The following is a 115,343-nucleotide window of genomic DNA, read 5'->3' as shown; positions in this document are numbered from 1 at the left end:
CGAAATGCGCAGGTGCAATTGGTTCATATACTTCTTGAAAACTAATTGTTGTATACGGTGTTACTTCAAATTGAATATATGATGCGATTTCTTTTTTTATTGGAAAAGATAATATGTCTTTATAGACTTGTTTTACCCCTTCTATAGAAACCGTTTGTAGTTTTATATCTGATATATGTGTAATCACTTTACATTCCCCCTTGTTTCTTATTATCTATTCTTATTGTATTACACTTATAAATAGATAAAATCAAACCGAAGGGTGGATTTTTCATGTGAAAACTACAACTTTAGTATGAATATGTTAGCTCCAATTACTTTTTATTTCCTCTATAACAACTTCTGGTTTATCCCAGTGTAACAAATGTGTAGTATCAGAGATTAATTTTACTTTCGCGCCAGTTTTTAACTTGAAAATCCTCACTGTTTTATCTCTATATTCATCCCATATTTGTGGAACTGTAGCTCGAAGCAATATAATATTAGATGGTAACTTCTCGTAAATATCTATCGTTTCATCTTTATGCATACCTCTTATTATATTACCAGCTGTTGTACCTCTCGCATGCCAACATACTTTATTATCCATTTCAATCCCTAGGTCTTTTACAGCAACTTCTAATAATGGAGACCACCTAGTATATGCTTCTTTTTCACTTTTGAAAAATCCACCCCAATTATTAAAAATATATTCTTCAAAATCCTTTTCGTAATACGCGATTTCCTCTTCAAGCGTTTCTTCTTGAAGCCTTTTTGTTTGATATCCACCATCAATAAGAATACTTCCTAGTACTTTTTCTGGATTATTTAATAAATAAAATAGTGCTACAAAACTTCCCCACGAATGTGATAAAAAATAGAAATGTTCAATTCTCAGTTCATTTATTATTTCATTTAACCAGTTTGCTAAATTCAGCATCTCATAATCTTCCGTTCTTTCAAAGGGCGGTGTTTTACCATGCCCAGGTGCATCAATGGAGATAAATCTATACTCTTCCTTTAATTCCTCTGCAATTTCTATAAAACTTAAACTCGTACTACCTAACCCATGTAAACAAAAGATAACGGGCTTTTCATTATTTCTCCACTCAGTAATATGTGCGTTTATTTTTTCGTTGTTAATATAGTAACGTTTCAAAATAATTATCCCCTATATTTCAATTTTCAGATTACCACTTTACCTATTTCTATGATTTTTAAGTTTTCCCTGCATTCTTTTCCACAAAAAAAGCTGATTTTCTTTTAAAGAAAATCAGCTTTTACGTTAAAATACACTATGATTTAACAGCAATAATCATAAACCTTTTTGAATTCGTACGAATACCTTTTTCGGAACTATTAGCGTCAATGAACTTTTGTAAAATATTAAAGTCCTCTTCTTTTTCTCCAAATCTAGGAATAATAGGCGTATGTTTTAATAAGAAAATAAGATCCTCAGGAGTACTGTAATAATCAGTAACATCATATTCACGTACTTGTACGAGTTCAAATCCTGCACTAATAAGTTCACCCATATAATTATCTTTTAACGTACCATCTCTTTCACCTAAACATTGCCCTCTACCAAATGCTTCTTTAAGATTTAATTTATCATGTTCGCTAACTTGTTGTGTTAAGAAAAAAGCACCTTTTTTCATTACTTTTGCCAATTCAGATACTACAAACGGCGCATGACAACTTGAAGTAATATCAAAATGAGCATGCGGAAACGTTAAAAATTCCGAATCCATTTGAAGAAATTCAACATTTTGTACACCTGCTTTATTCAAATTGGAATGTGCTGTTTTGATCATTCCATTAGAATTATCTATTCCAATCAGTAATGCAGCTGAAGATGCTATTTTTAATATATTCTCTCCTCCACCTGTGCCAACATCAAGTAGAATATCTGATGGTTTACATCTTTCTTGCACTTCGCCATAAAAGTCCCAAGTGTCACCTACAGTTTCACACTTTAGCTTACTAAAGTCCCACCCATTTAATCGTCCCACTTTATCATAAAAACTTTTATACTCTAATTCATTCATTTTATTATTTCCCCTTTGTAAAAATGCATTAACTGTTTAGATGATTCTCGAAATAGACTCATAGTTGATATTATCGTGAAAGGGCCTACGTCTTCTTTTATATCTGCTACGCATTTTTTCAGCCCCGAACAACTAGTTACTTCGAACGATACAGCATTTCATCTATATCACCTCATCTGGAAGACTGCATATATAATAACCTATAACACTATTTAATTATATATTATAAAATACAAATTATTAAAACGATATGTTTCGACAAATCCCATTTAGTTTACATAATAATATTATATTTTATTTTTATCAATATATTCTAAATGTCCTCTTCCCCAACCACACATACTATCTAAAACAGTACTAACTGTTTTTCCATGCTCAGTTAAGCTATATTCCACTTTAGGTGGTATTTCTTGATAAATTTCACGTTGTATTAGTTGATCTTGTTCTAATTCACGAAGCTGCTTCGCTAATGTTCCTTGAGAAATGTCTGGTATTAATCGCTTTAATTCACCAAACCGTTTCGTTCCATCTGTTAATAATATAAATAAAATGAGTGGCTTCCATTTCCCACCGATTATTTGTAATGTCGCTATTACCCCTTTTAATTTCGGTTCCTCTAAATTCACTTTCCTCACCACTCCCCTCAAATCATAAATTATAATGAGTAATTTTTTATATTATGTATCCATATAACAAGCGATTAGTACGAAATTTGCGACTATGTACATATAAAGTGCGTACTTTTCACTTGCAATCTTTTAGCGAATAATAAAAGCATAGCAGTTTTATTTTAAAGTTTTTATTAAAGGAGGGGCTAAAATATGTCTATTACTACATTAAAGGATACTCGTATCGTTATCATTGGTGGAAGCTCTGGTATTGGATTAGTAACAGCAAAACAAGCAATCGAACAAGGCGCACATGTTATTATTGCAGGACGATCGGAAGAAAAATTAAAAATTTCTCGAGAATTAATAAATAACAACCATCTTCAAACTTATGTATTGGATAATCAAAATAAAGAGCAATTACAAGATTTTTTCAAGACAGTTGGGAATTTTGATCATTTATTCACACCGGGAGCCTCTTACACACTTGGACCAATAACCGCTACAGAGGAAATTGCTGAAAGCAGCTTTATCGGAAAGTTTTGGCCACAATATTACGCCGTAAAATATGCAATTCCTTTTCTTTCAAAATCTGGATCTATCGTGTTAATGTCCGGTGCATTTAGTCAAAGACCACTTAAAGGTGCACCTGCTTATGGCGCTTGTAATGGTGCTATTGAAAGCTTAGGGAAAGCTTTAGCTGTTGAATTAGCTCCTATTAGAGTTAATGTTGTTTCTCCTGGAACGATACGAAGAGAGAATGAACAAAATGAGAAAAGACTAGCTGCTTATGAAGATTATAAATCTCTTTCTCTTGTACAGAGACCTGGGTATAATGATGAAATTGCACATACTGTCCTGTATTTAATGCAAAATGGTTTTACTACAGGTAATGTATTATTTCCTGATGGAGGATACACATATCATTAATTTAAGATTCAACTGTAAATTATCTTGAAGGTTTTTATTTAAACACAATTTCCAGTAGGTATAAAATTTTTAAACTGCCTCCACTTATTTTCGTAATTTAAAATTTAGTTGATGAATCAAACCGACAAGCCCTTTAGCTATACATTTTTGAGCACAAATAAGTAAAAAAAGGCATAGCTAAAGGGCTTTTTTTACTTATTTGTTAATTGGATAACAAACCTCTGTAACCCACTTATTAGGATCTGATTCCATCGCTGGACTAACGTGATAAATATTAAACATCGGTCCGGCTAACTCATAACCTTCCGTTTCAATCCATTTTGCTGCCGCCTCATTTACAGCTGTCATTTGTTCATAACTTCCGTTAACTGTTATTGAAGCTACATAGGATGGATCTATCTTTTTGAAATTAACATCTTTTGTATTTTCATGCTCCCCTAAAATATTTATCTGTATTTCTACATCCACATCATTTTCCTTATATTCTTGATCATGGAATGTAGCAATACTATAAATCGGATTAGCTATACTAATATTTTTAACATTAATTTCTTGCATCAATATACTCCATAAATCCCCTTCGCAATTATACGATGGAATAACCTTTCTAACACTTGCTACATTTCTTTCTGGAATTTCTTTTAATGAAACATGATAGTTCATTTCAATAGCATCCTCTCTCATCGTTTTCATTGAGTCTTCGAGGAGACGTAATTATTTTTTGAGATCGTCCATATCTTTTAACACTTGAATTTGATTTACTTTCTTTAATTGAGCTGCTGAATAATATCGATAACCACTTTGCTCATCGACTTTTACTGGTTGTAATAATTCCACTTTATCGTAATGTCTCAACATACGTATGCTAATGGAAGAAAGTTTTGAAAAATCTCCTATTTTGAACATTAGTTCCTCCTATTTATTACAATTATTCGAAGCTCAACTTAAGCTTAAACAATGACATTATTGTGTGAGAGTCAACTATTTATAACAGTTTAAACGATTATTTAATGTATTATATTTATATAATTAAAAGCTCTTACGACTTATTTACCACTTCACTTTTTAACGCAATATATATTGATATTAATCCATTTACATTCAATAAAGTAACTATAATACTAATGAGCAACGCTACATCTGCAGAAAACATTTTAATCGTCTGCCACGGTGAATTTGTACTATAAATAAGAAGTGGAATTAAAGTAATAGATAATATTAGAAATAAACTCCCTAGAAAAAGCCAGGTCATTTTTTTACAAATTTTCTTACGTTTATACTTTATTATTAACATAATTGCTGTAATAAAAAGTGCGAATATTAATATTGACATAACAATTTGAACTATTGGTATATTTTTTGGTATATCAACCGGTTCTTCACCATTCAAAATATTAATAATCCCTTTTTTAAATTCTGGTAGTGATGCTTCTTCTAAAACATGATTTTTATTCGTTAAAATCACAACACCCCAGCCAGTTTCATTTAAAATAAATATTTCTGCATGTGAATCAGGAGTTGAGCCTGAATGCCAAACCATCTTTTCGTTTCCATTTATATTTGTTGTCCTCAGTCCAAAACCATAATATTTCGCTGAATCTATTTTATATAATGGAGATAAATAAAGATCCATACTATCTTTATTTAAAAATTGTGTATGCTCTTGGTGATTCAAAAACTTAATGAATTGAATCATATCTTCTAGATTTGCTGTAATATATCCATATGGTGTCCCACCATTATCATACGACACCGTACTTTTTCTTGGTATTCCAAACCATGATTGATAACCTGTTAAATAACCCTTTTTATAAGACTCTTCACTATTTGCTGCTGCACCATTCATTCTTAATGGCTGAAAAATTTGCTTCTCCATATAAGTAGAGTATGTCTCTTTTGAAACTTCCTCAATAAGTGCACCAAGAACGAGATAATTTGCATTACTATATTGATATTTTTGTCCTGGGGGAGCAGTTAATGTTACATTCGACAGTTTCATTACATTTTCTTTTATAGCCGTAGTAGTCTTTGATTGCTTATCTGATAATGCTAAACCTTCATAGGTACTCATTCCACTTGAATGTGTTAGTAGCTGTTGGATTGTTATATTTGAGGCCGATTGATTATCTTTTACTTTAAACCAAGGAAGATGTTGTTGAACTGAATCCTCTAATTTTATTTTTTTATCTTCTATTAACTTGACTATAGCTAAAGCTGTTAAAGATTTACTTATTGAGCCAATCGCAAATGGGGTTTTACTAGTTACCTTTTTTTCAGACTCCCCAGTAATCCCCCATGTTTTTGTAAAGAATACATCTTTATGATGTACAATTGCAACGGAAGCTCCAGGAATGTTCTGTTCCTTTATAAATTTTTCAATATACTTATCTAATGTAACTTTAATATTTTGCTGAGCATAAACTTTTGGATGTACGATACATAATATTAATACATTACAAAGAATACAAATTTGAAATAGTTTATAGATAGTTTTCTTCATTATACTTTAGATAGCTTTCTTTTTTTATAACTTACTAGGCTAATAAATACTAATATAGAGAGCGTAAAACTAAACATTATTAATACATAGTTCCACCATTGATTCTCTGCTATACGATATAAAAGATTATAATTAAATGTATTTTTGCTATTAGTTCCGTTAAATGATTCAGTTAAAAATAGTGAAAGTGTAGTTTGTGAGATGAGGTAAGTAATAACTGCGATGAATATGCCACCTAAGATAAATGTGCTCGAATTTCCCTTTTCATTTTGAAGTTGTCTCATTTTAACTTGTAGGTCAATTTCATTTATTTCTAAAAAATCTTGAACAAATAATTGAGGCGTACCTAGATCATTTATACTATCCTCCCCATTTTCACGACATTCTTGAATATGCTCTAAAATTTGTTGTTTAATATTTTCCCTTTCTTCTAAGCTGATATCGTATTGCTTTAATTCCTTAAGTACGTCAGTTAAAAATTGATTTTCTTTACCGTTTAATTCATTCCTCATTTCAGAAGGTCTCCTTTCAAACCACTTTTTAATAATGTTTGAATATCAGATTGTAATTCTAACCACTCATTAATTTTCTTCTCAAGACGTATTTTCCCGTTTTCATTAATTTCATAATAGATTCTAACTTTACCACTGTCTGTTACTTCTTGATAAGTATTTACCCACTCTTGATTTTTTAACTTAGTTAAAATAGGGTAAATACTTCCTACTCCTTTCAATTTTAAATTGTGTACTTCAAGTTCTTTCATAATTTCATAACCATAACTTTTCTTTTTCGACAAAATAGATAACACACACATTTCTAAATGACCTTTAATTAAACTTGTTTTGTCCATAGGATAAATTTAACAGAAATATATACTTCATTCAAGTATATATTTCTGTTAAATTTAAAAATTCTAATAATTATACAATCACTAAAAAAGTAGCATATTCCTTTTGTTATTATCCAAATAACCTAAATTATTATCCCCAAAAAACATTTTTATACATCAATAATTATATAATAAATGATCATAATTAACGATTTAAAACTAACTCTCACAGATAAATGTATTTACATCTTAGAAAGACTAACAAAACTTAAACATAAATACCAACCTGTAATACTTTTCAGTTTAAAATTTAAGAATAATTTATATTGGTATTACAAATAGATTTTTCTTGCTCTATTATCTATCCACCTTAACACGTTTAAAGAAACTCTTCTTCAACATAAAAACTCATTTGCAGATTATTGCAAATGAGTTTTTAATCCCTAACTGACCACTATTTTTTATTCTTCTTAATTTAATTATTTTTCTCAAGACATTCATAAACTGCCATCATTTCTCGCTTATTCAACTCACGAATTCGATTAAATATTAGAATGTCTGCAACATCCTCAGTTCGTAAGCTTTCATCCACAACATCACTAACTTTTCCAGTTAACCATGTTTGTACATCTATGCCATCAACAATTTCTTTAAGCCCTTCATCATTAATACCACTTGCATTACAAGTTATACATGGAATTGTTAATTTAAACACGCCATCATGTAGATTATCCTCGGTTATAACTTTTTTTCCGTTACAGAATGGACATGGGTTGCTTTTTTTAATTTTATTAATTTGGGTAACTAATTTTTTATAACCAAATGCTTCATACACATATGTTAATTTTTTATATTTTCCATTTGTGAAATACTTATCTATGATAGTTTCTCTTGTTTCATTGATATTTTGGAAATCACAAATAGTCACCTTATTATTATTGCTGATTGATTCGATATTACCTTTAATTTGGCTCCAGAATGGTAAAACATTTTGTAACACCATTTCATAGTTTGAAAAGCTTGCTTGTTCTAATTCAAACATTTTCAGTGCAACTTGTGTTTTCCTAGGCAGTAACGAGACATCTTCTGTCATAATCATATTGTCACCTACGATAGATTTCAATTTGATGAGTACAGGTAAATCTCCTACAATTTTTATTATTTCATTAAGCGGCTGATTGATAATTTCACGAATATCTGTATCTCCAAATTTAAGCGATTTTTGGTGATTTAATACAGTTGCCTCACAAATTGGACATGTCATCGTTTCTTTAGAAGTCTTAATATCTTCTTTAATAGCTGCTTTTGAAATAACAATATATCCGCCAATAATTGTATTAAATCCTACCCATGTTCTACGTGTCTTTCCTTTCTTATCATAAAAGGACTTATCAAAATAGCCGTACCAAAATGTATGTTTTTCTTCCTCAGACATATCATTATAGCTCTTTGACAAATCATGACCAAGCTCATTTTTAATTTCTTCAAATAGAAATTCTATTTTTTCATATTGATAAAATTTTAATACTTTCATGATTTCCGGATCGAATAGACCATCCCAAAATGGAACATTTTTATCTTGAATTGTAATTTCTTTATCAAAAACTTCGATTTGAAGACGTCCCGAACATGATGGGCAATGATTATCCTGAGAATAGAAATCGAAGCTTCTCGTATCTTTATTAGTCGGATGAGCAGCTACAATATGATTGATCAATCCACCAATTTCATATAAGAAACTATATTGACTATACAAATGTCTTTCGAGATCAATAGCAACTACAGGTGCAATTGTATCAGATTCGTATTCACCGTAAATTAAACGAGCCATTGATGATAAGCTTTTTAATATGCCACCCTTATAGATGTTTTCTGCATTTTTAAAATAATCAATATGATTTTCTTCTAAGTAATTAATTCCATTTTTTTGATTCAGTGTTGAAGAAATATGTATTTGCTCAGCATTATTCACACTGCTTTTTTGACGATAATAATCATCATGACTTACTACATCAAGATGCTCTATAGATTCAAGCTGTCTTTTTCCAAAATCGACAATATAATCAGAACTTTCTAGCATGTAACTGTTATGCTCAATCATTATGATAGAGACTGATTCATCTTGTAATATCCCTCTAACACTATCTATAAATTGATTTAAAATATTTTGCGATAAACCTTTTGAAGGCTCATCAAAAATAAACAATGTATGTGGATTTCTTGTTTTTGCAAATAACTCAGAAACTAAATGAACACATTGAAACTCACCCGTTGATAATGTTTGTGTTTTTCGTTCTAATGTTAAATAGCCCAGTCCTAATTTGATTAGTAGGCTCAAGCGTTTATACGCAATATCTTCGTTTGGAATTTCATCAATAATATCCTCAATTGAGCGCTCAAAAATATCATCAATTTCTTCACTATACTTTGTCAGTTTCTTTTTAATATCTAAGAAAGTTGCTACAGTTGATCGACTTGTAATCGATTGGTTTCGATCTTGCCCTACCATAACTAATTTATCTTTTGGATATCGTTTCAAGAAATCTGTAGCTAAACACTCATTGACAAGTGTAGATTTCCCGCATCCAGACTCTCCTGTAACAGTTACAAGTCTATTTTTAGGAATCTGAAACTCAGTCATTTGGATATTTCGGCAATATAATTCATGGAATGTATAATATTCTGTTGGCATTTTGTAATTTCGTTCCGATAGTATTGGCTTTGGCCTTGGTGATTCTTTTACGATTTTTCCACCATATTTTCCACTACCAGGTCCGAAGAATATTTGCTCATCCGTTGTATCCAGTACTGTATCTGAATGATCAATGAGCCAAATTTGATTTTTGTACCCTAATCTTTCGATCTCTTCTAATATTTGTAATAATGTTTCGTGATCAAGCCCCACGGAAATCTCATCAATAATAATTACAGCATTTTCACTTACTGCCATGAATTCAGCTAAGTAAAGTCGTGTTAATTCTCCACCTGACAACGTACCCATAATTCGATTTAATGTTAAATAACCAATGTTCATATTGATAATATTTTGCAGTATATGTTGTTTTGCTTCACTAATATTTAATTCTTCTGCTAGTGAAAGAATAGATTCAACACTTAAATCGTTAATATCCGAAATTGTATGTGATTCAGCAAATAACTCAATAGTACGTTGTTCAACTTCTTCACTATAACGTTTCCCCTTACATTTTTTACACTCAATATTTTTAGTAGTACCACGCCCTTTACAGCCAGCACACCAACCTAATTGATTATTAAATGAAAAGACTTCAGGAGAAAGATTAAATTCTTCCGCTAGTTTTTCACGAATCTCTTTAAAAACACCTGTATGAGTACCAATCGTCGAACGCGGATTGGAAGAAATTGATGATTTCCCTAAAAAAAGTACTAAAGGCATTTCTTCCATTTTAATTGCACTAAAATTAGTTTCCATAATATTAGGAAATAAATATTGATATTCAGCCTTTGGCAATAAGGAAACTAGACGCTTCTTTGATTCTTCACCAATTGTTTGACAAAGAGTTGTTTTTCCAGATCCAGATAAACCAGCAATACCAAGTGATTTATTAAACGGAATAACAGTATCAAGTTTATTTATGTTATTAGCAATTAATTGATTTACTTTCATATTAACCTCTATTCTTATTTTTCCACAAAATCATTTTTACAATATAATAATTACATAATGAATATTACCTATTATACAATTACCCTCTCACTTCTTGAATCTTATCCTTGTATTTTTCGAACCATTGTTGCCATTCGTTTTTAGAAAATTCCTTCTCTTCCTCTTCTAAAACTGAAGAAAAAAGGTCAAGACAAATATGCCAACCAGCTATATCTTTTGGTGTATGATCAGTTAATTCATGAATGTATTCTTTAAGTAGTAAAAGAGAACCATTTTCCTCTTTATGTATTTCAAATCGGACACGATCTTTATCCCATGTGAATTCAAGTACTGAATTTAGTTGGCACTCTAAAATATCAATATTTAAAAATGAACCATCCATCATGTCAAACTTTATAATTCCACCTGTTTTAAGGTTTTCAATCTGTAAATTAGACATCCATTTTTTAAGCTTGCTGTTTTCAGTTAAAACAGACCAAACTTCCTCTATTGTATTGGGAAATTGGCGTTCAAATTTTATAATATAGCCATCAGTTTGTTTCTCTATTTGAGCTAACATATTTATTTCCTCCTACTCTTGTATAGAATGTATGTTCCTGTTTTATTTTACACGAATTTATGTATAAAAGAAATCTCTATGGCAATGAAATATTAATTTAATGTGTGAATGGTATCTTGAACATTGATTGATTTATCATATATTCTCTCCATGTGTTTATTACAATAGGCGTACCTCAACATTTCCGCAAAAAAATTCAACATGAGAAAACGTTGATTTATTTACTTTATATGATATTTCCATTAAATATTTAAAAGCAATTTCCTTTAAGATAAATGGTGTTAATAAGAGCTAATATAGTATTCAAATCAAGTTATGTATGTTCAAAATCACTTATTATGTATGTCTAATTCCTTGCTAAACGTAGGTTTACAAAACAAATAAAAAAAGCCGCATTTGCGACTCATGAACTGATAGAACTAACACCTATTCTAGGTGAATGACTTATCTTTTAATCGCGTCAACAATTAGCGATGGAAAACCAAGTTTATCGCCTCGATTTCTAGAATCATACCTTTTCGAACGGAAAATAACACCATCGTTTGCATCCCATTCATTGTAATAAAATTGACCATTTTCATCACAATGTTCAAGTAAAACTACCTCTAATCCAGCGGTTTCAAACATTTTCGTTAATGTTTTATAATTATGAACGATTTTATGACTTGCAGCTGGGTGGTCTTTCGGGCCAGGTCCGCCTATTTGAACTATATTTTGGTAGGTTTCATCTCGGAAAAATGCATCTGGGACTCCGCACCGAATATGACCTGATGGCTTTAAAAATTTATAACAAATTTCTGCTGCTTTTACACCTTCTTCAAAAGTAAGATGTTCCCATACATGCTCTGCTAAAATAGCTGAAATGGAATTGTATTCAAATCTTTCTTCCCAAGTGGTATTGTCTAGTAAATTAAGTTCATCTTCTTGCGTTTGAACCCAACCTGGATTATTATTAAATACTCCAGCTCCGACTACTACTTTAATTTCGTCTTGCTTAATTGCCATCACTTTCACCTCATAAATCTTTTAATGTATTAATATATTCTATGTTTACTATACATTTTCCTTTTTCAACTAAAGTGCCAGTTAGCTCAATAAGATAGGTAACAAAACTTCTGTTGTTTTTACTTATCCTCCCACATACAGCAAAAACGTTTATAGTGCAAAATAAAAAGCGAAAAGAATAATTCCTTCCGCTTTTTATAGCAATAAATACATTTCATATTGTGCTAAAGAATTCTTTTCAAATCCAGATTTCTTTAAAAACCCTTCCAGTAAATTGTTGTTTGGAAACCCAATTGATAAACTTGATAACTTTAATTCTTCACTTGCTACCTGTAATAATTTCGTCCCAACACCAATATTTCTATAGTCTTTGTCTATGAAAATAAAACTAATTTTACCTTGTTCATTTATACATACAGTACCTTTTAGATCATTATCGAAATATGCACCGTAAAATGTATGATTTGTTTTTTCGATATAATTAATATCATTTTGCCAATTTATATGGAAGTTTAACCATTTCTGAATCTCAACTTTAAATGTTGGAAATTCTAATTGTTTTACTTCAATATTTTTATTACCTTTATTCATTATTTTAGTTAAATCATTTAAATTATAATAAGAAAGATCATATACTTTTTCATAACCTAATTTGTTATAAAAATGAATCGCCCGATCGTTTCCTACAATAACTTCAAGAAAAAGCTGCTTACATTTATTTTGTGTCGCTTCTTCTTTATGTAACCCAAATAACTTTTGACTTACACCAATGCCTCGAAATTCTGGATGAACAGCTAATGTTCCGCAGCGCATTGTTTTTATACTTTCATATACCTTAATACCACCAAGTATTACACCAACACATTCGTCACCGTCTAAAGCAAGAAAGGAGTGTTCTAGCGAATTCCCTTCTGGCCCAAAAAATCTTTTTATAAAATCTTCTTTTGAAACTTCCAGTTTAATGATGTAATCTGAAAATCCATCCTTAAAAGCTTTATACACTAAATCTATACTTACTTCACTACATCTTTTGTATTGAATCATATAAGTATAATCCCCCGCTTTGACTTGTTATAAACTGCATTCAAATACATGAAATGAATTACCTTCACCATATCCATCTTTTATTTCATGAACAACAATTTGACTAAACCCATTAGTAATAAGTATATTTTCAAATTCTTTTAAATCATATAGTCTTATAGGAAAATCCATAATCTCAGTTTCTTTTATTTTCTCATCATGAATGATTTCATATTTCAGTATAATATTTAGAAGTTTTTGCGCCTTATCATATGAAACTTTTCTATACTCAACAATTAATTCATTGTTAATTTCTTTTCTATTTGTCTCTATCCAATCTAAAATTTGTTCTGTCTCACTTCCACCTTGTACAATTGTCAGAAGTAATTTGCCATTTTCCTTTAAGTTGTTTTTCATATTTTGAAGACTATTGTCTACTAAATTATTTGGTAAAAGTGAAAATGAACCGATAGGAATCATAATAAGATCGTATTTTTTATCACTATGATATTCTTCTATTCTTCCTTGTGACACAACCGGTTTTAAGTTTAATTTTTCTGCTTTATCTTTACAAACTTTAAGCATATCTTTCGAAATATCAAACCCTTCTATATTCACACCATTTTGCATAAAGGGAATTAACATTCTACCATTTCCGCACATTGGTTCTAACACATGTATATTTTTATCTTTTGCAAAAGAAAGATAAAAATCCAATTCTTTTCCGGCTGCAATTGATTTATCACTTTCATATATCTTTGTACAAAGTTCTCCATAATACGTATGCAATTATAATTCACCTCTTAATTTGAAATGAGTGGACATTTTCCTACATATGTCTCACTATTTATTTGTTTTATAACAAACGGTGCAATATCCCCATTTTGAATTTTGATTCCTGGCATATCTACTAAACTCTCTTTAATATCACCAGTACCATTTCCTTCTATAACAAAGGGTAATCTAACAATTGTCCAATCTACTTCACTACTTTGTATAATTTGCAATTCTTTATATTTATCCTGCATCATCTTTGGAAGAAATAATTGAAACAAATTAGCCCCTATTTTATTTGTAATTCCCTTCTGATCCCCTTTTACATTTAAGGATCCTCCAGAAATAAGAATATAGCGCTTCATTTCATATTCCTTCATTACTTTTAAAATATGCTTCGTAACTGTACTAAAAATATAAGGTTCATTTTTCGGCTGACCCACCGCATTAATCACAGCTTTACACCCTTGAAGTAATTCCTGTATGACTGAAAAATCGCGGGCATCCCCACTGATAGTCTCTATATTTTCATTAGTTATCGTCATATTTTTAGAATTTCTCGTTAATATTCGTACTTGATAGCCCTTTTCTAACACTTGATTTACGAGGTATTTTCCGACTTTTCCATTCGCACCAAGAATCGCTATTTTATTTGTAGCTTTCATCACTATACTCCTCTTACTATACATTGTTAACTACAGTAATCTCATAAACACGTAAAAAAGTAATTAAATGCTCACACGCTCGTTCACATGCTAACATTTTAAAAACCTTTTGTTCTTCTTTCGTTTTGTCATTCGCTTGATCTGAGGCAGCTTTTAAACATAGAAATGGTTTGTTATTTACACGACATACATAAGCAAATGCTGCCACTTCTTGATCAACGGCTAAAGCACCGTATACAGTATGAAGTAAATACCTCATTTCTGAACTTCGAATACGTTGATCTCCAGATAGAAATGTACCAAAATGGACCGGGTCATACGAACGCAATTTCTTCATTCGTTTTACGAGTGATTTAGTTGTTTCAATAGGTGCTGTTCTACCATCATATAGATTAAAACTATCTTCTCCTGAACCAGCCGCTGTAACATCATGCTGCAAAGTATTAAGAGCTACAACGATGTGTCCATTTTTCACCTTATCTGATAAACTCCCGCAAATCCCTGTCATAAATAACTGGTCTGGCTGGAATTCACTTATTAATAGTTGTACACAACTAGCACAACTTACTTTACCGACACCAGTTACAACTGAAATAACTTCTAATTCATTAATAGAATGAAAATGAAATTCCCAAGCTGCTATTTTTTCTACACGCTCACTTGGATAATGTTGATGCAAATACGTAAGCTCTGGTTCCCATGCAGATACAATTGCGATCCTTTTCATTACACACTTCACTTCCTCCTATTTTCATGTAAATAAGTCATCTATACTCTCTCGTTCATATTCTGGTATCCACTCTTTATACTTCTCATATAAATCCCGTATCTTTTCTTTATTCTTCGCAATTACTTCACATCCTCTATCATCATAAATAAACATGATAATATCCTTTGTTACATTTATAAAAAATACATCTGGATGTGAAATTTCTTTTTTTCGCCCTAGACGTGGACGTAGGTCAGGGAAATCTTCATGATTAGCTGCTTGAATAAGCGGTTCATATTTAATATCTTCAGCAAGACATTTTAAAGAAAATTGATATGTACAATATAAGTCAGCTTCTTCATCTTCAAATAGAAAAGGGAATGTTTCTTGTCTTATATGAAACTTTAAATCCCTCTTTTTAATAAACCTATTGTATACATTTATTTTCTGCGCATTTTTTATATTTTCCTGTTTAAATCGATAAACATTTGTGACTAAAAAGACGGTATCTTCTTTTGAAAATATATCTTTAAATAGACTTTTATTATACCTATATAGTTGTGTAAAATATTCCATATTATACGTGTTACCATCTTCTTTAAATTGATATTTATCTTTCCCAAAATCAAAATGAAGATGATTTTCCCACTGAAAGTATATGGACGGTACTAACGTAACTCCTGGGAATGTTTGATTCATATATTCTTTAAATTGCATTTTTATACCCTTTCTACTCCACAATTTCTTTTAAATACCAATATGCTTCTTCTAACCACGGGTGTATGACTTTTAATGTATATTTTCTTTCCCACAAATATGAAATATATACAAAAGCAGCATGTTCCAAAGATTTTTCCAATCCTTTTTTTACCTCAATTAAATATGACGGTGTCCCTATTTGATCCCATTCTAATTTATCAGCAATAAATAATACTAAATCCATCTTCGTTGCATGTTTATGCAACGTAGTGTGGCAACTGATTGCATTTAAAACTTCTTCATCCTCTATTTTGAATATCTCTTTTGCAATTACACTCGATAATTTTTGATGAATAATCATTGGAAACTCTCGTTCTTCTTGTAATATTTCTATGCCAAATTCTTCAGCAACTGCAATCCGCTCCTCATTCGGAAAGATTGCACTAATATCATGTAAACACCCTGCAATCGCTGCTTTTTCTTCATCTTCATAAAATATTCCCGCAATTTTTCTCGCCTCATTTGCCACACGAATTGAATGTTTATATGTAAATTCTTTATTGTATTTTAATAGAAAAGCTTTAATATCATTTTCTATTTTTCCAGTTGGAGTAAATGAATATATATCATTATATAACATAGCAAGTCCCCCTTATAACTACCTTTCAGTATAATGTGGAGTTTAAATATCCTTCTTATTTTATATTCTTTATGAATGTTTTAATTCCTTTTTAATACGATACATGAAATTTTATGTAGAAACATTACTACAAAATACATAAATGTTTGATATTATAGTAATGTTGATTAATTGTAAGGAAAGGAACTAACTATAAAATGAATAAAAACATATTAATTATTGATGATGATAAAGATATTGTAGAATTACTGGCTGTTTATTTACGAAATGAAGGCTATAACATTTATAAAGCTTATGATGGTGATGAAGCATTACAAATGATATGTACATATGAAGTTGACCTTATGCTTTTAGATATTATGATGCCAAAACGAAACGGATTGGAAGTTTGTCAAGAAGTGCGTGAAAATAATACTGTACCTATCCTTATGCTTAGTGCAAAGGCTGAGGATATGGATAAAATTTTAGGACTTATGACCGGCGCAGATGATTATATGATTAAACCGTTTAATCCACTAGAATTAGTGGCTAGAGTGAAAGCTTTATTACGAAGATCCTCTTTCCAAAATGCTACTTCCCAAAAGAATGAAGATGGTATTATTCGTATTCGTTCTGTTGAAATACATAAACATAATCATACTGTTAAAGTAAATGGAGAATATATTAAACTCACCTCTATCGAATTTGATATTTTATATTTACTAGCGAGTAATACTGGAAGAGTATTTAGCTCTGAAGAGATATTCGAACGAGTTTGGAATGAAGACGGTTATGGTTCTAATAAAACGGTAATGGTCCATATTAGTAATTTACGCGATAAACTTGAAACCGTAATGAATGGTGAAAAACTAATTCATACGGTTTGGGGAGTAGGATATAAAATTGAGAAATGAAGCATTTGATATATTAAAAGATATACCAAAGTGGAAGCTTATTTTTTGGCTTTTATTAGCTATCACTCTTACACCAATTACCGAATTAATTATATTTCGCCTCGTAACGAGTGTAATTGAGAGTTCACTTACTCTAAGCGAACTCGGAAAAGAATTCATTAGAATTTTTGGCCATGAAAAATATATTGGATTAAAAGAGTCTTTATGGATGATGATTGTATCTTATTTGTTTTTATTTTCTATTTTCTCATCCTATTTATACATTTTTTATCGTCATGAAAGAAAGGTTTACTATGAAACTTGTATAAAAAAAATGATTGAAGAGATTCGGTATATTGCAAGTGGAAACTTTAATCATAAAGTTTCCATCGTACACCATAATTATTTAGAAGAACTGGCAACTGGGGTCAATCAAATTATTGAGCAATTAAAAGTTTCGATTGATGAAGAAAGACAGGCAGAACAAGCAAAAAGCGAACTTATTACAAATGTATCACATGACTTACGAACCCCTCTTACATCTATAGTTGGATACGTAAATTTAATCCATCATGATAATTATAGAGATGAAGTAGAATTACGATACTATATTCAAGTCATTTACGATAAAGTAACTCGTCTTAATGCATTAATGAATGACTTGTTTGAATATACACGCGTTCAAAATAAAGAGTTAAGTTTATATTCTGCTCCCATTGATATTGTAGAATTGCTTGGACAATTAACTGTCCAATTTCGGATACAGCTTCAAGAAGCTAATATTGAATGTCGCCCTTCTTTCCCATCTCAAAAGCTAATGGTACTAGCTGATGGGGATAAATTAGTACGTGTGTTTGAAAATCTAATCATAAACGCTATTACTTATGGAAATGATGGAGATCATATTGATATTACCGCTTACGAAAGCAATAACATGATTACAATTGATATAACAAATTACGGACAACCTATCCCTAGTACTGATTTACCTCATATTTTTGAACGTTTTTATCGTGTTGAAAAATCACGTTCAACAAACACTGGTGGATCTGGGCTCGGATTAGCAATTGCAAAAAGTATTGTTGAATTGCATAAAGGAACAATTGAAGTATATAGCGATGATAAAAAAACAACTTTCACTGTAAAATTACTCCCTTATAAAGCTTAATACCACATATTTATAGGTTCAATTTTTTATCATATAAAAAATTGAACCTTTTATATTCCATCAATATCCAAAATTTAATAATCCTTTATAATTCTTTAGAAATTCTTTACCTTTTCTTTCTTCCTAATTAAGCATTCCTTTTTACAATAATATTATTGATGTAATAGTAGGAGGATCGCTAATGCAATTCTTAAAAAAAATAACAGTTTTATTATTATCTTTTCTTATTACTGCACTTATCGTTTTATATTTTTATCTTTATGTAAATGGTCCAATTATTCAAGCTAAATCAGCTATTTTAATAGATACTAATTCTGGTGAGATTGTTTATAAAAAAAATGAAGAAACTCCTATACAATCAGCTACTTTATCTAAATTAATGACAGAGTATATCGCACTGGAACAACTGAATGAAGGAAAAATACAGTTAGATGAATTAGTAAAAATAAGTAACGAAGTTTTCCGAGCAGAAACGAGTCCTATACAAGTAACTTCGAAAGATAAAACGACGGTTCGTGATTTACTTCATGCATTGTTTTTGACAGGGAATAATCGTTCCGCACTTGCCCTTGCAGAACACATTGCTGGAAACGAAGATAACTTTACACTTTTAATGAATGACAAAGCAAAACAACTAAAGTTATCACAACCATCCTCGTTTCTAAATGCTACTGGAATTAATAACGATACGAATAAACAATCAACTACAACATCGATAGACGTCGCTAAACTAGCAACACAATTAGTAAAAGACTTTCCAGATGTATTGAATGTTACGAAACTAACCTCTTACCAATTTACCTTCAAAGATTCAAAAGTTTTCAATACAAATAAAATGATATATTCCCTTAATAAAAACATTAAACTCCAAGGTGTTGACGGCTTACAAACTAGTTTTTCAACTAATGGTAATTATAGTTTTGTCAGTACAGCCACACGAGGAGATACTAGACTTATTTCAGTAATATTAGACGCCGGTGATGAAAACAGTACTTTTATTGAAACAAAAAAGTTACTTCAGTACGGTTTTGATCCTTCCTCGTACTCTGCACTCCAAGCTTTTAAAGATGCTGTTACATCTTGGACAATATTGTTTCAGTTTAAAAATTTAATCATACAAATGATTATGATCTTTTTCATCATTACAATCTTAATGTTTTTATATATACGTCAAAAAAAAGCCGAGGATTTTAATTAAGAAATCTTCTTATATATAAAAACCGACTTGCGTTTACACTGCAAGTCGGTTTCTAAATCTACAATCCTCTTCCAACTAAATTCGCTGAAACGGGCTGAAGATTTAATTCTCTTGCCCATATAGATATCTGACCAATATGATGAATTTCATGTACAATTACATGCATTAAAACTTCACCGTATTTATATGTTTTATCTGTCCATGAAGCTTTCAATATTTTTGATTCGAAGTCGCCAGACCATAACTGCAAAAAGTTATCTAATTCTCGTCTATATAAATCAGATAATGACTTGTACATATCGTTTTATACATTTAACCATTCACAATCACTTCTCTTCGATTAAGTTCCTCTATTATTTGATCAATTATTTCACTTATAGATAAAGATCCATCCAATACAATATCCGAATTCGGCTTAACAGTATGAATTGCCTCTAAATAAGCTTTTCTCGCATGTGTCATGTAATGTTTCAAATTATTATGTATTTCACTCATTGTATCTTCTTTAAAATCTCTCAAAATTCTTCTAGCCATCGCAATATCTAAAGGTGTATCGATAAATATAGTTACATCAATGAATTGTCCCACTTCTCTATTTAAGTATGCAAAAGGATAATCTACAATAATATAATCTAAACTACTATCTTGTATAGAACGCTGAATATCATTCATTAGCGGTGTAAGTACCCATTCATCGTAATTAGCTCCATCATCAATCCATTTGCAAATATCAACCGGACAGTTATCAAATTTATATCTATCAAAATATAGAGCCTTTGATTTTTTCAACTCATGAGCTAAACTTTCTGTAATGGTAGTTTTACCGCCCCCTGAAACAGCTGCAATTGAAATTATTTTTGTTTTTTTATTCACGATTCCCACCAAACCCCTTTTGTTAACATAATATAATTATAAAATACTATTATTTATTGTTCCATTCATATTCTAACATACTCATTTCCCATAAATTCCAATACGTTTCTCCTACTCTTTTTGACTCTCTTAATAAACCTTCTTTTACAAAACCTATTTTTTCGTAACAAGAAATAGCTGACTTATTAAAGTCATAAACACCAAGAGTTACTCTATGTAGTTTTAATTCATCAAAAGCAATACAAAGTACGGCTTTCATCATATGTTTCCCTATAGAACGCCCTCTCATTTTCTTATTACCAACTAGCACTTTTCCAATTCTAGCAGACTTATTTATATTATCTATTTGTCCAAGAGAAATATGACCAATAACTGCTTTAGTCTCTTCATCCATTATTTTGAATGCCAGTGTGTTTGCACATTCTGTATATTTCTCTAATTGCTGTTCATTTAAAGGATATGTGAATGCATTTCCCGACCATTGTATTAAAAATTCTTCGGAATTAATCCAATTTATTAATTGTTTGAAATCAGATCTTGTAAATTGTTTCAGCTTGATCACTCTCATTCTCCTTTCACACAACCTTTTATACACCTTCAAATTTATTTCTATATGAAAAATATATTCCCTTTTAAACAAAATAAAAAGCCATTCATAAGAATGGCTTAGCATCAATAAAGCATAATTAATCTTTATTTGCTACGTCAACACCGTTAAAATCAAACTCATCAGTAACAGTTGTAGCAGGTGGTAAAATTGCTTCAATTTTACAAAGAGATATAATTGCTGCAACTGAACCAGGAATAGCAGCTAGCTTAACAACATCGCAAGTTACCGAAGAAACAGTACCTATATAAGTACGTCCTTCAGTGTTAATTCGCACTGTTTTATTAATTAATTTTTTAAGCTCATCTCTAATTCCTTGTACACAAGAACTGTCACATTTCTCATTCTTTTCCTTTTTACACTCTTCAAAAATGTCCCAACAATCATCATGCTTACAAGTACATTTCTTTCTACAATTATTAAATCGAGAACCCAAAACCTCACCCCCTAATCCTTTCTACTAGTAAAGTATGTCCAATAGCTTAAAAGTGTACGAGACAAAAGCATAGAAACAAAAAAACAAACACTTGTACTAAACCTTCTTATTTATACTTTTAATAAGCCGGCTCCTTGAATAGGGACCACCTTTTCCTATTACTTCACATATACATAGGCTTTGTTCGCAGTGATATGGTGTATTTTTCCTTTACCATTGTGAAATATACATTCAGAAAAGCGTACTCCAAAATAAGATATTATTTAAAATCTTAACGTTTCCTTCAACAAGTGTTTGTTGATTAATATCATAACCAGTAGTTCTCTCAACTATCTCTTGAAAATTAGCATAGTTTGTATGAATTCTATATCTAGTAGAAAGCACTCTATCATATAAAGGTAAAATAATAGGTTAATAAACAAGCCATTCTTTTACTAAAACATAGAATAGTATGAATCCTATTGAAGGGAGGTATAAAAGAATGTCCTGGAAAAATGATTGCTGGAGTTCTAAGAAAAAGCATTGTTGTGATGACTGGTGGAAATCTAAAGAAAAGAATCATTGTGATGATGATTGGAGTTCTAAGGAAAAGCATTGTAATGATGATTGGTGGAAATCTAAAGAAAAGAATCATTGTGATAATGATTGGAGTTCTAAACGAAATAAGTGTCGTTGTAAATGTTTCTTTATTTGTTGTCATTGTAAAAGAAAAAGTTGGTAACATTTTCAATATCGACTTAAAAGAGAGAACATGTCTTTTGTGACCGATAAATACTAGAATGTAATATACAAAAAGCTGACTAAGTATAGTCAGCTTTTTGTCAATGAACACGTAGAGATTTATTTTAATATAGTTCTTATTAGAAAATGATTATTTTATATAGATTACTATAAGCATCCATAAAGCCAAGGCGCCAATGATAGCGAGCGCTATACGTGTAGATAGTACCCTTAATTCAAAGTCTGTTTTCTTGGAGGGTTCAGGATATGCAATTATGTAGATTCCCTTTAATAATGCAAGCCATGCAATAACCGTTAGGAACCCCTGCCAGTTGAATACCCATACATTATGTAGGATTACACTACCTAACCCTAGGAAAATCGATAGAAAACCATACATAATACCAAATCCTCTGTCTTCAACCACTAATTTTTTCAATTCACGTAGTACCGATGGACGTACGAAAAGTATTCCCGATACGATAACCGTTATCCATCCCCAAAACAATCCTAAAAAAGTACTAGTTTCCATTATTAGTTCACTCCCCTCAATTATTTATATTCCAGATATTCCCCCCTTTAGAACAATTCCAACATCTTTATATATAGGCTAAATTCTGCTCTTTTTTAATACAAACATGGCATATTCTATGCCCATCCTTAATCACCTCATTTCTCTACAAAATGAAATTTTTATATCATTCTTCATCATCATCTATCCGAATCAACCGAAGTCGCTTTGTACTATTACCGCACACTTTTTCATATCTTGGAGCTAACATGCACCAACGCCAATATAATGATTTATTCGCCTTTTCACTAACCTCTAAAATTATCCCCTCTGTAATAAAATGATCACCTTGATACAATGTATACTCGCTTGTCCCATGGAATCATCATTATTCCCCTCCCTATTAAAATAGCGTTTTTGTTTCAAATAATGCTCTCATTAATTTGGACGCATTTACCAGTATATTTACCAAAAAATTCATGATATCGTTAACTAGTCGAGTACGTCATTACTTGACGATTACCCTTAGGAGCCCCGCAGACAATCGGGGTTCCTTTTATTTAAATAAGGATTTTGTTTAAACTTTACAAAACTCACCTATATTAAACTATCTTCTAGAATTCCCATTGAACATTTATAATACTTTTAAACAGTTTAAATTCTACAATCAGTAATGGAGGCATTTTAATGGGAAACATCCCAAAAATATCATCACAGCAATCAAATCCTAAGATACCCTCACAGCAAGTGAACGCTAACACCAAACAAAGTAATAATAAAAAAACAAGACGCCGTATTATAACTACTTTAGCTTTTATATTACCTATAATTTTTGTCCTTCAATATTCTCTTAATAACCAGCAAGAAATGATTAAAGAAAAACAAATCACGGTTAATACGGAGCAACAAAAATTATCTTCTTTAAAGAAGGATGGTCATTCCCTTAAAAATGATGTTAAGGCTTTAACAGGTAGTGAAGAAGAAATTTTAAAATTCGCAAGGAAACTGTATGGATTTTCCAAACCGAATGAAACTATATTTCAAATAACTGAATAAAATTACACTGCATTACCCCAAAAGGCGATTTGACGATAATCGCCTTTTTATATTTAATTTCTAAAATAAACATACTAATTTCTTTTTCTATCAAATAACTATTTTGTTTAATTTATTAAAATACAACCGCTTGTCCATTTCACATTGCTCTATCATTACATTTACTATTAGTAATACGATTTTTAGAGGTGATAAATAATGGACGAGTTTTTATATTTTGCTGCACTTAATCCGGGTTCTATTGGACCTACACTTCCACCTGTTCAACCCTTTCAATTCCCTACTGGTCCCACCGGTTTTACAGGAGCTACTGGCTCAACCGGATCAACTGGTTCTACCGGACCAACTGGACCAACCGGATCAACTGGTTCTACCGGACCAACCGGATCAACCGGATCAACTGGTTCTACCGGAACAACTGGACCAACCGGATCAACTGGTTCTACCGGACCAACCGGATCAACCGGATCAACTGGTTCTACCGGACCAACTGGACCAACTGGACCAACTGGATCAACTGGCTCTACCGGACCAACTGGACCAACTGGATTTAATCTTCCTGCTGGGCCTGCCTCTATTACCTTGACTTCTAACGAAACCACAGCATGTGTATCCACTCAAGGAAATAATACTTTATTTTTTTCGGGGCAAGTATTAGTAAACGGTAGTCCTACTCCAGGAGTAGTGGTCAGTTTTTCATTCAGTAACCCTTCTCTTGCTTTCATGGTTCCTCTTGCGGTCATTACCAATGCTTCAGGTAACTTTACCGCTGTATTTCTAGCCGCTAATGGGCCTGGAACAGTAACCGTTACTGCTTCACTTCTTGATTCTCCTGGAACAATGGCTAGCGTCACTATTACCATTGTGAATTGTCCGTAATGGTTTTATTTTTAAGGACTAAGCAATATCTAATAAGATGAGCACTGATTTACAGTGCTCTTTTTTATCATTGGGATGTTCCTTTCAAATGAAATTTCGTAACAGCCTACTAAAATAACGCTTTTATTAAGAACTAATGATCTTTATATTTCTTAAGCTTGTCAGCACAAGTAATTTTTATAATTAGTTAAATTCTCAATATAGTTTGTGTATATAATTCCATTCAAAGATACATAATACCCACGTAACTATTTAAAAATACTTTGTTTTTATATCTAAGTTCAAAAAGGAGCTACATAACATGGATAAAAAAGATTTATTAAGTCAACAACTTGATCCTGTGTCATTAGATGCGCTGAATACCCCTAGTAAGGCCCAAGAACAACTGCAAGAAACCTCTCAGGAGGCACATAATTCAAACAAAAAGGACAGTACTCAAGCTTTACATGGCGAAGATTTACCAATTTCAGATGTATATAGAACAACGAACAAACAGTAAATTTAAAAGGGAAAAAATCTTAAGAACGAGTGAACTTAATTCTTTTCCCTTTTCCTATTTAAATAACACTTTTATATGAAACCCGTACACATTTTTGACACATCCACTATCACAATCTCCTGAAAATTCGTGATAATATTAATTTGTCGGATACGCCAAATTTCGACATTGAACGACAATAATATCTCCCTTATTGAATCCCTGTCCCCCAGGGATTTCTCCTTTTATTCATTACTTTTTTCTTCACTAAATTTTCATTCTTAACAAAATTCATTCACTCCATTGAATAGACAGCCACAGTATCCTATTTTGATAAAAACTAAAAACAAACAGACATACTTAACACTAATAGTAGATTTTTTAACTTCAAATTTACTTTTCCTCTCTTTTCTTTTTGTAAACATTAAAAATGAGCTCTATTTACATAGAGCTCATTCGTAATTTTATAGTTTGCTAGACTGTAGTCCTTGAATAAAGGGTACCACTTCAGGATTTACAAGTGACGATAAATCTCCTAATTCTTTTCCTAAGTAAGCAGCTTTTATGACACGTCGCATTACTTTAGAATTTCGTGTTTTTGGTAAATCTTCTACAACGTGGATGTCTTTTGGACATAAAGCTTTACCAATATGAGAGTTTACTAAACTCATTAATTCTTTCTTTAATTCTCCTGAGAATGTTACACTATCTCGTAATACAACAAAACAATGACAAACTTCTCCTTTTACATCATCCGGTACACCAACTGCCGCTGCTTCTATTACATCATTATGTTTCACAAGAATAGATTCATATTCAGCAGGCCCAATACGTTTCCCTGCAATATTTAGCGTATCGTCTGAACGTCCTGTGATGATGTATTGCTCACCGTCATAAATAACCCAGTCCCCATGGACCCATTTATTTTCAAAGCGTGACCAATATGTGTTTACATAACGTTCATCATCTTCCCAGAAACTTTTCGTCATACCTACCCAAGGTTTTTCTAAACATAATTCTCCGACTTCATCTCGAATTGGTTTACCTTGATCATCAAGTACAACCGCTGCCATTCCTGGTAAAGATGCGTTAAAACTAATCGGTGCGATCGGCTTAATTAGGACATTCCCGAAAATCCCACCTGAAATTTCAGTTCCACCTGAATAGTTACAAATTGGTACTTTACCTTTACCAACTGTATTAAATAACCACATCCATGGGTCTGGATTCCAAGGTTCTCCTGTTGACGCGAATACTTCTAAACTCTTTAACGAGTGTTTATTTACATATTCATCACCTTTTGCCATTAATGCACGGATTAACGTTGGTGAAATACCGAGATGAGTAATTTCATATTTATCGACTGTCTCCCATAAGCGGTCTGCTTCTGGAAAGTCTGGGACACCTTCATACATAACCATTGTTGCGCCATTAATTAAAGAGCCGAATAGTAAAAATGGTCCCATCATCCAGCCCATATCAGTTACCCATAATACTCGGTCGCCTTGTTTTATATTCATTCCAAATCCTGCATCAAATGCAGATTTTAGCGGGAAACCAGCATGTGTGTGTACTGTCCCCTTCGGCTTACCAGTCGTTCCAGATGTATATATAAGCATTAATGGATCATCACTGTTCATTTCTTCAGCATGTATAAATGGTTTTTCTTTTTCTAACGTACTCCATGAAAAATCATAATTATGCGGTGTAAAATCATTTCCTGCATGACGAACAATTACCACCTTTTCAACAGTTGGACAATGTTCACAAGCTTTATCTACTTCATCTTTTAATGAAACAATTTTCCCACGGCGTGAAAAGCCATCTGCGGTAATAACCATTTTTGAACCAGCTGCTTGTACACGTGTCATTACTGCATCAGCAGCAAAACCTGAGAATATTGGTGAAATAATCGCTCCAATTTTCATTACCGCTAACATAGCAACAACTGTTTCAGGAATCATTGGCATGTAAATTGTTACACGATCACCTTTTTCAATACCAGCATGTTTCAAACCGTTGGCAACACGGCTTACCCAGCTGTCAAGCTCTTCATATGTAAATGATTTCGAAGTTCCGTTTTCCCCTTCATACATAAGTGCTGCTTGTGTTTTCGTTTTATCGTCTGCAAGCCAGCGAGATAAAGCAGATTCTACAACGTTACAAGTTCCCTCAGTATACCACTGTGCAAACGGTGTACCATTTTCTAAATCTAACACTTCTGTATATGGTTTCATCCACTGATAGCCAACTGCTCTCTCAGCTTCTCCCCAAAACCAAGCTGTTTCTTCAATTGACTTATTATAAAAAGCTTCGTAATCTTCATAGCCTAATGATTTCATCCAACCAAATAAACGCGTTTTTTCTTTATATTCTTCTGTTGGAAACCAAACTGCTTGTTTCATGTTTTCCCCTCCTTGATTTTTTGAGCAAGAAAGCCCTAAATAGGGCTTTTAAACTGGATATACAGGATGTTTACGATCCGTGAATACTTGATATTTACTCATATACATTTCGAATCGTCCTTTTAGCTCTTCACGTAAATTGTTTGGATGAACAATACCATCAATCACCATCTCAGATGCTAAACGGTAAATATCAATATCTTTCTTATACTCTTCTCGTTTTTCAGCAATAAAGCTTGCACGCTCTTCTTCTGGTAAAGCTGCTATCTTATTTGCATATACAGCATTGACCGCTGCTTCTGGACCCATTACTGCAATAGAAGCTGTTGGTAATGCTAAGCAGCAATCTGGTTCAAACGCTGGACCTGCCATTGCATATAAGCCAGCTCCATATGCTTTTCGAACGACGATAGAAATTTTCGGTACAGTTGCTTCACTCATTGCAGAGATCATTTTTGCACCGTGACGAATAATTCCGGCACGTTCTACTTTTGTACCAATCATAAATCCAGGTACATCTGCAAGGAATAATAATGGAATATGATATGCATCGCATAAATTTATAAACTTCGCTGCTTTATCAGCTGAATCGTGGAATAATACGCCGCCCTTCATACGCGGCTGATTTGCAATAATGCCAATTGGCTTACCATCAATGCGTGCTAAACCTGTAATTAGTTCTTGAGCAAATAATTTTTTCACTTCAAAGAAAGAACCTTCATCAATAATTCTGTTAATGAGATCTTTCATATTGAAAGGAGCATTTTGATTTTCTGGAATGATTTCTTCTAACGTTTTATCGAACTGTTTCGGTTCTTGAGGTGTAATCAAAGGAGTCTTTTCTAAATAGTTACTTGGAAAATAAGAAATATATTGTCTTGCTTGAGTAATTGCATCTTCTTCTGTTTTACATAAAACATCTCCGCATCCTGATACTGAGCAATGCATACGTGCTCCGCCCATTTCTTCTAAAGTTACCTTCTCACCGATAACCATTTCAGCCATACGCGGAGACCCTAAATACATAGAAGCATTTCCTTCAACCATCATAACAACGTCACAAAATGCTGGAATATACGCACCACCAGCTGCTGAAGGTCCAAATAATAAACAAATTTGTGGCACTTTTCCAGATAATTTCACTTGGTTATAAAAAATTCTTCCCGCACCGCGGCGTCCAGGGAACATTTCAACTTGATCTGTAATACGCGCTCCAGCAGAATCAACTAAATAAAATAACGGTACACGTAATTTTTCTGCTGTTTCTTGAATTCGTAGAATTTTTTCAACTGTACGTGCTCCCCATGATCCAGCTTTTACAGTCGAATCATTTGCCATTACGCACGCAGTACGACCATGTATTTTACCAGTCGCAGTTACAACACCATCAGCTGGTAATCCAGTTTGTTCACAATTTGCAAATAATGCATCTTCCACATATTCACCATTATCGAATAAAAGAGCTAAACGATCTCGAACAAAAAGTTTTCCTTTTGCTTTGTTTTGTTCATGATATTTCGGTGCCCCGCCTTGCTTAATTGTTTCAACTCGTTCTTCAAATGAATTAGATTGTTGTTTTTGATCTAACATATTTACTCCCCCTTATACATTGGTTTGCGTTTTTCCTTGAATGCCTGTAATCCTTCTAATCTATCTTTCGTATGGATTACGCCCTCATACGCCTGTTTTTCCATTTGTAATCCGGTATGTAAATCTACTTGAATACCATTTGAAATTGCTTCTTTTGCTAATCGAACAGCAATTGGACCATTTTTAGCAATTCGATCTGCAATTTCAATTGCTTTCTCTTCTAGTAAATCAGCTGGTACTACGAATTCTACTAAACCATATTCTTTCGCTTCTTGCGCCGAAATACGTCTTCCTGTATAAATTAATTCTTTCGCTCTACCGACTCCAATTAATCTCGGTAAACGCTGAGTACCACCTGCTCCAGGTATAATTGCAAGAGAAGTTTCAGTAAGACCTAGACTTGCAGTGTCAGAAGCAATTCTAAAATCACAAGCTAAGCTTAATTCAGTACCTCCACCAAGTGCGATTCCATTAATAGCAGCAATAACTGGTTGTGGTAATTGTTCCACCATCTCCATAGTAGAACGAATCATACCCACAGCATGGCGAACTTGTTCTTCACTCATGTTGGCACGCTCTTTTAGATCAGCACCAGCGCAAAATGCTTTTTCGCCATCCCCTGTTAAAATAACAACGCGCGTATTTGATTCTTCGTTTATTTGAGTTAATATAGTTTGTAATTCTTCTAATAATGCCAAAGATAATGAGTTTGCTTGTCTTTCACGATTTAACGAAATCTTTACAACGTGCGGTGTAACATAGTCAACTGAAATGTTTTGTAATTGTAGCATCTTCTCACCTACTTATCGTTTTATGTTGAAGCGCTCTATACACATGACTCGGTAATTGGATATTTAACTTACTTTGAATAAACTGACTAGCTCTCAATAACTTTTCTTCATCAATATTAGTTTGGACTCCCAGCTTATGGAGCATATGCACTAAGTCATCAGTAGCAACATTACCCGATGCTCCTGGTGCATAAGGACATCCTCCGAGTCCACCACAAGAACTATCAAACGTTGTAATACCATATTCTAAAGACTTAACTACATTCGCCAGAGCCATTCCATACGTATTATGAAAATGCATTGCAAACTGCGAAGCATCATACTTCTTTAATAGATGTTCTAATACTTGTTCTACTTGTAATGGATTCGCTACACCAATCGTGTCACCGAGAGAAACTTCATAAATGCCGTATGAAAATAGTTGATTACATATTTCGTCAACTGCTGTGGCACTTATATCCCCTTCATAAGGACATCCAAATACAGTAGAAACATAGCCTCTTACCTTTTTACCTTCGAACGTTGCCTGTTTTGTTATATCTTCAATTACAGCTAATGCTTCTTTAATAGATTTATTAATATTACTTTTATTATGAGATTCACTTGCTGATAAAAAAACATTCACCTCATCTACATTTTGCAAAAAAGCTCGTTCCAAACCATTTTGATTTGGAACAAGCGCTGCATATGTAACATTTGGATCCCTTTTTAGCTCAGAAAATACATCACTTGCATCTGCTAATGCAGGAACCCATTTAGGGTGAACGAATGAGGAAACTTCAACGTAAGACAATCCCGCTTCTGTAAGTAGTTGAATCCATTTTACTTTATCTTTTGTGCCAACAATCTTTTTTTCATTCTGTAAGCCATCACGTGGCCCGACTTCTTTAATGACAGCAAAATTAGGTAGTTTCAATTCGCTTCCCCCTATATCTCCCTATTCAATTTCTAGTAATACATCTCCTTCATTTACAAAATCGCCTTCTTGTACGTTAATTTTCATAACAGTTCCGGCTTCTTCTGAAACGATTGGAATTTCCATTTTCATAGATTCCAAAATGACGACATCCTGCTCTTCCTCTACTGTATCTCCTACTCCTACAACTATCTTCCAAACATTTCCTGCCATCGATGCATATACTTTCGTCATCATTTTTTCCCCCTTAATATTCATAAATCTTATTTTTTAACAAGTTGTTTCGTTACGAAACCCGTTGTATAAATACCACTTTTGAACACATCGTCTCCGAGCACTTGCAGTAGCATCGGTGTATTTGTTTTAATACCTTCAATTTTCAACTCTTCTAGAGCAATTTTTAATTTTGAAATCGCTTCTTCACGAGTTTCACCATGTGCGATTACTTTCGCAATCATTGGATCATAGAAAGGTGTAATCGTTACTTGATTCTCCAAAAAGTGATCAATACGTATATTTGTCGGTAACGTTAAATCTGTAATTTTCCCAGGTGATGGGAAGAATGTTTTCGGATCTTCTGCATAAATACGAGCCTCAATGGCATGGCCACTACGTTTTACATCATCCTGTGTAAATGATAGCTTCTCACCATATGCGATAAGTAATTGTTGTTCAACTAAGTCTAACCCAGTAATTTCTTCTGTAACTGGATGTTCTACTTGTAATCTCGTATTCATTTCTAAGAAATAAAAGTTCTTTTGATCATCTACAAGAAACTCAACTGTACCTGCATTTGTATAACCAAGTGCTTTAGCAGCTTGTACAGCAACTTCTCCCATAGCCTTTCGTGTACCCTCATCTAAAAATGGTGAAGGTGCTTCTTCAATTACTTTTTGATTTCGGCGCTGCACTGAACATTCGCGTTCCCATAAATACACTGTATTACCATGTGTATCTGCTAAAAGCTGAATTTCAATATGATGTGCATCTGCTATATAGCGTTCTAAGTACATTTCTCCGTTACCAAAGAAATTTTGCGCTCTTGTTTTATTACTTTCAAATGCTTTGGTGAGCGTTTGCTCAGTTTCCATCAACTGCATTCCAATGCCTCCGCCGCCCGCGGATGCCTTAAGCATTAATGGATAACCAATTTGTTTTGCAATTTCAATTGCTTCTTCAGCAGTTTCTATATTTGTAGTAATGCCTGGAACTACTGGTACATCTGCTGCTTGCATCGCTATACGTGACTCAATTTTACTTCCCATCTTAGTAATGATTTCTTCTGAAGGACCGATAAATACGATTCCTTCTTCTTTACAGCGAATCGGAAAAGTTGGATTTTCTGATAATAATCCGTACCCCGGATGGATTGCTTCAACATTTGTCTTCTTAGCTATTTCAATAATTTTTTCAAGGTTTAAATAGCTTTCTTGGACACGTGGACCGCCTACTAAGTAAGCTTCATTTGCCAATTTTACATGAAGGGCATTTTCATCAGCCTCAGAATAAATAGCAACGGTACGAATGCCAAGTTTTTGACAAGTTTTCATAATGCGAACTGCGATTTCCCCGCGATTAGCAATTAATATTTTTTGAAACATAGTGACTCCTCCTTTTTATCTACATCCTAAATGTCTTGCAATTACGAGACGTTGAATTTCAGAAGTTCCTTCACCAATTTCTAAAAGTTTTGCATCACGAATATATCGTTCAACTTCATATTCACGCATATAGCCATATCCACCATGAATTTGTACTGCATGATTTGCTATACGACTTGCAGCTTCAGATGCAAACAACTTTGCCATAGCCGCTTCTTTACCGAAAGGTTTATCGTTATCTTTTAACCAAGCTGCTTTATGTACTAAATTACGCGCTAATTCTACTTCAGTCGCCATATCAGCCAATTTAAATTGAATCGCTTGGAAATTAGAAATCGGTTTTCCAAATTGTTGACGTTCTTTCGCATATTGCAATGCACGTTCAAATGCAGATTGTGCAATACCTACTGCTAATGCTGCAATTGAAATACGTCCTCCATCAAGTGTATATAAGAATTGTTTAAATCCTTTATTTACATCACCAAGAATATTTTCTTTCGGTACACGTACACCATCAAGTACGATTTCACAAGTATTAGAAGCACGAACACCCATCTTATCGTAAGGGCTTGAAATCGTTAATCCTTCACTAGTAGTCGGTACGATAAATGCAGAAATACGTTTTTTACCATTGTCTTCAAAACCGTTGATAGCGGTTACAATAATTGTATTTGCATACTCTGCGTTTGTAATCCAGCACTTTTCACCACTAATAACATATTCATCGCCATCTAAAATTGCTTTCGTTTGTGTGCCCCCTGCATCAGATCCAGCATTTGGCTCCGTTAATCCGAAAGCACCTAACGTTTTACCTGACGCCATTGGAACTAAAAATTTCTGTTTTTGTTCTTCTGTACCGAAATAATAAATTGGAGAAGCACCTAATGAAATTGTTGCAGCATAGCTTAAACCTGTTCCACCACAAGCACGACCAATCTCTTCAACAGCTAACGCGTACGATAACGTATCGCCACCTGAACCTCCATACTCTTCCGGGAATGGGATACCTAATAATCCTAGTTCGCCCATTTTTTGAAATGTTTCATATGGAAATTCCGCAGTTTTGTCATAATATACAGCTTTCGGTGCGATTTCCTTTTCAGCAAAATCACGTACCATTTCTTTAATCATTTGTTTTTCGCGAGTTAGAGTAAATTCCATTCCGCTACACACCCCTTATCGAATATTGAGTTTCGACAGCGTGCGAGTTTCTACTACAAACATTACTTCTTAAAAGACACGAATATTAGTTAGACAATTGCTATAATTCTGTCATAACTTAATTTTAAAACAGATTCTGTACCAATGCACAAAAAAATTCCTACATTGTTCTACAACAACATAGGAGGTTTTGTGTCGAATTATGCAATTTATTGTTTAATAATCTCTACCTTTTCCCGAATCAGAAATTTCTACTAACCCTTCAGGGTATGGTTCGAAATATGTTTGTCTTAATAAATACTTTTCATCAAATCGAATGGCCCATGTTTTTAAAATGACAAGTAAACTACTAAGTGGGATTTTCTTTTCAGAATACTTCTGTAACAGCTCTAAAAAATGATCTTTTTCTTGTTTTTTTAGCTTTGTTTTAAAATATCCGAAAATGTGCTCACATACATTTACATTCGATGTATAGCGAGGCGCGCGAATAAATAATTCATATAAAGTCTTCTCATAGTTATCAAATACGACTTCAATTGTTTCATTTTTTTGATTTGCAATAATACGCCCTAATTCTTTTTGTTTCACCTGATTATATGCCATAAATAAATACTTATAATCTGATTGAAACGCTACGAGTTCTTTTATGTTTTTAGTATGTTTAATCATTTTGTAATGCGCGATTATAAACAATCTTGTAAAGAAATGCTCTCTAATAATAAAATTCGACAATCTACCTTCTTCTTCAATTGGAAGATGCGAAAATTTTTTTATTACTGCTCCACCAAATAATCCAGTTCCTTTTCCTTTTACTGACCCTTTTTCAAAACCAGAATAGATTTTCACATCACGAGTTCCGCAACTTGGCGAACGATTCTTCAAAATAAAACCGTCAACTTCAGGTAATGTTTGTAAAAATGCATTTGAAAATTCATTCATTTTTTCAGTTACATCTTCTCGTATTGACGGTTGTACAAGCCTATTCGCACCATTTTTTTCTACAATACGTATCGTTTCACGAGGAGTCCCTAAACCAATTTCTACTTCAGGACATACAGGTATAAATGTAACAAATGGCTGCAAGTTTCGAATTGTTAAATCTGGAACCATCTCTCCATTATAACGACAGGCATCAAATTCTAAACATTTACTTACAACAATTATGGGTTTAGCAAATTGTCGCATCACATTACCTCCGTGGCGTTAGTCCATACAATATAAATTGAATCGTATTTTCAATTTCCACTTCATCGTCCCATTTCTCTTCCGGCAATAATAAAAACCTCGTTAAGAGCAACCCTAATACAGCTGATAAAGTAAGACGTAATACGGAAGATGGTGGAAGTTCAATAATTTCCCCTTCTTCTTGAAACTTTGCAATCAGCTTTTTAAAATGTACAAGCAGTTCTGTTTCTATTAATTGTTGTATTTCACTTTTTAGTTCCGGCTGAAATGGTACTTCTTGAATTAATATTTTTATCATTGGAAAGTGCTTTTTAGCAAATTCAAATCTATTTTGAATTATTACTCTTAAAAGCACTTCATACGATTCATACTCTGTTTTAAATATTTCTTTTGCAAAGGCTTGTACGAAAAATGGTGCAGCAAACTTTGTTAAGGTCGGCATCACGACTGCAAACAATAAATCTTTTTTCGTTTTATAGTAGCGGAAGATTGTTCCTTCCGCTACACCAGCTCGCTTTGCAATTTCACTCGTTGAAGTTGAGGCGTACCCTTTTTCTCCAAACATATCAACAGCTGCCTCTAATATACGCATTTGACGTTCATTACGTTTATCAGCATTCGTTGCGGCAACTAATTCTTCCAGCCAATCCTTCTTCATTTATTGTGCTCCTTTTTATCATCATTATATTTTGCGATGTTTCTTTAATGCAAATACATTTCCTACTGCAAATAATAGTGAAAAAAGTAGTAATACAGTAAGATCTAATGCAATCTCTGTAAACCCTTGATTCCGAATCATTACTTGTCTCATAGCGTCAGCACCATATGTGAGTGGAAATAATTTACCTAACATTTGTAACCATGTATTCATGGATTCCATTGGAAACAACCCAGAAAAGAAGACTTGTGGCACGATAACAAGCGGTATAAATTGAATCATTTGAAATTCATTATTTGCGTATGCCGATAAAAATGTGCCTAATGTTAGTGCAGTTAAAGAAAGCATACATGTTATAAGTAGCGTTAGCCATATTGAGCCAGCTACATATAAATCTAAAATATAAACTGAAAAACTTACAATTATAATAGATTGTATAAGTGCAAAGATTCCAAAACCAATAATATATCCTAAAACTATTTCCCATCTTCTCACTGGTGTGGACAATAACCTCTCTAATGTACCACTTAAACGTTCTCTTACAAAAGATACTCCGGACAATATAAATACAAAGAAAAATGTAAAGAAACCAATTAATACGGGACCAAGCCCATCGAACATCGTAATGTCTTTAGAGCCATGTAAATAATCCACTTCAGGCTTCATCATTGATACATTATTCTTCTCTGTACTCTTTTGCAATACTTGAAGTACTGCACGGTTTTTTGATGAATCACTGCCTTCTAATAGAAGATTCATTTTTCCATTTTCTAAATGAATTACTGCATCTACCTTTTGCTTTTCTAATTCCGAAATTGCTTTGTCTTTACTATATTCATAAATTGATGCTTCTTGATTTTTCATTGCTTTTACTATAGGAGCAGGTACATCGACTACAGCAATATGCGGTATATAGTCTTTTTGTGTAAATATTAGCGATAATAACCAAAGTAATAACATTGGTGCCCCAAACATCATTGCTAAAGAACGCTTATCTCGAAAAAATTGACGAATGATACGGATGACTACACCATTAACTCTCATGATTCAATCACTCCTTCTAACATAAAGACATCTTCAATTCGTCCAGAAGATGTTTGTTTTTTCAATTCCTCCGGTGTGCCAATCGCAACTAAATTCCCTTCTCTAATTAGCCCTAGACGTTCGCAAAACTCAGCTTCATCCATAATGTGCGTTGTTACAATAATAGTTGTTCCTTTCTTTTTAAGGTCATAAAACTTCTCCCAAATCGATTTTCGAAGTAGAGGATCTATCCCAACTGTTGGCTCATCTAAAATTAATATTTCTGGTTCATGAAGGAGTGCTATCGCCAATGATAAACGTTTTTTCATTCCACCTGAAAAATGCTGTACTTGCTTTTTCGTATGATCTGATAATTGCAAAAATTCAAAAACTTCTACAATTCTCTCTTTCTTACGCTTACCTTTTAACCCATACATCGTTGCAATAAAATCTGCATTTTCATATGCCGATAGTTCTTCGTATAATGCATCAGCCTGAGCCATATAACCAATTCTTTTCATTTCATTTAGATTAGGCATGTTTGTATTAAAAACAATTACATCCCCTGTAGTTGACTCATTAATACCTGCAATCATTTTAATGAGTGTTGTTTTCCCTGATCCGGAAGGTCCAACCAAGCCAAAAATTTCTGCTTTTTCTACTTGCAGCGAAAGGTTATGCAAAACTTCTTTTTTCCCAAATTTTTTTGATACATCTCGTAAAATAATTGAAGGTTGCTGCACTAAAAATCCCCCTTTTCTTTAAAATGAGTGAGTACTCACTTTTATTTTACTCTCGAATTATTATATGTCAAACTTTTCAAACATATATTTTTTCTGTTATTTACTAAATCAATGAAACAGAGTCGACATTAGAATATCTTTTCTTAAAGTCGACTCTGTTTCATTGTAAATTATTTGATTTTTGTTATGTTTTTAAATTTAAATACCTTCTAATTCTAGCAACATCTAATGAATATTCGATAACTATTTGCTGTATTGGTAATATAACCGTTTCCGGATATAAATGTGCATATTGTAACGTTTCTGCATACTTTTCCAACCGTTTTTCTAAATACTTTACAATTTGCTCAGGATGACTTACTAATAAAGACGTACTATAATAATGAATTTGCTCCTCAATCGCCGTATATTCTTCAATTTCAAATTCTTTATGCATTTGTACACCCCTTTATATTTTTAATATTGCTTAATAATAACTATTTTAACTCGACTAATTTTTAAGTTTTTTGATTATTTACACTATAACAAACTCAATAGGTCAAATTTTGTTACTTTATGTAACGTTGAAAAATTTTAACAAAATTGTAATGGAAACTTGTACTCAAGAAAAACTACCTTTAAATTATTCTCCTGAACAAAAAAGCCGTACAGATTAATTTAACTGCACGACTACAATCTCAGGTCTATTAAAAACTCTTTGCGGAATGATACTATTGCCTAATCCTCTACTAACTATCATAGACGTATTTTGTTGTTCATATAAACCCGCTGTATATTTGGGCAGTATTCCTTGATTAGGAGCAACTAATCCCCCGATAAAAGGTAACCGAACTTGCCCCCCATGTGCATGACCCGATAACACTAAATCTACTTGCTCATCAGCATATGCTTCTAAAAATTCAGGCCTATGGGATAATAATACATTATACCTATCTGGCAGCGTTTCAATTTTTGCTTTTACAATTGCATCTTTTACAATACTTCCTTCATCAATATCTCCAGTATTAAATTCCGGATCATCAATTCCTAACAAGTTTATTTCGTGTCCTCCCTTTTGTATTATTACATGTTCATTTCTTAAAACAGTGACATGCTGTTTCTTTAATTTTTTTTCTAAACTGTTATATTTCCCTGACCATTTTTCATGATTTCCTGTCACAAAATATACCGGATATTCCTTCACAAGTTCTCGTATTACTTGCATACTCATTTCTGCATCGTATGATTTACTGTCTATTAAATCACCCGTAATAGCAATAATATCTGGATTTATGCTTTTTACTTTTTGAATTAAAACGTCTTGATTATCACCAAATTTTTTATTATGTAAATCTGAAATTTGTAGTATTTTATATCCTTTAAAAGAAGAGGGAATTTTACTAGAGGTTATTTTAACCTCAGTTATACTTATTAAATTGTTTTGTAAATATAAAAAGATACTAATGCCTACTAATATACCAATAATTAATATGATTCTTTTAATCTTCTTGTTCATACTTCCTCCTAAAATCTTAATCAGTACTACAGTTCACAATAAATATTACGTGCCCTTCGCATTCAGAATAACTGAAATTTTTTAATTGATTTGTAGTATTTGTTATAGTTTTATACGCCACTTATAAAATTTTTCAATCGCATGCGTGTATGATGTCATGCTCATTTCTCAGTAACTTTATAGCAGATCACTGGAATCTCTTCATAATATTAACATTTATCTTACTTCGTTTGATAACTATATCATGATAATTCCTATAGTTTTTTATAAAAATATTGTGTACTTTTCTCGAAGTATATACGACATTTGATTACAAATATATTATTACCACTACGATTTTAATTTGTTTAAAACGTACAAAGAGAGAATTGAAACACTAAATTGCCTTATGAAAAGGTATTACTGTATTATTTATTAGAAAATTGAAAAAACATGTGTAGATAGCTATCATTGTAAGTGCATATATAATTAACTTTAATTTTCTGACATAATTTCACATAATTCTTAAACTATTTTTTTGCGTGCATTATGAAATAAAATATTGCCCCATGTCAGTCTTTAAAAAATTATATATCATAACTTTAAGGGAGGAAGAAAACTATGAAGATGAAAAGAAAAATCATGATGACGACAGCACTTGCAGCTACATTGGCTACAGGTGCACTACCAAGTACATCGGTGTTTGCTGCTGAAAAAGAGGCTCCTATCCAACAAGAAGAGACACAGATGAGTATTCAACCATTTGCACAAAATAATTTGGAAACAGCAGTTAAAGCTGCCTTAAATGGTCCAGAAGTTAAAAAAATTAAAGTATTTGAGCATGAATTTAATGTAAAACCAATTGAAGTAGTAAATTTAGGTGGCGGTAAAACATATGTTAAGGGACAAATTTCTCATCATTTAAGTTTTCGTCCAGATGATCAATTTTATTATGAGTTTACAGTGCAAGATGGAAAGGTAATAGATAAGCCTGTATTTAATATTGATAGAGGTGGTTGGACACCATTTACTGCTCCACTTTTATCAATTCTTGCTGCGTATAATGGGATCCCAGTAAATCCAAATGATTTAAATGCACTTGGTCAACAAATTGGGAAAGTTATAGATGGAAGCTGGGAACATGCAGCCCAATCTATCGCAACTGTAGTTAGTTTAAGTTTTAATGAATAGAATTTTTAAATTTTTATTAGCATTGTAGAGATCCACTTTTCCTAAGTAGCCTTGTTATAAGAAATTCTGAAACAGCTATAAATAGATTTTTACCACTCAGTCACATTATCTTGATTTGTTAACCACCTTATCATTCATTATATGTCACAAAATAGAAGTCTTTTTTAAGACTTCTGTTTTGTTTGTATACAGTACAGCGGAAAGTTTGTTTTTTACCCATCTATGCTTCAATTCTTTAAGAATCCGTTTGACTATTAGATACAATTTATTACAACAAACTATTAAAATCTCAAATAACTTCCTACCCTATTTTGATTTTTTCAAACACAAAAATTCATTACTTTAAGAATGAAAACAATAGATGTAGTAAAAAATCATCTTGTTTTATTATATCTATTGTTTAAAAGTCAGGAGAGATAAAATGAACAAAATAAAAATGAGGAATTTTTTTAAAATTAGTATCCTTACTTGTTTCACACTAGCAAGTTTAAGTACACCATCTACTATTTTTGCTGATAGTCATCCAGGTTATTCCTATGAATCCAATATAGGCTATCAAAACCCAGCATGGATGTCGAAAGTAGCAGATTCAACAAAATTGAGTGAAATATCTATTCCAGGGACTCACGGTACAATAGCTTTACATGGAGCAAGTTTTCTTGATGAAAATTTGACAAGAAATCAAACTATGAGTCTACCACAACAATTAAATTCCGGAATTCGATATGTAGATATGCGTGTTAAACGTGTAAAAGATTCTTTTGCAATGTACCATGGGATTGTAAATCAAAAAGCAATGTTTGAAGATGTATTAAAAGAGGCAATTCAATTTTTAAAAGATCATCCTACAGAAACAATTTTAATGCGCTTAAAAGAAGAAACTACTCCTGAAAGTGGCTCACTATCATTCGAGGAAATACTTAATAAATACAAAGACCTTAATTCTTCCTATTTTTGGGATCCGAGTTCTGTACCAACTTCAAAAAGAAATAATCCTACTCTAGGAGACATCCGAGGGAAAATTGTAATCTTACAAAACTTTACAGCCTCTCAGCAATATGGTATTAATTACGATAGCTTAAATATACAAGATACATTTGCAATTGAAAACGGACCCGACGGAATGTATGAAAAATGGAATGCGGTGAAAACCCACCTTCAAAATGCAAATAATAATTTTAATAATGATAAAATCTATCTTAACCATTTTAGTGGCACAGGTGGTGCTGCTGCATTATTAAATAATGTTTATCCTTGGTTTGTTGCAAGTGGTAAAGAGAGCAGAAATACTGATAGTAACCCCAAGATGATTCAAAAAGCTACAACTAATGCGTGGGAAGATTTCCCTCGTGATATAAATGGTCAAGTATTTTATGGTGGAATGAATACACTTGGAACTGAGTTCTTACAACAAGGTGGAATGAAACATACTGGTATCATTGCAGCTGATTTTCCTGGACCAGGTTTAATTGATAGTATCATTAAATTAAATGGTATACATTCGAATGAAAAAGAAATATTAATTTCGCAAATTTCTTCCGAATCTAGTCCTTTATCCGGTCAAAAAAATCGATCCAGTCAAAACTTTAAAATTGATAGTTTACCTGTAGGTACTAAGGAATTAAAATGGATTATTGAGCCTTCAGAAAAAGATCATCCTTCTACTATTTCTTTCAATGTAATGATTGATGTTTCCCTAGGTACAGATTCTATTCGTTGGAAAAATATTTCACATGGATCTAGGACTGAAGCTTATACGAATACTAAATATTATATTGCAAGCCCACTTGGTGCCACTAACAAATTTACAGTGAAAATATACGCTATTACAAATTAAAAAATAAAGAACCCCAATGGAATTCCTTTTTGATGGAATACCATTGGGGTTCTTTAATAATTTCATTTCGTATATATTGGGATGAAGAGTAAAAATTGCACCCCTGTTCCGGTATTGCACATAGAATAAGTGATAACTACCCTTTTCCACTTATCATTTATTTAAAACTGGCTTCCAAATCGATAGTGCAAAAATCCAATTTGGATCGCCGTTCCCTTGATAACTTTGAACCGCTTCATACACTTTTCCCTCATGTACTACTTTATCACCTTTATTGTATGCTTTTCTTGCATCCCATTTTTCATAAGTAGAGCCATCTAGTTTTGTTGCTACAGTTAAAACATCACTTCTACTAGACTCATTTCTAGCTAAATCAACCGCTGTCACTACATATTTGTACGATGTATTTGCCTTTAAATTTTTATCCACAAAGGATGTATTATCCGTTGTCCCAATTTTATTCATAACCCCTGCGTTTTCTCTATATACAACATAATGGTCAACACCTACATTATCTTCAGACGGACTCCACATCAAATCAACAGTTGTCGCTGTTGTACCCATACTATGTAATCCTTTAGGTTGAGTCGGAGCCTCTATATCTGGGATTGCATTTGTTGTCTTAACCTTTAGTTTTTCACTTTCTTTTGATATATTTCCAGCAGAGTCTAATGCCTTTATTTTATAGGTATATTCCGTATTTGCTTTTAGTTTTTTATCAATAAAAGTTGTACCTGGTACCGTATCAATTACTTCTCCATTGCGTAACACTTGATATTCTTTTACACCTATATTATCAGTAGAGGCCTTCCATGTTAGTTCAACACTATTGGCAGAAACTTTAGACGCATTTAATCCAGTTGGTTGACTTGGAGCTACTGTATCGGGAGCTTCATTATTTACTAGATTTACATCAATTACATTATAAAACGCATTTGACGTATCTGCTACATCCCATACAGCTAAAATAACATGATAACCATTGCGATCAGTTGGTACATTAATTGTATGTGTTAAATTATTTGATGCTGCCGAACCGTCATGTTTCACAGTTCCAATTGGTTCTAATTCAGCACGTGTTAATGGTTTATTAGGATCCCATCCCTTTTTGGTAATGTAATAATGCCATTTACTTGTAGAATGTGCCGCTGTGTATTTCCATGTAAATGTATTTGCTCCCCCCTTTATTGTGTTTTTGAACCAGCGATTTGATGTTTGTTGGTCAAGAATCCCTCCAAACAGTCCTCCTGCCGAAGCGATTTTCCCATCAATCGGTCCACCATCTGGGAATCCTTTAGGTGCTTCTAGACTTTGAGGTTCGTACATTACATTTCCACAATTTAAATTTAATGCTCCATAATTCTGACTACATAAAGCAGCACGACTACTCGGCTTTTCAACAAACCCATGTGCATATGCACTTTGAGGAATCATTGTAATTGCCGTCACCCCTGCAGCTAAAACACAAGCACCAATTCCTTTTTTACTTTTTCTTAATCTTTCTAACTTAGATGTTAATTTCAAATTCATACTTGTCCCCCCAATATATTGTTTATGCTAATATAATAGCAATATAGGGATAAACGAACAAATCACCTACTAATATATTAATAGTTCAATAACATAAACACATTTAGTTTATTTATTAACCTGATATGGGGATAAATTAAGCAAATTAATTCTATTTTGTAACATTATGTAGTAAAGAGTTTATAAAAAACCAATAAAGATTCACAAAAAATCCAAATATCGATTACTTAATTTTTTACAACCACACCCCCACACGATAACTACATTATTAAGCAGGTTTCATGATTTATTACATTCTCTCGCCACCTGACAAAATCAGATCAAAAACATATCCCTGCATATTATCGATTAGTTCAACCACATCTGGATTTTTATCGTTGCTCAGCGACCAATTGATTGACAACATTGCGTTTGCTGTATACAACTGAGCTACAAAGTCAATCGGCACACTTACTTCAACCTGCTGCTCTTTCAAATAGGAATAGCAGGCATTATATAAAATGGATTCTAATTCTAAACGTAAATCCGCTGAGGGAACACGTACATGGAGTAAAGTTGCAACCTCTTTTTTTCGCGCTGAGATCTTATCGGTTATCATATTAATAGCTTGAGCCACATTTCCATTCTCTATTAATGCGAAACGAAATTCAATTTCTTCCTTGAACCAGCAGACATAATTTTGCACTAATTTTTCCAAAAGATCATATTTATCTGCAAAATGGCTGTAAAATGTGGACTTACTCACCATAGCATGTATGCAAATATCTTTAGTTGTAATTCGCCCAAACTCTTTTTCGTTCAAGAGGGTAATAAGTGTATTAGAAATATTTTTCTTCGTTTTATAAACGCGAACATCCTCTCCCATTAATAATCAATCTCCTTCCCAAAGTTGCTTATCAAACCATTTATATCCTTATGGTTCGATTTCGTACTTCTTACCCTTTCCTGCTTGTTGTTTCTTTAATATACTTCTCTTATCCTTACCTTGTAGTCAAATATAAGGAGGGATTTTATGTTTAAACAGTATGTAAACAACGAACAGTTCAATTTGCAAATTAACCGTTTTTTCAACGATTTCTATCAAGACGATGAGCGGGCAAATCAGGATTTGCAAGCCATCATCCCAAGACTTACAGACACGGACAGCTGGTATAACACTTGGATAGAATATGCAGCAATGCGGGAGCATCAGAAAGACTTCGATCTAGCTTCGGTTTATTATCAGGCTGCCGAGTTTTATATGGAATCATCCGATCCAAAAAAAGAAAAAGTGTACCAAAAATACCGTGAAACCTTTTATAAGGGTTTTCATGACTTTGAGTATGAAACCTATCAAATTCCTTATGAAGATTCCTATCTTCCTGCAATCAAATTCATGACACCAGGCGCATGTAATACACTACTTTTCTTTGGAGGCTACGATTCCTACATGGAGGAAATGATGAAGATGATGAACTACCTCATAGGAATCAATTATAATATTATAGTTTTTGATGGACCTGGACAGGGAACAGCACTGAAAAACGGCTTAAAATTCATCCACAACTGGGAGAAGCCCGTTTCCACAGTCATTGACTATTTCAAACTTGACCGTGTTAGTATTCTCGGAGCTTCTTGGGGCGGCTACTTGGCAATGCGTGCCGCCGCTTTTGAAAAACGAATCGACAAAGTCATCGCCTTTAATATTTTTTATAGTGGCCTTGATGCACTCAAGATGCGCATGCCGGATAATATCTGGAATAAATTGACCACGCTTCTGGCTACTAATGAAGCTGACAAAATTAATACCATGTTTAAACAAATGATGGCCACCAGCATCGACCTGAACTGGAAAGTTAAAAAAGGTATGGAAAATACAGGTGAAAAAACGCCATTTAACTTACTTAAAAACTTTGAAAAACATACGATGGCAGGAATCGGTCAGTTCATAAATCAAGAAGTATTGCTCCTGGCTGGTGAAGACGATCAGTACGTTCCAATTAGCCGATTACCGCAAATCGAATCGGAGCTATGTAATGCAGCCTCCATCACTTCTGTAGTTTTCACTAAGAAAACTGGTGGTGAACAACATTGTCAGGCTGGTCATCGTCACTTAGCTTTTGATGAAATTAAAAGCTTTTTGCGACATAAATTATATTGAGAAATATGAAGCGTTTTAGCACTTTCAAAATTTTTCTTTTATTAGCACATTAGAACATGGTGACATTCTTGCCCTTCTTATAGTGTTCATGGTGACCATCGTGTCACTCCTCAAAAAGACTGATATTATTTTCATAAAAGAAATCCCCCACGTATTTGTGGGGGATTATTCTGCGTTTTACTTATAATGAAATATGTGAAGTTTTGTTTATTTACAAACCTAAAATACCAACAATCTGACTCGCCTTTAGATTAGTAATATAATAGTACATCTCTAAACCCTTTTTTTCAGCCTTTAGCACCTTCCCCCTCATTTTCGATAAATGTTGGGAAACAGTGGATTGTGGAATTTTTAAAAGCTTCGTCAATTGTGTAACATTACATTTTTTATACTGAATTAACTCGTTTATAATTATTATTACTAAATCTAACAAAAAAATTTGAGTAGCCCCCCTATTAACTGCACTAATTATAACTAGAGCTAGCCCTTTTCTTTAAATTCCTACTTTAACTAGACCATACGGAGAGTGATATGAGTTCGAAAATTTTTTCACCTTTTCTAAACAACTTATTATATTATTTTTATCTAATAAGGCACAGAAACAAATTAAAAAACTTTAGTGCTCCTGAAAATCTCTTGAGGAAAAACGTTTTTAGGGTGAAACGTTTTTCAGGGTACTTTTATACTGACTCTTTTCCTTAAAATGTTTCTGTACCTAATATTTAAATTAACTTATGTCAAAATATTTCGCAATACAAGCGCTAAATGCTACATGGATATATAGAAAATGACACTTTTTATGAGCATACCCCATCAAATACTTATATTAAATATAGAAAAGTCACCTTAATATTATTAAATTTGTTAAATTAAATAATGAAAATGGAGAATACTAACTTTATAATTGTCACAATTTAATTTATATATCTACTCTTTTATTACTCGTAAAAATCATTTGATAATTCCTTCAATATTAATTTATGAAATGCAGAGACCATCTAAAGCAACAATTTTCTTACATTAGATTGTTTTTCTATTTAATTTATTTTGTCGAAAAAAGTCGATATTTTCATATTTTTTTCATTTAATTATTGTACATTTGCACATTTAGTGTTAGGATTATGCCTATTCAAATTAGATCCTATTGATTCCTCTTTAAGATTTCTTTATTTTATTTGTGAAAATTAGTTACTTTCTAGTAAATTCCCAGCAATAATACAGCAAACTACACTAAGAATAATTCTAAAATTATATTTTCATCTCGTAAATTCATAAAAAGGAATTTAAGTCAAACTATATTTTCTATCTGTGTATATTCATTCTTTATTCAAACATGATTAATCATAAGTTCTAACTCTTTAATCAAATTTAAATAACAATTTTGATTCTAAAATAAGTTCAAAATCAAAATAAATATATTGTTATTTCAAAATAATGTTGTAAACTATCTTTAGAATGGAAAGATTTATGTAACAGCATGTTAAGGGGTTACAGGGGGAATAAAAATGAGAAATTTTTTCGATGACAAGTATAAAAATATTGAATTAAAAAGGAGACTATTAAATATAATCAGTGAAATTAGTGAATTAAAAGGAAAATTAGCTGCTTATCAGGAACAAAATCCTGATATATTTACTAGCTTAGAAAAAACCATACCACTTCATTACATAAAAAACTTTACTACTACCTATGAAGATATAAAAGTCCCAAATAAAAGATTAAAAGAACTTATTTTAGATGATATAGTACCTCAAAATATTTCGGAAGATGCTATCTTTTGTTTTTATCAAACACTTACTTTTGTACATAAGAATTCCTGTGATTTATTAATCAATCCAGAGACTATACAGGAATTACATTTTCAATTAATACATTACATTACCTCTGACAGTGCCAAATGGCGCGAAAAACCGTTTACTATTCCAGGTATTCCTGAAAACGGAATGCACTTAAATAGTTACCGCATTCTTCCACATGAGCTTATTCCACAAGTAATGGAACAATTATGTGATCAATATAACTCATTAAATTCTAGTAAGGGCCATCATTCACTTTTATTAATAGCTCGTTTTATATTTAATTTTTATTGCATAGTCCCTTTTAATCAGGGTAACGGCAGATTGGCACTTATGTTAATGCAATTGCTATTAATTAAGAGTGGAAATACATTTGTAAAATATGTATGTCTGGATAAATACATTAAGAAAAATGAATCTGAATATTACAATTCAATTTATAAATCTTCGGTAAATTGGTACTGCGAGGAACATAATAGTAGCTTTTGGTTAAAAACGTTTTTAACTATTATATTAGAGGCGTACAAAGATCTTCATAATACAGTTCTAGATTCTATATGTAAGCATACTAAAGTGGAGAGAATTCAGGATTTTATCCTTAAACAAAAACAACCCTTTACTAAGGAGTGTATTCGTAACACATATCCAGACATAGCAGAGAGTACAATCAGTAAGGCTTTAAATTCCTTGCAATTGTTTGGCCATATTAAGCTAGTGACAAAAGGAAGAAATGCTAGTTGGATTAAAGTTTAACTATACTTGTAAAACACTTACAGTTCAAAAAAGAAAATTATAACTTTATCATTTAAATTCATGCCTTTGGACTCTTATTCATTGAATTTCACTTTAATATATTAAGCTATTATTACTAATTTAGTTATTTCTAATTCCTACAAAACATAAAACGGTTTATAGGAATATTTGTCGAAAAAAGTCGCATTTTAATATTTTTTCTTTATTTTCTGGTTGTAAACGTTTTATTTTCGTGTTACCATCTTAATCAAACAATAGATGGTAATAAAAATGAAAATATTTCTTTCCCTTAGAAACATATAAACGTACGGTCATATCAAGAAAATAAGGCCAAAGAAATATTTGATACCTATCCAAATTACCAATAGGAATTTTGCCGCATTAACTTTCTGTTATTTCAGAATAAAACTTCACATTTTGTCCCTAAACAAAATTTGTTAGCGTGCAAAATTCAAATACACTAAATCACCCAAATAAATGAAATGTCCTTTTTTATTGAGCATTGAGGTATGAAAAAATAATTCTTCCTACAAAATTCAGCTGAGTAACATAAAGACATCTAAATTACTACCTTTATCGCCATCTATTGTTGACAACATATTTACCAACTATTAAAAAGAACCTATCAAGGGTTCTTTTTTATTATAATCATTCAAATTTCACTTCTATCTTGATACTTAGATTTCTACACAAATTACATCTACTTTTTTACTCTCAATTATTGAATTTATAATATAGTACTTCAATTTTAGTTATTCTTGATCTCAATCCGTTTAAATTAGTGAATAAAATTCAAACATATAAAAATAATAACTACAACTAATCGTTATATATTAAAGAGGTGTCAATTTTGTCCTTAAATGAAAAGACCCTAGAAACAAAGACAGATAAAACCATTGAAAAAATCCAAACAAGTAACTTAAAAGAACTTAAAAATACATTAGATAACATCTTTGATATTAGTGCAGATTTGATTGAACATCCTTTGCAATTAAAAACAAACACGAATATTTTACTATATTATTTTGAAGGCCTTACAGATGGTGTTGCATTAAAAGGAAATGTTGTTACACCATTATTACAAGAAGTGAATGAAGACAGTCAAATATTTAATTCTAATATTATTGCTACTCATACCAAAATAGTATATACGTGGAATGAAATTAAAGAAGGATTACTTGAGGGACAATGTGTACTGTTTATGGAAGGAGAAAAGAGGTCCCTTCTAATAAATACAAAAGGCTGGGCAGAAAGAGCGATTCAAGAACCTATTTCAGAAGTTACTATTAAAGGCTCACATGATGGGTTTATTGAGAATGCCACAAAAAACATAGGCTTAATTCGTCGATATATTCCTTCTACTGAATTGAAAATTAAAAAAATGACAATTGGAGAACGTGCCACTTCTTTAGTCTATCTAATTTACTTAGGGGATGTAGCAAACGAAGATGTGGTCCAAGAAATAGAAACTAGAATCTGTAAAATTAAAACGGATGCGGTATTGAGCATTGGAGAACTATCTAATTTTACAAAGGATCAAAATTGGACTCCTTTTCCACAGGCTTATTTAAGTGAACGCCCAGATGCCATTTCTAATCATATACTTGATGGAAAAGTAGCAGTGTTAATTGATAGATCTCCTGGTGCGATGATTGTCCCAATGAATTTAATTGGATTTTTTCAGACTCCAGATGATTATAATATACATTGGCTCATTGCATCATTTTTTCGCTTATTACGATTTGCAGGATTTATTATAGCTATTTTTTTACCCGCAATTTATATTGCTATAGTCTCTTTTCACTTTGAAATCATTCCTTTAGATCTATACACTTCTATTGCAACGTCAAGAGTTAAAGTCCCTTTCTCTCCTTTATTGGAAGCTTTTATAATGGAAATCACACTAGAAATGCTACGTGAAGCTGGTATTCGCTTACCACAACCAATTGGACAAACAATTGGAATTGTTGGAGGGATTGTAATTGGGCAGGCGGCTGTTCAAGCTGGTCTTGTGAGTAACGTTATGGTTATTATCGTATCTATTACCGCCATTGCATCATTTATTGTTTCTAATTATGATTTATCAAGTTGTATTCGGCTTATTCGTTTTCCAATGATGTTATTAGCCTATTTTTATGGGATTGTAGGTATTGTTAGTGGATTAATGCTCTTATTTGCTCATTTTGTTTCATTAACTTCCTATGGTTCACCATATGGATTGCCAATTGCACCATTTCGTCTCCAAGAGTTAAAAGATTCTTTTGTAAGATTTCCTATTTCCATGATCACCACCCGCTCGAGTACAGGACAGCCGGAACAAAAAAAGAAAAAAGAAGGTGGTTCGCATGGGGAATCTTAAATTTCAAAACATAACTTTATTTGAATTTATTGTTTTCATCCATTCACTGCAACTTGCATCAGGTATGTTAATTATGCCAAGCCCACTTGCTACTACCGCTGGCACAGATGGCTGGATTTCTATCATTCTGGGATGGATGGTTACTTCTATAATTGGCGTATTTATTGTATTAATGTTACAAAAAAGTCCTAGCAAAAATTTCTCACAGATTTTAAAAACATACTTTGGTAAATGGCTAGGAACAATTTTTCTTCTTTTATATGCCTTTTATCTATTTTTTGCTGGTTTTAATACTTTATTAAAGGCAACTGACATTATAAAAGTGTGGATATTCCCTTCCACTCCTGCTTATCAAATCGCCATATTATTACTATTGCCTTTTATTATTTTAGCCCTGAGTGGGTTAAGGGCTCTTACTAGTTATTCTATGCTTGTTTTCTTCTTCACTACTTGGATGCCACTATTTCTTCTTTTTTCACTAAAGAGTAACTACAATCCTTTACACCTACTACCTATTTTTAAAGATGGCTTATACCCTATTGTAAAGGCAACAAAAGAAACCATTACTCCTTATGCGGGCTTAGAAATTGCATATTTTATTTATCCGTTCTTACAAAAAAAACAAAAAGCCATAAAAGGAATACTAATAGCGAATACTGGAACCATGTTTTTCTATCTATATGTGACTATTCTTTCTTATATATACTTTAGTCCGGAGGGGATAAAAGACGTAATTTGGCCAGTATTTCATCTGTTAAAAGGAGTTCGTTTTTCTTTCATAGAACGATTAGAAATTTTATATATCGCTTACTATTTGATTGTATTTTCCACTACAATATATCCGTATTTATTTTTCAGTTTCGAATCTGTGACCATTTTATTTCAAAAAACCGTTCGCAATTGGGTGCTGGTTGGTTTTATGCTTTTAATAGTCGGCTTATTCGTTTTTCTAAATCCCGATGTGGATCAATATTTGTTTATATATTCTCTTATGGATATCTTAAATATCATTTTTTTTATTCTATTACCAATCTTTTTTTTCGCATACAGCATTCTTTTCACTTGGTTAACTAGGAGGAAACAACTTTGATTCGAAAATGGATATGGATTGTAACTTGTTGTGTATGTTTAATCGGTTGTAGTCAAAGAATCCCTCTTGAACAGGTTTCATTAATCCTGTTAATCGCCTTAGATAGAACTTCTAATGGAGACATAAAAGTGGGCACAAGCATACCACTCTTTCATCATAAACAGCAAAGAAGTACTATAGAGCAATGGGCGCGGGCATCCACTGTATATAATGGATTCAGTAAAATAGATACGAAGTTAACGGGCTATATGACAGCCTCAAAAGCTGAAATCATTTTAATTGGGGAAAAATTGGCCCAAGAAGCAAATTGGATGCAGGAGCTTGATTCTTCTTACCGTGATCCTTACGCTACCATTAATGCTAAAGTAGTACTTGTTGATGGACCTGTAGAAGAAATTTTCACAATTAATAAGCCCGATAAACCATCACTACCATCTTACATAAGTAGTGTAATCGAATCCTCCATTCAAAATAATCAATCCGTTTCTTCCACGATTCAACAATTAATGAGAGAAAAAAATGAAGAAGGAATGACACAAGCTGTTCCAGTTATAAAAAAAACAAAGAATGAAATCGACACGGTAGGAATTGCACTTTTAGATCGACAAGGTAAATATTTAAGCCGTATCCCTAAAAAAAATGTTAAGTTCTTCAATCTTTTAAATAAGCCCAAAAATAAAGGCCGGATGATACTACACCTTGTGCTTCCACCTAAAAAATCCAGCCAAAAACCAAACACTTCTATATTAATACAGAATGCGACTAGGAAAATAGATGTTAATTTTCAAAAAGGAAAGTTTGTATTTAATTTCGATATAAACGCTAATGTAGCTGTAATAGAAAAAACTAACGCACATTTAATTAAGGAGCATTATGATAATAAAAAAAACATACATAATTTAGAAAATGAGGTTCAAAAAGAAATTAATAAGAAATTACAAAATATGTTGTATGAATTACAAAAGAATAAAATTGATCCTATCGGATTATCGTTATATGCTAGAGCTTTTCAATATAACGAGTGGAAAAAACTAAAAGGAGATTGGTTGCAAGTGTTAGCAGAGGCTAAAATAACTGTAAAAACACACGTCAAAATAAAAGATACTGGGACCATTAGAAATTAGATTAGCCTATTCTTTTATTTGACAGCATTTCTCAGTCGAATTTCCCTTCCTCAATAATTATGATATAAAAGACGCTAATTCAAAGAAAAATCTTTCGGTTAAATGCTAACCAATAGATTTTTCTTTTTTCTCTAACCAGTTCTTTTAAAAGGGCAACAATTTAACTACGGTAATCAAGTACAAGTTTCTAATTTAAGGAATTTCAGAACTTATAACTCTATTGCAGTAAACATGCCAGATACCATTATCAAAGCCAAAATTCCTAAGTTAAGGGGTTTCGGCTTTTTGAGTTCGTTCGAATATCTTAGTTTTAGTTTTATGTACTTTGATAGAATAGATACACATCAGCATATTTGTGCTTAATTTTATCGTTTAATGCGGCTTTAATAAATCATTTTTAGTTTATATATCCCATACTGATAACAATTGAATTTTATTATTTATCCCCTTAGATTATTTCAAATGATTCTATTTTCTTTCATTTGACTCTTTTGATATATTTCAAATTTCTTGATTACATGTTGTATAGGGGAGCCCTTCTTTTTTCCACGTAAGAAATCCTCCCTTTAAATTAACTACTTTCTTTATATCAGCTTTTTGTAAAATGCTAGCTGCTATAGCGGAACGTAACCCCGTTCGACATTGTAAAACTATTGGACAATTTTTCGGTACATCATCTAGCCGTTCAAGTAGATTACCTAAAGTGATATGTATTGCATCATGAAGATGTCCTTCATCCCACTCTTTTTTACTACGCACATCGATAACCTTTACACTTCCATCTTTTATTAACGGATATAATTCATTTGATGTTTTTTCCTTATAAATCTCTAAACTATGGAATCTTTGAATTACCTTTGAAGGTGCAAAAGCAATAATATTATCTAAGCCAATGGACTCAAAGTCTCTAATAACTTCCTCCACTTTAACATTTTCCGCATCTAAAATTATTAAAGTTTCTTTTTTATAATCTAATATCCCCCCACACCAAGTTGTGAAAGAATTGTTATAAGGTATGTTAATTGACTTCTCGATGTGGCCAGCAGCAAAACACTCTACATCCCTTATATCAACTATTTGCTGAACACCCTTCATCACTTCTTGAAGTTCTTCTACTATATAAATAGCAGTAATCTCTCTCTTCTTACGAGTTGGTGGACCATACTTATTTAAATGCTTCATTAATGGAAAATACTTTGGAGGCTCTGGCTGTCCCGTCAATAAATTCGATATAAAATTATCTTCATCATTACATTGAAACGCCCAATTAAACATCTTTTCATAACCTAATGTGGAAGTTGGAATTGCTCCTAATGCTTTTCCACATGCACTTCCTGCACCATGTGATGGCCATATTTGCAAATAATCGGGGAGTATTTTTATTTTTTGTATAGAATCAAATAATTGTTTCGCTCCTATTTTTGCGGTATCTTTAATACCAACAGCAATTTCTAATAAATCGGGTCTACCTATATCTCCTACAAATATAAAATCACCTGTGAATATTCCTATCGGCTTATCATTCATATAATTATTTTGACTTGTATCGGTTACTAAAAAGGAAATACTTTCAGGCGTATGCCCTGGGGTATGAATGACATTGAATTTTATATGACCAACCTTAAACTCTGTTCCCTCTCTAACCAAATTGTATCGGCCATCGTTAAGATATTGATATTTCCAATCACTATCTCCTTCATCAGATACATATAAATTTACATTATAAAGATGGGAAAGTTCTCTAGACCCAGAAAGAAAATCTGCATGAATATGAGTCTCAGCCGCAGCAATTACTTCCATCCCTTCTTTCTTAGCAAATTCTATATATTGTTCTATATACCGACCTGGATCAATTACAATTGCTACGCCTTCCTTCTGACAACCAACTAAATAGGAAGCATGAGCTAATTTTTCATCATAAAAATATTTTAAAAGCATAGCTATTCCCTCCAAATGCTTATTTCAAATTACTTCTCGGTTGTTACAACAACTCTCTATCTTTCCTTATAGAATCCCTTTCAACATTAAATTCCAATACATATAGGGCAACATATACCTTTTAAGTAAAAACATACTATACCGTTCTTTCGCTTGATTAAACGGAAACGTTTCTTGAGGCTCATGTTCATAGTTAAATTCAGCGAGTATAAGACTTTTATATCCTGTAACAATCGGACAGGATGTATACCCATCATAATTAGCCTGCAAGTCTCTTCCATTAAGTACGTCCAAAATATTTTGTTTTAAGACAGGTATTTGTTTTCGAATTGCCGCTCCAGTTTTAGATGTAGGTAAATTGGTACAATCTCCAAGTCCAAAAATATTCTTATATTTTACATGCTGCAAAGTATAAGGACTTATATCTACCCACCCCTGATGATCACTTATCTCACTTTCTTTAATAAAGTTAGGTGGCCCCATTGGTGGAACAACATGTATCATACTATATGGTACTGTTTCTCGTTTCAGTGTTTGCGTATCTTCAAAAATTGCTTCTCTCTTTTCAGCGATAATTTCTACTAAGTTTTTATTATAGTTCGTTATAATTTGCTTTCTTTCTAGTACTTGTTCTAATGTTTCAGCATAACGCGGTACCTGAAATATGTTAGCGTTCGCAGAATAAAACATTACTTCACTTCTGTTTTTCAAACCGCCATTACAAAAATACTCTTCTGCTAAATACATAATTTTTTGTGGGGCGCCACCACATTTAATAGGAGTATTGGGGTGGGTAAAAATCGCATTTCCTCCTTTGAATTTTTCAATTTCTCTCCAAGTAGAATCAACATATTTATAAGAATAATTGCTACAAACCCCATTAGTCCCAATAGACTCCTTTAAGCCTTTAATACCACCCCAATTTATTTGTATACCGGCTGCTACAATAAGAATCTCATATTCAAGTAGCATTCCATCATCTAAAAGTATCTTATTTTGATCTGGAAACAACTTAACAACACTTTTAGGAATCCACGTTGCTCCTTTTGGAATAAGTGATTCTTGATCACGCATCGTACATTCCTTTGAAACAATTCCTCCCCCAACTAAACTCCATAGTGGTTGGAAGTAATGTTTTTTAGATGAATCGATAATAGCTATACTTTCTTTCAATAGGGATACATTTCGCAACAAATGTGCAGTAGAAGATAGTCCTGCAGTCCCAGCGCCAATCACAATAATTTTATAATTATCTCTGGTCTTCATTATCCTCTTCCTATCTGAATTTAATTTTTAAGTTAACTAATTATTAGCCTTATTTCATCGTAGTAACAATATTATAAGATAAAAATACTATTATTTTATCTTATTAAAACGAATATTCCGTTAACTTTATCCGTCGACATTACTATATGCGTAAATCCCTTATGTTACTTCTTTAATTTGTTTCAAACTCTACAAACTTTACATTTCTCAATATTAGCCTGTATCCTATCTCACTTTAATGACATTACACTTCTATAGATAATGAAATGCAAGTTTCTTTGGTATGGTTTGTCCATCCTCCTTTTCAGGAGATAGACAAAAACAATCTTATTCCAATAGCTATATTACCTATTCTTTTTTGAATCTTTGTTATAAATATCTATACATGCATTTGAGAACGTCTTTGTTGTTTTTCCAGTCCCTCAATAATGTGAGAATTGCTATTACCATATTTCCCGTAGCCTTTGATTTATAGGGAGCTGAAAATAGTACATACCAACCCGACTGGAATATTGAACACCTCATAACAGGAGATACTTTCTACTTAACTCAACGTTTTGGTAGAGCGCATTTTGGTGCCAAAATGAAGATTTTCAAGGTTCACCCTGACGGTACTTTACAACGCTTTATTACAATTGAACCAGAATTTATTACTACGCCTAAAGGGTTAGAAATTTGGAGAACACCAATTACAAATGTATATACTAAAGGGACATATATTGCAGTAATTAAGTATAACGGAGAATTTACCTACTCAAATCATTTTCAAATTAATTAACTCTTTCCTACTCAGTAGCTAGAATTGATTAATTAGGTAGCTATGAAGAATTAAGATCTTAACCAGCTTCAATTTGATTTTAACTTTTTTAATATAAACACATTTTACTTTTAATAGAAGTAAGTTAACTATTATATCCACCTACTCTTCGTATGCAATATTGCATACGAAGGGCCTTAAATATTTTGGTATACTATGCATGTGGATTTTTCATCCAAAATTCCACTCAAACGCATATTTATGTATATGCCGCCCCTAATTGCTAAAAGTGAGAAGAATGTTATTCATTCTTCTCACTTTTTTTATTTAAAATGTGTGCTTGTACTTAGGTCTTTAGATATTTTACATTTTGAATCTTAATACTAATCCACGTATGTGAATTTCCTTATAAAAATAAACTCCAAAATAGAATTAATCTTCCAAATTCCACCTATGGAGTCAGTTGTTTTCTAAAAAACATTCCAGCGTTTTTATCAATCGATTTTAGAATAGTCAAATAATAATACCATATACAAGCTCTGCATAAATTATTCATTTTCTTTTATATAATACCTACCTTTTTACTTCTGATAAATCATTAAACATTGGATTATATTTCACTTTTATATAAATAAAAGCCAAATAGCCGTTCATAATGAACGACTATTTGGCATCTTACTAATAATTTGAATGTTCTTCATGTTAATCTATTTTGTTTAATCCCGTAGAAGTAACTTGATAGGTTCTTTTTTTACCTATATATTCTTGTTTATTATTCTCAAGGTTAATAAGTGTAGCCCGTGTCTTTTCCTTTACTGCTTCCCCTTCTATATGGGTAAACTCGATATAATCTCCCACTTTGACTGGCACAGTTTGTCTTTCAGCAGTTTGCTGTCTATTTCCCACTATTTCCTTATTGTACACAACACTACCGGATGAATTCTGTACTTTGATACTTGCATACGTATTATTAAAATAAGAATGTGGTACGCCTGCTTCTAAATTCACCTGTATTTTCTCTGTTACCCTATTATAATTTACTTTTGCAATTTCTCTATCACTATATCCCTTTAAAGACCAACCAAATTGATTTCCGTCTAAAACCGTTGTTTCTGGCATTTTTTCTACTTTCTTCAGACCTTCTTTTGTAACTTCGTACATTGCTTTTTTTCCAAAGCTTTCTTGTTTACTATTATCTACATTTGTGAAAGTAGCTCTATGCACACCTTCTAGATGTGTTAACTCAATATAATCTCCTACTTTAACTGGAACTTTTTGCGATTCAGCATTTTGTTGCTTGTTTCCATAAATGTCTTTCTTGTATACTACTTTTCCTGATGCATTTTGCACTTTAATACTCGCATATGTTTCATTAAAATAATGATGCGGTACGCCTGCTTTTAAGTCAATATGCACTTCTTCTGTCGACTTATTGAAATTGATTTTAGCAAATTCGAAATCACTAATCCCTTTTAGTGACCATGCAAACTTGTTTCCTTCTAAAATATTATTTACATTAGGTATATCTGGTTTAATTGGATTAGAATCCGTCCCCTTCCAAATCTCTGCTGTTAAAGTTGGATACCCTAATACAGCCACTTTTTGAATGGTATCGTTATTTGGACGTAATCCCCACTTCTCAAAGAAAGGTATCAAATTTTGTTTGGCTACTTTTGATGCCGAAATCATAAATAATTGTTTTTTATTTTCATCAGTTTGTGGAAGTTCACTTGAAGACATTTCTCTATACAATTGATGCAATTGAGAATAGAAGTCCTCTCCATATGCTAACTGTAGTTGCCAAAGCATAACAAGCTTAACAAAAACATCACTAACTTCGTCATAATTTTTATTAGGTTGTTCTAAGTATTGAAATGCCTTAGTATAAGCGCCCTCCTGTTGCAATCTAAAAGATTGATTAGATGTAAATGCTTTTTCTACAGAAAGGCTGTAAATATTATTTTGTACTTCTGTCATATTATAAAACTTCCAAGGTGATTGCTGTCTCAAATGCCCTGCCTCATGCCAAGGACCCCAGCCATCTTTTATAAATTTATTAATATCTAACACGTATTGGATTGCATCTCCTACATATGCGGTTCGATAAGAAGTTGCATACATATAATAATCGGGAGAATGATTTTCTTCTACGTAATGAATATAATGTTTATCTACTTGTTCCTCGGATAAACCAGCTACTTTGTCTTGAATTCGAGTAGCTTCATCCATCTTTTTTAAGAGTTGTACAGGATCTGTATTAGAACCTAACAAATATTTCTTAACACGTGCAGGGCTGGCCGTAATTAATACACGTTCTCCTTTTAACTCCACTGCATGTGCATTGGGATATTGGTCCAGCATGTTTATTAAATCTTGTTTCGTATGCTTTCCTAGTTCAAAAAAAGGAGTAGTCGTTCCACCTGTTGTGACTGTTGTTCGAATGGTACCACCTTGTTGTTTATTATAAAAATAAATCATCCCCCCATTTGGAGATTGGATTGTGTTTATACCAGGTTTTAATGTAAATGATTTTATTTTAGAATCTTCTCTCCAAGAAGCATCATACGAATACGTTCCAATATATGCTTGAATATTTTGATTTCCTTCTACATTAATCGTTATTTGTTCATTTGGCTTTGCATATAAACCAGTGGGTTCATATGGACTAAATGCCATACTTTTTCTTTCCTGTTGTTTCAGTACCTCAACATCCCCTTTTCCTGGGACTGTATATATTCTGTTTTCTGATTTAACTGACTTTTCCTCTTGCAGTGATGTCGATATTTTTTTTTGCTGCTTTGTTTCCTCTGCAAAGACATCTGATGAAGAAACCATTCCAGTCGTAAGCATAGTTACTGTAGCGGTAGCTGCAAGTATTTTTCTAGTTTTATATTTTGAGTTATTCCCCATATTATCTCCCTCATTTTCCCTTAGTACATTTAAGGATTATTATTTTATTTATTACGTTTTTACACCAAAAATTTTTTACGCTATTTATGTTGTATCTAATACTCTATTTTTTCTCATAATAGTCTCCTTTTCTTTATTTCTAATTGTTTATAAATGTTATTTGATGACACATAAAATAACAACTTTACGATAAACTCATCAATAACAACCTATTATGTTTTGATTTAGTATTCTTAACTTCCATCTAATTGTATAAAAGTATTCTATTAGGAAAATAAGAATATAAAGCTCACTAATCATAGATTAGGTTTTATGAAAAAATTCATAAAAATCATTCACCTTAAAAATTCAAACTTGTATAACTACTTTCTACATATAGGATGGAATTATAAAAATATTTCAATAAAATAAAAGACAGAGGCCTGATGATACCTCCGTCTTTTCAATTTATAAAGAACAAAAAATCATTTTATAACTGTATAAATGCCCTTGCAACAAATACTGTATTCCGCTATTTTTTTGAAGAAACAGGATCCATTTTTAATGTTTTTATCCCTTCTTTTAATGTAAACGCATCCGCTCTCAATGTTTTCCAACTATCTTTCGCTGCATTCAAATTAGGTTTTAGGAATTTGAATTTATTTTGATCCGCTTTTTGGGATGCTTTATCAATATGACTAAGCACTCCCGAATATTGAGAATCTAAATCATGCCATTGTGCAGACATATAGGTAAGTGCATTAATAGCCGATCCAATCGCATTGTGCATTTCATTAATATTATTATACGCAACACCAACTACACGATTTAATGTTACTTTATAATCTATAGTCTGACGTAATTGTGCTAACAACGGCTCTAACGTACCTAAATTATTTCTTGCTAGCCCTATCATTACACCACCAGCAATCCACGTAGGAATTGAGGGAATTGATACAGTTATTATTCCATCTGATTCTACTTGTTTAAAATGTCTTACTTGCTCTAAAACTTCATTTAGGCGCTTTTCATCTTCATCAATTCCAGATGCTTGGTTTTTCAGAATCGAATGCAAAATATCTTTATGACCTGCAAATGCTCGGACATCTTCTCCAATACTATCTCTTAACTTAGCTAGTTCTTGTATTAAATTCTGTGTATATGCTTGATTTTGTTTAATCTCACCTTGTAAATCTGTCATGCCTTCTTTTAATGTGTCTGCATCCCCTTCATTAATCGCTTCTACTAATGTGTCATAATAATTGTCGAATTTAGTATCATACTCTACAATCCCCGTCAGTGTATCTAAAAGTTGTTTTTTTATGTGTGAATCCCATTTCGTAGCATGCTCTCTTGCATTCTTTTGATCTTGTAGAATTTGACTAGGTAGATTTGTATATCCTTTAATGTCAATGCCTTCAAAGTTAACATCTGGGTTTTTAATTAACAAATAAGAGTAATCATTCATGGATTTTGCAAATACCCCAGCATCTTGCAAAGCTTTTTTCATCTTTTCGCTGTTTACAGAAAGAGATATATCTTCGGTACTAGTTTGTTCCATTTTACTTTCACTTGCGAAGGCTGCCACTGGAGAAACTACAGTAGTTGTTGTCAGAGTTAAAAACGTCGATACAGCAAGTAGTTTATAAGGAAAGTTTTTATTCACTTTAATTCCTCCTATACATATATATTGATTTTTAATTTGTTTTTTCTTGTTTAAAAGCAATGTCTTTTGAAATGAATTCTGCATCCTTATGAATATCATTCCAACTTTGTTTTGCAGCCTTTAAATCATCAGGTATTAAAGAAAGTTTATGTTCTTGCATTTGGTCGATATTATCATATAGATCTTTATAATTCGCTCCCATCGTATTCCATTGTTGCTGAATACTTGTTAGAGACATAATTGCTTGATCAACTGTTTGATACAAATATGTTAAAGTGTCTTTTGTATTAGTAAGTGAAATAACTGCTTGGTTAGCTAAATCAGCTTTCATACTTAATTCTCCAATTTTATTCGAAATTTCATTATAGGAGTTCATATGATTAGATGCCTCAACACCAGCTGCTGTTCCTAAACCGATACCAGCTGCCCCTAGAGCTGTTAGACCACCAACAACAGCTGGTGTCGCTGTGCCACCGGTCACAACAATTACTACCGCTCCTGCAATCGTTCCAATAACTAAAATAGCTGCTCCTAATCCACCACCAATTGACCAGGCTAATACATTATCAAAATGTGCTTTCTGCGTAGAACGTAAATTCTCAATTTCGGCCTGAAGTTGTGGGAATAGTGCTTGTTTTCCCGCTAATATAGCCGTTAATCCCCCTTGTCCATCTGGACCTCCAACATTATTTTTAAAATCTACAGTATTTGTATACAACTTTGTTTTGAAAGCTTCTAACATCTTAATAACTTCCGTAACTTCATTTGAATTTGTATGAATTGTACCGATTAAATCCCCTATTCCTTCTTTGAGGCCCGCCTTATCTTTCTTTTTTACAGTATCTACTAGTGTGTCGTAATAATTTTGAAATTGTTCATCATAATTTACAATATTACGTGCTGTCTTTTGAATGTTTGGCTTCGCTGTATCTAGCCAGTAATTTGCATTGATTCGTGACAGTTCCTGATTCAGGTGAATGTTTTTGATTAATTCTCCCCCTCCTGAACCTAAATCAATGTTGGATAAATTTACATTCGGTTGCTTAATCATTGTTTTTGCGTACAAATCCATTACAAGAATATGAGAGCCTGTTTCAGCCAACACTTTCTTTAACCCTTCAGGTCCTAACGCATAATTTTCTATTTTCTGTTCTTGTGCTGTCTGTTCTTGTGCAAGTGCGTGAATAGTACTACCATTCGTAGCAGTTATAACCGTTGCTAAAGTGGCCAAAGTTATGACCTTAAATGGAAATTTCATTATTTGATTCTCCTCCTTATTTTCAATTGAGTTATTATCTTTTTATTAAACCTAAATTCTTAATATTAAAATTTATAAACTTGTTCTTCGAGTTGATTTGTTACATTTTTTAGTCGTCTTAATGTATCTTTTTGAGACTGAGTGTTACTAGTATCAACTTCAGTCAATAATTTTGTAATACTATTATTTATTAGATTCAAATCCTCTTTATAACGTTTCATTAGCTCAATTTCTCCATCTACTTGATTAGCAAATGTATGCAAATCATTTTGCATGAAAAGAATCATTGATTTTTGTAAATCTGCTACTGTTAATTTAGTTGTTAAGTCATATAATTTCTGATTTTGTTTCTCTAAATCATTTAAATATACTCTTTGCTCTGCTGTTAGTTTATTAATTTCGGCAAAGGTACTATATGTTTTTTTAATTTTTTCAGGATCAATCACTTTCATAAGATCATACTCTTTCGTTTTTGTAACTGCAGCTGCAGCAATTTCACCTTTTTTACTTTTCTCTATCGCTTCACGTGCTTCTTTTTTGGCAGCTTCAATTTCTATAGCTGATTTTCCCTTTTCTGTTGCTTCCTGCTCTGCTTTCTTCTCTGCTTCTACAATAGTATTATTTATTTCTTTTCCTTTGTTATACGCTACTACCGCTGTTTGAGCAGCCGGTTCAATGATATCTTTTGATAGGCTATAAATCTCTTGGAATACCTTTAGCCCTTGTTCATTTAAAGCTCCTGGTAATAATGCTATTTGCTCTAAATCATTTTGAATTGATTTTTTTGTATTTAGCATTTCATTTTTTAACTTGTCTATTTTTCCTGTTCCCTCTGAAATAAGTACACTCTGTGCTTTTACCACATCTGTATCAAGATTTTTCAGTTTCTTATCTACCTGTAGTTTAAGATCTGTTAACTCATTAATCTGACGTTGCACGTTTTCTTTGTTTGTTATAGTCATATCTTGAAGAACTTCCAGTCTATCTATAAACCCTTCTTTATCTTCCTTATTATCTACAAATCCTTTTAATGTTGGATAATAGCTATTAAATTTGGTTGCAAATCCTTTACTTTTTGAATTTAGTAGAATTAATTTTGGATATAGTTCTGATGACCACTCTTTCATATCTTGTTTAATTAGAAATTGAGTTGTATTTAAAGATGGAACTTCTTCAAGTTGCACATTCGGACTTGCTAAGGCTCCATCTATAAAGGTTTGTGTTAATTTGGAGTGTGCACCTATTTTTCGTAATGCTGAGGAAATATCTATATTATCTTGTTTCGTTTCTGCCTGAACGATTGGCATTGCGAGAGTATTGATAGGAATAGTCGCTCCAGTAACGATTGATGTTATTAAAAATCCTGTCATAATTTTATTCTTCATTCCGTACACCTCTTCACTATTGTTTTTTACAGTTTTAATCGTAAATTTTGTACAACCTAACGTTAGGATTTCATCACACACACTTGAGGATAGAAATTTTTTCGATAGAGTAATCGTATCTCGTTTTTTATTTATTTTTGATAGAATATAAGGACCTTACTTCCCCCTCATTTTAAACACTATGTTTTTCATAAGTAAACCTGAAAATCACATTGATTAAATTTAATTTTTCAGATATTTATTATTCGAATTTAAAAATATTATATTTAAAAAAGTTAAATACAAATTTCATTTCATAAAGTGAAATAATTATACTATGATAATTAAACATAAAAATTCTTTGATTCCCTTAAATTTATATGAATCCCTTACTTAAAAATGATTTCAATATAATTTAATAGTGATTAACACATATGTGTCTTTTATATGGATATGTAAAATTACATATCCATATAGGAGTATCTAGCTTAACTACTCCAAAATATTATTATCGTATACATAATAATCATATTGCTACGAACACCACAGGAGAAAATTCCCCTCATGCACTTTAGGGGATAAATTGTCCATGAAATAATAATTTTCGCTTATATACTTACTATTCATTATAGGAATACAAAAAAGCGATTCTTTTCACAGTAAAAAGAATCGCTTTCTAGGTTCCTATTTTCAATTACATTACATAAAGAATTGAGAAATTATCATTTAAGAGCCTTAACTATAACTTCAGCTGCATCTGCAATTAATTTATTATCATAGGTAGCTTCTTTCTCATCTTTACTAGATAAGATTGCAATGATAATAGGTGCCCTGTTCGGTGGCCAAACGATAGCAATATCATTTCGTGTCCCATAACTTCCAGCTCCTGATTTATCTCCAACTACCCAGTCAGTTGGTACGCCTGCACGAATAAGTTTGTCTCCTGTAGCATTTCCTTTCATCCACTCTGTAAGAATTTTACGTTTATCAGCTGGAAGTGCATTTCCGACCGTAAAAGCCTTAAGATTGGTAGCAATGGCTTTCGCTGTACTAGTGTCACGAATGTCTCCTGGAGTAGCTTCGTTTAACTCTGGCTCAAAGCGATCAGCCATAGTAACCCGATCACCCATCTGTCTAAGTGCTTTTTCATATCCTTTAGGTCCGCCTATTTTATTAAATAAAATGTTCCCGGCGGTATTATCACTGGAACGAACAGCCGCCTCTGCAATTTCCCCAAGTTTCATGCCTGTATCTACATGTTTCTCTGTAACGGGTGAATATTCCACCAAGTCGTCTTTCGTATAAGTGATAACTTCATTTAATTTCTCAGTTGAGTTTTGCTGTAGCAATACTCCTGCCGCTAATGCCTTGTAGGTTGATGCAAAGGCAAATCTTTCGTTAGGTCGATAAGCAATTGTTCGATTTGTACCAGTATCAATAGCATATACACCTAATCGAGCATCAAATTTTTTCTCAAGTTGAGAGAATTCTTTATACGTCGCATGATTTTTAAGTTTAACTGGTCCGGTCTTTTCTTTCGCTTCAACTTGCAATGCCCCTCCTGTAAAAGCTTCTAGGCTTGTAAGACTTAAACCTAATATACCAACACATAAACCTATTTTTAACATCCTCTTGTTTTTCAAAATCATCATTCCTTTCAAATTTTCAATACTGAAAACAAGTAGTAAATTCAATACACTGTATCCTATTTGAAAACCTGTTTTTATACGTACACATAATAGACCATCTAAGAAACAAGTTTGTTCCATAAATTTAAAACCTTTTTAACTAGTAGCCAAGATATTAACAAAAGTAAGAGATAGCAACTATGATAGCCGCTATCTCTTATTTCAAATCTTCCTTTTTCTTTAACTTATAAAGGCTTTTATATAAACAGGGTCTCTTCCCCTGAGAAAAGTGCACAAATTTTACTATCTTTGATTCGAACTATCTGTACTAGCAGCTTCACCATGTATACGTTGCTTTTTTAAATCAAAGTATACATCTAAAATTTCCTTTCCAATTATAGAATTAATTCCATTTTTATCATCATGAAGCCATGGGACTACTACAGAAAATGCTACTTCTGGATTATCATATGGAGCATATCCAACTAATGTTAAGTTGTAACATTCCATACGTTCTCCTTTTGCATTTCTACCAATTGGATCATCTCCACCATATACAGTTTGAGCTGTCCCTGTCTTTCCTGCTGGTTTATATGGCGCATTTTTGAAATACTTCACGCCAGTTCCATCACCTTCTTGGAATACCCATCTAAAACCTTCTTTTATCCGATCAATATGTTCTTTCTTCATATCAACTCGATTTAATACGACAGGCTCTATAGAGCGTATAACTTTACCGACCTCTTCTTCTTTTATTGATTGCTCTCGTATTTCTTGTACAATTTGGGGTTGCATTCTATATCCACCATTTGCAATAGTTGAAATATATTGTGCCAATTGCAATGGCGTATACGTATCATACTGACCGATAGAAAAATCTAGTAAAAACCCAGGTTGACTATCTACTTTTCTCGTTTGCCCAATTATTTCATTCGGTAAATCAATACCTGTTGGTACCCCTAAACCAAATTGTTTAAAATAATAACGCATTTTATCAAATGCTTCTTGTTTAATATCCAATGAACCATTCGGTACGTAATTAACTCCCGCAATTTTTAAAGCTGTCTGGAACATGTATACATTCGAAGATACTTGTAAAGCTCGTAAATCATTAATATTACCAAATCCGGATACATTCCATGATTTCTTGGCTTGTGTACCTTTAAATTTCATCGGTGCATCATAAAATTGATCTCCTGGCTGTATTGCTCCTGTCTCATATCCAGTTAATAACGTTGCGCCTTTTACAGCTGACCCTAGCTCATACGAAGTTGTCATGTTACCTAATGCCAAATCCTCAATCTCTATTTTCCCTTCTTTTTCTACAATCTTTTTGCCTGCCATAGATAAAATCTGTCCGTTATTTGGATTTGTCATGACGACAAACGCTCGGTCCAACAGTGGCTCTGAACTCTTAAAAGCTCTCAAATTTTTCTCTATACTTTCTTCCACTTTCTTTTGTAATTCCATATCAATCGTTAATGTTAAACTATTACCACTTTTTCCTTTAGAGATTATTTCTGTGTTTATAATGTTTCCTGATTTATCAGTAATGTTTTTCACTTCTTCTTTTGTGCCGTGTAATACATCTTCATATCGTTGTTCAATATAACTTTTTCCTACACGATCATTACGGTTATATCCACGTACCAAATAAGAATCTAAGTTTTCTTTCGGTAATCCTTCTTCACTACTTGTAATATTACCTAACACGGAACGAAATAAATTACCATTTACATAATTACGTTCCCAATCAACTGTTGTATCTACTCCTGGAAACTCCGCAAGTTTTTCACTTATCCGCGCATATTCTTGATCTGTCACATCTTTTTTTATAATTTGTGGTGTCAGTTGATAACCTGAACTCATTTTACTTTTAATAGCTAACACCTTTAAATCTTGTGCTGTTAATTCTGCCAATTCTACTTCTGTAACGCGACTTCGTCTTAAGTCTTGAATTTTTTTGTCTAGTTCTTTTCCCTCTATTCCCTTTTCTTTAAAATTTCCTATGTCTTTTTTAGTAATCTTTGATTCCGCACGTTTCGTATTCAATTGCATCCAAAAATCTTTTTTATCGATATCGGTTAATTTATTTATATCTTGCTCAGGCATTTCAAGTACCTTCGCCAAGTCTTTTGCTGTTTTTAAAATATCTTCACTCGTAATCCCCTTCACCCTTGTATACGTAATTGTGCGAAGAGATTTATTATTAACGACCGTTTTCCCTTCTCGATCTAGAATCTGTCCACGTGGAACTGGTATACTAGTTGTTTCATTTTGACTGTTTTCCACTTGGTTCTTATAAGCCTCTCCCTCAACGATTTGTACTTTTCCTAGCTGCATAATAATAGCTGAGAATAGTACAAATATGCAAAGGAACATTATATTCAATCGAATAGATATATATGTCTTCTGTTTCTTTACTTTTTGTTCTTTCATAAATCCTCCATATAATTCTTCAGGAAATCCTCACTAATACTTAGTAAATAAATATACTAAAAGCGTTCCCTATATATTAGAAACCACTATTCAGTTATAATAGTGTCTTATCTTTTTTGTTAAATCCTTGTAGGCATCCATTCCTTTTGGTTTAGCCGTGTAATTGATAAATCTCCCTTCCTGTTTTTTTTCTCTATTTTTTTGTCGCCTGCATTAGAAATGCTAAACTGTATAATGACTCATATTAAACTTACACATAGACTTACTATTAACATGTACTTTTTTTCATACTGATTGTTCCTTTCTTCATGCTGTAATACTTAATAGACAATCTAAATCATAAAGTTGTTCCACATTTACAAAAAAAATAATTAACTATAAGATGGAATAGGCTACATAAGGGAGGGTTATATGTTACATACGAAAAGATGGAGATTTTTTGCGGTTCTTTCTATTGTAAGTGTGATTTTACTAATTTTATTAAAAATCAACTTCATTTCAATTACTATCGCAACTTCTTCAGCTGAAAGAGGAAAAATTCTTGATCAAAATGGTGTACTACTAGCTACAAATAAGAAAGTTAAGTCTCTATATTGCACTTCTAATGATGAAAAACTATCGAATAAAGATACATCAAACACATTAGCTTTTTTCAATCAATTTTCAAACGAGTTTCAACATGACATTTCTACAGAGGACATAAAATCTCAATTACAACAATCCTGTAATAAGCAGACTATGAATGAAATATCCTTATACTCTGATATAAGTGAAAATGAAATTTCATTCATAAACAAGAATAAACCTAAAAATGTAGTGATCAAAGACGAATTCATTCGATATTATCCAAAGAACGAAATTGCTTCACAAGTAATTGGGTATGTAGAAAATGACCTTAATTCTAAAAATGTACCTGTTGGTAAAAGTGGGATTGAGTTTCAATATGAAAATGATTTAAAAGGAAAACCCGGAAAAACTCTGATTTTTAAAATGAATAATAAAAAGTTCTTATGGAACATTCAAAAAGTACAAAAAGGAAAAGATGTCCGGCTAGCTTTAGACTCTAAATTGCAGCAAAAAACAGAGGAAGCACTAAGATCTCAAATTAAGAAAGTACCTGATGCTAATGCTGGTTATGCAGTAGTAACCGATGTAAAAACTGGCGCAATATTAACTATGGCCAATTCGGCAGTTTTTGATCCAAATATATTAAATACACATGTATCATCTAAAAAAGAAAACATTAAATCCCTTTCGCAAAATAAAGCAATTCAAAAATTAAAATATGGTGAATCTTATGTAAATATGGCCTCTACTATAAAGCCACTTACTATTTTAATCGGATTAAACGAAAAGCTTTTTCAACCTGAGGATACATATTTGGATAATGGTAGTTTTCAGTATGATAATCAAAATAACATCACCAATGCTCCTGGAACACCAACAGGTGAAATTACACCGAGTCAAGCTATCATTAATTCATCAAATACATTTATGACAGCAAAAGTAGCTCTCCCCTTATTCAACCGAAATAATGGGAATATAGAAAAAGTAGCAAATATATGGACAGATTATTTAAAGCAATTTGGCCTCCGCTCTAAAACTGGTATTGATTTACCCTTTGAAGAAGACGGAGAATATGAATTTCATCCATCTAATAAGTTTGAAAATGGAATCTCTGCTTTATTAAATGCATCTTGGGGAGGAAATGAAGTACACACCCCTCTACAACTTGCTCAATATGCAGCAACTTTGGCAAGTAAAGGTGATAAATATAAACCTCAAATCGTAAGTGCTATTATTGGTCAAGACGATAAGGAAACAAAAAAGTTTAAACCACTCTTAGAAAGTTCAAATCGTTATCCTATGAAATTTTGGAGTGTCGTGCAAGGTGGGATGAGTCAAAATATAGAGGAGATTAAAAACTTGCCCTTTCATGTCGCGGGTAAAACAGGGATAACTGGCTCTCCGAACGAGCAAGAAAGAATGATAAATCATTCTCTTTTCATTGCATATGCTCCTACCGAAGATCCAAAAATTGCTATTTCTGTCGTTATTCCTGGTAGTAATTCGGAAAAAAATATTGCTGCTCTCGTTACATCAGAAATTTTAGAGTGCTGGAATTCACTTCAAAAAGAGGATAAAGATAAAGAGGAAGGTTCATTAAAGTGAACCTTCCTCTTTTACCATATAGAATCTATATTCGTTATTTCCCATATACCTTCATCATTCTTTTCAAATATGAAAGAATATTTAATATCAGTTAAAACATACTCTTTTTGTACATATCCAGTATAACCGTTAATTGTCGATACTTTTATAAATCCATCATTCTGTACTTTTTCTGGAATCAAAGCTTTTACCATTTCATTAGATACTTCATATAAAACTTGTGATTCTCGTTTTGGTTCAGCTAAAATTTTCGTTTTATTTCCAGTAACAGTTGCATATATAAAATGCGATTGCTTTGGTTGGTTACTTTCTGTCAATCCACTTGGTACTTTGTATGCTTTCTTTGTATCATTTGCAAATTCTCCCCCCATTGTAAGAGCGACTTGCAACTCATGAAAAATATCCTCATCAAACTTCAATTCATCCTTCTGATAACTTTTCCCTTTAAATAGAACTTCATCATTTAACGCTCTATACAGGTCATTTTCATTTTTTGAATTTGTACTTCGATATAACTCATTCATAAATTGTTTTAATGATGGATCTTGAGCAGACTCATCTTTTGTTTTAGGCTTAATTTGAGTACTACTTTGTACCGGTGATTTATTATCATCAAGCCAAGGTTGTTGAACAATAAAAAATAACATTGTACAAACCAAAACAACTACAATAGGCAATGCTTTTTTACGAAATGGTCTCTTGTATGGTACAGAGTCTACTTCACTATTTTGGTATATCGATTGCTTTATTTTATAAATAAATGCTTCTTCATCTTTACGACGCTCCATTGGTCCATTTTTTAATTTGCTATACCAGTCAGGATTTTTTTTACTGTTCATCACTTCTACCCTCCCCTATTAATTTTGAAACTTTACTTCTTGCTCTGCTTAACCTAGATTTGACTGTTCCAATGGATACACCTAATGTTTCAGCCATTTCTTCATAAGATAATTCATATTTCGCGTCCAATATTAGTATTTCGCGGTGTTTTTTAGGTAGTTTTAATACAACATCCCACACATCATTCATTTCCTCTTGATTAAAAAATTCTTGTTCTGCCGATGGAGATTGCTTATCGTCACTAAAAAATCCCACTAAAGATATCCTTTTAAAATAAGAGGATTTCAAATAGTTTATTGCCGTATTTCTTGTAATTTTTAATATCCACGTTTTAATAGATGACTCCTTTCGAAACGAATTCCAATGTTTAAAAACCTTAATAAATACATCTTGTGTGATGTCATCTGATAAGTGTGGATCTTTCGTAATAATAAATGAATAATTCCATACATCTTGCCAATAGTCTTTTATAACATAGTCAAGCTCATCATGATTACATTTTTCAATAAACTTCTGTTCCATTTCCACACCTCAAACTTATTTGAATAAACATAAAGCTGCCCTCACTTTTAATATGGTTTCAATATATAGACATGATACAAGTTTCATTTGTTCCATTGTTTATCTTTTTTTTCGACAGATGATATTTCTAAAAAAATGTAATAAAAAAGACCAGGATAAATTCTTAAAATCATCCTGGTTTTTCTGTATTAAATATATTTTCATTATTTTTTTATAATAGAAACCGCATCTAATACATCCACTTGACTCCCCATAGTTTTAGTGAGTTTTTTCCATTCAGTTTCTGCTTGTACAGCCGTAACATCATCTGTGTTATATGGTCTATCTTCACCATACGATTTATTGAAATGAAGGATTTCCATTGATGTTTCATTTACAGGGATTTGATTGAAAGTAGTATTGTCAACAATTACAATCAGCTCCTCATAATCTGAATTACGATAGTGACCAAACCAAGTATCGCTAGCATACTGGACTTCTATTTTCTTTTCATTAATTGTTAATTCCTTAATTTTTTTATTTTTCTTACTAGCCAATAATACAGCTTTACCTTTTGGAACTGAAGGTAATGACTTTATTGGATCTGAACTCCATACTTCATTATCATTATCTGATTCTCTCAACACACCTATCTCAACCATTTTCTCTGCAGTTTTTCGTTCCATAATTAATAGTTGTTTACCGCCAGTTTCTGCTTTTTTCACTTTATATAAAGTGTTGGTCTTAATTTCACTTTTATGTTGACTTACTATTTCTTTTAATGATTGTTCTTCCCCAATCAATAAAGCGGCATTCCTTGGTTCTTCTTTCTTTCCAAAAGAACAAGCCCCTAACATAGAAATTGATACAACTCCTGCCATACACACTTTCATTACTTTTTTCATTTCTTTTTCTCCTCTTTGCTTGTTTTATCAATACGTTACATGATTTTTTTATATAACCGTTGTAAATAACGCCAACGGACAGTGAAAAAGTACACACTTTGAATGGATATAAAGGCTAGTATAATTAAAATGGACATCTTTAAAACAGAGAAGTCAATTAGCTGTTGCAAGGCTATAAAAGCGACACCACTATGAATAATCGCTATAATTAAAGGCAAGAAGAACATTAACGTAAGCTGACGCGTTACGATTTTCTTTAGCTCTCTTCTACTTAGACCGACCTTCGCAATCATTTCATATTGTTGTTGTTCCCTTTCTAAATCTGCATATAGTCGGAAATATAAAAGACTGGCTGCGAACGTAAAGAATACGATCCCTACTAATACACTGACAATAAGTAAAATACCGTTCTCTTGTTTCGAAAAAATCCATTCAGAATACAATGCTTTAAAATAATGATGTGCTTGCACCGAATTATTATTACCCATTGTTGCTTCTAATTTTTTTGTAACCACTCTTGATTTCTCCCAATTTTCCACTACAAATCCATATTGACTTTTCATTACGTAAGAATCATCTTCTGTCTTTCTATTCGGGATTGTATCGTACAAAGAATCCGAAACAACAATAATAGCTCCAATTGTATTTGGGAGAACTATATACGGGACTGCCTTCTTGACCCCAAGGGACATCTCTAAGTTTTCCTGTACTACATCTATTTTCTCGGGTATATCTTTTCCTCTTGCATACTTTTCTTTTTGCGAAATTATTGAGGGTACTATAATCGCTTCTTGATCATTATCTATCTTTTCCATTTCATACCCGAAGATTTTTGCAAACTTGTTATACTCTGATACTTTGATTAGCACTAAATTATTTTCCGTGAATTTAGGATTCGTAACCGCTACCTGATAAGAAAAATTTGAACGAGTGAGTTGTTTTTTTATTTCTGTAATGTGCTCTCCTTCTTGGGGATTCTCGCCTAACGAGGTATAGGTAAATGCAAATGGATTGATCATCTCCGTTAATCCCTTATTCCCCATTGCTAAACATGTACCAATTCCTGTGAAAGCCACCGCGGAAACAATCGCTAGCATAAAGAACATAGTTGCATTATCCTTCATACGATAAGCCAATTCAGATATGGTAAGTAGGTTCGTTTTATTAAAAAATACAGTGTCTTTTTTCTTTAAGACACGTATTACATACACGCTCAACTGTGAAAATAGAAAATATGTCCCTACCACTACAAAAACTACTCCTCCAAGTAAGTAAGGCATAATGAAGTTTCTTTCTAGTACGAAATAGAACACACATCCATACCCTAACCCAATTAATAATACGGAAAGGAATGCTAATGCTTTTGATGCCTTTGGCTCTGGTTTTGGCTTTTCCTCTGATTTCATCAAATCAATTAACTTGTTTGCTTTTACCATTTTAGAAGTAAACAACGAAATGACTAGAAACAGAATCAAAAATGCGCCAGTTGTCGTAAAGACAGCTTTTATAGGAACGTAAAAAGGAAGACCCTTATCAATCGCTAATATATTTTCACTTGCCAATAAATTGAGCTTTGAAAATATCAAACCAATTAAGATACCAAATGTAATTGAAGCGACTCCAATTAACATATTTTCTAAAAAAATTAATTTATTTAACTGCGCCGGTGTCATACCATGCATGATTAAAATTCCAAATTCTTTTTTTCTTGTTTTTAAAAAAGAACTCACCGAATATAAAAGAAAGAAGAATGAAAATACAAAAATGAGATATTGAGAGATTTGCATCCCCATTGTTCCTAAAAGGCTCATTGTTTTACTTGTGGAGGCTAGTTCTCCTTGTAAATCAGGATGAAAAAGTAAGAGTGAATATGTGAAAAAAACCATAACTGAAAATGAGCTACTTAGAAAGTGTGCAGCATAAGTCCGCTTACTTCGAATGATATTATTAAAAGCGAATCTTTGAAAAGTCATGCTTACGACCTCCTAGTAATGCAAGTACATCTATAATTTTTTGATAAAACATTTGTTGGTTTTCTCCGTTATAAATTTCGTTATATAATTTTCCATCTTTAATAAATACAACGCGATCACAAAAACTTGCAGCCACTGGATCGTGCGTAACAAGCATCATTGTTGCATCTTGTTCTTTATTTAATCGTTTTAATAACTCCATTACATCATTAGCCGCTTTTGAATCTAAGTTTCCTGTCGGCTCATCTGCAAGTAATAATTTAGGTTTATGAATTAGAGCACGTGCAATTGCTGTTCTTTGTGCTTGTCCGCCCGATATTTCATATGTTCGTTTATTTAATATATCTTGGATGCCTAATTTTTCTGCAATACCTTCTACACGCTGATTCATATCCTCAACTTTAGTACCATCTAACGTCAGAGGAAGAACAATATTTTCTTTTACAGTTAATGTTGTAAGAAGATTGAATGCTTGAAACACAAAACCTAATTCACGTCTTCGAAATAATGCCAGTTCATTTTGAGATAATTGATATGGATTTTCTCCATTAATCAATATTTCTCCTGATGTGGGAGAATCAATAGTAGAAACCATGTTCAACAAAGTAGTTTTTCCACTTCCTGATGGTCCCATTATTCCTACAAACTCCCCTTTTTTCACACTCAAATTAATTTCGGCGAGCGCTTCATAAGATACCTTTCCTGTATAGATTTTACTCAGTTCACAGACCTTTAATATTTCCATATCGTTTTGCTCCTTTTTATCTTTTAATAACCTAAGTTTATCTAAGCGTCCCTTCTTCTCATATCGATTAACCTTTCATATATCTAACAGGTCTGTAATATTTCTGAAAATTCAAACTAAATACTGTTCTAACGATTTGCATAAGGGAAAATAATACAGATTGTTGTTCCTTTTCCTACTTCCGACTTTATTTCAATATCATGTTCCAATCTTTTTATAATATTTTTCACAAGATATAATCCCATCCCAGTAGATTCCTTAAATTTCCGACCGTTTATTCCCGTATAAAATGGGCGGAATACTCTTGGGAGGTCTTCTTTTGGAATTCCCACACCATGATCGTGTATTTCAAGGATTACTGAGCGCTCTTCTTCTAATGTAGTAATAGTAACGTTTTTTCTACTTCCTGCTGAATACTTAATGGCATTGGATATCACTTGATGAATAACAAACCGAAGCCACTTTCTATCGGTTTCTACCATAATAGTTTGTTTTACTTTTACTTCTGGATAAACATAGCTACGGATAAACAGACGTTTATTTTCACGGATTACTTCTTGAACGATTTCTTGTAACGAAACTCTTTCCACATAAAAATCTTGCTCAAACGTTTGTAATCGCGCCATATATAAGACCATTTCTAATCCGTACTGCATTTGATCTACTTCTTCCACAATACTTTCAAAAACCTCCCCATTCTCTTCTTGTGTGATCAGTTCAATAACTGATAGAGGCGTTTTCATCTGATGCACCCATTGATTAATAAATGTAAGGTGCTCTTTTTGTTTATATTCCCAAGTCTTTAACTGTTGATGATATTGACTGTATTGTGTCTTTAACACACGCTGAAGTGCTACTGATAATGGAGTGGAATCGAGTTCTTCTAAGGAGTCCTCTAATGTTTCAGAAGGGTTGGATAATTTGTTATAAAATCTACGATGGCTAAAGTAGCGATAAAGTAAAAACGCAATTAAAAAGCATCCTCCTAAAAACACACTATATAACGCAGTAGATAAGTGGTTATATCCATCCAGCCAATAAACAGTTAGAACGACAAATAGCTGAATGATTGAGAAACAGATGAAAGGGATATGTTCACGTAAAAATAAATTCATTATTATACCTCATCATTCTTCCAAGTTATTTTCAAACGATATCCAGCACCACGAACTGTTTCTAATGCATTTTTTATTCCGATTTCCTCTAATTTTTTTCGGACACGTGTAACATTTACACTTAACGTATTATCATCTACATACGTATAGTCATCCCAAAGTTTTTCTAAGATTTTCTCTCGACTAACAATACTAGGAGATTGTCGTAAGAGAGTTTCTAGTAAAACAGTTTCTTTTTTTGACAGTATACACATGCTATCATTTAGCTTTAATTCCATTTTTTCTGGATAAAGTATTAAACCGGATTGCTGAACAACTCTTTCTTCCGCTTTCGGTGCGTATTCTCCGTAAATTCTTCGAAGATGACTTCGGATTTTTGCCATTACAACTTCATAATGAAACGGTTTAGTGATATAATCGTCTGCACCATGTTCAAGTGCCATAACTTGCTCCATCTCTCCACTACGTGCTGATATAAATATAATGGGACAAGTAGAGACCGTTCTAATTTGTCGGCACCAGTAGAAACCATCAAAACTCGGTAAATTTACATCTAATAAAACTAAATCAGGTTGAATTTTTTCAAAGTTAGCCAAAATATTTTCAAAATCCTCTGTAATATTCCCTTCATACCCGTACTTATTAATATGGGATTGAAGTAGTTTAGAAATTTTTTGGTCATCTTCTACAATCATAATTTTATACATATATTAAGCTCCTTTTATTTATCTTTTCCGACAAAAGACTCCCTTCTCAGTGTCCGTAGGAATCTCCCTCTTCAAACATGCCGCAAGGTCGTTAAGTGGGACTAGTTAAAGTATATGTTTATTATCTGTAAGAATATAAAATATACTTTTATCTTTTAGTATAAAGAAATTCCCCTCTTACTTATATTGAATAACCTTACTTCAAACTAACAGCTTTGTAATATTTCTGAAAATAAAGTTAAGTATAATAGCTCTTATTTTTTAAATTTCAATTATCTAATTTAACATTTTAAAATTTGTTGTTTTATAATTTTTAAATAAAAAATAATCGTATTTAATTGTGTAAAAAACACGTAATTAAATACGATTATTAAAATCATAAAATCTGCGTTTAGACATAAATTAACCGATTCCTAATATAATCTTGAATCGGTAAGGTTTGTATATTTACTAAAGGAGTAAATTTCACCTTCTAATTAAGTATTATTTCTGAAAAACATGTTTTATTTTTTCACCTGGAACGTTGCTCCCGCCTCTTCCTTTTACATCTTCAATCATCATGGTAACAATCATGTTTGGCGCGCTTGCATCGAAAGCTGCAAACCAACCAAGTTCTTTACCCTCTGCTTCTTTCGATTCTTTCAGTTCTGCTGTACCTGTCTTACCAGCGAGAGTTACACCATCAACTTTAGCAGTTCTCCCAGCACCATCAGGATCATTAATAACCTTTATTAACGCACTTTTTAATATCTCTTGATTCTTGGTAGAAATCACATTTTCTTTCCAATTTCCCGCTGCTTTTGTTTTTTTTATAAGATGCGGTGACGGAATGTTACCCTCATTGACAATCGGTGCATAAGTCAATGCTAAATGAAGAGGTGTCATTAATACTTGTCCTTGTCCGTACCCCGTGTCTGCTAGTTGAATATCATTTTTTATCCCATCTTTTGCAATGATTGAAATAGGGAATTCGTATTCAATTGGTAATTTTTCATGAAATCCGTATTTCTTAAATTCATTTACATACTGATCTTTTCCTATTTTCAAAGCTTGTTGAGCAAAATAAATATTATCAGAGTACTTCATTGCCTTATCAAAATCAACTGGACTAGCATCCTTCACACGTGTTACATAATAATTTCCCCAAGATGAATCTTTTGTCCACTTTAATCCTTGAATTTTAAATTCTTCCTTAGGATTTATTGTGTTTGTTTCCAAACCAATTGCACCTGTTATCGTTTTAAATACGGAACCTGGTACAAATGCTTGTGTGAAGCGATTCATCATTGGCAGTTTCGAGTCATTATTCCATGCTTCCCGTTGAGCTTTTGATGCTCCTCTAACTATTGTATTTGGATTATAAGCAGGGCTACTTACAAGTGCGATTGTTTCACCCGTTTTAGGATTGACCGCTGCACTAGATCCTGCTTCATTTTTCATCTCATTAAAGATTTTTTCTTGAATTGCAGCATCAATAGTTAACGTAACATTTTCCCCTTTTTTTGCTTCTTGTTTTGCTACGTTTTTAATCTCTTTCCCGTTCTCATCTTCCATAAATACGCGTCCACCCTTTTCACCACGCAATTTATTCTCTAATACTTTCTCTAAACCTGTCTTACCCACTAAATCATCTGCTTGATAACCTTTTTTTTGAAGCGATTTTAACTCCTCTGCATTTACCTTTCCTATATATCCCGTTAAGTGTGCCGCTGCTTCTCCTAATGGATACGTACGAATATTTACTGGGCGAGATGAAACTCCTTCTAATTCAATATAATCATTCTGTCTGGTTCCCTCTTTTAAAATACCAATTGGTACAAGGGAATCTGGTTTTATCCATTTCGCTGCGAGCTTTTGATTGATCTCTTCTATAGACATATCAAGTAATTGTGCTACTATTTCTTTCGTTTGCGCTGCCGTTTCACCTAGTTTCTCTGGAATAATTCCAACTTCAGTCGCTTTACCATTCGTTGCAAGCCCTTTTCCATTTCGATCATATATTTCTCCGCGTTTTCCTTGCTCTGTTTGCATACGTACTTTGTAATCTTTTTTCATACCTGGGAAAATGAAGTCTGGTGTCCAATCTATTTTCCAAGATTCCTTATCTTTATCTTTCACGAGTTTTGCTTCATGGATGAATGAAACTGTTCCTCCATCCGTATCCATATTAACTTCAAAAAGAAAAAGTTCTTTATCTTTAGTATTCTCTCCTTTCGTTTTAATTTTTAAATTCTTAACTCCAATACCCTCATAAATTTTTTGATATTTCTCTGTGAACTCCTTTTTAGAAATCGTTTTTTTTGCATGTTCTGATAAATAATCATACATATTTGTAAATTTTTTATCATTCCATAAATTGATATATTCTTCAAATGCTTGTTTTGGCGGCTCATCTTTATTGCATCCTACCAACATAACTCCAAAACAAAAGAAAAGCAGCATCCATATTTTTTTCAATTCAATCTTCTCCCTTAATTAAAAATGATTATTCCTTTCTAAATATGTTAAATAAAAAATGTTTTAACGCTTAATAGACAGTGTAAGTAATGAAATAGTTCCACATTTACAAAAAAATTAAATTTATGGTTAAGCTGCATTCAAAAAGGGAAGATTTTAAGATTCTTACAAACGACGAATATATTTAGCGAACGTTATCATTATTAGTGTTGTTTTAACAATTCATTTAAAATACCTTTTAGTTCATTTTCGCCAATTTCATCTTTTTTCTTTATAGATTATTGATACAAAAAAAGAATCCTTATACTAAGGATTCTGCAACAGAAAATAACAAAAATATAAACAATAAAAAGAATTACTTAAAGTATAATTTATAGGCACTCTATATCCTTCTTTTTCGCACCAAAAACCCCTGTACAGCACGCGACAGGAGTTTAGGTCATTCTACAGCTTATTTAAAAGAGTCATGTACAGGCAAACTACTAAAAATCAATTCAGCAACTTTTACATATCCTTTTGAGTTTGGATGAATTAAATCCGTAGACCAAAGCGTATTGTCATTAACTAAATGATGATTCCAAAAGTCAACATGATGAAGCTTATACTCTCTACTCAGTGAAAGTATAACTTCATTTGCCTCTAATAATTGTTCTTTTAATACTTGTTTTTTTTCAGAAGGAAATGGAAGCCGAACTGTAAAATCTGGAAGGTTTGCTATAATAATATCAGCACCTGCTTTACTTAATGTATCTATCATAAATTCCATATCGTTCTTATATGCTTGATGATTCCAACGTCCTTTTAAAACATCGTTTGCACCTGCAATTAGACTAACCAAATCTGGATTAAAAGTTAATGCCTGTTCCAATTGCTGTGAGCGAATTTCTTTAGTTACTAACCCACGTTTTGCAAAATTAGCATATTTTAAATCATCTACACACAGTTGAACAAAATGATCTACCCAGCTTTTTAATGCTATTCCCTCAACTTCATCCCCTATCCCCTCTGTAAAACTATCACCAATCGCTACAAATCGCTTCCACATATATAGTCCCCCTTTTTTGTTATTCATATCTACACTATACAATAGCCCACAGCGTAATTGTTCTTCTTAAATGTTTTTCAATTTCAATTAAATTCCATAGGAGATTTTTCAAATGAGCAAGACAACTCGATTAAACTATTTCACATGAACAAAAACATGAAAATCTACGTTATCTTCTCGCAGAAATAGGTTGAGACCAACTATCTTTCCCATTATCATTTAAGTGTACTTGAAAAACATATATAGGTTGAGAAAAGCCTTTTGTATCAGCGTAGTAATCTATATTATAATCTGTAATGACTAATGTATCACCTGCTTTGAAAGATATTATAGGATCAAAGTCTCCTTGTTTTAGTTTTTGAAATACTTCTTTGGGAGACAGAATTTCGACATCTCGAATATGTGATTTTTTTGTAACTGGCTCATTGTCATTAGGCATTTTTGTAATTTCCTCTTTGTAAACAGGCATTTTATTACCTTCGTCTTTTAACTCTATTGATGTTTTTATAGTGACATCAGTCATGTCTGTTTTTGTAATGGGATCTAAAGGCATATTCCCAAATTCCTTCATTTGATACGAAATCATTATTCCAAGTGCAACAAAACTTACTGTAATCGGAAGAAATAAATATTTGGTCATTTGTGTATCTGTTTCTTTTTTCTTCAACAATATAAGAACTATATTTAACATAGAATATCCTAGCATCATTCCTAAAGTATTATGAAGTAAATCGGCTAGTTCCATACTTCCACGTTGCATTATAAATTCAAGGATTTCAAGCAATAAACTTGCTATAATTGAGCTGATTAACATCCATTTTGTTTTTTGAAAAACATTACTAAATAAAGGTAATAAAATTCCTAACGGAAAAAGCATACCTATATTCACAATGATATGGAAAAAAGAAGAAAATGAAAAGGTATTCCATGCTTTTCTATAAACACTAAGTACATCAAAGTCAATTGTTCTTGCAAAAGTTATATCATCTGGACGACCAAATGAAGTAGCTGATAATACAAGGGAATAATATCCTATTATCAATATAAACAATATAACTTGTTGTACGGTAAATTCCCCCCCTCCTTTACATACCTTTTTGTATACTACAAAGTAGCTAAAAACAAAAATGAGTAGTAACAAGAATGTGAGTTGTATTGTAGGAATTGCAAAGGTAACAAGTAGTTCGGAAATAAAATTCATTTTACACCTCTGTTTTTACGAATAAAATATTCAATAGTTTTATATAACATTTTAGATATAGATAGCGATGTGTTGTTACCCCTAATAATTATTAATACAGAATTAAACCTGTATACATTGAGCATTTCTTCCTCTTGAAACTAGCTTTATTTGACCAAGCAGCTACAAGGAAACTAGCTTTTTACTAATTGTACTTTCGGCTATGTCTGGAAAAACGTTACGAAGATTCTCTTTAGTAAGAGGATTTTTGGAGTTAAGTATAAAATTAAAAATTTGTTCAATTTTAGTATATTTATATAGAATCCGTAATTGACCGATTCCTAATATACTTAGGAATCGGTCATATTCGTATATTTACTAAAGAAATAAAATTCCTTCAAGCATTACACTTTTTTTCGAAAATTTGTTGTTCTTTGTTTTGCCCAGTTGATACATTTCTTTTCAATTAAATGATACGAAACTATAGAAAAAAGTATTGTCATTGAAATACACAAAGCAAGAAGGAAAAAGATAGGTATCTTTGTATACAAAAGTTTAAATAGTACCATCATGATTGGAAAATGACACAAATAGATACTGTATGAAATTTCTCCTAAGTATACAAATACACTCTTATTTAAAAATGCTTTCACTTTTAGGTTACTCATGGCCATTATTATAAATATACTAACACCGATTACGACACCCCAATCTTTTAATAAGAAAGTAGTATCATTACGGGAAAAACCATAAATTAAAATGGAATATAAATATAGAATAATCCCTAATGCAATAAGAAATCCTTTATTAAATTTTTTCATATTCCTATATAAGTAGATAAGCTTTTCCTGATGCTTAAAAAGTAACATTCCAACCATAAACATCGATGTGAAATGCAGTGTATCGGCATAACCATTATAAAATCCCTCTGCTTTCCCTATATGCAACATATTAAGGAAAACACTAATTAAAGAAAAGCTCAAAGCAAATAGTATCGTTTTCTTCCAACTCAGTTTATAAAAAAGAAGGAATAACAACGGAAACACAATAGATATACGCATTTCTTGAGCCAATGACCAGATAACTGGATTATAATTTTCCGTAAAAAAGTTATTAAGAAGCACAAAATGGTTTATAATATCTATTTTTGTTATAGACCCTTGCCACCTATCATAGAACCAATCCCGTAGTCCAGCCACTTCATACGGCGAGAACAAAATAAATAAAGCAAAGGTAATGATTATCCAAAAATAATAAGGAATATAGATTCGTACAAATCGCTTAATTAAATATCCCCAATAATTTGTTTTTGAATGATAAAGTGCCATAGATAACACAAAACCACTGAGTACATAAAAAACGATTACAGCTTCCCCGCCAGCCCATAAAAACCTAAGCGGAGAAAATTTAATAGAATTAGGCAACGATGGTAGCATTAAACAAAAATGTCCAAATACCACTGTCAGTGCCGCTAACCCTCGTATGGAATCTAATTCTTTTATTCTCTTACTCATAAAATGTTCTCCTTATAAATTGTAGATTTTGCTGTTAATAAAGGCCACTATACTATAGTAGTGGGAGAATTATACATATTGTTTCTTTAAATTCCTAATATAAGCAGTACAAAGTCAATCTATGTATCTGTTTTAGGAAACTTTCGTATTTAGGCGTAAGTTATATAATAATAGAAAGAAAAAAGAAATTTCATTCTATAAAATCGTATTGTCGTTTAGAAAACATTTTAAAACTGTTTTCTAACCCCTCGTTATAGTCTGTCTGCTTATTTGTCCATTGAACACCCTTATTCCCAGGCCACCCTGAGGTATTAGCAACATGTTTTAATAGCTCTGGTCCTTTTAAATTTTGCTGTAAACCACGGTTATATGCATTTTTCATATTAGATATTGCAATTCGAGTATTAGTTTCTATATTTTTCAAATCTTCGTTCGTTAAATCTTTAGGTGCTAGTCCACCTCGATGGAGCTGAAACAGTCCAAATGATGTGCCCTGATCTCCGACTGCATTTTGATCAAACTTACTTTCATGGAATGCAATAGATAAAGGAATCCATGGTGGTATACCATGCTCTATTGATATTTGTTGAATCGTGTCTCTTACTTTAACTCGGTTAGTATGATGGTCATATGCGTATTTTGTAAGATATAGCCCTCCTGTTAAAACTAAAATAAATACTCCACTTTTTATTAATGGCCCTCTCATCGACGTCACCTCACTTGTCAGTATCAAAGATTGTCACTAGTAATCCTATCTTTTTGGGATATTAACTCGTAATCATGTATCATTTTGTTATTCTTTGTTTCATTAATTACCGATTTTCAGGTGAAATTATTAGTGGGTTCCCTCCATATAACATTCGCTTTTATCACTTTCGGTACAATTTACTTTTGTATGGGAGAGCGTTTTCTCTGTATGGTACCGTACTTTTTTCTCGAATACCTTGCTTTTTTATTCGATTGAAATTAAAGAATAACTATATACATAGGGATACACGCTATAAAGAGATACTTAAATTTCTTTAAAAAATTCATTTTCTGGCCTCCATTTCTTTATATAAATAATTTAAAACAAAATATTTAATAGAAAGAAAAGATTTTATTAAATTTTTATAAAATTTAATAACAGGAATAAGTACCAGGTATTTATTTTTATTGTCACTTGATGGAATAATGAATGTGTTTTCATCATGTAACTTTATTAAACTAGCCTTGCACCAGAACCCTTTGAATCGAACAATTCATAATAAACGCCATCCTTTCTGTATATTTCTACAAAAAGAATAGCGTTTTTTGATTATATGGATACAAATTTATCTTAGCTTGATTGCAATACCGAAAGTTCCGAAGAACCAGATTTGAGAATTAATGCAATCTTCCATTCCAAGCCATCCACATAAGAATCTATAATACTTTGAAACCTTTTATTTCAGGCTAATATTTAGTTTTATCCTACAAAGTTAGCCTTTTACTATATCAACCGCACTATTCCACATACCGCTAAAGAAAGATCCTATTTCGCGCATAAAACGTGTAAACCAATTTGCTTGTTCTACTTCAGATTTTGTTACAAGGTCTACTTGTAATGATTTACCTGATAAGAACCCAGGATCTGTAATATCTTTAGGCGATATAATCATTTGACTAATTGTTACACCTTTTTTAATAGGCGCTTCTTGTTCTTTATTCGATACTTTAAATTCTTTTTTATAAACGTCTTTGTTGCCCTTTGGCATTGGAAGTAAAACAGCTTGCTTCGTTTGAACAACTATATCTTTGTCCTTTGCATTTGCTACTCGCACTGTTTCATGACCTTTTACTACTGAATCTTTTCCATAGACCTTCTTCACTTCAAAATTCGCAAATGCATAATCATATAATTTCTTTGTTTCATCAAAACGTGCTGTATGAGAGTTTGCTTTTATAACTACAGAGATTAGACGCATACCGTTTTTTTCTACTGTACCAGTAAAACAATCTCCGGCTTCTGGAGTAGTTCCTGTTTTTAACCCATCTACACCTTCGTATTGCTTAATTAAGCCTTTTAACATCCAGTTAAAGTTCGTCATATCAATCGGATACTTGCCACCCTTTTGGAATGTTTTTTTAGGGATTTTTGCTGTATCTAATATTTTCGGGAAATCTTGAATAAGACGTTGTGCTAAAATCGCACAATCTCTTGCGGACATTTTATTTTTCTCGTCTGGAGTTGTCCCTTCTGGGTGATGTCCTTTTAAATCATGGTTTGTTAAACCTGTAGAGTTTACAAATTTATAATTTTTCATTCCAAACTCTTTTGATTTATCGTTCATCATTTTCACGAAATTGACTTCTTTTCCAGCAATCTCTTCAGCTAAAGCAATTGTTGCACCGTTTGCAGAGTAAATTACCATTGCCTCATATAACTCTTTGACCGTATAAGAGCCACCATTTTCTAATGGAACGTTTGATAATGAGCGATCTTGCGAAATCTTATATGCATATTCAGAAATTTTAACTTTTTGATCCCATTTAAGTTTTCCTTTATCCACCGCTTCATGAACTAAGTATTCACTCATCATTTTTGTCATACTAGCAATTGCTAATGATTCATCTGCATTTTTTTGATATAAAATTTTCCCGGAATTTGCTTCTACTAAAATTGCTGATCCTGCTTCTACGTCTATAGCAGGAACTGTTTCCGCTGATGCTCTTCCAAATGTAACGGCCATGCTACAAAATAGTGTAAGCACTGTTACTATTGTAATAAATCTCTTGCAAAACATACTTTTCACTTCTGTTACCTCCAATATCTTTGTACTCAAAAAAACGTTATTTTAACATAATCCTCCAAAAAATAGACAGCGTTATCAAATTCTATATACATATAAGACATTAGAACCACTTTCATATAGACCATCCCATCCCACCCTTTTAGGCACACTGACACTTAGTGTTCCCACACATATCCCTCTTTTTAATACCTTTGTATTTTTCGAAATGATCTGTACTTTCATATCTTTTAGGATTACACTTAATAGACAATCTAAGTAATACATTTGTTCCACATTTATAAAAAAATAAAACCAGTGTGCCCCGGTTGAATACCAAAACACACTGGTTGCTAAATTTACTATCGTCTCTTACATTATTCATATCAATGAACTTCCCCTTCATTCGATTAATCACTTTATAATAATAAATCAAATTAACTTATCAGTATCATGTCTACTATGAATGGCCTACTTGAATTATTAACTTAAGAAGTTTCTTAAGTTTAAAAAAAAGCTTATGGAACCTTTCATTCCATAAGCCATTCTATTTAATTGGATGTTCAACAATAAAGGACATCCAGCCTACTTTATATTCTGCATGTATATTACCATTATGAAGTTCAACAATTCTTTTTGAGATAGCGAGTCCCAGCCCATTTCCTTGATCATCTTTTCTTGCCTTATCACCCCTGAAAAACCTTTCAAATAATTTATTAGGATCGCTAACAGGCGGCTTCTCGACTTTATTTGATACTTTCAAAATTGCTTTGTTACCTATTAGTTCAAGACATATTGATAATTCGGATGGTTTCATGCTGTACTTTATCGCATTCATAAACAGATTTTCATAAACACGTACCATTTTTTCTACATCCATGAAAATAGGTATTGTTTCTTCCGTTATTGATTTTTGAACGATTAAACCTTCCTTTTCAAATATAGGAATATATTCTCCAACTATTTGCTCCAACAAGCCTGATAAATCAACTTCGTTAATGTTTAACTTAGCATCGATGTCTGATAAACGGGTGTACTCAAATAGTTCATCAATTAGATATTTCAATCTCTGTGATTTTAAATAAGTGGTTTCGAGATACTCCTGTAATTGTGCTTTACTGTCGTATTGCCCTCTTTTTAATAAATCTACATAGCCGATAATAGATGTCAACGGTGTGCGTAAGTCATGAGATACGTTGGTTATGAGTTCATTTTTTGTACGTTCCAATTGTCTTTCCTGTTCAAATGTATTCTCCAATTCCTTGGACATATAATTAATATTTTGAGCAAGTTGGGTCAATTCGTCCCTACTTTCTATTCTGATTGTTAAACCAAGTTTTCCATTAGCAATATGGTGAACGCTCTCGGTAATAAGTTTCAAATATAATAATTTTTTCCGTACCATTAACAAAAATACTGCAATAAAGATAAAGATTATGATTGAAAACAAAATTAGCGTATAAATATAACCTGTAACTAGAGTAACTTCGGGCAGATAATTTTTTACGGATAGATGATAAAGCAATTTACTGAAGAGAAATATCGCACCAAGTGAAACAAAAAAACTAATTGCTACCGCAATAAGAAGTTTTGCAACTAACTTATTTCTAAGTTTAAACATCCTCATATTTTATATCCTACTCCCCATACTGTTTTAATGTAGATGGGATGTTTAGAATCTTCTTCTATTTTATCTCTAATTCTTGTAATGTGTACCATTACATTATTATCCGATTTGTAAAAATTCTCCTTCCAAACAGCTTCATATATTTTTTCAATGCTTAAGACCATCCCTTTGTTACGAGCAAGAAGTTCAAGTATATCGAATTCTTTAGGAGTAAGCCTGGTTTCCTTTCCCCTTACCCATACTTGACGTGCATCTGTATTCAAGGTCAAATTACCAATTTCAATAATATTTTTATTCTTGTTCGTTTCAGTATTATATTTTGTATATCTTCTTAATTGAGATTTTACTCTAGCAATTAATTCTAATGGGTTAAACGGTTTTGACAAATAATCATCGGCACCAGAAGTAAGCCCCTGAATTTTATCCATATCTTCGGATTTTGCAGAAAGCATGATAATGGGAATAGTTCGTTCTTCCCTAATCTTCATACATGCTTTAATTCCATCCATGTTAGGCATCATAATATCCAAAATAATGAGATCAAACTCTTTTTCTTCCAACTGTTTTAAGGCCTCAATAGCATCTTCAACCTTTTGAGTTTGCAAACCTTCATTTTCCAAATAAATAGAAATAAGGTTTCTGATTTCTTTATCATCATCAACAATAAGAATTTTAGCTTCCATATTTTTCTCCCTTATTTTTTGGTGTTGAACAGCTAAAAACAAAAGCAGGTGGTACGTTTCTAAGCTCCCATTTCTCATCTATTGTATCAAAAAACTGATTAAGGAACTTCTTTTTAAATTTTGTATATTGAAAAGTAATAAATACCCCATCTTTCTTTAAAATTTTTGTGGTAGTTAATAAAATTTCATCTGAAACATTTTGGGGCAAACTAGCAAAAGGAAGACCAGAAACAATATAGTCTGCATAAGGAATAGAGAAGTTTTTTAGATACTCGTCGATATTTTCCGCAGACCCCCATACAATGAATAAATTTTTCTCTTTTTTAAATTTTTCTTTCAACATTAAATAAAACTCTCTATTATTTTCCACTAGCATAAGAGTGGTATTCGAATTTCGTTTTTTAAGTAATTTCTCAGTGAATACACCCGTACCTGGCCCATATTCAATAATATATTTAGCGTTCTCAAAATTAATGTTTTCCATCATTTTTTCTGCGAGAAACTTTGAACTTGGAAGTACTGCACCGACGTTTCTTGGATTAGTTATACATTGAGATAAAAAAGACAAATGCTTCATATTTAGTCACTCCAATAGATTAACTTTACAACCATAGTTTAAAATCCAAACATGAAGAAACTGGAGTGAAAATCCTTAAGAATCCTTAAGATTAAAAAAAACTGTTAAAATTTCTCGGCTTCAACAGAAAAAATGCAGGAGTTTACACTCCTACGTTTTTTTACTCATATCGTAAACATTCAATTGGATCAAGTTTTGCAGCTTTGTTAGCTGGTAGTAAACCAAATGCAATACCGATTAGCATTGAAATGCCTACTGCAAGAAGTCCAAGTTCTGTTGAGACAACGAGAGGCCATCCGGCAAAGATTGAGACGATCCAAGCGAAGAAAATACCGAGCATGAATCCGATGAAACCACCTATTCCAGTCAAAATACAAGATTCAATTAAGAATTGTGTTAATACTTTACCGCGTGTTGCACCAAGTGCTTTACGAATACCGATCTCACGTGTACGTTCTGTTACGGATACAAGCATAATATTCATTACACCGATACCACCAACAAGTAAGGAGATAGCAGCGATACCACCGAATACCATTTTCATCATACCGATTGATTCGTCTAATTGCTTCGTAAATTCACCCATATCTTGAGCTTTAAATTTATGCTCAAATTTAGGAGCTTTCATCTCGTTCAAAATAGAAACAGCTTGTTTTTCTACACTTTTACGTTCTGTTGGTGAAGTTAGTGTTAATTTTACAGAGTCATACTCAGTTACTCCTGAAATGACAGGAGCATTTTCAAGTGATGTATAACCTGCTGACATAGCCATTCCGGAATCATTTTTTGCTTCATAAACACCGACTACTTTATACGGTTTTCCTTTTATGTCTGTATATAGATTTGGTTCCCAACCATTAAATAATTTGTTGAAAGTTTCTTCATTTAAAATAACTGCAGAGATTGCTTGTTTTAGTTCACTATCGTTTAATTCCCGACCGTGAACTAATTTTATTTTCGCATCTGTCATAAAGGCGACTGTTCCACCTTTTAGATTAAGAGAGACATCTTTTGAACCAGAAGATGCTTTTACTTTCATACTCACATCTGGATCAACATCTTTAACGCCTGGCACAGTTTGAAGACGTTTGAGCATATCAGTTGTGATTTTGGCACTATCTGTTCCATAATCGGGGTTGTTATAGTAAATGGTTACTTCCGTATCTTTTCCTTGCCCTAATTCTTTTTTAAACTTTGCGTTTGTACCATCACCCATTGAAATGATGGTAATGATGGCGCTAATACTGATAATAATTCCTAGCATCGTTAAGATAGAACGCATTTTATGAGCAAAGATAGAGGAAAGGGCCATGCGTATAGTTTCACTCGTGTTCAAAATTAACCTCTCCAATCTTGGACGATATTTCCGTCACGAATTACAATTTGGCGGGCAGCCGCTTCACCGATTTCACGATCGTGGGTAATCATAATGATTGTTGAGCCTTGCTTGTTTAATTCATAAAAGAGGTCCATAATTTGTGTACTTGTTTTCGTATCAAGTGCACCTGTCGGTTCATCGGCTAAAATAAATTTCGGGTTATTTACGATTGCACGAGCAACCGCAACACGCTGTTTTTGTCCACCTGATAATTCATTTGGCAGGTGAGTAGCACGATCAGCTAAACTTACTTTTGTTAAAGCAGCTAATGAGCGCTCACGTCTTTCTTTTTTATCGACTCCAGCGTAAATAAGAGGTAATTCAATATTTTGTAGTGCTGTAAGTCTTGGTAGTAACATGAAGTTTTGGAATACGAATCCGATTTCTTTATTACGAACATGTGCAAGTTCTGTTTCAGACATGTTTGAAATATTTTGACCAGCTAGTTCGTACGTACCTGTCGTTGGTTTATCTAAGCAACCGATAATGTTCATTAATGTTGATTTACCAGAACCAGACGGTCCCATAATAGAAGTGAATTCTCCTTGGTTCAGAGTTACGTCAATTCCGTGTAATATTTGAACGGCTTCTGCACCATTTTGGAAGGATTTCGTGATGCCTTTTAAATTAATCATTCAACGACAACCTCCATACCATCTTTTAAGTCTTTTTCAGGTTTAGAGATAATTTGTTCTCCTTTTTTCACTCCAGAAACTTTTGCTTCGCTATCTGTCTCGAATTCAACAGTAATCGCTTGTTCTTTCGCTTTACTGTCTTTTACAACGAAGACAACATTTTTGTCACCTTTTTTCACGATGCTGCTTTTCGGAACAATCGTACCAGTTGCTTCGCCAGATTTACTCGTTACGTATACATGGAAGCCGTTTTGTAATTCTTCACTATTATCTAATGTGACAGTGAATTGATAATTAGAAACAGTTTTATTTTCGTCCATACTCTTTAATGGTGTAGAACCGATTTCTGTTATTTTCCCTATCCAATTCTTACCAGTGACAGTTTTTGATGAGACAGTTACTTCTTGCCCAACTTTCATGCTAGCAAGTTCATGTTCAGAAAGTTGACCTTTTACTTTAAATGGACCAGCGTGACGAAGTGTAATGCCACTCATACCTGTTTTTTCATCAGCAGTTTTTACGATATCATCAATTACACCATCAGCAGGACTCGTTACAGAAAGTGTGTTTACTTTCTCTTTTGCTTCTTTAATCATTTCATCAGATTTTTCAACTTCAAATTTTTTCATTTCAAGTTGTGATTCTAATTGTTGCACTTCGATTTCCGATGCTTTTAATGCTTCCTGAGGAAGACCAGCATTTTTATCTTTTTGTAATTTTTGTTTCGCTGCATCAAGTTGTTTTTGATACAATGTTACTTCTTTTTGTGCGATTTTCTTTTGCATTTCTGCTTCCGTTACACCTTGTTTAGCAGTAGGGGCATTATATTTAAACAGAAGCTGACCTTTTTTCACTTCATCGCCTTTTTTAACAGCTGATTCATACGTACCTTTTGTTGGATCGAATGAAATTGTTTCAATTCCATTTGGAATAACTTCACCGCCAAATTTTTGTGCATTTTCAATTTGTTTTTCTATAACTTTATAACCGCTATATTCCATTGCTACTTCCGAACCGCCGCCAGCAAATGCAAAATATGATCCAGCAGCAATTCCAATTGCTACTACACTAGTAATTAACACTTTATTTTTCTTCTTCATCTATTTATCACCTTTTCAATGAGATTGTCACTATGTATCCACCTGAAAGCTACAAAGAAAATTTTCTTTTTTAATTTCTTCACTCTCCTCATCGCTTTCAATACATACATGATAAACTATGAAAATTAGGAAACACCCCGTAAAATTCTTAAGAATTCTTAAGTTTTATAAAAAAAGCTTATGGAACCTATAATTCCATAAGCCATTCTATTTAATTGGATGTTCAACAATAAAGGACATCCAGTCGTCTTTATATTCTACATGTATATTACCATTATGAAGCTCAACGATTCTTTTTGAGATAGCAAGCCCCAGACCATTTCCCTGGTCATCTTTTCTTGCCTTGTCCCCCCTGAAAAACCTTTCAAACAATTTATTTGGATCGCTAACAGGCGGTTTCTCGACTGTATTTGACACTTTCAAAATTGCTTTGTTATCCATTAATTCAAGACATACGGATAATTCGGATGGTTTTATGCTGTACTTTATCGCATTCATAAAGAGATTTTCATATACACGTACCATTTTTTCTACATCTATGAAGATAGGTATTGTTTCTTGTGTGATTGATTTTTGAACGATTAAGCTTTCCTTTTCAAATATAGGAATGTATTCTCCAACTATTTGCTCCAACAAGCCTGATAAATCAACTTCGTTAATGTTTAACTTAGCATCGATGTCTGATAAACGGGTGTACTCAAATAGTTCATCAATTAGATATTCCAATCTCTGTGATTTTAAATAAGTGGTTTCGAGATACTCCTGTAATTGTGCTTTACTGTCGTATTGCCCTCTTTTTAATAAATCTACATAGCCGATAATAGATGTCAACGGTGTGCGTAAGTCATGAGATACGTTGGTTATGAGTTCATTTTTTGTACGTTCCAATTGTCTTTCCTGTTCAAATGTATTCTCCAATTCCTTGGACATATAATTAATATTTTGAGCAAGATGAGTCAATTCATCCTTTCCCTCAATCCCAATTGTCAAACCCAGTTTTCCATGGGCAATATCATTCACATTATCAGAAATGAGCTTCAAATATACTATTTTCTTTCGAACCAATATTAAAAAATGATAATAAAAGTAAAGATCGCTAACGCAAATATAAGAAATGTAAGTATATTATTTTCAAATGTACTAAGATCATCAAGATAGTGATTTAGATTTAATGGTATTATAATATATATAAAAGTGAGGATTGTTAAACCAAACGAAACAAAAAAACTAACTGCAACAGCACCAAGAAGTTTTATTATTATCTTATTTCTAAAACTAACCTTCTTCATATTTTGTACCCAATTCCCCAAACAGTTTTAATATAAATTGGATGTTTAGAATCCTCTTCAATTTTGTCTCTTATTTTTGTAATATGCACCATGACGGTATTATCCGATTTATAAAAAGCATCTTTCCAAACTGCTTCATATATTTTTGCAACACTCAGAACAATCCCTTTGTTACGAGCAAGTAGTTCGAGTATATCAAACTCTTTTGGAGTTAGCCTTACTTCCGTGCCTCTTATCCATACTTGACGTGTATCTGTATTTACGGTCAAATCACCAATTTCTAGGACACTTTTATCATTATCTGTATTTGTATTATATTTTTTAAACCTTCTTAATTGGGATTTTACTCTAGCGATTAACTCCAACGGATTAAACGGTTTTGATAAATAATCATCGGCACCAGAGGCTAAACCCTGAATTTTGTCTATATCCTCTGATTTTGCAGAAAGCATGATAATAGGCATATTTCGTTCTTCCCTAATCTTCATACACGCTTCAATGCCATCCATATTAGGCATCATAACATCCAAAATAATAAGATCGAATCGCTTTTCTTCTAACAGTTCTAACGCTTCAATAGCATCTTCTGCCTTTTGAGTTTTCAGACCTTCATTTTCCAAATATACAGAGATAAGATTTCTAATCTCTTTATCATCATCAACAATAAGAATTTTTGACTCCATATGATTCCTCCACATTTTTCTCATATTGAACAACTAAAAGCATAAGCAGACGGTACATTTCTATCCTCTTTTTTGTAAACCTGCAATTGAATGACCAAAAGTAACATAATCGATATAAAAGATAACGTCTTAAATATTGTTCAAAATTTTCTTTAGATCCATTTACAATTAATAATTTTTCTTCTTCATTAAATTTAGCTTTTAATAAAAAAAATTATTTTGAGATTCCTTCTTTTAATTAATTTTTTTTGATTACACCGGTAGTGTATATAACTTATAAAATGAAAAAAGAATCCTCTTCAATACGCTCTTTAAAGAAAATTCTTTTTCAAATCGTATTTTCTTTACTCGTTACTTATTTTCACCAGTTTTTCTCCTTGTTCTAAAAGTGTTTCATAGTCATTGTTCTCTTTAATTTCTTTGATTTTATTTTCAATTGTGGGCGTATTATTTATATTAAAGTACGTATTTAATACTTCATATGGTGTCTTTCCTTGTTTGATTGCACTATCTTCAATAGCTTCTTTCCATGGAATATTTACTTTGTCCATGCTTAATTCAAGGGCTGAACCAGTCTCATATCTCATATTCCGCTCTAAAAACCTTGGAGATTCTGCCTGTCCATTAGCAATGAAGTTGAACGCCTCCATAAAAGTAACATGATATGGCTTCTGTTTCTTTGCAAGTACCATAAGATTTCCACCAGTTAATTTACTATAACGATACTCTAAGTATCGTGCTGAACCTTCTATTGCTTCAGTTTTTGTTTCTCCAATTAATTGAGGCCATTTTTTATAGCGATAGTTACGTACAATTGTCCAATCATATAATGCCTGATTAATACTTTCTGGGTTCGTATCAATCATTGCTTTATCTAATAGCTTAAATTCTAATCCCATTAGCGCGTAATTTTCTTTATTAATCGGATATTCGTGAATAGACTCTCCACCATTTGCATCATATGTCCAATCTTTTTGTTTATAAGCATGAAAACCTTCATGTAATAAGAAAGATGAAAAATCAAAATATAAATCTGGATTACTAAACATTTTAGGATGATATTTTAAATAAAATACATCCATATCGTTAATATTTATTGTCCCAAAGTTCCAAGGAATCCAGGTAGAAATAGTTCTAAAATCAAAACGAGTTAAGCGATAGACTTTAGATAGATGCAGAGAATTTGAGACTTTTATTTCCTTTGCAAAAATACTATTTTCTAATCCCGTTACATTAACTGCATAAGCTTCTTGTCTAAAGAATCCCCCGTCTTTATTACTACGTATCAGAACCAATGGCATTTTTTCGAAGCGATAATCTTCATTCCAGAGTTTATCACTCGATTCTTCGAAGCTCTTATAAATAGTAGATAATTCTTTTAACATGTTTTGATCCGTGTTATCTAAAGACTTAAACTCTGTATGATATGTTTTATTTAAAATTATGCTTCCCAACATAATTCCTATAAATATTACTAATAAGATTAAAATTACCTTTAAAAATTTTTTCAACACACACTCCTTTTCTAAAACGATAATCCTTATGATGAATAAAGTTTACAAGTTTTATGTTTATTTACACTCTTTTGGTGCAAACCCAATTTTAAATAATAGCTATAATAGACACAATGAATACAAGATATTTTTTTGAAAATTGTTCTATCCTGTCAAAATTCCGATAATAGTTAACAATTAATATTGGATGATTATTCAATTTTATTGTAAGGGGATAGTGCAAGAGTTCCTACAAATAAGGTTAAAGTAGTACTCAATGTAGGAACGATGCTATTTTCCCTCTTCTTTTCCCTTCATTATTAAGATATAGAAAGAATAGTATTTTTCTCTTTTAATTGCTCATACATATCTTCTTGTAAGTTATACATGAAATGCGCCCCCTACTTGTATTTACTTTTTTTCTAACACTTTCTGCCGCTCATTGCTGCATATTTGTATCTCAAATCCACTTTCTATTTTGCTTACATGATATTTTTTCACTTCATCATAACGGGGGCCAATTATGATGATACTTAGTATACATAACATTATTACATTAACCTTCTTTCGGAAGTACAATTCTTTTATACAATTGAACTGTAATCCAGTAGTAAATCGAGTAAATCACTATGAAAATAACAATTGGTAACCAAATACGAAAATACGGATCGATTAAAAGAGGGCCAAACATATTCATACCAACTAATATGTGAACAATCCCGATAATTGCTGGGACTAAGAATACGAAGGATAACTCCTTATAAATCGATTGTGTTAATAATTCCTGGCGAACACCAATTTTACGAAGCATTTGGTAACGTATACTATCTTTAGATGCACCAGATAGAATTTTAAACATTAAGCAACTTGCCATCATTGCTAAAAACGCAATTCCAACGAAGAACCCCATAAACATTAGTCCGCTGGAAAAACCTTGATTTGCAATATATTGTTGATACTTACTATACAGCTCTTCAGATTTCACATTTTTATACTTAACTACCTGTAATTCATCAAGTTTTTTCCATTCTTTTAAATATGCTTCAAAATCATCTATTTTCCCAATAAACACAGTACTTTCTTTACCTTTCATACTATCGTATATGTTTTGATCTACAATTTTTATTTTATGATTAGGATATATATAATTTGGCTGAATTGTTTCGAAAGCGTCGCTCCATTGTTTTGATTTTGCATCCTCTTTACCCCATTGTCTTGACAATGCAAATGCATCCATGGGAATCTCTTCTGAAACTTTCATTATCTTCTCATTTTTTCTATCTTTTACTAAAGGATGATTGTTCTCTAGCTCTTCTTTTATATAATAAACATACTTATCATCTACTTTGTAACGATATTCAAGTTTCTCTTGAAATAAAATACTACTCAAAATGTTCTTTTCTTCTGCTGTTGGATTATGAACTACCGAATCGTAAATTGTTCCTTTATCAGTCTGCTTTAAAACGTCGTTTTTAAATGCCATACCACACGCAATTCCACCTGCTCCAAGGGCTACTAAGATTGCTACCGTCGCAAGCACATTTGTTAAGCCATTAATGCGGAAGTTTAATTGAGCAAAGGTAAAAGCATTAAGCCCTTTTTCACTACGCTTTTTATTACTTTTTATTTTTTTTATCATAACTGGGAGAAGTGATCCAAACAACATGTAAGTACTAACAGTTGCTGCGATTAATCCAAGAGCCATTAATGTAGGAACGGTTCCTAGATTTTTTGCCTGTGGTATATAGAGCAATGATGCATAACCAATACCTAACAAAATCAGACCAAGTAATGCAACTACAACTGTCATTTTTCCTTTTACCGCGCCACGCTCTGTTTGTGCACCTGCATGTACAAGTTGTAATATAGAAATACGTGACAATTTAATACTATTCATACTTGCTGATAGTACAAATAATGCAAAGAAGAAGATGCAAGTAACGACCATTGATGGAATGTACAAAGCTTGGTAACCTTCTCCAGTCAACTCCAATTGTTTCATTAATAACTGTCCGATACCTTCTGCAAGTCCTACACCACTTGTAATCCCAATCACAAGTGACGCCGCACCTAATATAATTGTTTCAAGGAACATCAGTAATGTAACTTTATACTTTTTTGCTCCTAACATCATATACATACCAAACTCTTTTTGGCGAAGAGATAATAAGAAAGAGTTTGCATACATAATGTAAAAAAATGTTACAATCGCTAATAAAGAGGAACCTATTTGGAATATTAATACAATAGGACCAATGTTTGCATTAGATTCAAGGAACACTTTATTTAGTGATAGCGTTTGAAACATATAGAAAGTAGAAATAGATACAATAAGACCAATAAGTAATACAATATAATCTTGCAATTTACTTTTCAACCCTGACATGGAAAGTTTAAATAACATGCCCAAACCTCCTTTCTTACGCTTTTTGTGTGCCTAAATCTGCAAGCACGTCTAAAATTTCTTTATAAAACTCTTCACGTTTACCACCACGGTAAATTTCTTTATATAACTCACCATCTTGAATGAATAAAATACGCTGACAGTAACTTGCACTGTATGGATCATGCGTAACCATCATAATCGATACGCCTTGTTCTTTATTTAAATTTGTCATCGCATTAAGTAAACTAGTTGCATTTTTAGAATCAAGAGCTCCTGTTGGCTCGTCCCCTAAAATAATTGCAGGCTCATGCACTAACGCACGTGCTGCTGCTGAACGCTGTTTCTGTCCACCAGATACTTCAGATGGGTACTTTTGAAGTATTGTTACAATCCCTAACATATCAGCTACCTTTTCTACTTTCGGCCCAATTTTTCGTGATGGGACACCTTGAAGGGATAATGGAAGTGCAATGTTTTCGTAAATAGATAAATTCTCTAATAAATTAAAGTCTTGGAAAATGAATCCTAACTTTTGCAAACGGAAATCAGAAAGCTCACCTTGCTTCATTTTCGTAATATCCGTTCCTGCAATTTCAATAACGTCACCTGTCGCTTTATCAAGAGTTGAAATTACATTTAATAATGTCGTTTTGCCAGAACCAGATGGCCCCATAATCCCAACAAACTCCCCCTCTTGAATCGAGAATGAAACACCTTTTAATGCGTGTGATTGATTCTCACCTTTTTTACCGTACACTTTTTGAATGTTTTTACGTCTACGACTTGTTTTATCATATAATATCCTCATCCTCCTACGTCTCTATGATTGATAAGCTACCGTTTGGGTTGTTTCTTTTTCTTTTTCGTTTCCACTTGCAATGCCTCATCTGTAAAAGTATTAAACTTGTACCCCACCAATATATATCCTTTTATTTTTCAAAATAATAAGTCCTTTCATATTTTTGCAATACATAAAAATAGATATCAAACGGGATATATTGTATTCAATTTGGACATCCATTTTTAGGAATACACGTAATAGACCATCTAAGTAATAAATTTGTTCCCCGTTAAGATAAGAAAGCACTAGGTATTTTGTTAAGAAAACAAAATGAATTGCATAAAAAAATCCATTTTCGCTATCTCAAAAAAAGAATCATTGCTGCAGATTTTATAAACTGTATAATGGCCGGCTCATGCACAAGTACACATGTTGCTGCCCACTAGATACTTCAGGTGGATGCTTTTAGAGTATCGCTGAAACTTCTAACATATAAACTACCTTTTCTACCTCCGGGCGAGTAATTCGCGATGGAACACCTTGAAGGGAAAATGAAGAAACAATTTTGTGCAATCATTTGAATTATAAATAAAACATATTAAGAACTACTGGTTATATTTCTTAATTTTTCTTAAGATAATTTATAAAAACTAAACCATAATGGGGAGATTATTTCATAATTGTTTCTAGTACAAATAATAAAAAAACTACATCCTATATTGAATGTAGTTTTTCTAGCTGATTTATTTATTTTTTACTTCATTTTTATAAAAATCAAATAATGGTTCAATGGCTGGACTAGATAAAAGAGGAATTGCCTTCTTAATCAATTCTCTATCCCAATCAAACCAACGCATTTCCATTAGCATATTAATTTCTGTATCAGTGAACCGTTTTTTTATTTCCTTAGCAGGATTACCGCCCACTATTGTATATGGCGGAACATCTTTACATACGACAGATCCTGCCGCAACAATTGCACCTTCACCGATTGTAACGCCAGGCATTATTATAGCATTCATACCAATCCAGGCATCACTTTTAATGACTGTATCACCCTTTGGTTCATAAGATTGTCCGATTTGCTCAGCGAATGGATACACTGTAATCCATTCTGAGTGATGATTATGATTACCACCCATTAAAATGATAACGCCACTTGCAATACAAACATAATTTCCAATAATAAGTTTATCAAGATGCCAACCCATCTGTTCAATTGGATTGAAAAGTGCTTGGGACTTAGCATCGCCCCATAAATACCTTACACAACCATCTTCAAAATTTTGATTTCCATAATACCCTGAATAATAGGAGTACTCTCCTACTTCAATGAGTGGATTTGTTACTATATCTTTTAAATACTTTGTTTCAGACCAATGATTAAATAATGGATGCTTCATAACTATATTCCTCGCTTCTAAGTATTGTAGATTTTTGCAATTTACTTAGAAGCTTAATACGACAGCGACATTTTTAAACTTTTTCAAACGACGAATCATTATCTTCAAGCCTTTCAGTTATAATGAAAAATCATAACGTAATAAATTACACAAGTCAAATTAACCAAGTTATAATAAATCCGAGAATGCGGACAAGAAAACCATTTTATATTTTTTTGAAACTCTTTATTTTTTTATTTAAATTACGGTACATGAAATTCACATGACACTTGTGTAGTAATACTTTCTCCTTATCAAGAGGATATAATATTACAGCAGAACTTTTACATAGGTGTAGCTTTTGAATAAAGTTTGATTAAATTAACTTAATAAACCTTGATAAAAGAGCGAATAGAAAAAAGTTTGATGATTTTGTGAACCTTACTCAATTAAAGCGCCCGACTGTGGTAGATACATTATCCTCAATTACTTCTTGGGGTAGCGTCAGGAAAATGCGGATTTACAACGCTAAGGAAATGTCACTTATTAAAAAAGCCGATTTCCATCTCAAGGAATCGACTTTTTAGTTATTCTTAATGAACTAACGCATACGTTAGTTCATTAAGTAAGAGGTTTGAAAAAATAGCCTGTATATATTTGAACGATGAATAACTTACCTATTTTCTTGTGTTAGTTTGCACTATATACAGAAAATCCAGAAAAACTTAACATATTATTTATCTGTTTGTTTTTGCTTCTTTTTCAAATACTCCGCACGCAATTTTTCAAGTTGCTGCTTTTTATCAAATTTGGCAGGCGTCTGTTTTTCATGAAACTTTGCCACAGCTGCCTGACCTTTGTAATCCAATTGATATTTCCCCACTTTGTTCACCTACTTTTCTTATCTTTAAAGAGAATCTATTCAACAAATATAATATACCTTATTTTACTTAAGTAAACCTTATTAGTCAAAGGAACTTAAAGTAAAAAGCTTGATAACAAGGGGGAAATCAATCTAAAAAGTCGCTTTCCTTAGGTAAGGGAAAACGACTTTTTGTGTAGTCTTATTCAATTAAATGGCCCGATTGTTGAAGAAAAAGATACTCTGCAAAATAGATCTTTTTATCAAACTTTATTTTAAATCAACAATAGGTAAATTTCTTGGCCATTATTTTGCTTCACATAAAATTCTATACAAAAAAGCAACCTATAAATTTAGGCTGCTTTTTATTCCGTCTTTTATTACTTAGCTAATTCTTTCGTTCCCTGCATTACATCAACGAAAAATCCCCAGTTATTCACAACAGAAGAAATACTAATATGTTCATCTGGAGTGTGAACATTAAAGATATCTGGACCGAATGAAATAGCATCTAACTCAGGCATTTTTTGAACAAATACACTGCACTCAATTCCTGCATGTACTGCGAAGATTTCAGCATCTTTGCTGTATTTTTCTTGGTGCACTTTTTCGAATAAATTACGGATAGGCGAATTAGGATTATATGGCCACTCTGGATATTCAGACTCTTTTTCAAATGTTGCCCCTACTAATTCCGCAATATACTTAATTTCCTCTACAATATGTTGTTTTAAGCTACTTACAGAACTTCTCACTTCGCTTCGTAATTTAATCTCATCTTGCAGTGTTTGAATAACTCCTAAATTAGTTGAGCTTTCTACAAGACCTTTAATATCCATGCTCATACTTTGTATACCATTTGGAATTAAGAATAATGAAGAAATAAGCTGTTTTTGTGTTTCTTTAGAAAAGACTTTTCCCGCCTTTTCTTCTACTTTTGTAAGTGAAACATGAACATCCGGATCAACAGCACGTAGCTCTTCTTGTAACATACGTGTCCATGATTTTAGTTTTTCTTCTACTTGCTGTACATCTTCTGCACGTAATAAAATTGTAGCTACACTTTCACGCGGAATTGCATTTGTTTTTAAGCCGCCATGAACTTCACTCATATTAAACTGAATGTGAAGTGATAAATCACGTAAAACTCGTCCTAATACTTTATTCGCATTACCGCGTTGTTTATCAATTTCCAAACCAGAATGTCCACCTTTAAGTCCCCCAACATATAGTCGGTATGTGTCCATATCTACTGACGCTTCATCCCAAATCACTGAAATCGTTTCAACTGCTTTCGCACCACCTGCGCTACTCACTAGTAATTTATGATCTTCTTCAGAATCAATATTAATAAATATTTTTCCATCAAAATGATTTGAATCAACAGCGAATGCACCGCCCATTGTCGTTTCTTCTTCAGTTGTAATAACAACTTCTAAAGCTGGATGCGGGATGTCTGTTGAATCTAATAATGCTAATGCATATGCAACGGCAATACCATTATCAGCACCTAAAGTAGTTTCGTTTGCATATAACATATCTCCAATAATTCTTAATTCAATTGGATCTTTCTCAAAATCATGAACTGTCGCTTGGTTTTTTTCACACACCATATCAGAGTGCCCCTGAATGATAATAGCTGGAACATTCTCATAACCAGAAGTAGCTTCTTTTTTTATAATGACATTTAACGCTTCGTCTTGAATAACTTCTAAATTACGTTCCTTTGCGAAACTCACTAAGTAATCACTAATTTCTTTTTCATTACCTGATCCTCTAGGAATCTTTGAAATTTCTGCAAAATGATAAAATACAGGGTGCTTTGTTAATTGTTCTAAAGTAGAATACATTTTTAAGCTCCTCTCCAATTGACAAAATAATATGTACGTCCTTTATTATTATACCATGATTCATTATTTTACTTTTATTTTAAGATTTCAAAAATTCATTATAACCTATTCATTCCATCCTCATATTTTTTAATTTAGTGTAAATAAGCTATACTCTTACAAGATTGTAAGAGTGCTGTAATCAAAATCGATTTTTCTATTTAAAAAATAACCGCATACTTTAAATACATAATTTAAAGGAGATAATGAAAATGAAAAAATTTTTATCTGTTATTACACTAAGTTTATTATTTTGCAACTTAACTATCGGGTGCGAAAGAGCTTCTCTAAATAGAATCGGTAAGGATGTATATTACGTACAGATAAAAGGTGAAGGGTTTATTGAAAAGATAGAAGGTAGAAACTTACGGAACTACACATTGCCGGCATATGATGAAGATGGAGTAAGAAAACAAATTACATTTAGAAGTAAAAAACAATCAAACGATCAAAAATTAAATGAAAAGGCATTTTTGTGCATTTATGTAGACCAAGAAAATAAAGATAAAAATGAAATATCATCGATTGAAGTAAAATCCTATGAAGAAATTCAAAAAGCGGATTTACCTTTAAAAGTAAAAGAAAAGTTTAATGCAAAATAAAAAAATCCAGGAAAATGCTCTTATGCATTTTCCTGGATTTTTTTCACTCGAGCATATTTCGAACTATTACTATCCATAAGTTTTTCTAAACGATTTATATTTTCTGTTAATGCACCTTTCACAAGAGAGAAATCTGTATTTGATTCTTCTTTTTTAGTTTTAAAAAACGAAGATTTTTGAGCATTTACTTCTGCCATCTCTTCTCCCCCTTTTCAAAAAGATACAACCTTTTATTTATATTATATAGCAAATGCAGACAGAGTGTACACGTATCATTTTCTTTTTAATTCTTCTTCTAACTCTTCTACTTGCTGCAAAGTATCTCCTTTTATTAAAGAGAAATCTGTTGTATCTTCATTATCTTCTTTAAAAAAATCATTGTCATAATCTTTTATCACTACAATCACCTCTACGTGCTAGTGTAGGAATGATTGTCCAATTTTATACAAGCTTGTCTGAATTTGTTCTCCCTTTATGTATAGGTGAAAAGGACAGAAAAAGATTCTGTCCTTATTTACTAAAATAACTATGATGAATTGTTAAATTATATACATTTTCAAAATCTCGATCTTGAAGGTTATTTTTCTTCCCATCAATAACAATGAAAACATCACTAACTATTTTTGCTGGTATAATTCCGACATTTTCTACTTGCACCGCTTTCTGCTCATTCAATTGCTCGATGTGTTCTAATGGAACAATAATACTAAATTGAGAGCGGATACCACGAAAGTTTGTATTTAATTCCTTCACCGCTTCAAATACAACAATTTTCGCACCAATCTTTTCCCCATATGAATCTAAAAATGTGTTTAAGCTTTTTGTATATTCCTCTTCCGTATGCCATTCCATTGTCCCAAAGGCTGTTGGATTCACATTTTGAATAATTGTCGTATATATTTCTCCTCTTGCTTTTGAAGCAATTAATGACCTTTTAATTGATTGGACCGTCTTTCCAATATCGCTGAATTTTGCGCCCCATATTTCTGAAATATTTGGTGTCAAAATGAATGCAATATCAACGAAAATTACCATCGCAGTAAACATTAAAAGATTTTTCCAGAGGGTTAAATCTATTCCTTTTATCATGAAATAAACTGTGACTGATGTTATGAACAAACCGTACCACGTTTTTCGAATTCGTTGTTTCTTCTCCTCGTACAACTCTTCATTTCTCCAATAAAAGAAAACAAGAACAATAAAGACGATTGCTAAAATAAATAAGCCAATTCGAATGTTAGAGATCGTCAATCACATCACCCTCCATTCCAAAACTACTCACGATACCATTACATGCACAAACAGCTCTCTTTATGACAAAAGACGTGGACAACCTTCTAAAGTTAGCACCATCGCATATACATTAGAAGCAGGCCACGTCTTTTATCCCGCATTAACGGGCAGTAAGACCCCCCACCTCAAAATTCAGCGAAAGCAAAGACGTTAGGTGAGGGATCAACTGCCCATAAAAGCCCGATTGGTGAAGGCTAATAATCAGTGCGGGATGAACACCCTCCACTGATTAAAGTTTCACTTTATCATGAATCTACATTGTATATGTAGACAAGCATGCGTTTCAAATTTTCATGTTAAAAAGAAATATGTTTCGGAATTTCCCCTTCAGGTACTTCTCCATCCATACTTAAGTAATAATGACGAATCGGACGTAATTTTTCATCTAACTCATAAACAAGCGGAATGCTAGTTGGAATATTTAATGAAACCACACCATCACTTGAAAGATTGTCTAAGTATTTCACTAGCGAACGAATTGTATTACCGTGCGATGAAATAATTACTTTCTCACCACTTTTTAATGACGGTGCAATTTCTGAATGCCAATAATCAACTACTCTTTTCTCCGTATCCTCTAAACATTCAGTCAATGGGAATTCATCTTTTTTTAACGTTTTATATCTTGGATTGTTCGCCTCATATCGAGGATCATCTTCAGTAAGTGCAGGCGGTCTCACATCTATACTTCTTCTCCAAATATGAACTTGTTCATCTCCATATTTTTTTGCAGTTTCGTCTTTATTCAATCCTTGTAGTGCACCATAATGGCGTTCATTCAACTTCCATGAGTTATGTATAGGGACCCAAGTGAGATCCATTTCATGCAGTACAATCCATAATGTACGAATTGCTCGTTTTAGTACCGAGGTATACGCAACATCAAATGTATATCCATTCTTTTTTAATATTGTTCCTGCTTCTCTCGCTTCACTTAATCCATTCTTTGATAAATCCACATCTGTCCATCCTGTAAATCGATTTTCAAGATTCCACAAACTTTGTCCGTGACGAATGAGTACAAGTTTTATCATTATAATTCCCCTCTCGGAAATATGAATTTTAAAATTTCAATACGTACACGTATAAAGTTTTTGGCAATGTGAATTTTTTATCCATAGTTGCCAAATATACAGATAAAAATTTATGATTTTTCAAACTACAAAACAAGATACTGTTTCTATCTTTTATTCTACTGGTATTTCACGCTTAGACGTCCATGCATCAAATCCTGAACGGCTATTTGCCATTTCATTCATAACTTGATGCCAATTTTCTTCACATGATTCGCCAAACTGTGAGAAAATAGCTCCCATTTGTTCTCTTTGAACATCGCTCAGTTTTTTCTCTAAGTCTGTTCCTTCTTCTGTTAAAGACAGCTGTTTCACACGACGATCATGTGCAGCTTCATTACTCTCAATAAGTCCTTTATCTAACAGTTGGCGCAACGGTCCGTGAAGAGCTTGTTTACTTATTTCTAAAAGTGATAGCAGCTCATTTACACTAAGCCCTGGAAAACGAGCGATAAAAAACAGAATTCTATGATGTACACGCTGTATACTATACTCTTTTATTATTTCATCTGGTTTTTCTGTAAAAGTTTTATATGCAAAGTAAAATAATGCTAATGCCTCATTCATTTGCTCTTCTTTATGTTGTGTCATCTACTTTCCCCCTGTATGTAAATTATACCACAACTCAATTATGAATAATTAAATTGGTATATTGAGCCTAATTTCTTCATTCTAAAACCAACAAATTTCAACTATTATATTTTTGAAGGTTGTTTAATTCGTAAACCATACCTTCAAATAAAGTATCCAAATTATTTTTTAAAGAATTCTTAAGGAAATAGGTTAAATTCAAATGATAAATATTGTAAAATTTATTTATTAATATTTTTTTGAAAAACTCAATTGTGATTGGAGTGTTATTGTATGCAAACAAAAAAAGTTTATCTTTATGTATTTAATACGATGTCAGACTGGGAATATGGACATTTAATTGCAGAACTAAACTCAGGAAGATATTTCAAAAAAGAGTTAGCCCCTTTAAAGGTAGTTACAGTAGGAGCTAATAATGAAATTATTACTACGATGGGAGGACTGAGCATAAATCCAGATATTTCCCTGGATGAATGTACTCTTGAGAGTAACAATCTTTTAGTTTTACCTGGAGGGACTACTTGGGGGGAAAGCATTCATCACCCTATCTTAAAAAAAATTGGTGAAGCGTTAAAACTCGGCACTATTGTTGCTGCCATTTGTGGTGCAACTGAGGGGTTAGCGAATTTTGGATACCTAGATTCTAGAAAACATACAAGCAATGATTTAGAATATATTAAAATGGTTTGTCCTAATTATAAAGGAGAACAACTTTATAAGATGGAACCTGCAGTATGTGATGAAAATTTGATTACTGCATCAGGAGTAGCTCCTCTGGAATTTGCAATGGAAGTATTGAAAAAAATTGATGTATTTGCACCAGATACGTTACATTCATGGTATAACCTAAATAAAACTTATAAGCCTGAATACTTCTTCCAGTTAATGAATTCAATTACTAGATAAGCTGAAAAATTAAATTAGCAGTTTTATATTATATAAAAAACTTAAAAAGCACCCCTAAAGTCGTTATAAATACAACCGATGACGGTTGTAAAACAAAAAATAAAAGGGATGATACATATTTATCTTGTATCATCCCTTTTATTTTTTATAACATTAATATCACCATATTATTTTAATTATTCATCTCCAGCAAGAGTTAACTGCCAAGACACACCATACTTATCATTTAACCAGCCAAACTTTTTACTAAACGGATATGAACCTAAAGGCATAAGAACTTTTCCATCTTGTGCTAGTTTATTAAAAACGGTTTCGATTTCCTCTTCCGTATCACAAGTTACATAAAGAGACATAGCTGGGGTGAATGTAAAATCATGCTTTACATAACTATCAATACACATGAACTCTTGTCCATTTAGCGTAAAAGTTGCATGAATTACAGTTCCCTCTTTACCTGGTCCATTCTCATCATAACGAGAGATACTTACAATTTCTGATTGATTAAATAGCGATGTGTAAAAATTCATCGCTTCCTCAGCTTTGCCCTCAAACATTAAAAACGTAGTGATTTTTTGATTTGTGTTACCCATTTAGAGACATCCCCTTGTTATGTATTTATGCAAAACATACATCGGACAATAAAACCGAACGTACATTCTCATAAGTGTATTGTCTATAAAAACGATGAGTTTGTCAATTATCTATGTTTTATTTCTTCTTAAATAATGCTGTCCAAAGAAATGATTCTCCAAACATATTATTTGGTTGTTCAATTTGCTTCATTTTTCTAATTTCAATTACTTCAAATTCTTTAAATATCTCTCTTAACTTTTCTTCTGAATATGCAAGACCACCTTGTAAACTCCATCCTCTATACACATCCCAGTCCGTTATTTCCGATCCATTTCGCTCATTCAAATCACCTGCTGCAAAACATGTTAATCCGAAATAACCACCCGATTTTAATGAGTTTTTAACTAGATCAACATAATTCATTCTTCTATGTGGTGGAATGTGATGCAAGCAACCGGAATCATATACAAAATCATATTCATCTTGAAAATCCAAATTAAAAATCGATTCACAAACAAATTGTATTTCTATTCCGTTTTCTAACGCCCTCTCTTTGGCCCAATTAATTCCTTCTATAGACAAATCTACGGCTGTTACATCAAACCCTTGTTTCGCTAAATAAATTGCATTTCTTCCTGGACCACATCCAAGCTCTAACACTTTCTCTTTTGAAATCCATTCTGTTTGTATATATGAAACTAAATTCTCATCTGGAACATTTGCAAAAAAAGGAACATCCTTTTCTCTATTCGTGTAAAATTCATTCCAAAATGGTACTGCGGGTCTTAATAATGAATCAAGCATTTTTAATATATCTTCTTGAGTGTGTAACGTTTCACTTTTCATTTATACCCCTCCATAATCAATAGTCAGAAAATTATTATATCTCTTTTTAAACTTTCAAACAAAGAAAAACTCCTATATTCAATAGGAGTCAAAAATGTTATCTCTTTAAAATCCAAGTACAGTTAACCATTTTAACAACTGCTCTTCTCGCACCTTCAAATCATCGTTTCTATACTTACCCATCTGTATTTCGCTAACAATTTCTCCGTCCACCATAAAAAGAACTCTTTCTGTTTTAGCTGCTACCTTTACGTCATGAGTAACTAGCAAAATTGTAGTTCCCATACGGTTTATATTTGCTAAAATATCCATTACTTCTTCTGTCGCTTTTAGATTCAAAGCACCCGTTGGTTCGTCAGCAAAAATAATATTAGGTTTATTTATGAGTGCTCTACAAATAGATACCCTTTGTAATTCTCCTCCTGATGCTTCAGTTATATTATTAGTTGCAATTTGACTAATTCCCGTTTTCTTCATCAATTCAAGTGCACGTTTATTTATTATTTTCCTGCTCTCAACTTTTGCTAAATACGCAGGCAAAACTATATTATCAAAAAGATTCAAATTTCTAAGAAGATTGCTCTGTTGAAAAATAAATCCCATTTCGCTGAGTCGTAATTTTGCTAACACTTCTTCTTTCATACATGTTATTTCTTTACTATCAACTTTCACACTTCCTGATGACATTTGATCCATTCCGCTAATATTATATAGTAACGTCGATTTCCCTGAACCAGAAGGTCCCATGACCGATATAAACTCTCCCTCATAAATCTCTAAATTTATATTTTTTAACATATGGCAAGTTTTATTTCCATCCATTGCGTATTTTTTATTTAATTGTTTTACTTCTAAAATTTTTTTCAAATTACACACCTCCTACTCCCCATTTAGCTTTAAATCATTTTTTTGTTTCACTGTAAAACTACTAAAAAGTGTTGCTACGGTCACAGATATAAATAAAATAGCTGGACATATTACATAAGAAATGATTGGATTAACAACAAACTTTATGTGAGCTGCTCCCATAAATGAACCTAACCAGCTTATTAGTGTTTCTCCAAACGTAGCAGCTATAAATGTCCCTGTTAAAATACCTACTAATACTATAGCAATAGAACGAGTAACATATTGTATACGAATATATTTGTAGGAAAAGCCGATACTTTTCATAATTAATATTTGCGAAGAATCTTTTACCAATAACATTTTAAAAAACATCGCAGTTATTAAAACCGATATCAATATAGCAATCAAAATTGCCACTTGTGTCACCAGTCTTAATTGTTTGATTGTCTCTCCTAAAGTTTGAGATAAATAATTATCCGTATCTGTTATTTTTGCAGAATTTAAATTTTGTTTATACTCCTTCACTTTTTCTTGTAGATTCACTTTGGGTTTCATATCTACATTTACTACGTACCATAATATATCTTCTTTATTGTAAGAAAAACTCGCTTTAGCTGTTTTTCCTCCATTCGTTACATCTTGATATATACCACTAATAGTTAGCATTTTCTCTTTTCCTTCTACAAATAAAACGATTTCATCCCCTATATTCTTTTTTAATTCATTTGCGTTCATATAAGAGAGAGCGATCTCATTTTCATTTTTTGGTGCCATACCTTTAACATATTCTATTGGAAATTGGGCGAAATCTCCCACTTCTACATTTAAATTTCCATTTGTACCATCAGCTTTCACCATTTTAAATGTACTCGTTACAAATGCTGCATATTTTTCTACCTCTTCATCGTTTCCGATATACGATATAACGTCATTAAACCGTTTTTCTATATTTTCAGATTGCTGTAAATCTATTCGCATATCACTCTTTCCTGTTCCCATATAATTAACAAATTGCGGTGACTGAATCGTGTACAAAAAGTTAACTGGTACAACAATCATGAACACTACAATAATTAAAACGATACTTAATACTCGATATAACTTAAATCGTTTCACTACATCTTGTATACCAATAAATATATTTACATTTGTAATTTTAGTTTGATAGAGAGAAAAAAATCTTCTAATCTTTCTTTTTCCTAGTTTATCTCTTGATCGTAAAGCGTCTATTGCTGTAATTCTCCTAAAATTCCGCAAAATGATGCGGCAAAAAAGGATAACGGCTAGAAATAACAATGTTGTGACTATCAATGGCACAAAATAATATATAATACTTTTATTAGCTGTCCCCATATAAAGTGTGATGTTAGAGGTAAATATTTTTGTAACAAATAACGAAAGGATATATCCACATATACATCCGATAGCAGAAATAACAACATATTTTGTTACATATAGTTTTTGAATATCTTTACTTTGAATGCCGATAGCTTTCATAACACCAATTTCCCGATAATCTTCTTCCATTGAAGTAATAATCGTAAATCTAATACATAAAATCGCGATTAGCATTAATAATGCACTTATTATGATAAGTACTGCAGCTATTATTCCATCTGTTAATGAATTGAGTGTTTTAAAGAGTGAATACGTAATAGAGGGACCTTTTTGAGGTAAGTTTGATGACTGGTATAAAGTTTCAAATTCATTTATTTTATTTAAATCTGTTAGCTGGAATTCAATAAGATATTCACTTTCTCCAAAATTCCCCTTTATTCTTTCGAAGTCTTCATCGCTTATTACAAATCGTTTTGAACTAACAAGTGATGGGTTCATTTGAACATCACGAACAAATGCCGAAATAGTAAATTCTAGCTCATTATTATTTTTAACAACCCAAATTTTATCTCCAATACGCAAATGATATTTTTGCATATAATAAATTGGTACACCTATTTCTCCTTTCCTAACATCGATCAATTCATTATTTAAATCTAATAAAAAGTCAAAAATAGTATTTTGCTTAACAAAGCTAATGTCCATTACACTATTATGTTCCGCTTGATTTTTCTTCTTTATAAAAATGTTAGATCCGCCTATTTGAACCATCTCTGCTGTTTGTTGTTTTTTTACAAAAGGAGTTTGTGCTACAAATGAATCAATTGACTTTTGGTTTATTTCTCCGGCATGCATTTGTACGAAGTGCGGTGCGTTTGATACTTTAAACAATTGATCCGTTGAGTTCAATAGATTTATAACGTTACTTGAAGCACTTGCGATTAAAAGACTTGATAACATGATAAACATAAATAGAATGGTAATTATCATTTTATTTTGAGAGAAATCTCTTTTTAACATTCTCCTAATCATATGGAGCTAGTTCCCTTCATTCCATAATATTTTCTTCGTCACTATCGCTATTATTATCATTATGAAACTAATAAATAATATAGGTAAATAAATTTTCATACTGAATCCTTCAAACATAAAACCATAAATGACTTGCCCAATTGGTGCCATACATTGAGATACCGCTGTTATAATTGCCATTACTTTTCCTAGGTTTTCATTTGGTGTTTTCTTTTGGACTACAGTAATCACATAGATGGATACAATTGTCACGATCATTGCAATTAGAATAGAAGAAAGTATAAAGAGGATAAATGGTGGATAGTATCCTAAATTAAGAATAACTGGCGTAACTGATAGTGCCATTGGTAGTACTAATAAAGCTATTAAAAGCATCCAGTAATACAATGTTTTCATCTGTAGCTTTTTCGCAAAAAAACCTATCGATAATGCACCTAAAATAGTAGCAAAATCGATCAATCCCATTCCAATTCCGTATAACGTGTCGCTACTTTCCATTGTTACTCGTATAATAATTGGAGCGCCAACAACAAATAGCGGTGTAAGTATTAAATTTAGTAATGCAGCTAAAAGCATAGATTTCAAAATAAATGGTTGTTTTAAAACATATATAAATCCTTCTTTCATATCCTTTACAATTGTCGGTATTATATGGCTTTCTCGCGCTCTTTTTATAAAAGGTATTTTAATAAACATTTCTAAAATCGCAGATAAAAAGAAAGCAAGACAACTTATTATTACGAGCATTTTCAAACCAATTATGCCGTACAGTATTCCTCCTAATACAGGAGCAACTATATTCGATAATGCTTGCACACCATTTACGATACCGTTCGCTTGCTCTAACTTATTCTCTGGAACTAATTGCGGAATACTCGCCATTACAACAGGTGAATACATTGCACTAACGACTGCTAGTAAAAACATAATTGTTCCAATTAATATAATAGATACAGGTCCAGTAAATAACAAAATTATAAAGCTTAATACAATCGCAGCGTTGATAAAATCAAAAATAACCATTAAATTACGGCGATTGAAACGATCTGCTATCGCTCCGCCAAGAGGGGCTAGCAAAAACGGAATACTCGTTACCGCATATAATCCTGCGAATATATCAGCACGCCCTGTTATATCTAGCACATATAATGACAGGGCAAAACGTAAAAGTGTTGAACCTAAAATAGTAATAATTTGTCCACTCACCATTAAGTGAAAATCTTTCATCGAAGACCTTATACTAGCTGACATCCTTATCACACCTTTCATTCGATTCAGACCGACTGTCGGTCGATAATATCCAAACAGAAAATTGCTATTTCTGTTTGATTAAAACCTCCACCATGTAATCAAAGGCTCCCTCTTTCGCTCCAACAGATGCTTCCATCATTTTGATATAAGCTTTAGCTCTCCTCATCATTTCTTCCGGCTTCCACTGGAATAAACCCTCATCAAATATGACTTGTGCTGAAGAGAGTAATAATTCAATCGTTTCTTGTGGGTATGGAGTAGAAAATATGCCTTCAGCGATTCCTTGTTCTAAAATCTCTGCTAAAACAGGAGATAAATGAATAATTGATTGTACTATACTTTTTTGATGCATTTCCGCATTATTTGGCTGATGAAATTGTTCAATCATTTTATCTTTTACATCTCCTGATTTTGGTGATTGTTCCATTAAAACTCGAAATAACTTATCCAAAACTGGGATATTAGGGTTAGAGACAATTGCTTTCGCTTTAGCAACATCCGCTTTAATAATCCTCATAATAATTTCATCCATTACTTCTTCTTTCGACTTAAAATAATGATAAAACGTCCCCTTTGCTATACCAATCTCTCTTAAAATGTCATTTACTGTAGTTTTCGTATACCCTTTTGTAACAAACAAACGTTCAGCAGTTTCTAAAATTTCATTTCTACGCTCCCCATATTCTTTTACGATCCTCATTCATGTACTCCTTCCTACGGACCGACTGTCGGTTTATTTAAAGTATATGTTTAGTATGTGAAAAGTTTCCTGTTATCGTACATATACAACAACCTACTTTATATTTCCTTTATGAATTTTAAATTATTTAATACGGTAAATGAAATTTCAAAGGTTGTTTTTATGCAATCACCCTTGTACTTATATCGACTTCGTTGTATAAAAACAAAAAGAGCCGCAACACTTTGCGACTCTTTTTGAATAATAACTATTTAACGGCCACGTCTTTGCTGACCTTGTTTTGTACTACTTTTCTTATTACTTGGCTTATTAAATGATCGATTGTTATCATTTCTCGAACTATTTCTTGAATCGTTTCTTGGACCACCTTTTGAACCACTTCTTGAACCTTCACGGCTATCTCTTTGACGATATTGACCTGATTTCTTTGGAGCCGGCTTTTGTACCGGTTTTCCATTTTCATCTACATTTTTTATCATCGGTTGTTCGATTATTTGTCTTTGTATTGGTGCACCAAGCGTTTTTTCAATTTCTTCTAAATGTTTTTCATCTTTCGCTGCAACGAACGTAATTGCAAGACCTGATCCACCTGCACGTCCTGTTCGGCCAATGCGGTGAATATAACTTTCTACATCTTCAGGGATATCAAAGTTAAATACGTGCGTTACACCATCTACATCAAGTCCACGAGCTGCTACATCAGTCGCAATTAAGTACTGAATTTTAGCTTCGCGGAAACTCTTCATGACTCTTTCACGTTTCGCTTGAGGTATATCACCATGAAGTTCAGCACAATTATAACCTAGTCCTTTTAAATTATCATACAGCTTACTTACTCTAACCTTTGTACGACAGAAAATAACTGCCAAAAATGGCTGATCACGATCCATAACAAAACGAAGTGCATCTGGCTTTGCACGATCTGTCGTCTCAATGACACGCTGCTCAATTGTATCTACCGTTACTTCTTCACTTTGTACTTGAATCATTTGCGGCTCTTCCATATAACGTTTCGCCAATTTTTTAATATCTTTTGGCATCGTTGCTGAGAATAACATCGTTTGTTTACTATCAGGTGTCTCATCTAAAATATCTTCAATATCATATAAGAATCCGAAATAAAGCATTTGATCCGCTTCATCTAGTACAATTGTTGAAAGATTACTTAAATCAATTGTTTCACGACGTATATGATCTAATAATCGTCCTGGTGTCGCAACAACTATATGTGTATTACCTTTTAATTTTCTTAATTGTTGTGCTACATCTTGTCCGCCATATATCGCTAGTACATTAATATCTTCTCTTTGAACAAGCATTTTTTTAATTTCAGTTGTAATTTGCAGTGCTAGTTCCCTTGTTGGTGCAACAATTAAAGCCTGAACATCACTAGACTCTGGATCGATTTTTTCTAAAATCGGTAACACGAATGCTAACGTTTTACCCGTTCCTGTTTTCGCCTGCCCAATAATATCTTTACCTGACATAATAACAGGAATTGCCTTCTCCTGAATCGGTGTTGCTTCTGTAATTCCATTTTCACGTAATGTATGATTAAAAGTTTCACTAATTCCTAATTCTAAAAAGTTTTTCAAATAGACCACTTCTTTTCCTTATTTTTCACATTAGCTTTCAT

General features: G+C 32.4%; 101 protein-coding genes and 7 pseudogenes (1 of these 108 only partly in view). 20 read left to right on the top strand and 88 right to left on the bottom strand.

The features are described 5' to 3' along the window. The 4 genes from MKX37_RS12475 to MKX37_RS12460 all read right to left on the bottom strand — a co-directional run. Positions 1 to 187 carry the start of a VOC family protein gene (locus MKX37_RS12475; RefSeq protein WP_003189410.1) on the bottom strand. It extends 608 nt beyond the left edge of the window, so only the first 187 of its 795 coding nucleotides appear in the window; its start codon is at positions 185 to 187; its stop codon lies beyond the left edge, outside the window. Between the two features lie 117 nt (positions 188 to 304). Next, positions 305 to 1,138: an alpha/beta hydrolase gene (locus tag MKX37_RS12470; protein WP_033729429.1), complete on the bottom strand. Its 834-nt coding sequence runs from the start codon at positions 1,136 to 1,138 to the stop codon at positions 305 to 307. Between the two features lie 136 nt (positions 1,139 to 1,274). Continuing rightward, positions 1,275 to 2,027, bottom strand: a complete 753-nt coding sequence (locus tag MKX37_RS12465) for a class I SAM-dependent methyltransferase (protein WP_078422394.1) — start codon at positions 2,025 to 2,027, stop codon at positions 1,275 to 1,277. A 287-nt stretch (positions 2,028 to 2,314) separates the two neighbouring features. Continuing rightward, the gene (locus MKX37_RS12460) at positions 2,315 to 2,653 is read right to left on the bottom strand and encodes a winged helix-turn-helix transcriptional regulator (protein WP_033713746.1); all 339 of its coding nucleotides are present in this window, start codon (positions 2,651 to 2,653) and stop codon (positions 2,315 to 2,317) included. Positions 2,654 to 2,848: 195 nt separating this feature from the next. Here MKX37_RS12460 and MKX37_RS12455 point away from each other — a divergent pair, with 195 nt between their 5' ends. Next, positions 2,849 to 3,565 carry an SDR family oxidoreductase gene (locus MKX37_RS12455; RefSeq protein ID WP_002085411.1) on the top strand — a complete coding sequence of 239 codons (717 nt, stop codon included), beginning with the start codon at positions 2,849 to 2,851 and terminating at the stop codon, positions 3,563 to 3,565. Positions 3,566 to 3,760: 195 nt separating this feature from the next. Here the strand turns inward: MKX37_RS12455 and MKX37_RS12450 are convergent. The 13 genes and pseudogenes from MKX37_RS12450 to yqeK all read right to left on the bottom strand — a co-directional run bounded on the left by MKX37_RS12450 (position 3,761) and on the right by yqeK (position 16,614). Then, a pseudogene (locus MKX37_RS12450) lies at positions 3,761 to 4,471 on the bottom strand (MerR family transcriptional regulator). Positions 4,472 to 4,604: 133 nt separating this feature from the next. Continuing rightward, positions 4,605 to 6,065 carry a serine hydrolase domain-containing protein gene (locus tag MKX37_RS12445; protein ID WP_078422395.1) on the bottom strand — a complete coding sequence of 487 codons (1,461 nt, stop codon included), beginning with the start codon at positions 6,063 to 6,065 and terminating at the stop codon, positions 4,605 to 4,607. Continuing rightward, entirely contained in the window at positions 6,065 to 6,577 is a 513-nt protein-coding gene (locus MKX37_RS12440; RefSeq protein ID WP_002168325.1) for a hypothetical protein, read from the bottom strand. The genes MKX37_RS12445 and MKX37_RS12440 overlap by 1 nt, the downstream gene beginning before the upstream one ends. After that, on the bottom strand, positions 6,574 to 6,915 hold the full coding sequence (locus MKX37_RS12435) for a PadR family transcriptional regulator (RefSeq protein ID WP_002032268.1): 342 nt from the start codon (positions 6,913 to 6,915) through the stop codon (positions 6,574 to 6,576). The genes MKX37_RS12440 and MKX37_RS12435 overlap by 4 nt, the downstream gene beginning before the upstream one ends. 454 nt (positions 6,916 to 7,369) lie before the next feature. Further along, a complete protein-coding gene (locus MKX37_RS12430; protein WP_078422568.1) occupies positions 7,370 to 10,540 on the bottom strand; it encodes an ATP-binding cassette domain-containing protein in 3,171 nt (1,056 codons plus the stop codon). 79 nt (positions 10,541 to 10,619) lie between these two features. Further along, positions 10,620 to 11,099 carry an SRPBCC family protein gene (locus MKX37_RS12425; RefSeq protein ID WP_002127512.1) on the bottom strand — a complete coding sequence of 160 codons (480 nt, stop codon included), beginning with the start codon at positions 11,097 to 11,099 and terminating at the stop codon, positions 10,620 to 10,622. Positions 11,100 to 11,543: 444 nt separating this feature from the next. Further along, complete coding sequence (locus MKX37_RS12420) at positions 11,544 to 12,107, bottom strand: class I SAM-dependent methyltransferase (RefSeq protein WP_033708111.1); 564 nt, start codon at positions 12,105 to 12,107, stop codon at positions 11,544 to 11,546. A 192-nt stretch (positions 12,108 to 12,299) separates the two neighbouring features. After that, the gene (locus MKX37_RS12415) at positions 12,300 to 13,148 is read right to left on the bottom strand and encodes a GNAT family N-acetyltransferase (protein WP_002127510.1); all 849 of its coding nucleotides are present in this window, start codon (positions 13,146 to 13,148) and stop codon (positions 12,300 to 12,302) included. A 27-nt stretch (positions 13,149 to 13,175) separates the two neighbouring features. Continuing rightward, positions 13,176 to 13,916, bottom strand: a complete 741-nt coding sequence (locus MKX37_RS12410; RefSeq protein WP_003189388.1) for a class I SAM-dependent methyltransferase — start codon at positions 13,914 to 13,916, stop codon at positions 13,176 to 13,178. A gap of 14 nt (positions 13,917 to 13,930) precedes the next feature. Continuing rightward, entirely contained in the window at positions 13,931 to 14,566 is a 636-nt protein-coding gene (locus MKX37_RS12405) for an SDR family oxidoreductase (RefSeq protein ID WP_016120249.1), read from the bottom strand. 16 nt (positions 14,567 to 14,582) lie between these two features. Continuing rightward, positions 14,583 to 15,293, bottom strand: a complete 711-nt coding sequence (gene mtnN, locus MKX37_RS12400; protein ID WP_002032255.1) for a 5'-methylthioadenosine/S-adenosylhomocysteine nucleosidase — start codon at positions 15,291 to 15,293, stop codon at positions 14,583 to 14,585. Positions 15,294 to 15,317: 24 nt separating this feature from the next. Then, the gene (locus MKX37_RS12395) at positions 15,318 to 15,992 is read right to left on the bottom strand and encodes a DUF3885 domain-containing protein (protein ID WP_003189386.1); all 675 of its coding nucleotides are present in this window, start codon (positions 15,990 to 15,992) and stop codon (positions 15,318 to 15,320) included. A 13-nt stretch (positions 15,993 to 16,005) separates the two neighbouring features. Further along, on the bottom strand, positions 16,006 to 16,614 hold the full coding sequence (yqeK, locus tag MKX37_RS12390; protein WP_002168331.1) for a bis(5'-nucleosyl)-tetraphosphatase (symmetrical) YqeK: 609 nt from the start codon (positions 16,612 to 16,614) through the stop codon (positions 16,006 to 16,008). A gap of 197 nt (positions 16,615 to 16,811) precedes the next feature. On the opposite strand from yqeK, the gene MKX37_RS12385 reads away from it, so the two are divergent. The 3 genes from MKX37_RS12385 (at position 16,812) to MKX37_RS12375 (ending at position 19,852) form a co-directional block, all read left to right on the top strand. After that, the gene (locus MKX37_RS12385; RefSeq protein WP_002016575.1) at positions 16,812 to 17,507 is read left to right on the top strand and encodes a response regulator transcription factor; all 696 of its coding nucleotides are present in this window, start codon (positions 16,812 to 16,814) and stop codon (positions 17,505 to 17,507) included. Next, positions 17,497 to 18,654 carry a sensor histidine kinase gene (locus MKX37_RS12380; protein WP_002085430.1) on the top strand — a complete coding sequence of 386 codons (1,158 nt, stop codon included), beginning with the start codon at positions 17,497 to 17,499 and terminating at the stop codon, positions 18,652 to 18,654. Before MKX37_RS12385 ends, MKX37_RS12380 begins: the two co-directional genes overlap by 11 nt. Positions 18,655 to 18,835: 181 nt before the next feature. Next, a complete protein-coding gene (locus MKX37_RS12375) occupies positions 18,836 to 19,852 on the top strand; it encodes a D-alanyl-D-alanine carboxypeptidase family protein (protein ID WP_078422485.1) in 1,017 nt (338 codons plus the stop codon). A 58-nt stretch (positions 19,853 to 19,910) separates the two neighbouring features. On the opposite strand, the pseudogene MKX37_RS12370 reads toward MKX37_RS12375, so the two are convergent. From MKX37_RS12370 to MKX37_RS12355, 4 genes and pseudogenes are all read right to left on the bottom strand, one after another. Continuing rightward, positions 19,911 to 20,144 (bottom strand): annotated as a pseudogene (locus MKX37_RS12370) (DinB family protein); the annotation flags it as partial. Between the two features lie 20 nt (positions 20,145 to 20,164). Then, a complete protein-coding gene (locus MKX37_RS12365; protein WP_002127500.1) occupies positions 20,165 to 20,725 on the bottom strand; it encodes a hypothetical protein in 561 nt (186 codons plus the stop codon). 49 nt (positions 20,726 to 20,774) lie between these two features. After that, the gene (locus MKX37_RS12360; RefSeq protein ID WP_078422478.1) at positions 20,775 to 21,287 is read right to left on the bottom strand and encodes a GNAT family N-acetyltransferase; all 513 of its coding nucleotides are present in this window, start codon (positions 21,285 to 21,287) and stop codon (positions 20,775 to 20,777) included. Positions 21,288 to 21,411: 124 nt separating this feature from the next. Beyond that, entirely contained in the window at positions 21,412 to 21,768 is a 357-nt protein-coding gene (locus MKX37_RS12355; RefSeq protein WP_002032241.1) for a hypothetical protein, read from the bottom strand. A gap of 461 nt (positions 21,769 to 22,229) precedes the next feature. Between MKX37_RS12355 and MKX37_RS12350 the strand changes: the two genes are divergently transcribed. Then, positions 22,230 to 22,532 (top strand): hypothetical protein, encoded by a 303-nt coding sequence (locus MKX37_RS12350; protein WP_170935234.1) that lies wholly within the window; start codon positions 22,230 to 22,232, stop codon positions 22,530 to 22,532. A gap of 107 nt (positions 22,533 to 22,639) precedes the next feature. Here the strand turns inward: MKX37_RS12350 and MKX37_RS12345 are convergent, their stop codons facing one another. Then, complete coding sequence (locus MKX37_RS12345; protein ID WP_002127497.1) at positions 22,640 to 23,020, bottom strand: hypothetical protein; 381 nt, start codon at positions 23,018 to 23,020, stop codon at positions 22,640 to 22,642. Between the two features lie 666 nt (positions 23,021 to 23,686). On the opposite strand from MKX37_RS12345, the gene MKX37_RS12340 reads away from it, so the two are divergent. Together MKX37_RS12340 and MKX37_RS12335 are read left to right on the top strand one after the other, a co-directional pair. Continuing rightward, positions 23,687 to 24,055 carry an FtsB family cell division protein gene (locus MKX37_RS12340; RefSeq protein WP_078422479.1) on the top strand — a complete coding sequence of 123 codons (369 nt, stop codon included), beginning with the start codon at positions 23,687 to 23,689 and terminating at the stop codon, positions 24,053 to 24,055. Between the two features lie 198 nt (positions 24,056 to 24,253). Continuing rightward, positions 24,254 to 24,310, top strand: a pseudogene (locus tag MKX37_RS12335) (exosporium leader peptide-containing protein); the annotation flags it as partial. A 17-nt stretch (positions 24,311 to 24,327) separates the two neighbouring features. Here the strand turns inward: MKX37_RS12335 and MKX37_RS12330 are convergent. Together MKX37_RS12330 and MKX37_RS12325 are read right to left on the bottom strand one after the other, a co-directional pair. Next, entirely contained in the window at positions 24,328 to 24,657 is a 330-nt protein-coding gene (locus tag MKX37_RS12330; protein ID WP_341088961.1) for a hypothetical protein, read from the bottom strand. A 15-nt stretch (positions 24,658 to 24,672) separates the two neighbouring features. Further along, entirely contained in the window at positions 24,673 to 24,918 is a 246-nt protein-coding gene (locus tag MKX37_RS12325; protein WP_000237381.1) for a hypothetical protein, read from the bottom strand. 317 nt (positions 24,919 to 25,235) lie between these two features. Between MKX37_RS12325 and MKX37_RS12320 the strand changes: the two genes are divergently transcribed. After that, positions 25,236 to 25,433: a hypothetical protein gene (locus tag MKX37_RS12320; protein ID WP_002017016.1), complete on the top strand. Its 198-nt coding sequence runs from the start codon at positions 25,236 to 25,238 to the stop codon at positions 25,431 to 25,433. A gap of 443 nt (positions 25,434 to 25,876) precedes the next feature. Here the strand turns inward: MKX37_RS12320 and MKX37_RS12315 are convergent, their stop codons facing one another. From MKX37_RS12315 to MKX37_RS12255, 13 genes are all read right to left on the bottom strand, one after another. Continuing rightward, positions 25,877 to 27,817: an AMP-binding protein gene (locus tag MKX37_RS12315; RefSeq protein ID WP_078422481.1), complete on the bottom strand. Its 1,941-nt coding sequence runs from the start codon at positions 27,815 to 27,817 to the stop codon at positions 25,877 to 25,879. A gap of 48 nt (positions 27,818 to 27,865) precedes the next feature. Further along, entirely contained in the window at positions 27,866 to 29,407 is a 1,542-nt protein-coding gene (locus MKX37_RS12310) for an acyl-CoA carboxylase subunit beta (protein WP_002017014.1), read from the bottom strand. A gap of 2 nt (positions 29,408 to 29,409) precedes the next feature. Then, complete coding sequence (locus tag MKX37_RS12305; protein WP_002017012.1) at positions 29,410 to 30,198, bottom strand: enoyl-CoA hydratase; 789 nt, start codon at positions 30,196 to 30,198, stop codon at positions 29,410 to 29,412. Between the two features lie 4 nt (positions 30,199 to 30,202). Continuing rightward, positions 30,203 to 31,114: a hydroxymethylglutaryl-CoA lyase gene (gene mvaB / locus MKX37_RS12300; protein WP_002017011.1), complete on the bottom strand. Its 912-nt coding sequence runs from the start codon at positions 31,112 to 31,114 to the stop codon at positions 30,203 to 30,205. Between the two features lie 21 nt (positions 31,115 to 31,135). Then, entirely contained in the window at positions 31,136 to 31,351 is a 216-nt protein-coding gene (locus MKX37_RS12295; protein WP_001985297.1) for an acetyl-CoA carboxylase biotin carboxyl carrier protein subunit, read from the bottom strand. Between the two features lie 26 nt (positions 31,352 to 31,377). Further along, complete coding sequence (locus tag MKX37_RS12290; RefSeq protein WP_078422482.1) at positions 31,378 to 32,715, bottom strand: acetyl-CoA carboxylase biotin carboxylase subunit; 1,338 nt, start codon at positions 32,713 to 32,715, stop codon at positions 31,378 to 31,380. A gap of 15 nt (positions 32,716 to 32,730) precedes the next feature. Beyond that, complete coding sequence (locus tag MKX37_RS12285; RefSeq protein WP_002032227.1) at positions 32,731 to 33,876, bottom strand: acyl-CoA dehydrogenase; 1,146 nt, start codon at positions 33,874 to 33,876, stop codon at positions 32,731 to 32,733. A 216-nt stretch (positions 33,877 to 34,092) separates the two neighbouring features. Next, positions 34,093 to 35,061, bottom strand: coding sequence for a YbgA family protein (locus MKX37_RS12280; protein ID WP_078422483.1), 969 nt, complete (start codon positions 35,059 to 35,061; stop codon positions 34,093 to 34,095). Positions 35,062 to 35,065: 4 nt separating this feature from the next. Further along, complete coding sequence (locus MKX37_RS12275; protein ID WP_002032224.1) at positions 35,066 to 35,719, bottom strand: TetR/AcrR family transcriptional regulator; 654 nt, start codon at positions 35,717 to 35,719, stop codon at positions 35,066 to 35,068. A 24-nt stretch (positions 35,720 to 35,743) separates the two neighbouring features. Next, positions 35,744 to 36,763 carry an ABC transporter permease gene (locus MKX37_RS12270; RefSeq protein ID WP_002127488.1) on the bottom strand — a complete coding sequence of 340 codons (1,020 nt, stop codon included), beginning with the start codon at positions 36,761 to 36,763 and terminating at the stop codon, positions 35,744 to 35,746. Continuing rightward, positions 36,760 to 37,485, bottom strand: a complete 726-nt coding sequence (locus MKX37_RS12265) for an ABC transporter ATP-binding protein (RefSeq protein ID WP_078422484.1) — start codon at positions 37,483 to 37,485, stop codon at positions 36,760 to 36,762. The genes MKX37_RS12270 and MKX37_RS12265 overlap by 4 nt, the downstream gene beginning before the upstream one ends. A 184-nt stretch (positions 37,486 to 37,669) precedes the next feature. Further along, the gene (locus MKX37_RS12260; RefSeq protein WP_002017002.1) at positions 37,670 to 37,921 is read right to left on the bottom strand and encodes a hypothetical protein; all 252 of its coding nucleotides are present in this window, start codon (positions 37,919 to 37,921) and stop codon (positions 37,670 to 37,672) included. A gap of 216 nt (positions 37,922 to 38,137) precedes the next feature. Continuing rightward, the gene (locus MKX37_RS12255; protein ID WP_002032218.1) at positions 38,138 to 38,980 is read right to left on the bottom strand and encodes a metallophosphoesterase; all 843 of its coding nucleotides are present in this window, start codon (positions 38,978 to 38,980) and stop codon (positions 38,138 to 38,140) included. A gap of 600 nt (positions 38,981 to 39,580) precedes the next feature. Here MKX37_RS12255 and MKX37_RS12250 point away from each other — a divergent pair. Together MKX37_RS12250 and MKX37_RS12245 are read left to right on the top strand one after the other, a co-directional pair. Beyond that, positions 39,581 to 40,150 (top strand): hypothetical protein, encoded by a 570-nt coding sequence (locus MKX37_RS12250; protein WP_002127485.1) that lies wholly within the window; start codon positions 39,581 to 39,583, stop codon positions 40,148 to 40,150. Positions 40,151 to 40,571: 421 nt separating this feature from the next. Next, positions 40,572 to 41,987: a phosphatidylinositol-specific phospholipase C gene (locus tag MKX37_RS12245; RefSeq protein WP_078422550.1), complete on the top strand. Its 1,416-nt coding sequence runs from the start codon at positions 40,572 to 40,574 to the stop codon at positions 41,985 to 41,987. A 153-nt stretch (positions 41,988 to 42,140) separates the two neighbouring features. Here MKX37_RS12245 and MKX37_RS12240 read toward each other — a convergent pair whose 3' ends face one another. Further along, positions 42,141 to 43,517 (bottom strand): lytic polysaccharide monooxygenase, encoded by a 1,377-nt coding sequence (locus tag MKX37_RS12240; protein ID WP_078422549.1) that lies wholly within the window; start codon positions 43,515 to 43,517, stop codon positions 42,141 to 42,143. 289 nt (positions 43,518 to 43,806) lie between these two features. Beyond that, positions 43,807 to 44,382: a TetR/AcrR family transcriptional regulator gene (locus tag MKX37_RS12235; RefSeq protein WP_078203950.1), complete on the bottom strand. Its 576-nt coding sequence runs from the start codon at positions 44,380 to 44,382 to the stop codon at positions 43,807 to 43,809. Positions 44,383 to 44,529: 147 nt separating this feature from the next. Here MKX37_RS12235 and MKX37_RS12230 point away from each other — a divergent pair, with 147 nt between their 5' ends. Then, a complete protein-coding gene (locus MKX37_RS12230; protein WP_078203951.1) occupies positions 44,530 to 45,657 on the top strand; it encodes an alpha/beta fold hydrolase in 1,128 nt (375 codons plus the stop codon). A gap of 211 nt (positions 45,658 to 45,868) precedes the next feature. Here the strand turns inward: MKX37_RS12230 and MKX37_RS12225 are convergent, their stop codons facing one another. Next, positions 45,869 to 46,096 (bottom strand): helix-turn-helix domain-containing protein, encoded by a 228-nt coding sequence (locus tag MKX37_RS12225; protein ID WP_373688956.1) that lies wholly within the window; start codon positions 46,094 to 46,096, stop codon positions 45,869 to 45,871. Positions 46,097 to 47,162: 1,066 nt separating this feature from the next. Between MKX37_RS12225 and MKX37_RS12220 the strand changes: the two genes are divergently transcribed. The 4 genes from MKX37_RS12220 to MKX37_RS12205 all read left to right on the top strand — a co-directional run bounded on the left by MKX37_RS12220 (position 47,163) and on the right by MKX37_RS12205 (position 52,779). Continuing rightward, positions 47,163 to 48,206: a Fic family protein gene (locus tag MKX37_RS12220; protein ID WP_002016992.1), complete on the top strand. Its 1,044-nt coding sequence runs from the start codon at positions 47,163 to 47,165 to the stop codon at positions 48,204 to 48,206. Positions 48,207 to 49,056: 850 nt separating this feature from the next. Beyond that, a complete protein-coding gene (locus MKX37_RS12215) occupies positions 49,057 to 50,565 on the top strand; it encodes a spore germination protein (protein ID WP_002085466.1) in 1,509 nt (502 codons plus the stop codon). After that, the gene (locus tag MKX37_RS12210) at positions 50,552 to 51,655 is read left to right on the top strand and encodes a GerAB/ArcD/ProY family transporter (protein WP_078206833.1); all 1,104 of its coding nucleotides are present in this window, start codon (positions 50,552 to 50,554) and stop codon (positions 51,653 to 51,655) included. The genes MKX37_RS12215 and MKX37_RS12210 overlap by 14 nt, the downstream gene beginning before the upstream one ends. Continuing rightward, the gene (locus tag MKX37_RS12205) at positions 51,652 to 52,779 is read left to right on the top strand and encodes a Ger(x)C family spore germination protein (protein WP_078422513.1); all 1,128 of its coding nucleotides are present in this window, start codon (positions 51,652 to 51,654) and stop codon (positions 52,777 to 52,779) included. The genes MKX37_RS12210 and MKX37_RS12205 overlap by 4 nt, the downstream gene beginning before the upstream one ends. A 501-nt stretch (positions 52,780 to 53,280) precedes the next feature. On the opposite strand, the gene MKX37_RS12200 is transcribed toward MKX37_RS12205, so the two are convergent. Together MKX37_RS12200 and MKX37_RS12195 are read right to left on the bottom strand one after the other, a co-directional pair. Further along, positions 53,281 to 54,717 carry an MBL fold metallo-hydrolase gene (locus MKX37_RS12200; RefSeq protein ID WP_078422512.1) on the bottom strand — a complete coding sequence of 479 codons (1,437 nt, stop codon included), beginning with the start codon at positions 54,715 to 54,717 and terminating at the stop codon, positions 53,281 to 53,283. A 66-nt stretch (positions 54,718 to 54,783) separates the two neighbouring features. Next, positions 54,784 to 55,983 (bottom strand): NAD(P)/FAD-dependent oxidoreductase, encoded by a 1,200-nt coding sequence (locus MKX37_RS12195; RefSeq protein ID WP_016120229.1) that lies wholly within the window; start codon positions 55,981 to 55,983, stop codon positions 54,784 to 54,786. 511 nt (positions 55,984 to 56,494) lie between these two features. Between MKX37_RS12195 and MKX37_RS12190 the strand changes: the two genes are divergently transcribed. After that, positions 56,495 to 56,761: a DUF5065 family protein gene (locus tag MKX37_RS12190; RefSeq protein ID WP_087944691.1), complete on the top strand. Its 267-nt coding sequence runs from the start codon at positions 56,495 to 56,497 to the stop codon at positions 56,759 to 56,761. 681 nt (positions 56,762 to 57,442) lie between these two features. On the opposite strand, the gene MKX37_RS12185 is transcribed toward MKX37_RS12190, so the two are convergent. From MKX37_RS12185 to hblC, 4 genes are all read right to left on the bottom strand, one after another. Next, on the bottom strand, positions 57,443 to 59,650 hold the full coding sequence (locus MKX37_RS12185; RefSeq protein ID WP_078422511.1) for a M60 family metallopeptidase: 2,208 nt from the start codon (positions 59,648 to 59,650) through the stop codon (positions 57,443 to 57,445). Positions 59,651 to 60,161: 511 nt separating this feature from the next. Further along, a complete protein-coding gene (gene hblA / locus MKX37_RS12180) occupies positions 60,162 to 61,295 on the bottom strand; it encodes a hemolysin BL binding component B (RefSeq protein WP_078422510.1) in 1,134 nt (377 codons plus the stop codon). 31 nt (positions 61,296 to 61,326) lie between these two features. After that, positions 61,327 to 62,556 carry a hemolysin BL lytic component L1 gene (hblD, locus tag MKX37_RS12175; protein WP_142396323.1) on the bottom strand — a complete coding sequence of 410 codons (1,230 nt, stop codon included), beginning with the start codon at positions 62,554 to 62,556 and terminating at the stop codon, positions 61,327 to 61,329. Positions 62,557 to 62,618: 62 nt separating this feature from the next. Further along, positions 62,619 to 63,938, bottom strand: coding sequence for a hemolysin BL lytic component L2 (hblC, locus tag MKX37_RS12170; protein ID WP_176126855.1), 1,320 nt, complete (start codon positions 63,936 to 63,938; stop codon positions 62,619 to 62,621). A 607-nt stretch (positions 63,939 to 64,545) separates the two neighbouring features. On the opposite strand from hblC, the pseudogene MKX37_RS27440 reads away from it, so the two are divergent. Beyond that, a pseudogene (locus tag MKX37_RS27440) lies at positions 64,546 to 64,632 on the top strand (undecaprenyl-diphosphatase); the annotation flags it as partial. Between the two features lie 7 nt (positions 64,633 to 64,639). Here the strand turns inward: MKX37_RS27440 and bla are convergent. Together bla and MKX37_RS12160 are read right to left on the bottom strand one after the other, a co-directional pair. Then, positions 64,640 to 65,566, bottom strand: a complete 927-nt coding sequence (gene bla / locus MKX37_RS12165; protein ID WP_176126853.1) for a class A beta-lactamase Bla1 — start codon at positions 65,564 to 65,566, stop codon at positions 64,640 to 64,642. Positions 65,567 to 65,848: 282 nt separating this feature from the next. Beyond that, positions 65,849 to 67,984: a peptidoglycan D,D-transpeptidase FtsI family protein gene (locus tag MKX37_RS12160; RefSeq protein WP_003189299.1), complete on the bottom strand. Its 2,136-nt coding sequence runs from the start codon at positions 67,982 to 67,984 to the stop codon at positions 65,849 to 65,851. A 411-nt stretch (positions 67,985 to 68,395) separates the two neighbouring features. Between MKX37_RS12160 and MKX37_RS12155 the strand changes: the two genes are divergently transcribed. Further along, complete coding sequence (locus MKX37_RS12155; protein WP_003189297.1) at positions 68,396 to 70,156, top strand: peptidoglycan D,D-transpeptidase FtsI family protein; 1,761 nt, start codon at positions 68,396 to 68,398, stop codon at positions 70,154 to 70,156. A gap of 11 nt (positions 70,157 to 70,167) precedes the next feature. On the opposite strand, the gene MKX37_RS12150 is transcribed toward MKX37_RS12155, so the two are convergent. From MKX37_RS12150 to MKX37_RS12015, 28 genes and pseudogenes are all read right to left on the bottom strand, one after another. Beyond that, positions 70,168 to 70,995, bottom strand: a complete 828-nt coding sequence (locus tag MKX37_RS12150; RefSeq protein ID WP_002127459.1) for an SH3 domain-containing protein — start codon at positions 70,993 to 70,995, stop codon at positions 70,168 to 70,170. Then, the gene (locus MKX37_RS12145; RefSeq protein WP_002127457.1) at positions 70,985 to 71,518 is read right to left on the bottom strand and encodes an RNA polymerase sigma factor; all 534 of its coding nucleotides are present in this window, start codon (positions 71,516 to 71,518) and stop codon (positions 70,985 to 70,987) included. The genes MKX37_RS12150 and MKX37_RS12145 overlap by 11 nt, the downstream gene beginning before the upstream one ends. 203 nt (positions 71,519 to 71,721) lie before the next feature. After that, positions 71,722 to 72,402, bottom strand: a complete 681-nt coding sequence (locus MKX37_RS12140; protein WP_078422486.1) for a lipoprotein BA_5634 family protein — start codon at positions 72,400 to 72,402, stop codon at positions 71,722 to 71,724. Positions 72,403 to 72,437: 35 nt separating this feature from the next. After that, positions 72,438 to 74,375 carry an FtsX-like permease family protein gene (locus MKX37_RS12135; RefSeq protein WP_078422487.1) on the bottom strand — a complete coding sequence of 646 codons (1,938 nt, stop codon included), beginning with the start codon at positions 74,373 to 74,375 and terminating at the stop codon, positions 72,438 to 72,440. Beyond that, positions 74,350 to 75,120, bottom strand: a complete 771-nt coding sequence (locus MKX37_RS12130) for an ABC transporter ATP-binding protein (protein WP_003189289.1) — start codon at positions 75,118 to 75,120, stop codon at positions 74,350 to 74,352. The genes MKX37_RS12135 and MKX37_RS12130 overlap by 26 nt, the downstream gene beginning before the upstream one ends. A 128-nt stretch (positions 75,121 to 75,248) precedes the next feature. Continuing rightward, positions 75,249 to 76,235, bottom strand: coding sequence for a sensor histidine kinase (locus MKX37_RS12125; RefSeq protein WP_002017026.1), 987 nt, complete (start codon positions 76,233 to 76,235; stop codon positions 75,249 to 75,251). A gap of 2 nt (positions 76,236 to 76,237) precedes the next feature. Beyond that, complete coding sequence (locus MKX37_RS12120) at positions 76,238 to 76,942, bottom strand: response regulator transcription factor (protein ID WP_002085493.1); 705 nt, start codon at positions 76,940 to 76,942, stop codon at positions 76,238 to 76,240. A gap of 483 nt (positions 76,943 to 77,425) precedes the next feature. Continuing rightward, the gene (locus MKX37_RS12115; RefSeq protein WP_002168360.1) at positions 77,426 to 79,399 is read right to left on the bottom strand and encodes a penicillin-binding transpeptidase domain-containing protein; all 1,974 of its coding nucleotides are present in this window, start codon (positions 79,397 to 79,399) and stop codon (positions 77,426 to 77,428) included. 451 nt (positions 79,400 to 79,850) lie between these two features. Then, the gene (locus tag MKX37_RS12110; protein ID WP_033729156.1) at positions 79,851 to 80,444 is read right to left on the bottom strand and encodes an SGNH/GDSL hydrolase family protein; all 594 of its coding nucleotides are present in this window, start codon (positions 80,442 to 80,444) and stop codon (positions 79,851 to 79,853) included. Between the two features lie 169 nt (positions 80,445 to 80,613). Then, complete coding sequence (locus tag MKX37_RS12105) at positions 80,614 to 81,645, bottom strand: VanZ family protein (protein ID WP_033733977.1); 1,032 nt, start codon at positions 81,643 to 81,645, stop codon at positions 80,614 to 80,616. 162 nt (positions 81,646 to 81,807) lie between these two features. Further along, positions 81,808 to 81,939 (bottom strand): annotated as a pseudogene (locus MKX37_RS12100) (Fic family protein); the annotation flags it as partial. A gap of 89 nt (positions 81,940 to 82,028) precedes the next feature. Next, the gene (locus MKX37_RS12095; protein ID WP_002127447.1) at positions 82,029 to 83,138 is read right to left on the bottom strand and encodes an acyltransferase family protein; all 1,110 of its coding nucleotides are present in this window, start codon (positions 83,136 to 83,138) and stop codon (positions 82,029 to 82,031) included. Between the two features lie 190 nt (positions 83,139 to 83,328). Next, positions 83,329 to 83,844 (bottom strand): transglycosylase SLT domain-containing protein, encoded by a 516-nt coding sequence (locus tag MKX37_RS12090; RefSeq protein ID WP_016126958.1) that lies wholly within the window; start codon positions 83,842 to 83,844, stop codon positions 83,329 to 83,331. A gap of 754 nt (positions 83,845 to 84,598) precedes the next feature. After that, positions 84,599 to 85,912: a D-alanyl-D-alanine carboxypeptidase family protein gene (locus MKX37_RS12085; RefSeq protein ID WP_050001358.1), complete on the bottom strand. Its 1,314-nt coding sequence runs from the start codon at positions 85,910 to 85,912 to the stop codon at positions 84,599 to 84,601. Between the two features lie 523 nt (positions 85,913 to 86,435). Continuing rightward, positions 86,436 to 87,515 (bottom strand): HAMP domain-containing sensor histidine kinase, encoded by a 1,080-nt coding sequence (locus MKX37_RS12080; RefSeq protein ID WP_078422519.1) that lies wholly within the window; start codon positions 87,513 to 87,515, stop codon positions 86,436 to 86,438. Continuing rightward, positions 87,512 to 88,198, bottom strand: coding sequence for a response regulator transcription factor (locus tag MKX37_RS12075; RefSeq protein WP_016126979.1), 687 nt, complete (start codon positions 88,196 to 88,198; stop codon positions 87,512 to 87,514). The genes MKX37_RS12080 and MKX37_RS12075 overlap by 4 nt, the downstream gene beginning before the upstream one ends. Continuing rightward, complete coding sequence (locus MKX37_RS12070; protein ID WP_016126978.1) at positions 88,188 to 88,775, bottom strand: class I SAM-dependent methyltransferase; 588 nt, start codon at positions 88,773 to 88,775, stop codon at positions 88,188 to 88,190. Before MKX37_RS12070 ends, MKX37_RS12075 begins: the two co-directional genes overlap by 11 nt. Positions 88,776 to 88,935: 160 nt before the next feature. Then, positions 88,936 to 90,087: an ABC transporter permease gene (locus tag MKX37_RS12065; protein ID WP_408097853.1), complete on the bottom strand. Its 1,152-nt coding sequence runs from the start codon at positions 90,085 to 90,087 to the stop codon at positions 88,936 to 88,938. A 26-nt stretch (positions 90,088 to 90,113) separates the two neighbouring features. Next, positions 90,114 to 90,788: an ABC transporter ATP-binding protein gene (locus MKX37_RS12060; RefSeq protein WP_016126976.1), complete on the bottom strand. Its 675-nt coding sequence runs from the start codon at positions 90,786 to 90,788 to the stop codon at positions 90,114 to 90,116. Then, the gene (locus MKX37_RS12055; RefSeq protein ID WP_078422521.1) at positions 90,785 to 91,888 is read right to left on the bottom strand and encodes an efflux RND transporter periplasmic adaptor subunit; all 1,104 of its coding nucleotides are present in this window, start codon (positions 91,886 to 91,888) and stop codon (positions 90,785 to 90,787) included. The genes MKX37_RS12060 and MKX37_RS12055 overlap by 4 nt, the downstream gene beginning before the upstream one ends. A gap of 207 nt (positions 91,889 to 92,095) precedes the next feature. Further along, positions 92,096 to 93,177, bottom strand: a pseudogene (locus MKX37_RS12050) (sensor histidine kinase). Further along, positions 93,174 to 93,860, bottom strand: coding sequence for a response regulator transcription factor (locus MKX37_RS12045; protein WP_002017038.1), 687 nt, complete (start codon positions 93,858 to 93,860; stop codon positions 93,174 to 93,176). Before MKX37_RS12045 ends, MKX37_RS12050 begins: the two are co-directional and overlap by 4 nt. A 344-nt stretch (positions 93,861 to 94,204) precedes the next feature. Next, positions 94,205 to 95,371: a hypothetical protein gene (locus MKX37_RS12040; RefSeq protein WP_033731040.1), complete on the bottom strand. Its 1,167-nt coding sequence runs from the start codon at positions 95,369 to 95,371 to the stop codon at positions 94,205 to 94,207. Between the two features lie 538 nt (positions 95,372 to 95,909). After that, on the bottom strand, positions 95,910 to 97,757 hold the full coding sequence (locus tag MKX37_RS12035; protein WP_078422523.1) for an FtsX-like permease family protein: 1,848 nt from the start codon (positions 97,755 to 97,757) through the stop codon (positions 95,910 to 95,912). A 16-nt stretch (positions 97,758 to 97,773) separates the two neighbouring features. Further along, positions 97,774 to 98,534 (bottom strand): annotated as a pseudogene (locus MKX37_RS12030) (ABC transporter ATP-binding protein). A gap of 729 nt (positions 98,535 to 99,263) precedes the next feature. Further along, positions 99,264 to 99,923, bottom strand: a complete 660-nt coding sequence (locus tag MKX37_RS12025; RefSeq protein WP_003189261.1) for a CatB-related O-acetyltransferase — start codon at positions 99,921 to 99,923, stop codon at positions 99,264 to 99,266. Positions 99,924 to 100,635: 712 nt separating this feature from the next. Further along, a complete protein-coding gene (locus MKX37_RS12020; protein WP_002069316.1) occupies positions 100,636 to 100,785 on the bottom strand; it encodes a hypothetical protein in 150 nt (49 codons plus the stop codon). 359 nt (positions 100,786 to 101,144) lie between these two features. Beyond that, positions 101,145 to 102,614 carry an aminoacyl-histidine dipeptidase gene (locus tag MKX37_RS12015; RefSeq protein ID WP_016126945.1) on the bottom strand — a complete coding sequence of 490 codons (1,470 nt, stop codon included), beginning with the start codon at positions 102,612 to 102,614 and terminating at the stop codon, positions 101,145 to 101,147. A 251-nt stretch (positions 102,615 to 102,865) separates the two neighbouring features. On the opposite strand from MKX37_RS12015, the gene MKX37_RS12010 reads away from it, so the two are divergent. Continuing rightward, on the top strand, positions 102,866 to 103,255 hold the full coding sequence (locus MKX37_RS12010; RefSeq protein WP_033733970.1) for a YxeA family protein: 390 nt from the start codon (positions 102,866 to 102,868) through the stop codon (positions 103,253 to 103,255). Between the two features lie 20 nt (positions 103,256 to 103,275). On the opposite strand, the gene spoIISB is transcribed toward MKX37_RS12010, so the two are convergent. The 5 genes from spoIISB to MKX37_RS11985 form a co-directional block, all read right to left on the bottom strand. Then, entirely contained in the window at positions 103,276 to 103,452 is a 177-nt protein-coding gene (gene spoIISB / locus MKX37_RS12005; RefSeq protein WP_003189253.1) for a stage II sporulation protein SB, read from the bottom strand. 75 nt (positions 103,453 to 103,527) lie between these two features. Continuing rightward, positions 103,528 to 103,653: a hypothetical protein gene (locus MKX37_RS12000; RefSeq protein ID WP_000588712.1), complete on the bottom strand. Its 126-nt coding sequence runs from the start codon at positions 103,651 to 103,653 to the stop codon at positions 103,528 to 103,530. A gap of 112 nt (positions 103,654 to 103,765) precedes the next feature. Further along, positions 103,766 to 104,506 carry a type II toxin-antitoxin system SpoIISA family toxin gene (locus MKX37_RS11995; RefSeq protein WP_002017051.1) on the bottom strand — a complete coding sequence of 247 codons (741 nt, stop codon included), beginning with the start codon at positions 104,504 to 104,506 and terminating at the stop codon, positions 103,766 to 103,768. A 338-nt stretch (positions 104,507 to 104,844) separates the two neighbouring features. Continuing rightward, positions 104,845 to 105,582, bottom strand: coding sequence for a 2,3-diphosphoglycerate-dependent phosphoglycerate mutase (gene gpmA / locus MKX37_RS11990; RefSeq protein ID WP_002032137.1), 738 nt, complete (start codon positions 105,580 to 105,582; stop codon positions 104,845 to 104,847). 153 nt (positions 105,583 to 105,735) lie between these two features. Beyond that, positions 105,736 to 106,212, bottom strand: a complete 477-nt coding sequence (locus MKX37_RS11985) for a MarR family winged helix-turn-helix transcriptional regulator (protein ID WP_002017049.1) — start codon at positions 106,210 to 106,212, stop codon at positions 105,736 to 105,738. A gap of 273 nt (positions 106,213 to 106,485) precedes the next feature. Here MKX37_RS11985 and MKX37_RS11980 point away from each other — a divergent pair, with 273 nt between their 5' ends. After that, positions 106,486 to 107,118, top strand: a complete 633-nt coding sequence (locus tag MKX37_RS11980; protein WP_078422566.1) for a type 1 glutamine amidotransferase family protein — start codon at positions 106,486 to 106,488, stop codon at positions 107,116 to 107,118. A 176-nt stretch (positions 107,119 to 107,294) separates the two neighbouring features. On the opposite strand, the gene MKX37_RS11975 is transcribed toward MKX37_RS11980, so the two are convergent. The 7 genes from MKX37_RS11975 to MKX37_RS11945 form a co-directional block, all read right to left on the bottom strand. Further along, positions 107,295 to 107,708, bottom strand: a complete 414-nt coding sequence (locus MKX37_RS11975) for a VOC family protein (RefSeq protein WP_002012925.1) — start codon at positions 107,706 to 107,708, stop codon at positions 107,295 to 107,297. Positions 107,709 to 107,826: 118 nt separating this feature from the next. After that, on the bottom strand, positions 107,827 to 108,537 hold the full coding sequence (locus MKX37_RS11970; RefSeq protein WP_002127421.1) for a class I SAM-dependent methyltransferase: 711 nt from the start codon (positions 108,535 to 108,537) through the stop codon (positions 107,827 to 107,829). A 105-nt stretch (positions 108,538 to 108,642) separates the two neighbouring features. Next, positions 108,643 to 109,404 (bottom strand): ABC transporter ATP-binding protein, encoded by a 762-nt coding sequence (locus MKX37_RS11965; protein WP_002127420.1) that lies wholly within the window; start codon positions 109,402 to 109,404, stop codon positions 108,643 to 108,645. Between the two features lie 12 nt (positions 109,405 to 109,416). After that, positions 109,417 to 111,756, bottom strand: coding sequence for an ABC transporter permease (locus MKX37_RS11960; RefSeq protein ID WP_341088956.1), 2,340 nt, complete (start codon positions 111,754 to 111,756; stop codon positions 109,417 to 109,419). A gap of 6 nt (positions 111,757 to 111,762) precedes the next feature. Beyond that, positions 111,763 to 113,025, bottom strand: coding sequence for an MFS transporter (locus MKX37_RS11955; RefSeq protein WP_248083051.1), 1,263 nt, complete (start codon positions 113,023 to 113,025; stop codon positions 111,763 to 111,765). 46 nt (positions 113,026 to 113,071) lie between these two features. Further along, entirely contained in the window at positions 113,072 to 113,707 is a 636-nt protein-coding gene (locus tag MKX37_RS11950) for a TetR/AcrR family transcriptional regulator (protein ID WP_002032119.1), read from the bottom strand. A gap of 251 nt (positions 113,708 to 113,958) precedes the next feature. Then, complete coding sequence (locus MKX37_RS11945) at positions 113,959 to 115,311, bottom strand: DEAD/DEAH box helicase (RefSeq protein ID WP_002012917.1); 1,353 nt, start codon at positions 115,309 to 115,311, stop codon at positions 113,959 to 113,961. Between the last annotated feature and the right edge of the window lie 32 nt (positions 115,312 to 115,343).

Origin of the sequence: Bacillus sp. FSL R5-0709, assembly GCF_038004785.1 — a bacterium.
In the GTDB taxonomy this organism is placed as follows: domain Bacteria; phylum Bacillota; class Bacilli; order Bacillales; family Bacillaceae_G; genus Bacillus_A; species Bacillus_A mycoides.
This window is presented reverse-complemented; position numbering and strand designations above follow the sequence as displayed.

What these genes read in the sequence shown, in the direction of transcription:
- MKX37_RS12465 (WP_078422394.1), bottom strand. Translation starts at nt 2,027, where the DNA reads ATGAATGAATTAGAGTATAAAAGTTTTTATGATAAAGTGGGACGATTA.
- MKX37_RS12455 (WP_002085411.1), top strand. Translation starts at nt 2,849, where the DNA reads ATGTCTATTACTACATTAAAGGATACTCGTATCGTTATCATTGGTGGA.
- MKX37_RS12445 (WP_078422395.1), bottom strand. Translation starts at nt 6,065, where the DNA reads ATGAAGAAAACTATCTATAAACTATTTCAAATTTGTATTCTTTGTAAT.
- MKX37_RS12440 (WP_002168325.1), bottom strand. Translation starts at nt 6,577, where the DNA reads ATGAGGAATGAATTAAACGGTAAAGAAAATCAATTTTTAACTGACGTA.
- MKX37_RS12435 (WP_002032268.1), bottom strand. Translation starts at nt 6,915, where the DNA reads ATGGACAAAACAAGTTTAATTAAAGGTCATTTAGAAATGTGTGTGTTA.
- MKX37_RS12430 (WP_078422568.1), bottom strand. Translation starts at nt 10,540, where the DNA reads ATGAAAGTAAATCAATTAATTGCTAATAACATAAATAAACTTGATACT.
- MKX37_RS12425 (WP_002127512.1), bottom strand. Translation starts at nt 11,099, where the DNA reads ATGTTAGCTCAAATAGAGAAACAAACTGATGGCTATATTATAAAATTT.
- MKX37_RS12415 (WP_002127510.1), bottom strand. Translation starts at nt 13,148, where the DNA reads ATGATTCAATACAAAAGATGTAGTGAAGTAAGTATAGATTTAGTGTAT.
- MKX37_RS12405 (WP_016120249.1), bottom strand. Translation starts at nt 14,566, where the DNA reads ATGAAAGCTACAAATAAAATAGCGATTCTTGGTGCGAATGGAAAAGTC.
- mtnN (WP_002032255.1), bottom strand. Translation starts at nt 15,293, where the DNA reads ATGAAAAGGATCGCAATTGTATCTGCATGGGAACCAGAGCTTACGTAT.
- MKX37_RS12395 (WP_003189386.1), bottom strand. Translation starts at nt 15,992, where the DNA reads ATGCAATTTAAAGAATATATGAATCAAACATTCCCAGGAGTTACGTTA.
- yqeK (WP_002168331.1), bottom strand. Translation starts at nt 16,614, where the DNA reads ATGTTATATAATGATATATATTCATTTACTCCAACTGGAAAAATAGAA.
- MKX37_RS12385 (WP_002016575.1), top strand. Translation starts at nt 16,812, where the DNA reads ATGAATAAAAACATATTAATTATTGATGATGATAAAGATATTGTAGAA.
- MKX37_RS12375 (WP_078422485.1), top strand. Translation starts at nt 18,836, where the DNA reads ATGCAATTCTTAAAAAAAATAACAGTTTTATTATTATCTTTTCTTATT.
- MKX37_RS12345 (WP_002127497.1), bottom strand. Translation starts at nt 23,020, where the DNA reads ATGGAAACTAGTACTTTTTTAGGATTGTTTTGGGGATGGATAACGGTT.
- MKX37_RS12340 (WP_078422479.1), top strand. Translation starts at nt 23,687, where the DNA reads ATGGGAAACATCCCAAAAATATCATCACAGCAATCAAATCCTAAGATA.
- MKX37_RS12325 (WP_000237381.1), bottom strand. Translation starts at nt 24,918, where the DNA reads ATGGTAATAGTGACGCTAGCCATTGTTCCAGGAGAATCAAGAAGTGAA.
- MKX37_RS12320 (WP_002017016.1), top strand. Translation starts at nt 25,236, where the DNA reads ATGGATAAAAAAGATTTATTAAGTCAACAACTTGATCCTGTGTCATTA.
- MKX37_RS12315 (WP_078422481.1), bottom strand. Translation starts at nt 27,817, where the DNA reads ATGAAACAAGCAGTTTGGTTTCCAACAGAAGAATATAAAGAAAAAACG.
- MKX37_RS12310 (WP_002017014.1), bottom strand. Translation starts at nt 29,407, where the DNA reads ATGTTAGATCAAAAACAACAATCTAATTCATTTGAAGAACGAGTTGAA.
- MKX37_RS12305 (WP_002017012.1), bottom strand. Translation starts at nt 30,198, where the DNA reads ATGCTACAATTACAAAACATTTCAGTTGACTATGTTACACCGCACGTT.
- MKX37_RS12295 (WP_001985297.1), bottom strand. Translation starts at nt 31,351, where the DNA reads ATGATGACGAAAGTATATGCATCGATGGCAGGAAATGTTTGGAAGATA.
- MKX37_RS12290 (WP_078422482.1), bottom strand. Translation starts at nt 32,715, where the DNA reads ATGTTTCAAAAAATATTAATTGCTAATCGCGGGGAAATCGCAGTTCGC.
- MKX37_RS12285 (WP_002032227.1), bottom strand. Translation starts at nt 33,876, where the DNA reads ATGGAATTTACTCTAACTCGCGAAAAACAAATGATTAAAGAAATGGTA.
- MKX37_RS12280 (WP_078422483.1), bottom strand. Translation starts at nt 35,061, where the DNA reads ATGCGACAATTTGCTAAACCCATAATTGTTGTAAGTAAATGTTTAGAA.
- MKX37_RS12275 (WP_002032224.1), bottom strand. Translation starts at nt 35,719, where the DNA reads ATGAAGAAGGATTGGCTGGAAGAATTAGTTGCCGCAACGAATGCTGAT.
- MKX37_RS12270 (WP_002127488.1), bottom strand. Translation starts at nt 36,763, where the DNA reads ATGAGAGTTAATGGTGTAGTCATCCGTATCATTCGTCAATTTTTTCGA.
- MKX37_RS12260 (WP_002017002.1), bottom strand. Translation starts at nt 37,921, where the DNA reads ATGCATAAAGAATTTGAAATTGAAGAATATACGGCGATTGAGGAGCAA.
- MKX37_RS12255 (WP_002032218.1), bottom strand. Translation starts at nt 38,980, where the DNA reads ATGAACAAGAAGATTAAAAGAATCATATTAATTATTGGTATATTAGTA.
- MKX37_RS12250 (WP_002127485.1), top strand. Translation starts at nt 39,581, where the DNA reads ATGAAGATGAAAAGAAAAATCATGATGACGACAGCACTTGCAGCTACA.
- MKX37_RS12245 (WP_078422550.1), top strand. Translation starts at nt 40,572, where the DNA reads ATGAACAAAATAAAAATGAGGAATTTTTTTAAAATTAGTATCCTTACT.
- MKX37_RS12240 (WP_078422549.1), bottom strand. Translation starts at nt 43,517, where the DNA reads ATGAATTTGAAATTAACATCTAAGTTAGAAAGATTAAGAAAAAGTAAA.
- MKX37_RS12235 (WP_078203950.1), bottom strand. Translation starts at nt 44,382, where the DNA reads ATGGGAGAGGATGTTCGCGTTTATAAAACGAAGAAAAATATTTCTAAT.
- MKX37_RS12230 (WP_078203951.1), top strand. Translation starts at nt 44,530, where the DNA reads ATGTTTAAACAGTATGTAAACAACGAACAGTTCAATTTGCAAATTAAC.
- MKX37_RS12220 (WP_002016992.1), top strand. Translation starts at nt 47,163, where the DNA reads ATGAGAAATTTTTTCGATGACAAGTATAAAAATATTGAATTAAAAAGG.
- MKX37_RS12210 (WP_078206833.1), top strand. Translation starts at nt 50,552, where the DNA reads ATGGGGAATCTTAAATTTCAAAACATAACTTTATTTGAATTTATTGTT.
- MKX37_RS12200 (WP_078422512.1), bottom strand. Translation starts at nt 54,717, where the DNA reads ATGCTTTTAAAATATTTTTATGATGAAAAATTAGCTCATGCTTCCTAT.
- MKX37_RS12195 (WP_016120229.1), bottom strand. Translation starts at nt 55,983, where the DNA reads ATGAAGACCAGAGATAATTATAAAATTATTGTGATTGGCGCTGGGACT.
- MKX37_RS12185 (WP_078422511.1), bottom strand. Translation starts at nt 59,650, where the DNA reads ATGGGGAATAACTCAAAATATAAAACTAGAAAAATACTTGCAGCTACC.
- hblC (WP_176126855.1), bottom strand. Translation starts at nt 63,938, where the DNA reads ATGAAGAATAAAATTATGACAGGATTTTTAATAACATCAATCGTTACT.
- bla (WP_176126853.1), bottom strand. Translation starts at nt 65,566, where the DNA reads ATGATTTTGAAAAACAAGAGGATGTTAAAAATAGGTTTATGTGTTGGT.
- MKX37_RS12160 (WP_003189299.1), bottom strand. Translation starts at nt 67,984, where the DNA reads ATGAAAGAACAAAAAGTAAAGAAACAGAAGACATATATATCTATTCGA.
- MKX37_RS12155 (WP_003189297.1), top strand. Translation starts at nt 68,396, where the DNA reads ATGTTACATACGAAAAGATGGAGATTTTTTGCGGTTCTTTCTATTGTA.
- MKX37_RS12150 (WP_002127459.1), bottom strand. Translation starts at nt 70,995, where the DNA reads ATGAACAGTAAAAAAAATCCTGACTGGTATAGCAAATTAAAAAATGGA.
- MKX37_RS12145 (WP_002127457.1), bottom strand. Translation starts at nt 71,518, where the DNA reads ATGGAACAGAAGTTTATTGAAAAATGTAATCATGATGAGCTTGACTAT.
- MKX37_RS12140 (WP_078422486.1), bottom strand. Translation starts at nt 72,402, where the DNA reads ATGAAAAAAGTAATGAAAGTGTGTATGGCAGGAGTTGTATCAATTTCT.
- MKX37_RS12135 (WP_078422487.1), bottom strand. Translation starts at nt 74,375, where the DNA reads ATGACTTTTCAAAGATTCGCTTTTAATAATATCATTCGAAGTAAGCGG.
- MKX37_RS12130 (WP_003189289.1), bottom strand. Translation starts at nt 75,120, where the DNA reads ATGGAAATATTAAAGGTCTGTGAACTGAGTAAAATCTATACAGGAAAG.
- MKX37_RS12125 (WP_002017026.1), bottom strand. Translation starts at nt 76,235, where the DNA reads ATGAATTTATTTTTACGTGAACATATCCCTTTCATCTGTTTCTCAATC.
- MKX37_RS12120 (WP_002085493.1), bottom strand. Translation starts at nt 76,942, where the DNA reads ATGTATAAAATTATGATTGTAGAAGATGACCAAAAAATTTCTAAACTA.
- MKX37_RS12110 (WP_033729156.1), bottom strand. Translation starts at nt 80,444, where the DNA reads ATGTGGAAGCGATTTGTAGCGATTGGTGATAGTTTTACAGAGGGGATA.
- MKX37_RS12105 (WP_033733977.1), bottom strand. Translation starts at nt 81,645, where the DNA reads ATGAATTTTATTTCCGAACTACTTGTTACCTTTGCAATTCCTACAATA.
- MKX37_RS12095 (WP_002127447.1), bottom strand. Translation starts at nt 83,138, where the DNA reads ATGAGTAAGAGAATAAAAGAATTAGATTCCATACGAGGGTTAGCGGCA.
- MKX37_RS12090 (WP_016126958.1), bottom strand. Translation starts at nt 83,844, where the DNA reads ATGAGAGGGCCATTAATAAAAAGTGGAGTATTTATTTTAGTTTTAACA.
- MKX37_RS12080 (WP_078422519.1), bottom strand. Translation starts at nt 87,515, where the DNA reads ATGAGGATGTTTAAACTTAGAAATAAGTTAGTTGCAAAACTTCTTATT.
- MKX37_RS12075 (WP_016126979.1), bottom strand. Translation starts at nt 88,198, where the DNA reads ATGGAAGCTAAAATTCTTATTGTTGATGATGATAAAGAAATCAGAAAC.
- MKX37_RS12070 (WP_016126978.1), bottom strand. Translation starts at nt 88,775, where the DNA reads ATGAAGCATTTGTCTTTTTTATCTCAATGTATAACTAATCCAAGAAAC.
- MKX37_RS12065 (WP_408097853.1), bottom strand. Translation starts at nt 90,087, where the DNA reads ATGGCCCTTTCCTCTATCTTTGCTCATAAAATGCGTTCTATCTTAACG.
- MKX37_RS12060 (WP_016126976.1), bottom strand. Translation starts at nt 90,788, where the DNA reads ATGATTAATTTAAAAGGCATCACGAAATCCTTCCAAAATGGTGCAGAA.
- MKX37_RS12055 (WP_078422521.1), bottom strand. Translation starts at nt 91,888, where the DNA reads ATGAAGAAGAAAAATAAAGTGTTAATTACTAGTGTAGTAGCAATTGGA.
- MKX37_RS12045 (WP_002017038.1), bottom strand. Translation starts at nt 93,860, where the DNA reads ATGGAGTCAAAAATTCTTATTGTTGATGATGATAAAGAGATTAGAAAT.
- MKX37_RS12035 (WP_078422523.1), bottom strand. Translation starts at nt 97,757, where the DNA reads ATGTTATTTAAACTTTCCATGTCAGGGTTGAAAAGTAAATTGCAAGAT.
- MKX37_RS12025 (WP_003189261.1), bottom strand. Translation starts at nt 99,923, where the DNA reads ATGAAGCATCCATTATTTAATCATTGGTCTGAAACAAAGTATTTAAAA.
- MKX37_RS12015 (WP_016126945.1), bottom strand. Translation starts at nt 102,614, where the DNA reads ATGTATTCTACTTTAGAACAATTAACAAAGCACCCTGTATTTTATCAT.
- MKX37_RS12010 (WP_033733970.1), top strand. Translation starts at nt 102,866, where the DNA reads ATGAAAAAATTTTTATCTGTTATTACACTAAGTTTATTATTTTGCAAC.
- spoIISB (WP_003189253.1), bottom strand. Translation starts at nt 103,452, where the DNA reads ATGGCAGAAGTAAATGCTCAAAAATCTTCGTTTTTTAAAACTAAAAAA.
- gpmA (WP_002032137.1), bottom strand. Translation starts at nt 105,582, where the DNA reads ATGATAAAACTTGTACTCATTCGTCACGGACAAAGTTTGTGGAATCTT.
- MKX37_RS11985 (WP_002017049.1), bottom strand. Translation starts at nt 106,212, where the DNA reads ATGACACAACATAAAGAAGAGCAAATGAATGAGGCATTAGCATTATTT.
- MKX37_RS11980 (WP_078422566.1), top strand. Translation starts at nt 106,486, where the DNA reads ATGCAAACAAAAAAAGTTTATCTTTATGTATTTAATACGATGTCAGAC.
- MKX37_RS11975 (WP_002012925.1), bottom strand. Translation starts at nt 107,708, where the DNA reads ATGGGTAACACAAATCAAAAAATCACTACGTTTTTAATGTTTGAGGGC.
- MKX37_RS11970 (WP_002127421.1), bottom strand. Translation starts at nt 108,537, where the DNA reads ATGAAAAGTGAAACGTTACACACTCAAGAAGATATATTAAAAATGCTT.
- MKX37_RS11960 (WP_341088956.1), bottom strand. Translation starts at nt 111,756, where the DNA reads ATGATTAGGAGAATGTTAAAAAGAGATTTCTCTCAAAATAAAATGATA.
- MKX37_RS11955 (WP_248083051.1), bottom strand. Translation starts at nt 113,025, where the DNA reads ATGAAAGGTGTGATAAGGATGTCAGCTAGTATAAGGTCTTCGATGAAA.
- MKX37_RS11950 (WP_002032119.1), bottom strand. Translation starts at nt 113,707, where the DNA reads ATGAGGATCGTAAAAGAATATGGGGAGCGTAGAAATGAAATTTTAGAA.